79 protein-coding genes (2 of these 79 cut by a window edge) are annotated in these 115,343 nt (G+C 62.5%); 49 read left to right on the top strand and 30 right to left on the bottom strand.

All coding sequences use genetic code 11. The features are described from left to right. Positions 1-128 carry the end of a GGDEF domain-containing protein gene (locus tag V3587_RS19085; RefSeq protein WP_283377188.1) on the top strand. Its footprint begins 1,285 nt before the window's first position, so only the last 128 of its 1,413 coding nucleotides appear in the window; its start codon lies off the left edge, out of view; it ends in the stop codon at positions 126-128. A 61-nt stretch (positions 129-189) separates the two neighbouring features. Here the strand turns inward: V3587_RS19085 and V3587_RS19080 are convergent, their stop codons facing one another. From V3587_RS19080 to V3587_RS19050, 7 genes are all read right to left on the bottom strand, one after another. After that, positions 190-1,572: a tripartite tricarboxylate transporter permease gene (locus tag V3587_RS19080; RefSeq protein WP_047270124.1), complete on the bottom strand. Its 1,383-nt coding sequence runs from the start codon at positions 1,570-1,572 to the stop codon at positions 190-192. Further along, positions 1,569-2,060, bottom strand: a complete 492-nt coding sequence (locus V3587_RS19075) for a hypothetical protein (RefSeq protein ID WP_003941716.1) — start codon at positions 2,058-2,060, stop codon at positions 1,569-1,571. Before V3587_RS19075 ends, V3587_RS19080 begins: the two co-directional genes overlap by 4 nt. 76 nt (positions 2,061-2,136) lie before the next feature. Continuing rightward, the gene (locus V3587_RS19070; RefSeq protein ID WP_080712772.1) at positions 2,137-3,105 is read right to left on the bottom strand and encodes a hydroxymethylglutaryl-CoA lyase; all 969 of its coding nucleotides are present in this window, start codon (positions 3,103-3,105) and stop codon (positions 2,137-2,139) included. Positions 3,106-3,110: 5 nt separating this feature from the next. Beyond that, the gene (locus tag V3587_RS19065; protein ID WP_047270125.1) at positions 3,111-4,394 is read right to left on the bottom strand and encodes a hydroxymethylglutaryl-CoA reductase, degradative; all 1,284 of its coding nucleotides are present in this window, start codon (positions 4,392-4,394) and stop codon (positions 3,111-3,113) included. Positions 4,395-4,506: 112 nt separating this feature from the next. Further along, on the bottom strand, positions 4,507-6,480 hold the full coding sequence (locus tag V3587_RS19060) for a helix-turn-helix domain-containing protein (protein WP_283377187.1): 1,974 nt from the start codon (positions 6,478-6,480) through the stop codon (positions 4,507-4,509). Between the two features lie 10 nt (positions 6,481-6,490). Next, a complete protein-coding gene (locus tag V3587_RS19055) occupies positions 6,491-7,006 on the bottom strand; it encodes a tail fiber domain-containing protein (RefSeq protein WP_030537101.1) in 516 nt (171 codons plus the stop codon). Further along, complete coding sequence (locus V3587_RS19050; RefSeq protein WP_003941742.1) at positions 6,990-7,118, bottom strand: hypothetical protein; 129 nt, start codon at positions 7,116-7,118, stop codon at positions 6,990-6,992. The genes V3587_RS19055 and V3587_RS19050 overlap by 17 nt, the downstream gene beginning before the upstream one ends. 288 nt (positions 7,119-7,406) lie before the next feature. Here V3587_RS19050 and V3587_RS19045 point away from each other — a divergent pair, with 288 nt between their 5' ends. After that, positions 7,407-7,571 (top strand): hypothetical protein, encoded by a 165-nt coding sequence (locus tag V3587_RS19045; protein WP_003941708.1) that lies wholly within the window; start codon positions 7,407-7,409, stop codon positions 7,569-7,571. Between the two features lie 5 nt (positions 7,572-7,576). On the opposite strand, the gene V3587_RS19040 is transcribed toward V3587_RS19045, so the two are convergent. From V3587_RS19040 to V3587_RS19030, 3 genes are all read right to left on the bottom strand, one after another. Further along, the gene (locus V3587_RS19040) at positions 7,577-7,951 is read right to left on the bottom strand and encodes a VOC family protein (RefSeq protein WP_007733101.1); all 375 of its coding nucleotides are present in this window, start codon (positions 7,949-7,951) and stop codon (positions 7,577-7,579) included. 29 nt (positions 7,952-7,980) lie between these two features. Then, positions 7,981-8,394, bottom strand: a complete 414-nt coding sequence (locus V3587_RS19035; RefSeq protein WP_030537099.1) for a VOC family protein — start codon at positions 8,392-8,394, stop codon at positions 7,981-7,983. A gap of 101 nt (positions 8,395-8,495) precedes the next feature. Further along, a complete protein-coding gene (locus tag V3587_RS19030) occupies positions 8,496-9,068 on the bottom strand; it encodes a helix-turn-helix domain-containing protein (RefSeq protein WP_047270126.1) in 573 nt (190 codons plus the stop codon). A 64-nt stretch (positions 9,069-9,132) separates the two neighbouring features. On the opposite strand from V3587_RS19030, the gene V3587_RS19025 reads away from it, so the two are divergent. Together V3587_RS19025 and V3587_RS19020 are read left to right on the top strand one after the other, a co-directional pair. Beyond that, on the top strand, positions 9,133-9,846 hold the full coding sequence (locus V3587_RS19025) for an AzlC family ABC transporter permease (RefSeq protein WP_283377186.1): 714 nt from the start codon (positions 9,133-9,135) through the stop codon (positions 9,844-9,846). Further along, complete coding sequence (locus tag V3587_RS19020; RefSeq protein ID WP_283377185.1) at positions 9,843-10,163, top strand: AzlD domain-containing protein; 321 nt, start codon at positions 9,843-9,845, stop codon at positions 10,161-10,163. Before V3587_RS19025 ends, V3587_RS19020 begins: the two co-directional genes overlap by 4 nt. On the opposite strand, the gene V3587_RS19015 is transcribed toward V3587_RS19020, so the two are convergent. Beyond that, the gene (locus V3587_RS19015; RefSeq protein ID WP_007733086.1) at positions 10,149-10,805 is read right to left on the bottom strand and encodes a TetR/AcrR family transcriptional regulator C-terminal domain-containing protein; all 657 of its coding nucleotides are present in this window, start codon (positions 10,803-10,805) and stop codon (positions 10,149-10,151) included. The two genes, V3587_RS19020 and V3587_RS19015, sit on opposite strands and share 15 nt — an antisense overlap. A 164-nt stretch (positions 10,806-10,969) precedes the next feature. Here V3587_RS19015 and bioB point away from each other — a divergent pair, with 164 nt between their 5' ends. The 3 genes from bioB to V3587_RS19000 are packed head-to-tail and all read left to right on the top strand — an operon-like array spanning position 10,970 to position 12,806. Continuing rightward, positions 10,970-11,983, top strand: coding sequence for a biotin synthase BioB (gene bioB, locus V3587_RS19010; RefSeq protein WP_047270142.1), 1,014 nt, complete (start codon positions 10,970-10,972; stop codon positions 11,981-11,983). After that, positions 11,980-12,204 carry a biotin synthase auxiliary protein BsaP gene (gene bsaP, locus V3587_RS19005; RefSeq protein WP_003941741.1) on the top strand — a complete coding sequence of 75 codons (225 nt, stop codon included), beginning with the start codon at positions 11,980-11,982 and terminating at the stop codon, positions 12,202-12,204. The genes bioB and bsaP overlap by 4 nt, the downstream gene beginning before the upstream one ends. Positions 12,205-12,215: 11 nt before the next feature. Next, a complete protein-coding gene (locus V3587_RS19000; RefSeq protein ID WP_007733080.1) occupies positions 12,216-12,806 on the top strand; it encodes a DUF2567 domain-containing protein in 591 nt (196 codons plus the stop codon). Between the two features lie 11 nt (positions 12,807-12,817). Here V3587_RS19000 and V3587_RS18995 read toward each other — a convergent pair whose 3' ends face one another. Then, positions 12,818-13,648: an SDR family NAD(P)-dependent oxidoreductase gene (locus V3587_RS18995; RefSeq protein WP_047270127.1), complete on the bottom strand. Its 831-nt coding sequence runs from the start codon at positions 13,646-13,648 to the stop codon at positions 12,818-12,820. 83 nt (positions 13,649-13,731) lie between these two features. Between V3587_RS18995 and V3587_RS18990 the strand changes: the two genes are divergently transcribed. Together V3587_RS18990 and V3587_RS18985 are read left to right on the top strand one after the other, a co-directional pair. Then, positions 13,732-14,334, top strand: coding sequence for a TetR/AcrR family transcriptional regulator (locus V3587_RS18990; RefSeq protein WP_007733070.1), 603 nt, complete (start codon positions 13,732-13,734; stop codon positions 14,332-14,334). A 109-nt stretch (positions 14,335-14,443) separates the two neighbouring features. Then, the gene (locus V3587_RS18985) at positions 14,444-14,776 is read left to right on the top strand and encodes a hypothetical protein (RefSeq protein WP_003941794.1); all 333 of its coding nucleotides are present in this window, start codon (positions 14,444-14,446) and stop codon (positions 14,774-14,776) included. A gap of 14 nt (positions 14,777-14,790) precedes the next feature. Here the strand turns inward: V3587_RS18985 and V3587_RS18980 are convergent, their stop codons facing one another. Continuing rightward, positions 14,791-15,519 carry an NUDIX hydrolase gene (locus tag V3587_RS18980; RefSeq protein WP_007733069.1) on the bottom strand — a complete coding sequence of 243 codons (729 nt, stop codon included), beginning with the start codon at positions 15,517-15,519 and terminating at the stop codon, positions 14,791-14,793. A gap of 102 nt (positions 15,520-15,621) precedes the next feature. Between V3587_RS18980 and nadA the strand changes: the two genes are divergently transcribed. Genes nadA through nadC form a run of 3 tightly spaced genes read left to right on the top strand, consistent with a single transcriptional unit; the run spans position 15,622 to position 19,099 of the window. Next, positions 15,622-16,659 carry a quinolinate synthase NadA gene (nadA, locus tag V3587_RS18975; RefSeq protein WP_003941702.1) on the top strand — a complete coding sequence of 346 codons (1,038 nt, stop codon included), beginning with the start codon at positions 15,622-15,624 and terminating at the stop codon, positions 16,657-16,659. After that, positions 16,656-18,227: an L-aspartate oxidase gene (locus V3587_RS18970; protein ID WP_003941771.1), complete on the top strand. Its 1,572-nt coding sequence runs from the start codon at positions 16,656-16,658 to the stop codon at positions 18,225-18,227. The genes nadA and V3587_RS18970 overlap by 4 nt, the downstream gene beginning before the upstream one ends. After that, positions 18,227-19,099, top strand: coding sequence for a carboxylating nicotinate-nucleotide diphosphorylase (nadC, locus tag V3587_RS18965; protein WP_003941805.1), 873 nt, complete (start codon positions 18,227-18,229; stop codon positions 19,097-19,099). Before V3587_RS18970 ends, nadC begins: the two co-directional genes overlap by 1 nt. Before the next feature lie 6 nt (positions 19,100-19,105). Here the strand turns inward: nadC and V3587_RS18960 are convergent, their stop codons facing one another. Continuing rightward, a complete protein-coding gene (locus V3587_RS18960; RefSeq protein WP_231783449.1) occupies positions 19,106-20,014 on the bottom strand; it encodes a LysR family transcriptional regulator in 909 nt (302 codons plus the stop codon). 71 nt (positions 20,015-20,085) lie between these two features. Between V3587_RS18960 and V3587_RS18955 the strand changes: the two genes are divergently transcribed. The 6 genes from V3587_RS18955 (at position 20,086) to V3587_RS18930 (ending at position 26,921) form a co-directional block, all read left to right on the top strand. Continuing rightward, positions 20,086-20,979, top strand: coding sequence for a dihydrodipicolinate synthase family protein (locus V3587_RS18955; RefSeq protein ID WP_007733060.1), 894 nt, complete (start codon positions 20,086-20,088; stop codon positions 20,977-20,979). Positions 20,980-21,027: 48 nt separating this feature from the next. Continuing rightward, positions 21,028-22,344, top strand: coding sequence for an HNH endonuclease signature motif containing protein (locus tag V3587_RS18950; RefSeq protein WP_210377191.1), 1,317 nt, complete (start codon positions 21,028-21,030; stop codon positions 22,342-22,344). 123 nt (positions 22,345-22,467) lie between these two features. After that, complete coding sequence (locus V3587_RS18945; protein ID WP_007732288.1) at positions 22,468-22,980, top strand: GNAT family N-acetyltransferase; 513 nt, start codon at positions 22,468-22,470, stop codon at positions 22,978-22,980. Positions 22,981-23,073: 93 nt separating this feature from the next. Then, positions 23,074-25,065 carry a glycosyltransferase family 39 protein gene (locus V3587_RS18940; RefSeq protein ID WP_283377184.1) on the top strand — a complete coding sequence of 664 codons (1,992 nt, stop codon included), beginning with the start codon at positions 23,074-23,076 and terminating at the stop codon, positions 25,063-25,065. Between the two features lie 34 nt (positions 25,066-25,099). Beyond that, positions 25,100-26,356, top strand: coding sequence for a hypothetical protein (locus V3587_RS18935; protein ID WP_283377183.1), 1,257 nt, complete (start codon positions 25,100-25,102; stop codon positions 26,354-26,356). A gap of 61 nt (positions 26,357-26,417) precedes the next feature. Beyond that, positions 26,418-26,921: a GbsR/MarR family transcriptional regulator gene (locus V3587_RS18930; RefSeq protein WP_283377182.1), complete on the top strand. Its 504-nt coding sequence runs from the start codon at positions 26,418-26,420 to the stop codon at positions 26,919-26,921. Positions 26,922-26,957: 36 nt separating this feature from the next. Here the strand turns inward: V3587_RS18930 and V3587_RS18925 are convergent, their stop codons facing one another. Beyond that, complete coding sequence (locus tag V3587_RS18925) at positions 26,958-27,989, bottom strand: iron-siderophore ABC transporter substrate-binding protein (RefSeq protein ID WP_007732282.1); 1,032 nt, start codon at positions 27,987-27,989, stop codon at positions 26,958-26,960. 182 nt (positions 27,990-28,171) lie between these two features. Then, entirely contained in the window at positions 28,172-30,031 is a 1,860-nt protein-coding gene (locus V3587_RS18920; protein ID WP_030537083.1) for a DUF4012 domain-containing protein, read from the bottom strand. A 192-nt stretch (positions 30,032-30,223) separates the two neighbouring features. Here V3587_RS18920 and V3587_RS18915 point away from each other — a divergent pair, with 192 nt between their 5' ends. After that, complete coding sequence (locus V3587_RS18915) at positions 30,224-46,405, top strand: non-ribosomal peptide synthetase (protein WP_283377181.1); 16,182 nt, start codon at positions 30,224-30,226, stop codon at positions 46,403-46,405. 348 nt (positions 46,406-46,753) lie between these two features. Here the strand turns inward: V3587_RS18915 and V3587_RS18910 are convergent, their stop codons facing one another. Both V3587_RS18910 and V3587_RS18905 read right to left on the bottom strand, forming a co-directional pair. Then, positions 46,754-47,323: a DUF5655 domain-containing protein gene (locus tag V3587_RS18910; protein ID WP_007732279.1), complete on the bottom strand. Its 570-nt coding sequence runs from the start codon at positions 47,321-47,323 to the stop codon at positions 46,754-46,756. Between the two features lie 77 nt (positions 47,324-47,400). After that, on the bottom strand, positions 47,401-48,054 hold the full coding sequence (locus V3587_RS18905; RefSeq protein WP_180279627.1) for a GNAT family N-acetyltransferase: 654 nt from the start codon (positions 48,052-48,054) through the stop codon (positions 47,401-47,403). Positions 48,055-48,178: 124 nt separating this feature from the next. Here V3587_RS18905 and V3587_RS18900 point away from each other — a divergent pair, with 124 nt between their 5' ends. The 5 genes from V3587_RS18900 to V3587_RS18880 all read left to right on the top strand — a co-directional run bounded on the left by V3587_RS18900 (position 48,179) and on the right by V3587_RS18880 (position 54,654). Beyond that, entirely contained in the window at positions 48,179-49,570 is a 1,392-nt protein-coding gene (locus tag V3587_RS18900; protein WP_283377180.1) for an MFS transporter, read from the top strand. Positions 49,571-49,573: 3 nt separating this feature from the next. Next, entirely contained in the window at positions 49,574-51,130 is a 1,557-nt protein-coding gene (locus tag V3587_RS18895) for a pyridoxal phosphate-dependent decarboxylase family protein (RefSeq protein WP_283377179.1), read from the top strand. 127 nt (positions 51,131-51,257) lie between these two features. Next, positions 51,258-52,589, top strand: a complete 1,332-nt coding sequence (locus V3587_RS18890) for an SAM-dependent methyltransferase (RefSeq protein ID WP_283377178.1) — start codon at positions 51,258-51,260, stop codon at positions 52,587-52,589. 20 nt (positions 52,590-52,609) lie between these two features. After that, positions 52,610-53,929: a lipase family protein gene (locus V3587_RS18885; protein ID WP_283377177.1), complete on the top strand. Its 1,320-nt coding sequence runs from the start codon at positions 52,610-52,612 to the stop codon at positions 53,927-53,929. 53 nt (positions 53,930-53,982) lie between these two features. After that, entirely contained in the window at positions 53,983-54,654 is a 672-nt protein-coding gene (locus V3587_RS18880; RefSeq protein ID WP_030537075.1) for a DUF1345 domain-containing protein, read from the top strand. Between the two features lie 21 nt (positions 54,655-54,675). Here V3587_RS18880 and V3587_RS18875 read toward each other — a convergent pair whose 3' ends face one another. Beyond that, on the bottom strand, positions 54,676-55,305 hold the full coding sequence (locus V3587_RS18875) for a LysE family transporter (protein ID WP_037130153.1): 630 nt from the start codon (positions 55,303-55,305) through the stop codon (positions 54,676-54,678). A gap of 110 nt (positions 55,306-55,415) precedes the next feature. On the opposite strand from V3587_RS18875, the gene V3587_RS18870 reads away from it, so the two are divergent. Next, entirely contained in the window at positions 55,416-56,072 is a 657-nt protein-coding gene (locus V3587_RS18870) for a nitroreductase family protein (RefSeq protein ID WP_003942413.1), read from the top strand. Beyond that, positions 56,066-56,671, top strand: a complete 606-nt coding sequence (locus V3587_RS18865; protein ID WP_283377176.1) for a dihydrofolate reductase family protein — start codon at positions 56,066-56,068, stop codon at positions 56,669-56,671. The genes V3587_RS18870 and V3587_RS18865 overlap by 7 nt, the downstream gene beginning before the upstream one ends. On the opposite strand, the gene V3587_RS18860 is transcribed toward V3587_RS18865, so the two are convergent. Continuing rightward, positions 56,668-57,471, bottom strand: a complete 804-nt coding sequence (locus V3587_RS18860) for a sulfite exporter TauE/SafE family protein (RefSeq protein ID WP_283377175.1) — start codon at positions 57,469-57,471, stop codon at positions 56,668-56,670. The genes V3587_RS18865 and V3587_RS18860 overlap by 4 nt on opposite strands. A gap of 92 nt (positions 57,472-57,563) precedes the next feature. Here V3587_RS18860 and V3587_RS18855 point away from each other — a divergent pair, with 92 nt between their 5' ends. Continuing rightward, entirely contained in the window at positions 57,564-58,367 is an 804-nt protein-coding gene (locus V3587_RS18855) for an AraC family transcriptional regulator (RefSeq protein WP_007732261.1), read from the top strand. Here V3587_RS18855 and V3587_RS18850 read toward each other — a convergent pair. The 3 genes from V3587_RS18850 to V3587_RS18840 form a co-directional block, all read right to left on the bottom strand. Further along, on the bottom strand, positions 58,345-58,794 hold the full coding sequence (locus tag V3587_RS18850; RefSeq protein ID WP_007732260.1) for a hypothetical protein: 450 nt from the start codon (positions 58,792-58,794) through the stop codon (positions 58,345-58,347). The genes V3587_RS18855 and V3587_RS18850 overlap by 23 nt on opposite strands. A 46-nt stretch (positions 58,795-58,840) precedes the next feature. Further along, positions 58,841-60,094, bottom strand: coding sequence for a glycoside hydrolase family 1 protein (locus tag V3587_RS18845; protein WP_283377234.1), 1,254 nt, complete (start codon positions 60,092-60,094; stop codon positions 58,841-58,843). A 140-nt stretch (positions 60,095-60,234) separates the two neighbouring features. Further along, positions 60,235-63,504, bottom strand: a complete 3,270-nt coding sequence (locus V3587_RS18840; RefSeq protein WP_411742242.1) for an arabinosyltransferase domain-containing protein — start codon at positions 63,502-63,504, stop codon at positions 60,235-60,237. 55 nt (positions 63,505-63,559) lie between these two features. Between V3587_RS18840 and V3587_RS18835 the strand changes: the two genes are divergently transcribed. The 11 genes from V3587_RS18835 (at position 63,560) to hisF (ending at position 71,927) form a co-directional block, all read left to right on the top strand. Then, positions 63,560-64,105, top strand: a complete 546-nt coding sequence (locus V3587_RS18835) for a hypothetical protein (RefSeq protein ID WP_007732256.1) — start codon at positions 63,560-63,562, stop codon at positions 64,103-64,105. A gap of 153 nt (positions 64,106-64,258) precedes the next feature. Next, entirely contained in the window at positions 64,259-65,581 is a 1,323-nt protein-coding gene (gene hisD / locus V3587_RS18830) for a histidinol dehydrogenase (RefSeq protein ID WP_283377174.1), read from the top strand. Beyond that, positions 65,578-66,720, top strand: coding sequence for a histidinol-phosphate transaminase (locus V3587_RS18825; RefSeq protein WP_042449556.1), 1,143 nt, complete (start codon positions 65,578-65,580; stop codon positions 66,718-66,720). The genes hisD and V3587_RS18825 overlap by 4 nt, the downstream gene beginning before the upstream one ends. Beyond that, positions 66,717-67,331, top strand: coding sequence for an imidazoleglycerol-phosphate dehydratase HisB (gene hisB / locus V3587_RS18820; protein ID WP_003942383.1), 615 nt, complete (start codon positions 66,717-66,719; stop codon positions 67,329-67,331). Before V3587_RS18825 ends, hisB begins: the two co-directional genes overlap by 4 nt. Then, the gene (locus V3587_RS18815; protein WP_007732248.1) at positions 67,328-67,477 is read left to right on the top strand and encodes a hypothetical protein; all 150 of its coding nucleotides are present in this window, start codon (positions 67,328-67,330) and stop codon (positions 67,475-67,477) included. Before hisB ends, V3587_RS18815 begins: the two co-directional genes overlap by 4 nt. A gap of 68 nt (positions 67,478-67,545) precedes the next feature. Further along, on the top strand, positions 67,546-68,667 hold the full coding sequence (locus V3587_RS18810; RefSeq protein ID WP_042923080.1) for an MFS transporter: 1,122 nt from the start codon (positions 67,546-67,548) through the stop codon (positions 68,665-68,667). A 9-nt stretch (positions 68,668-68,676) separates the two neighbouring features. Beyond that, positions 68,677-69,312: an imidazole glycerol phosphate synthase subunit HisH gene (gene hisH, locus V3587_RS18805; RefSeq protein WP_283377173.1), complete on the top strand. Its 636-nt coding sequence runs from the start codon at positions 68,677-68,679 to the stop codon at positions 69,310-69,312. After that, entirely contained in the window at positions 69,309-69,560 is a 252-nt protein-coding gene (locus tag V3587_RS18800; protein WP_050655347.1) for a hypothetical protein, read from the top strand. Before hisH ends, V3587_RS18800 begins: the two co-directional genes overlap by 4 nt. Positions 69,561-69,579: 19 nt before the next feature. After that, positions 69,580-70,314 (top strand): bifunctional 1-(5-phosphoribosyl)-5-((5-phosphoribosylamino)methylideneamino)imidazole-4-carboxamide isomerase/phosphoribosylanthranilate isomerase PriA, encoded by a 735-nt coding sequence (gene priA, locus V3587_RS18795; protein ID WP_003942371.1) that lies wholly within the window; start codon positions 69,580-69,582, stop codon positions 70,312-70,314. Between the two features lie 9 nt (positions 70,315-70,323). Then, positions 70,324-71,157 carry an inositol monophosphatase family protein gene (locus V3587_RS18790; RefSeq protein ID WP_003942414.1) on the top strand — a complete coding sequence of 278 codons (834 nt, stop codon included), beginning with the start codon at positions 70,324-70,326 and terminating at the stop codon, positions 71,155-71,157. Next, the gene (gene hisF / locus V3587_RS18785; RefSeq protein WP_003942380.1) at positions 71,154-71,927 is read left to right on the top strand and encodes an imidazole glycerol phosphate synthase subunit HisF; all 774 of its coding nucleotides are present in this window, start codon (positions 71,154-71,156) and stop codon (positions 71,925-71,927) included. Before V3587_RS18790 ends, hisF begins: the two co-directional genes overlap by 4 nt. Here hisF and V3587_RS18780 read toward each other — a convergent pair. After that, positions 71,924-72,541 (bottom strand): TetR/AcrR family transcriptional regulator, encoded by a 618-nt coding sequence (locus V3587_RS18780; RefSeq protein ID WP_174519500.1) that lies wholly within the window; start codon positions 72,539-72,541, stop codon positions 71,924-71,926. The two genes, hisF and V3587_RS18780, sit on opposite strands and share 4 nt — an antisense overlap. Before the next feature lie 104 nt (positions 72,542-72,645). Here V3587_RS18780 and V3587_RS18775 point away from each other — a divergent pair, with 104 nt between their 5' ends. Further along, positions 72,646-74,127, top strand: coding sequence for a flavin-containing monooxygenase (locus V3587_RS18775; RefSeq protein WP_058226986.1), 1,482 nt, complete (start codon positions 72,646-72,648; stop codon positions 74,125-74,127). A gap of 21 nt (positions 74,128-74,148) precedes the next feature. On the opposite strand, the gene V3587_RS18770 is transcribed toward V3587_RS18775, so the two are convergent. After that, positions 74,149-74,670, bottom strand: coding sequence for a universal stress protein (locus tag V3587_RS18770; protein WP_030537062.1), 522 nt, complete (start codon positions 74,668-74,670; stop codon positions 74,149-74,151). 103 nt (positions 74,671-74,773) lie between these two features. Between V3587_RS18770 and hisI the strand changes: the two genes are divergently transcribed. From hisI to V3587_RS18750, 4 genes are all read left to right on the top strand, one after another. Next, positions 74,774-75,121: a phosphoribosyl-AMP cyclohydrolase gene (gene hisI / locus V3587_RS18765; protein WP_003942390.1), complete on the top strand. Its 348-nt coding sequence runs from the start codon at positions 74,774-74,776 to the stop codon at positions 75,119-75,121. 6 nt (positions 75,122-75,127) lie between these two features. Continuing rightward, positions 75,128-75,421 (top strand): DUF1905 domain-containing protein, encoded by a 294-nt coding sequence (locus V3587_RS18760; RefSeq protein WP_042449548.1) that lies wholly within the window; start codon positions 75,128-75,130, stop codon positions 75,419-75,421. A gap of 62 nt (positions 75,422-75,483) precedes the next feature. Next, positions 75,484-75,744 (top strand): hypothetical protein, encoded by a 261-nt coding sequence (locus V3587_RS18755; protein ID WP_228401036.1) that lies wholly within the window; start codon positions 75,484-75,486, stop codon positions 75,742-75,744. 73 nt (positions 75,745-75,817) lie between these two features. Beyond that, positions 75,818-76,204, top strand: coding sequence for a DUF2784 domain-containing protein (locus V3587_RS18750; RefSeq protein ID WP_042449546.1), 387 nt, complete (start codon positions 75,818-75,820; stop codon positions 76,202-76,204). A 60-nt stretch (positions 76,205-76,264) separates the two neighbouring features. On the opposite strand, the gene V3587_RS18745 is transcribed toward V3587_RS18750, so the two are convergent. Then, a complete protein-coding gene (locus V3587_RS18745) occupies positions 76,265-76,690 on the bottom strand; it encodes a nitroreductase/quinone reductase family protein (RefSeq protein WP_029255500.1) in 426 nt (141 codons plus the stop codon). A gap of 109 nt (positions 76,691-76,799) precedes the next feature. On the opposite strand from V3587_RS18745, the gene V3587_RS18740 reads away from it, so the two are divergent. Together V3587_RS18740 and V3587_RS18735 are read left to right on the top strand one after the other, a co-directional pair. Continuing rightward, positions 76,800-77,222 (top strand): ArsR/SmtB family transcription factor, encoded by a 423-nt coding sequence (locus tag V3587_RS18740; RefSeq protein WP_003942406.1) that lies wholly within the window; start codon positions 76,800-76,802, stop codon positions 77,220-77,222. Further along, positions 77,219-78,232 (top strand): cation diffusion facilitator family transporter, encoded by a 1,014-nt coding sequence (locus V3587_RS18735; protein ID WP_161120601.1) that lies wholly within the window; start codon positions 77,219-77,221, stop codon positions 78,230-78,232. Before V3587_RS18740 ends, V3587_RS18735 begins: the two co-directional genes overlap by 4 nt. A 34-nt stretch (positions 78,233-78,266) precedes the next feature. Here the strand turns inward: V3587_RS18735 and V3587_RS18730 are convergent, their stop codons facing one another. Then, positions 78,267-78,878, bottom strand: a complete 612-nt coding sequence (locus tag V3587_RS18730; RefSeq protein ID WP_161120600.1) for a glyoxalase — start codon at positions 78,876-78,878, stop codon at positions 78,267-78,269. Positions 78,879-79,195: 317 nt separating this feature from the next. On the opposite strand from V3587_RS18730, the gene V3587_RS18725 reads away from it, so the two are divergent. Both V3587_RS18725 and V3587_RS18720 read left to right on the top strand, forming a co-directional pair. Further along, a complete protein-coding gene (locus V3587_RS18725) occupies positions 79,196-82,300 on the top strand; it encodes a multicopper oxidase family protein (protein ID WP_202426744.1) in 3,105 nt (1,034 codons plus the stop codon). Positions 82,301-82,417: 117 nt separating this feature from the next. Continuing rightward, on the top strand, positions 82,418-83,656 hold the full coding sequence (locus V3587_RS18720; RefSeq protein WP_283377172.1) for an HNH endonuclease signature motif containing protein: 1,239 nt from the start codon (positions 82,418-82,420) through the stop codon (positions 83,654-83,656). Positions 83,657-83,741: 85 nt separating this feature from the next. On the opposite strand, the gene V3587_RS18715 is transcribed toward V3587_RS18720, so the two are convergent. From V3587_RS18715 to V3587_RS18705, 3 genes are read right to left on the bottom strand one after another with little or no spacing between them, the layout of a single operon-like run. Next, positions 83,742-84,713 (bottom strand): antibiotic biosynthesis monooxygenase, encoded by a 972-nt coding sequence (locus V3587_RS18715; protein WP_116056599.1) that lies wholly within the window; start codon positions 84,711-84,713, stop codon positions 83,742-83,744. Continuing rightward, positions 84,710-87,403: a molybdopterin-dependent oxidoreductase gene (locus tag V3587_RS18710; protein ID WP_283377171.1), complete on the bottom strand. Its 2,694-nt coding sequence runs from the start codon at positions 87,401-87,403 to the stop codon at positions 84,710-84,712. The genes V3587_RS18715 and V3587_RS18710 overlap by 4 nt, the downstream gene beginning before the upstream one ends. After that, on the bottom strand, positions 87,400-88,224 hold the full coding sequence (locus V3587_RS18705; protein WP_007733027.1) for an FAD binding domain-containing protein: 825 nt from the start codon (positions 88,222-88,224) through the stop codon (positions 87,400-87,402). Before V3587_RS18705 ends, V3587_RS18710 begins: the two co-directional genes overlap by 4 nt. A 260-nt stretch (positions 88,225-88,484) precedes the next feature. On the opposite strand from V3587_RS18705, the gene V3587_RS18700 reads away from it, so the two are divergent. Together V3587_RS18700 and V3587_RS18695 are read left to right on the top strand one after the other, a co-directional pair. Continuing rightward, positions 88,485-115,247, top strand: coding sequence for a non-ribosomal peptide synthase/polyketide synthase (locus tag V3587_RS18700; protein ID WP_331702380.1), 26,763 nt, complete (start codon positions 88,485-88,487; stop codon positions 115,245-115,247). An 86-nt stretch (positions 115,248-115,333) separates the two neighbouring features. Further along, positions 115,334-115,343: the start of an alpha/beta hydrolase gene (locus V3587_RS18695; RefSeq protein WP_003944025.1), read on the top strand. It continues 1,013 nt past the right edge of the window; only the first 10 of its 1,023 coding nucleotides appear in the window; its start codon is at positions 115,334-115,336; its stop codon lies beyond the right edge, outside the window.

Here is a 115,343-nt window from a genome sequence, read left to right as displayed (position 1 = left end):
TCGGCGTCGCGTGTTCACCCCACGGCGACGCAGACCTGACGCAATTGGTCGATTGCGCTGACGAGGCGTTGTATCGAGCGAAGAAGTTGGACCGCAATCGAACCGTGGCGCTCACGGTCGGTAGGTGAAGAAATACGTGCGGACCCGCAGTTTGTTGCGGGTCCGCACGTGGTGGTGGAGTCGACCGATTCAGAACAGATTGATCAGGGCAGGAACACTGAACAGCGCTACGTAGTAACCCATGAACAGAACTCCGCCGTGAATCTTGAACAGGCGCCCGAGAAGGCCACCGACCAGGCCGACCGTCACGGTGATCAGAAGCCCGAGGACGCCGCCCTCCCAGATGCTGATGACGACGACGAGTCCCGTGAACACCGCGATCACAGCTTCGTGACTGATGTGCTTGACCACCGCTGACGCAGCGCGGTACGCGTAGTTCATGGCAAACGGGTATGCGATGACCGTTGCCGTGACCACTGCGAGCAGTCCGTAGAGCAGGAACTCCCACTGCGTCAGGTACGTGGAGAGATTGTTGATCACTCCGGTTTCCTGATTGGTCTCGAACACCGGTGGAGCGTTGAACAGAGGGGCTGCGGGGCCTGCCGCGAGCGGGCTGAGCGGAAGGCCGAAAGCGACGAGTGGGATGAGGGTTTCCGCGATGTAGGTGGATTCCGTCGTACCGTTCTTCGCCGAGACCATTGTGGTCAGTCGGTGATAGCCGTTCTTGATCCGCGCACCTACCAGCTCACCCATCAGAACAGTCATGGCGACCGGGCTGAAGACGAAGGTTGCGCTCGACACCGTGGAAGCGGCGGCGGTGTAACCGATCTGCTTGCGATCGAGGACCTTCAGAGGATTGGGGAAGTATCCCTTCCATCCTTTGATGTCCGGGGCCAATGCAACGGTTTTGGGTTCACTGCGTTCCATGTCCTTACGGCTCGACGGGCCCAAGGTCAATGCGAGGTCCGCGATCAGCGGCCCGACTGCGATCGCAAGGAAGTAGCTGATGTTCAGCGACACATCGTAATTCGACGTCAACGCGCGGGCGCCGAGGATCAAGATGACGAAGGGAACGAGGGCGACAACCCCGGCCCAGCGGCCTGGTGAGGCGTAGGCGATGCCGATGGCGGCGACCAGGAACAGCCACGGTGCTATCGACTGAACGGTGTCCGCGAACGGCGCGAGGATGGTCGCGAACAAAACGGCAACCGGCACAGCGACGAACGCCGAGATCACTGCTCCCGAGATCGCCTTGCGGAGTGCGATGTGCGGAATGCCGAGTGAGCGCATCATCTGCGCTTCCGGCAAGAGTGGAATCGCCATCGTGTCGCCGGGAATGCCCAGCAGCATCGTCGGCACCGCGTGCGTCATGTGTTTGGCGATCGCACCGGAGAGGAAGAACGTGAAGACCGCCGCCGGGGGAGCGCCGAGCAGAATCACGAGCAGAGTCAGCGGTGCGATCGTGGCGGTCTCGTCCGTGCCGGAGATCAATCCGATGAACGTGAACGCGACCGCACCGATGATGCCGAAGAGAACGGCAATCAGAATTTCGTTGGTCAGAACCGAACTCATGCGCGCCCACCGTCCTTCGGTGTGTTCGAGACCCGTGCGTGCTCGGCCTCGGCAGCGGCGAAGTGGTCGTACAGACCCAGCTCGCGAAGTTCCTGTCGGCTCTGCTCCGGAATGTCGGCGAGAGTGCCCAGACCCTGGCGCTGTTCACTCATCGTCGTGATGACACCGTCGATCGACTCCGCGTCGGCGGCGGCCAAGGCGACTATCCGCTTCGGCTTGATGAAGATTCCGCAGACCACGCCGGCGAGCAGGCAGGCCGCGATGCCGACCAGAAGGCTGTACGCCTGGGCCAAGGACGGTTCGCTGACGACCCGTTCGAACAGTGCCTGGGCCGCGAGAAGGGCCGAGGCGCCGACGACACTGCCGACTGCAACGGAGATCGCGAGGTGTCGACCGTTTACGGTGTCACCCCAGACTTCGAGGTATGTCTGCTGCTCGGTCGGCTCGGTCGTGGTGGTCGGCGTCGTTGCCGGCTGCGGTGGTGACATCAGTCTTCTCCAGTGTCATGCATGGCGGGGTCGTACAGGGAGGGGCTTGCGAGATGAGGGGCTTGCGTTGCGGGTGTCAGGTGCGTGCTGCGCGGAGGGCGGTGACAACTCGGGACGGGCTCGAGTGGCCGATCTGTTCGGCCATCCAGCTGCTTGTATCGGTGAGCGAATCCAGGTCGATGCCGGTGTCGATCCCGAGGCCGTGGAGCATCCACACCAGATCCTCGGTGGCGAGATTTCCGGTCGCGCCCTTGGCATATGGGCACCGTCCGAGACCACCTGCGGAACTGTCGAATTCGGATACCCCAGCGGTCAACGACGCATAGACGTTCGACAGCGCCTGGCCGTAGGTGTCGTGAAAGTGCATGGCGATCTGCGATGTGGGGATGCCACGTTCTCGGAGGGCGCCGAGCAAAGCGAGCACATGGCCAGGTGTGCCGACGCCGATGGTGTCGCCGAGTGAGAGTGACGTGACACCGCTGTCGATCAGGGTTTTTGCGATGTCGGCGACACGCTCGACGGGCACGGAGCCTTCCCAGGGGTCACCGAAGCACATGGAGATGTAGCCGCGGACGGGAAGTCCCAGGGCTCGGGCGGCCGTAGTGACCTCGGCAGCCGCGGCGATCGCGCCGTCCACCGTGGAATTGAGGTTGCGTTTCGCGAATTCTTTTGTGGCGCTGACGAATACTGCAACCTCGCTTGCTCCGGCGGCGACGGCCCGCTCGAGACCCTTGCGGTTCGGGACAAGAACGACCGTACGTACCGAGTCCGGCAGGTGCAGCCGACCCATCAATTCTTCCGCGTCCGCAAGTTGCGGGATCCATCGAGGTGAGACGAAACTCGTCAATTCGACAGTGCGGGAGCCGGCCGCGACCAGGCGTTCGATGAACTGGGCTTTCGTCTCGGTCGGGATCACCGCTGTTTCCGCTTGAAGTCCGTCGCGTGGCCCGACTTCGTAGATCCGGACCGAGGTCGGCAGCCCCGGCGCCGGCACTCGATGAGGCGCCGGCTTCCACACCGGTGATCCTGCAACTGTTTCGGTCATTGTCGTCAGTTTCCGCCGCGGATCTCGGCGAGAACCTTCTCGGCATGCTCGACGCGAATGCTCTTGTCCGCGATCAGGCGTGCCACCACGGCGTCGATCTCGTTCTTCTGCGCTCCGGCGGTGGCAGCGATGTTGCGGGCGTGCAGCCCCATGTGTCCGCGCTGGACACCCTCACTGGCCAGAACGCGGACCGCAGCCAGGTTCTGCGCCAGGCCGACTGCCAGGATGATGCCGGCGAGTTCCTCGGCGCTCTCGACGCCGAGCATCTTGATTGCGGCCTGCGCTACGGGGTGCACTTTGGTGGCCCCGCCGACGAGGCCGACCGGCATGGGCAGTTCGAGGGTGCCGACGATGTTTCCGTCGGCATTCTTCTCGAAATGCGAGAGCGACGAGTAGATTCCGTCGGCGTTGACTGCATGGGAGTGGCACCCGGCTTCGACTGCGCGCGTGTCATTTCCGGTCGCCAGCACCACGGCGCTGATGCCGTTCATGATGCCCTTGTTGTGCGTCGCGGCGCGGTAGGGATCCAGCTCCGCCAAGCGTGCGGCATGGATCAGGTTGTCCACAACCTCTGCGCCGCCGATCAATTCGGCATCGAACACGGCGCGAACGCGTGTCAGCCGCAGATCGGCCTTGTTGGTGAGGATGCGCAGGACGACGTGTCCGCCGCCGATCTCGGCCACTCGATCCGCGATTGCCTCGGCCATCGTGTTGACGGCGTTGGCGCCCATGGCATCTCGTACGTCGACGTGAAGGTGAAGGACGACGTAGGTGGCCTTGTCCGAAGAAACGATGCGTACCGAAATGTCCTTCACGCCACCGCCGACACTGACCAGCTTCGGGTCCTGTTCGTTGGCGAGTGCAATGATTTCTTCACGTGCCTCGAGGAGTCGGATACGGGCGGCTGCCGGATCCACGACGTCGACGAGTTGTATCTGGGCCTGCATGATCGGCGGGGTACTCGAGACGTGAAAGCCGCCGAGTCCGCGTGCGATGCGAGCAGCGTTGCTTGCGGCTGCGACTACCGACGGCTCCTCGGTGGCGAGCGGGATCAGGTAGTCCGTGCCGTTGACTGTGAAGTTGGTGGCCACGCCGACCGGGATGCCGATGACGCCGAGGACGTTCTCGACCATGCGATCGGCCTGGTCGATGGTGAGGCCGTCGGCGGCGTCGTAGACCGCGATGTCTGCCTCGGTCAGGTCGGTCTGGCGGACGATCTCGGCGCGCCGTGCGGCGACGTCGTAGGACCGGAAATCGGCGATGCGGCTGTTGATGGACCGGTTGTTCATAGACACGTGGGGTCGTCCTCCTGAAGTGGTTCTGTGCTCCGCTTCACAGTAGGGAGGTTGATGCCTGCCAGGCCACGTGCTCACGACACATCGATCGGGCGAAATTGTAGTGTCATGCACCATCGGTGCTGTCGGTGATGCCGCTTCCGCCCTCTTCGGTTCCCACGTCCCGAAGTTCGTCGAGCCTCGTCGCCATGGACACCCGGAAGAAGTTCTCGTCTTCGCGCCACGAGTGACCGAGGAGCGTACGGATGCGGTCGAGACGCTGAACGACGGTGTTGGGGTGGTAGTTGAGTGCGCGGGCAGCCTTGGTCGGGCTCCCGTCGTTGCGTACCAGGGCACGAAGGGTCGCGGTGAGATCGGTGTCCTTGTCGCGGTCGTACGCGAGTACCGGGCCGATTACTTCGTCGATGAACTGATGAAGTGATTCCGGATTTTCGCCGAACAGAACGGTGTACGGCAGATATGACGCCGTCGTGACCGCGCCGTCGGTCTTGCCCAATGCCGTGAGTAGGCGGGCCGTGCGCAGCGCCGAGGTGAAGCGCGCCGGGAGCTCTTCGGGGCGTTCCGCCGTCGCCGGCGCAATGACTACTGCGTGCGGTCCTACCGAACCGGTGATCTGACGGTGAATGACCGTCGCCGCGGCTGCCGGGTTTTCCGAGCGCGAGACCACCGCGATCAATCCGGCATGCTGCGCCGCCAACCCCGCTACCGGCAGAGACTGCCCGATTGCGCGGAGCGCGGCGGTGCGGAGTTCCGGAGCGACCGACACCACGAGGACGGTGTCCAGTTCGCCGAGGGAGATGCCGAGGTTTCGGGTCCTACGTTCGAGATCGCGCCGGCGCTCGGGCGCAGTGCTCAGCAAGTCGGCGACCAGTTCGTCACGTGCACGCCGGTCCGCTGCTGCCGCCGCCGAGTGTTGCAACACGAGGATGGCAGTGACCTGAGCTGCCCGTTCCACGGTCCGGAGTTCGACGGGGCCGATCGGCGCGTCCGAACGATTCAGCAAGATGGCCCCGAGGAACGATTCTCCGGCGGTGACGGCGCTGACGAGTTGGATCACGGTCTCACTGTCATCGGCGACAAACGTGCATCGGCCGCTTCGGCGACTCTGGTCGATGGCCTCGGACACGGCGGGAGGAAGGGACATCGGCACCGTCGTGATCTGCTCGCCAGAGGATTTCACGAGAGGGCGTAGCTCACTGTCGACGACGACGGTGCTGCGCTCGAGAGAGCTGCTGAGAGTTCGTGCAACCTGGGCGTATCCGCCGCCGCGGAGAACGGCGTGGATCAGATCCTGGTGGACGACGTTCGATTTGTCCCGCGCGGACACGTGCTCGCGCAGCTCGTCGAGTGCTCTCCCGGTCTCGGCAGCGGATTCCTCGGCGCGGTCGAGTGCCCGCGCGGTTTGCAGGACCACCGAGGCGTGATCAGCCAGCGCCGAGAGCAGGGCGATCTGATCTGCGGTAAAACGCCGTTCCCGACGGTCGGCGGCAAACAGGACTCCGAGGATCTGGCCGTCGGAGAGCATCGGCACGCCGAGAATCGCCACCAGACCCTCGGCGACGATCGCGGCATCGACCACTTCGTCATGGCGCGACTGCGTGTAGTCGCTGTAGTTCTGAACCCATTGGGCTGCTCGAGATTCGGCAATCGCGCTGACCAGTCCCGCGCCGGCAGGAACTTGCAGATGCTGGAGTTCCGGCGAGACCGCGCCGGCCGTCTTTCGAACATTCAGGTCACGAGTGATCACGTCGAACTCGGACAGGTACGTGACGTCGGTGCCCATGATGTCGTGTGCGCGGTTGACCAGCCTCTGCAGCAGTGTGTCCACGTCGCGAACCTGCGCGAGCTCACGTGCACTCGAATAGAGAACCGCCAATTCGTTCTCGCGACGGCGAAGTCGCCGAAATTCCGACCGACTGGCCCGGATGCGGGCCGCGGTCTCCGCGACCTCCGTTGCGCCAACGTCGAATTCGGCAAGTATCTGTTCGACATGTTCGTCGCCGACTGCATCGGACGTCACGTCGAACAGCGCGGCAATCACGTTGGGCGCTGAGTCGGAGTCTGAATCAGGGGCGGTCACACCGAACAAACTACAGACCGGTGGATCCACCGAATTCGTCGAGCGGTGTGGATATGTGATTGTTGTTTGTTTCCAATGCATTCCGAGTCGTGCTCGTGTCTCCCGTTTCCCGTCTCAGTCTGTTCACGTCCTTCTCGAGCGCGCTGACTTCTGTCTCGAGGGCACTGATTTTGCGGTTCAACGCTTGGATGCTCGCCATGCAGACGCCGTTCGCGTCGACGGCGGAGATCCGGCGGGCGTTGGATCCCAAGCCGAAAATCGCCGCAAAGTCTTGCGCCATCGGACCCAGGTGACGGACCGACTTGTGGTCGAATCCGTAACTCCACGTACTTATTCGGAGTGCCGTCAACCGGTCGAGCACGTCCTGCGCGCTCGTCGGAACATCTACGCCGGTATGCACGCCACGTCGATGCGCGGCCCGTGCGAACACCCACTGCGCGGGGTGTCGCATCGCGGCGTTCACCCGAATACCGACCCGAGTGCCCAAAAATTCAGTGCGCTCGCCCTCGTCAGGCGGTGAGTTCACGTCGTGCGGTTTTGACGGTCTTGTCGCTCAGCAGAATTCCCGCTCCTGCGCCGAGCAGTCCGAGGCCGATTCCGACAGCGGCGCTGCCGAGGCCCAAAGCAATTCCCAACATGATTCCTCCAAAAATTGTGCGGTGAATTGAGGGGCCAGGTGTCCGACGAAAGTGCTGCCGACCTGCTCCGCGCTCATCTTTCACATTGCTCCGCCGTGCGGGCGATGACAACCCGTCTGGACCGAATTTCTCGTGGAAAACACAGGCGTGCAACACTGGGTGAAGAACTGCTGAGTCATCGGCGTCTTGTCGGCGCCGTACGGGCGGCAGTAATTGAGTAGCCATCGACCGATCTCTAACGCAGGTTTATCTGCGCGCGGTAACGATGACCAGGCAAAAGGGTGGCATGTGAACGAATCGAGCAGTGGCTTGTTTTCCGACCTCAGCGCGTCGGAGCCCGTTGTCGACGCAAAAAGCGCCGAGCAACTGGCTGCCGAGCGTGAAACTGCGGCAGCAGAACGCTCCAACACCGACACCGCTGAACAGCGGCAGTCGCAGCTGTTCAGCGGTTAAGCGCGTCAGGACTCCTTGATCACCGACAGAACATTGCCGGCGGGATCGGTGAACCACGCGATGTCGGGGCCGTTGCCACGCATGATGCCTCGCTCATCCTGGGGGAATCCGTCGTATTTGAGAAACTCCACGCCACGTGCGGTCAGTTGGTCGACGGTTGTGTCGATGTCGTCGACGACGAAGTTGAGAATCGTGTAGGTCGCCGCTTCGTGATTCGGCTTCGGATAAACGAGGATCTCGGTTCCGCCGGCAAGATGTAGGCGAATCAGTCCCATGTCTCCGTCGGTTACCTTCAACCCGAGTGTTTCGCCGTAGAACTTCTTTGCAGAGTCGATGTCTGTCACCGAAAATCCGCTGAATGCTTTCGTGTCTGTAAGCATGACTATCTCCGTTCCCAGCGGTTGCCGGACTAGGTGGTTTGGGAATCCGTCATTCCGGATTCCATCTCGGCCCTGGCTTCCTCGCTGAACTCGATGATCTGAACGTAGTTTCCGTCGGGGTCGATCGCAGTGGCGAACAAACTGCCCCCGCGGTCTTCGAGTGGAGCGTGCCATTTTCCGCCGAGCGCATCGATGCGCTGTGCGATCGACCGGGCGTCGTCGGTTTCGACGTTGAGGAACATGCGACCCGGCTGGGGGTTGGTCTCGCCGACGTCGTCGCGTCTGTCGAGCATCACGTAGAAACCGTTGAAGTCGAGCACGTCGTAGCCGGGTTCGCCGGGAGTCCGGTCGACCTTCGGGGCGAACGCCTCGGCGTACCAGTCGCGCAAGCGTTCGGGGTCGGTGCTCGAGAGCAAAATGCTGCTGATGCTGGATCCGGACATGGGTCCTCCTGCTGTCGGTCGTTACTGTCGTCGGCAATCGAGGCTCTGGCCACATCACCTCCCAGATACAGACTTCCCGCAGCGGCGAAACTCATCGCGGCTCAGGTGTGTTCCGACACCAAGATCGCTGTCGTCCCGGGCTCGAGCGCCCGAAAGATGTGCTCCTCGTCGCCGGGATAAGCAAGATAGTCGCCCGGTCCGAGTTCGATCGGATTTGCAGTGGGCCCGACCTGCGCCCGTCCGGTGCCGATCACGACGTGTTCGGTGGTGCCGCGTGCATGCGGAGTCGAAATACGCGGCTCGCCCGGTTCGGCGACTATCCGATACAGATCGCGTCGTGCGTTCGGTGGGCTCGGCGCCAAGAGTGTCGCGATGTACGACGCGTTTGCCGACGCAATCGCGGGACCTTCTCCGGCTCGAATCAACTGAACGGTCTGTGCCTGAGAGTCGACGAGTTGTGAGAACGGCACACCCAATGCGTTTCCGAGTGCCCACAGAGTTTCGAGGCTCGGATTTCCGAGTCCGGATTCGAGTTGGGAGAGTGTGGACTTGGCGATATCGGCGCGCCGGGCGACCTCCGAAAGGCTCAAGCCTGCTCGGGCACGTTCGCGTTTGAGTGCGACGGCGACCAGTTTCTGAGGAGTCTCCGCTGTATCCGTTTCATTACTGGGCATCGTTCGATTCTCCGATCGATCGTTCTACTTGACGAACGGTGTCACTTCGTTCAACATAGAATACATGCGTTCTTTATGGCGAACAGCTGATCGAGACACGGTTCGGGTGAGCGTGCTGATCTGTCTCTCCGTGGCCATCGTCGGTGTGTCCTACGGTGTGACGGCAGGATCGGCTGGATTCTCGTTGTGGCAGCTTTTGGCGTTGGCTGTACTCGTTCTGGGAGCGTCTTCGGAGTTCTTGTTCATCGGAATCATCGCAGCCGGAGGCAGTGCCACCGCTGCTGTTGTGGCGGGCTTGTTGATCAACTCCCGTAACTTCGCCTATGGGATGTCGGCAGGATCATTCCTCGGCAGGGATCGCTACAAAGATTCAGGCTGGCGCAGGGGCTCGGGCTGGCGCAAGTTGGTCGGCGCGCACCTGGTCAACGACGAAAGCGTCGCGGTCGCCATGGCGCAGGAATCGGTGGAGCGCAAGCGTGCGGCCTTCTGGCTCTGTGGGATCGGGATCGCGGTGTCGTGGCCGATCGGAGCTCTCCTGGGCGGGCTGCTCGGCAGCGTCGTCCGAGATCCGGCCGCGTTGGGATTGGATGCCGCGTTTCCGGTTGTCATTCTAGCCCTTGTCTTTCCTGCGCTGAAGGAGAAGGTGACGCTGCTTGCCGCCCTGATCGGTGCAGCAGTCGCGGTGGCCACGTCGCCGTTCCTGCCGTCGGGTACCGCGCCGCTCGTTGCGCTGCTGAGTATCGCGGTGACGATACCGTTCCGGGAGAAGGTTCGATGAATACCGCGTCGGTCTGGATCGGTATTGTCGTGTTCGATTGCGGTTCTTACGCTTTGCGGGCAAGTGGCGTTCTGCTCCGCGCTCGGGTGAAGCTCTCCGGCTTCGCCGAGAAAACCCTCGATCGTGCTGTCGTGGTGCTGCTGCTCGCAGTGGTTGTGACATCGACGGTCTTCACCGGGCATGACGTTGCGGGGCCGGCGCGGATGCTCGGCGTGGTGGCCGGAGGCATCTGCGCCTGGTTCAAGGCGCCGTTGGTGGTCGTGGTGATTGTCGCGGCCGGCACTACTGCAGTACTCCGACTGTCAGGAGTGTCGTAGAGCCGATTCGATGGGCGTTGAATCGGGGATCGAATTCAGGCGAGTGCGAATGCCGTCGATGAAGAGGTCCAGGCCGAACTGGAAGCGCACTGTCGGATCGCCGTCGAGGAGGTCCTCGTCGGAGCCGCCGCCGATCACCTCGGGGGAGTCGGGGGAAATGGGTGCTCGGGTAAGTGCCCCCATTTCTTCCATCTGCGCTCGGGACTGCTCGTCCACGGTATGGCCGAGTACGTAATACAGCAGGGCGTACGCCGCGAGTTGGGCGTGCTCGCGTGAGAGACCGGATTCTTGCCCGGCTTGTACGAAATGCTCGCGCACCTTGCTGTTCGTCATCCGCGAGGCGAAGGTGGCGCTGACCAACTCGGCGCCGTCGCGGTGCGCCAGTAGGGCAGACCGAAGTCTATGTGCCAGTTCGGAATACGCTTCTTGCCACGTGTCTGCGTCGACGGGGGCGTCGAGGTCTTCGAGGATCTTGTCGACGACCGCGCCCAGCAAGGTCTGTTTGTTCGGGAAATGCCAGTAGAGAGCGCCGGGTTGGACACCTAGTGAGGTCGCGAGCCTGCGCATCGTGAGGTCGGCAAGTCCGAACTCGTCGAGTATCGCCATGGCGCCGTCCAGCACGTCGCCGCGTCGCAACTGCACTTGTTGTTCCCCTCGTTTCGTCCCGCTGTGGAGCGCTTTCGATCGAATGTCGATCGGACCCGCCTTTGACAGTATTCCACCACGTCTCTAACGTGAACACCGTTCAACTTGTACGGTGTTCAATTTTGCTGGTTTCGAAGGAGACGTCTGTGACCCCGCCCCCGATTAGCACGGCCCCTGCGACGGTCGACATCCTCGACCAGGCGCGCGAGCAAGTTCTCGATAGAGGAGTTGGCCTGACCGAAAGCCAGGTGCTCGACGTACTCCGACTCGACGACGGCAGGCTCGAAGACCTGCTGGCTCTCGCCCACGATGTGCGTATGAAGTGGTGTGGACCGGAGGTCGAGGTCGAGGGCATCATCAGCCTGAAGACGGGCGGCTGCCCTGAGGACTGCCATTTCTGCTCGCAGTCCGGACTCTTCCAGTCGCCGGTTCGCGCGGCGTGGTTGGACATCCCGAGCTTGGTGGAAGCTGCCAAGCAGACTGCGAAGTCGGGCGCTACCGAGTTCTGCATCGTGGCCGCCGTCCGCGGACCCGACGCCCGGTTGCTCGCTCAGGTTGCCGCAGGCATCGAGGCGATCCGCAACGAGGTCGACATCCAGATCGCCTGCTCGCTCGGCATGCTCACCCAGGAGCAGGTCGACCAACTGGCCGCCATGGGTGTGCACCGGTACAACCACAACTTGGAAACTTCGAAGTCGCATTTCCCGAACGTCGTGACCACGCACTCGTGGGAAGAGCGGTGGAACACGCTTCGGATGGTTCGTGAAGCAGGCATGGAAGTGTGCTGCGGCGGAATCCTCGGCATGGGCGAATCCCTGGAGCAGCGCGCAGAATTCGCGGCCAACCTGGCTGAACTGGAGCCGGACGAGGTCCCGCTCAACTTCCTCAACCCGCGTCCGGGTACCCCGTTCGGTGATCTGGACGTGCTGCCCGCCAGCGAGGCGCTCAAGTCCGTGGCGGCATTCCGTCTCGCGCTGCCTCGCACGATCCTGCGCTTCGCGGGTGGACGCGAGATCACTCTCGGCGACCTGGGTGCCAAGCAGGGCATCCTCGGCGGAATCAACGCCGTGATCGTCGGCAACTATCTGACGACCCTCGGACGTCCCGCCGAGAAGGATCTGGATTTGTTGGTGGATCTGCAGATGCCGATCAAAGCACTGAACGACACTCTGTGAGCACTCCGGTGACCGAGGAGCGGTACAACCCGTTCACCGGGCGTCGGATCGTCGACGGCGTCGACGATCCGACGCCGACTGCGGCGTCGATGGGGCTCGAGCCTCCTCGCTTCTGCGAGCAGTGCGGGCGCCGCATGATCGTTCAGGTCAGCCCTGACGGATGGTGGGCGAAATGCTCCCGACACGGTGTCGTCGACTCGATCGACGTCGCCCGCAGGTAGCGTCACTCTGTGTGATCTCTCTTCGGCAGATTCGTCTGCGCACCGCGATCGTGATCGCCGCAACCATTGCGGGCGTGAGCGTGCTCGTCGGTGTGCTGTGGGCGTTCTTGGCTCCGGCCGAGCACCTGTTGGTGGTGTCCGAGGGGCGCGGCGTCGCGTTGACGGGTGAGAGCCTTCATCAGTTCGACGCGAGCGCCGTGTTCATCTGGCTGGCACTGATCGTCGGTGTGCTGTCGGCGGTGGCGGCCTGGTTGGCACGCCTGAGTCGAGGTCCTTATGCCCTGGGCGGGTTGATAGTCGGTTCAGTGGCAGGTACCGGACTGATGGCACTCGTGGGTTCGGGCGTGACAAAACTGCGTTTCCCCACGGCCGACAATCCGGCGGTCGGGGAGATCATCGCGCGGGCCCCGAACGTCGGAACTTTGCTCGTGCTTCTGTTTCAGCCGCTCGCGGCGTGCGTCGTGACATTGGTTCTTGCAGTGCTCAATCCGTACGACGACCTCGGGGTGGGGGACCACCCGGAATCCGGGGATCCGGAATCTGGGGATCCGGCCACCGACACCGAACAGGCCGAAGTCGAAAGCCAGCCGAAACTTCCGTAACTGTTGCGTCGCTACGCCGCAGAGGTCGACGAGCGCTTGGTTTCGGCTTTCATTCGCACGTCACCCAACAGTCGCCCGGAAATCAGCGCGCCCAACCGGCGGGTTGCGAAGCGAGTGCTGATCGAGGACACCCAGTTCGGCAGTCCCGATACGACGGTCGGCGGCGCGTAGCGTCGATCCAGTGCTCGGAAAGCGGTGTCCACCACCTGAGTTGCCGTCTGCATTCGCCCGACCGCCGCGTCTTCGGAGCCGACTACGTCGAAGAACTCGGTGCGCGTCGGACCGGGGCACACCGCCAATACAGTCAATCCGCTGCCGCGAGCTTCGGCCCAGAGTGCTTCGGTGAAGTTGAGTACGAACGCCTTGGACGCGCCGTAGACGGCCATGCCCGGTGTCGGCTGGAACGACGCTGTGCTGGCGATGTTGACCAGTGCTCCGCGGCCGGTGAGAAGGTCGGGCAGGAATGTGTGTGTCAGCTCGACCAGCGTGGCGATGTTGAGTTGAATTTCGGACGTGACGCGCTCGAGATCTTCGTCCACGAATGCCCCATGTGTTCCGAATCCGGCGTTGTTGATCAGCGAGTCGACGGTGATGCCACGGTTTGTCAGCTCCTGGTGCAGCGATGCACCGACGCCGGGTGCGGCCAGGTCGGCGGGCAGGACTGTCACGATGATGCCGTGGACGCCACGGAGTTCGGTGGCGAGTGCCTCGAGGCGGTCGGCCCGCCTGGCGACCAGAACCAGGTTTGCGCCGCGAGCGGCAAAGCGATGAGCGAATTCCACTCCGAGCCCAGCGCTGGCTCCGGTGATGAGGACGGTGGTTCCGGCTACGTCGATGGCCATGGTGGCTCCTTCGGTTCGGGTGATCCCAAATGTAGGCACTGACACCATAGTTGTCAATGACAACATTTTGATATGGTGCCACCATGCCCGCCCACGAACAGCCGTATCATCACGGCAGCCTGCGACAGGAACTCCTGGCGTCGGCCGAAGCAACACTCGAACGAGATGGCGTCGACAAGTTGTCGCTGAGGCAACTCGCGCGTGAGGCGGGCGTGAGCCACGCGGCTCCGGGCAAGCACTTTCGTGATCGCCAGGCTTTGCTCGATGCCTTGGCCGAAAGTGGATTCCATCGGATGACCGGTGCGCTCGAGCGGGCAGTCGCGGATGCTCCACCGACCGCGAGGGCCCGGTTCTCCTCGCTCGCCAATGCCTACGTGGATTTTGCGCTGGAGCATCCGGGCCTGCTCTCTCTGATGTACAGCAACAAGCATGCGCCGGGCGCCGCCGAAACTGTCGTCAACGCGGGGCACGCGACGATGGACCTGACCGTCCGGCTCGTGTCGGAAGCTCAGGCCGCCGGTGACATTGCCGCCGGTGATCCGGAAAGCATTGCGCTGGTTGCCTTTGCGACGTTCCACGGCGTCGCGACGCTTGCTGCGGGCGGAATGTTGGGCGACGTGCCGGTGGGCGAGGTGGTGAACGCGGCCTCGACGGTCTTCTGGGCGGGCCTTTCCAGGGCTGTCTGAGGTGGGGCGCGCAATTCCCCAGAGTTCTCACAGAACCAGCACAAGGGAAGCACAAGATTGCGGACTTACATAGGAGTCAAGAAGTTTGATTCCGAGTGGAGGTTCGGCAATGAGTGTTTCAGAGATCGCCCCCAACAGGGGAGTTGTACTTGTCACGGACATCGGATTCGAGCACGGTGCGCGCACGGCCGCCGAGTTTCTCGACGCTGGTTGGAGCGTGGCAGTCACGGCGCGGACGGTCACCGAATTGGTTCGCGTCATGGCGGGAAAACCTGCCCATCGCTTCTTTGCGATTGTCGCCGATCCGACGGATCGTTGGCAGGCCGATCGGATTCTCGATCGGGTGACGACTCGGTTCGGTGTAATCAACCGGGTCATCGATCCGGCCGGCGCCGTGACCTCGGTGTGGTTGCAACGCGGAAGTCTCGAAGCTGTTGCCTGACAGTGCGATCGGTGTCAGCTTGGCGGCCGTAGTGCGGCGAATTCGTCGGTGACCCGCAAGGTGGAGTCGGTGAAACGGTACAGGGCGGGTGGACGTCCACCCGACTTGCCGGACGGTGCGGTGTTGCCGGTGGGAGTCAGAACGCCTCGACGCCCCAGCACGCGTTGCAAGTTGGTGGCATCGACCTGGTAACCGAGGGCAGCGCAGTAGATTTCGCGCAGTGTCGACATCGCGAACTCTTCCGGGGCCAGCCCGAATGCGATGTTGGTGTACGAGAGTTTCGCGGCGAGTCGATTGCGCGCGTGCCGTACGACGGTTCCGTGGTCGAACGACATCTCCGGCAACTTCGAAACGGGGTGCCAGGCCGTGTCCGGTGGCAGTTGTGGGTCGGCGCTGAGGGGAACGAGTCCGAGGAAGGTCGACGCGATGCGGCGCGGACCCGGCACGCGCTGTGGATCACTGAAGACGGAGAGCTGTTCGAGGTGGGCGACCTTTCTTAGGTCGACCTTCTCGGCGAGGAGTCGTCGAGCGGAGGTCGTCAGGTCCTCGTCGTCGCGCAAAGTGCCCCCGGGCAGGGACCACGTGCCCTTCTGTGGGTTGAGTGCACGCTGCCACAGCAGCACGGCCAACTCTTCACGCCCTTGCGGGCAGTGATCGCCGTCACCTGCGGCGATGCTTGCGGGGAAGGTGCGAACTTGGAACACCGCTGCAAGCACTTCGTGGGTGGTGTTACTATTGGGCACGTTTTCGATCCTAAGTCGAAAACCTCGAATACGGAAATCCGGGCCAGCCCGTCCGGATTTGAACTGGGTGACGAGCCCGGGTTCACGGTGAAGGAGAACGCCATGACGACCACGACGTTATGGGAGGGATCGGCCTCGCAGATTCACGACGGCCCCGGCGGATACAACGGAGTCGAAGCGACCCCCGAGTGGGCCGCTGAGATCAAACGTCTGGCTCGCGAACGCGGCGCGACGATTCTTGCGCACAACTACCAGCTGCCTGCGATTCAGGACGTCGCCGATCATGTCGGTGACTCCCTGGCGCTGTCACGAATCGCTGCCGAGGCGCCCGAGGACACGATTGTCTTCTGCGGTGTGCACTTCATGGCCGAGACCGCGAAGATCCTGTCGCCGTCCAAGACCGTGCTGATCCCGGACGAGCGAGCCGGCTGCTCTCTGGCCGACTCGATCAATGCCGAGCAGCTTCGTGAGTGGAAGGCCGACAACCCGAACGCGCTGGTGGTGTCGTACGTGAACACAACCGCAGAGGTGAAGGGTCTCACCGACATCTGCTGCACCTCGTCCAATGCCGTCGACGTGGTCAACTCGATCGATCCCGACCGCGAGGTTCTGTTCCTGCCGGACCAGTTCCTGGGAGCTCACGTCAAGCGCGTGACGGGCCGTACCAACATGCAGATCTGGGCTGGTGAGTGCCACGTGCACGCCGGCATCAACGGTGACGAGCTGACGGCCAAGTCCAAGTCGCACCCGGACGCCGAGCTGTTCGTGCACCCTGAATGTGGTTGCGCTACTTCGGCTCTGTACCTAGCCGGTGAAGGCGCGGTCCCCGCGGACAAGGTCAAGATTCTCTCCACCGGCGGAATGCTCGACGCGGCCCGCGTCACCAAGAGCAAGCAGGTTCTGGTCGCGACCGAGATCGGGATGCTGCACCAGTTGCGCAAGGCAGCGCCCGACGTCGATTTCCAGGCCGTCAACGACCGCGCGTCGTGCCCGTACATGAAGATGATCACGCCTGCCGCGTTGCTTCGCTGCCTTCTCGAGGGCAAGGACGAGGTCCACGTCGATCTCGAGATGGCCAAGCGTGCACAGAAGTCGGTGCAGCGCATGATCGAGATCGGTAATCCGGGCGGCGGCGAGTGACCAGCCCTGCCGGGCGTTTCGCCTGGGAGGCTCATGCCGACCTGGTCGTCGTGGGAGGCGGTGTCGCGGGCCTCACCGCTGCGCGCACCGCTTCCCTGCGGGGACTGAAAGTACTCACGGTCAGCAAGGGCGGTCCGACGGACACCGCGACTCAGTACGCGCAGGGCGGCATCGCGGTCGTCGACGATCTGAATACGGATTCCGTCGAGTCGCACGTTTCGGATACGTGTGAGGCCGGCGTCGGTTTGTGCGACGAGGAAGCCGTCTATTCCATCGTCGAAGCTGGTCACGACGCTGTTGCTGCGCTGGCCGCGTTGGGAGCGGTCTTCGATCGCGGGCGAGACGGCGAGGTGTCGCGCACCCGCGAGGGTGGGCACAGCACGCGTCGGATCATCCATGCCGGCGGCGACGCCACTGGCGCGGAAGTGCAGCGGGCTCTCAATGCTGCCGGGCTCCCCGTTCTGTTCGGTGCAGCGGCAGTCCAGGTGGTGACCAACCGGCGTGGGGTGTGCGGACTCATCGTCTCCTCGCCGGAAGGCCTCGGAGTGATCCATGCGCCCGCGGTGCTGCTCGCTACCGGCGGACTCGGTCAGCTGTATGCCTGCAGCACAAATCCGCCCGGAGCGACTGCCGACGGAATCGCGTTGGCACTCGAAGCCGGTGCGGCGATTGCGGACCTGGAGTTCGTTCAGTTCCATCCGACGGTGCTCTTCACTCCGGGCGGGGTAGGCCGCCGACCCCTGATCAGTGAGGCGGTCCGCGGCGAGGGCGCGATTCTTGTCGACACCAACGGTGATTCGGTCACCGCAGGTGTTCATCCGCTGGGTGATCTCGCCCCGCGTGACGTGGTCTCGAGGGCAATCGCAGCACGCCTACGCGATCTCGGCACTGATCACGTCTATCTCGACGCTCGCAAGCTCGACGGTTTCGATTCGAGATTCCCGACCATCACGGCGTCCTGCCTCGAAGCGGGCATCGATCCACGCACCCAATTAATTCCGGTCGCGCCGGCCGCGCACTATTCGTGCGGCGGAGTCGCCACCGACGTCCATGGACGAACGGGAGTGCCTGGTCTCTACGCAGCAGGCGAAGTGGCTCGCACGGGATTGCACGGCGCGAATCGTCTTGCGTCCAACAGCCTTCTCGAGGGTTTGGTAGTCGGGGAGCGTGCAGGAATCGCAGCTGCCGAGCGTCGCGAGGTTCATGCCGAAGTGGTCAACGTGGTGCGCAAGCCGATGCCGATCCTGCCGCGAGAGACCGTGCAGTCCGTCATGACGGCACACGCGTCGGTGGTTCGCGACGGAGGCGGTCTCCAGATTGCGCGAGCCGCGCTTGCCGACGCCGAACAGACAGTGGCGGTGGCTGCTCCGGACCTCGAAGACGCGGCGCTCACGTTGACCGCGACTGCATTGGTCGACGTGGCCGTGGCGCGAACCGAGAGCCGTGGCTGCCATACCCGCACCGACTATCCTGAAACAGATCCGAATCAGCGTCGCAGCACTCGGATCAAGATGGGTGCCGATGGAGCGCTCGAAATACCCGACATGTTGTTGACAGGAGTTCATTGATGACCGAGCAGAAGATCCTGCCCGCGCCGCTCGACCGTGACGAGCTGCTCACATTGGTCAGGCTCGCTCTGGACGAGGATCTGCGCTATGGCCCCGACATCACTTCTACCGCAACGGTTCCCGCCGATGCGGTCGCGAAGGCGTCGGTCGTCTCACGCTCCTCGGGTACTGTCGCCGGCATCGACGTCGGACTGCTTGTTCTCGACGAGGTGATCGGCGCGGGTAACTACGAGGTCGTTGATCGGGTGGCCGACGGAACTCGGGTTGCGCCAGGTCAATCGGTGCTCACCGTTGTCGCGCCCACCCGCGGACTTCTCACGGCAGAGCGCACGATGCTCAACCTCGTCTGCCATCTCTCGGGAATCGCCACGGCGACATCACAGTGGGTCGACGCCATCGCCGGCACTCATGCCAAAGTGCGGGACAGCCGAAAGACACTGCCCGGACTGCGTTCTCTGCAGAAATATGCAGTCCACGTGGGCGGAGGCGTCAACCACCGTATGGGATTGGGTGACGCGGCGTTGATCAAGGACAACCATGTTGCTGCTGCCGGTTCGGTGGTCGCAGCACTTCGTGCGGTCCGTGAGCTCGCCCCGGACATCGAGTGCGAAGTTGAGGTCGACAACCTCACTCAGCTCGATCAGGTGCTGGCGGAGAACGTGGAACTTGTTCTGCTGGACAACTTCCCGCTGTGGCAGACGCAGATCGCGGTCCAGCGCCGAGACGCTGTTGCTCCAGAAACCAAACTCGAGTCATCCGGTGGTCTCACCATCGACGTTGCCGCAGAGTACGCCCGAACCGGCGTCGACTACCTCGCTGTAGGTGCCTTGACACACTCGGTGACGGTCCTCGACCTCGGGCTCGACATGTAGGTGCCGCTATTGCTCGGCGTCCAGCAGTTGTGGGACGGCCGAGCGAAGCGCGTTTGTCACGGTTGCGACCGCCGGGTGAGCGTCGGAGCCCGCTCGGTGTGCAATCTTGGTCCTTCGTCGAATGGGCATCGGCGTCAGGCGCACACCTAGCGGCGGATGGATTGCTCCGAGTTCAGGAACCAGCGAAACACCCTGTCCCGCAGCGACGAGGGCGAGAACGGTGGCGAATTCGTCGATGTGGTGTCGCACTTTCGGGGTGAATCCAGCTGCCTGGCATGCGCGAATAGTCATTGCATGACAAGCAGTTCCGGGAATTGCGGTAATCCAGGGACGTTCTACGCAGTCGGTCAGCGATGCGACAGCGTCGTGGGGATCTGACTCGATGTCACTAGATGCGAGGTACACGGCTTCGCTGCACAGCGGCAATGTCGTCAGGCCCGGTTCGGTGGGGCGAGGGACGAAGTCGTAGTCGTGAATCAACGCCAAGTCCAGAGTCCCAGCTCGTAGGTCGTCGGCGACGTCCGCCGGGTCGATCTCCGAAACCATCGGTTCCAACCCGGGATGCTCGCGAGACAGGGCGATCAATGCCGCCGGGAGGATCGCCCGTGCCGCGGTCGGGAACGTTCCGATGCGCAGCGGCCCCGCCAGTCCACGACGTGCGTCGACCAATTCACCTGACGCCTGCTCCAGGCGTTGCAGGATGGCTTCGGTATGACGTGCGAGGTTCTCACCGGCGGGTGTGAGTCGGACGCGACGGCCTGTTCGTTCCAGCAGCGGCACGCCGGCTTCACGTTCGAGGACGGCCAACTGCTGCGACACCGCGGAGGGACTGAACGACAGCGCCTCGGCAACGGCAACGATGGTTCCGCGCAGCGCTAGTTCGCGCAAGAGCTTCAGTCGGCGAACATCGAGCATCAGCTCAGCTTACGCTCGACGATGGAAATGCGAACTAGACCTACAAGGTTTGTTCGGTGAGGCTGAGTTCTATGACTACGACTCGAGTTGACCTGGCCGGAATCCATGTTCCACTGATCACGCCCTTCGAGAGCGACGGTCGTATTGCAATCGGTGCACTCGAACAGCTTGCGCACCAGGTCCTCTCCGAGGGTGCGGTCGGACTCGTTGCGCTGGGGACTACAGCGGAAGCCGCAACACTCACCGAGCAGGAGAGAGTGACCGTTCTGGATATCTGTGCGAATGTGTGCCGTGCGAGAGGCGCGACGTTGATCGTCGGCGCGGGCAGTAACGACACGGCGGGCAGTGCGCAGGCGCTCGGGAGGCTGGCTCGGTGGCCTGAGGTCTCGGCGGCCTTGGTGCCGGTTCCCTCCTTCACGAGGCCGTCGAAAGCCGGTGTGGTGGCGCATTTCGCGCATCTGCAGTCGTCGAGCCCAGTGCCGCTGATCGTCTATCACGTGCCGTACCGAACTGCGTGCGATCTGGACAGCGGCACTATGCAGGAGGTGGGTACTTTGCCCGGGGTTGTTGGTGTGAAGTATGCCGCGGGCGGTATCGACGCAGCTGCCGTCGAACTCTTCGCGGATCTTCCAGGCGACTTCGCCGTACTGGCGGGGGATGATCTGTTTCTCGCGCCTCTTCTGGCCTTGGGTGCGGCCGGTGGCATCTTGGCGTCCGCTCATGTGTCGACCGCTGAGTTCGTCCGCTTGGTAAAAGCTTGGGACAGTGGCGATGTGGACGGCGCCCGTGACCTCGGGCGGAGTTTGTCGAAGCTGTCCGGAGCTCTGTTTTCCGAACCGAACCCGACTGTGATCAAGGGCGTATTGCATGCGTTGGGACAGATTCCGACTCCCAATGTGCGACTGCCGTTGCTACCTGCGGGTGACGAATCGGTAGCGCGGGCGCTCGAGGTCTACCACTCTTGACTCGAACGGGTGTTCGAGTATGATTTGGGGAGGGGATCGGGGGATTCAATGAGCGTCTTGTTGTCGGATGTGGTGTCTGGTTCTGCGGTGGGGTTACGCGGACGGTTGTGGCAGTTGTCTGCTGCCGAGTTGCGCGCTGCTGCGGTGTCGGCGAGTGCGGAGATTCTGCGTCTCGAAGCTGTGCGTGTGGCGGTGGTGGACGAGTTGTCGTTGCGCCCGGATGATCAGGTGATTGCGAGCCGCGGGGTGGGTGCGTGGTTGGCGGCGAACACGATGTTGCAGGTTCGGGACGGGAAGAAGATCGCCGCGTTGGGTGCGGCTTTGCGGCCGTTTCCGGCGGTGGCTGCTCGGTTCGATGGCGGGGACTGTTCGTTCGATCATGCCGTGTTGATCGTGGCGTTCTGTGAATCACCACCGAAAGGCATGCCGGAGGAGGCGCTACCGAAGTGCATCGATTTGTTGTTGGCGGCTGCGTCGGGTGTGGAAGCGACGACGACGAAAGTGCGGAACGTGATCGCGACCTTGGAGCGGTTGTTCGAATCAGATGAGATCCCGCCCGCCGAGGATGTCGATCTCAACGAGTTGCGGATCGCCTCGACATTGAACGGTCGAGTGGTGGTGCGCGGCGATTTCGATGCCCTGACCGGTGAAATGCTGTTGTCGGCGTTGTCGAATCTGACGATGCCGACCCCGGCACCGGATGGGACGCCGGATGCTCGGTCGGCGGCGAAACGCACGGCGGACGGGTTCACCGAACTGATCCGCCGCTATCTGGACTGCGCCAAGACCGGTACCGATGGTGGTCAGCGTCCGCACGTGAACGTGCACATCAACGCTCGGGATCTGGCGGAGCATCGGGATTGCGCCGCGTCGCCTTCTGATGTGGACGACGAAGGCTCACACGATCTGGACTTGTCGGATCTCGATGTCGGGCACATGCCCTGGCTCGGACCGCTGTCGGTGTCGCAGACCAGGCTTCTCGGGTGCGATTGTTTCCTCTCGACCGTTCTGCTCGACGATCACGGCGCGCCGCTCGATGCGAAACCCGGGAAACGGTTGGTGACCGCTGAACAGCGAGTGGCGTTGATCGCCCGGGACAAGGGCTGCGCGTTCCCGGGTTGCACATGTGTGCCCGCCTGGACGGATGCGCACCATATTCGGCACTGGGCGAACGGCGGGCCGACGGTGATGAACAACCTGGTCCTGCTGTGCCGTTCACATCACCGGTTGATGCACCGCAAATCAGAGTTCGTCGGGAAGTGGGTGATCCGGATCGGGGTCGACAACAAACCGTGGTTCATCCCGCCGCCCTCGATCGACCCCGGCCAGCACCCGCGACCGGCCAACACCACATTCAAAACCTGACTGAGTGGTGACACCCGTTCAGGCGCACAACTTCACGCCGATAGGCTTCAACTCGGAGATACACCCGGGTTGGGGCCTGGAGGCCGTGTTGTTGTGAACGGCTGCAGATATGGGGGAGGTCATATGGTTGTCGACGTTGTGCAAGCGGTCGAGACCGATGGGCCGGAGATTCTGGCGCTGCGGCACGCGGCAGAAGACTGGTTGGCAGAACGCGGAATCATCCAGTGGCGCCCGCGTGAAGTGTCTGTCGAGCAGGTCGAGCAGCAGATTTCGAGAGGGGAGTTCTTTGTTGCGCGAGACCGGGAGCAGTCGAGGATTGTCGGCGCCCTGCGGTTGATCTGGTCGGACCCTGTGGTCTGGCCCGATTCGAACGAGCGTGCTGGTTACGTGCACGGATTGGTCATCGATCGAGAATTCTCGGGCACCTCGTTGGGCGAACGCTTACTCGTCTGGGCCCATCGACGGTCCGCGCAGGAGAACGCGCAGTACCTGCGGCTCGATTGTGTAGAAACCAACGTGCGGTTGCGCCGCTATTACCGAGACGCGGGTTTCGCCGAGGTAGGGCGTCGTGACTTCGGAGACGATGCCGACAACGGTTGGTTCAGCGTCGTGCTATTCGAGCGCTCCCTGACCTGAGCCATTCACAGCAACTTTCCAGCCGGCTCCCAGTGCCGCCAGGGTTGGAGACGCGATCGTTGGCAGGACAGTAACTCGTGAAGGGACTTCCTGATGACCGCCGTTCTGCATCCGGCCCCGCGTCAGCGGCCGGCACCAACTGCCCATCGCGCGGAGCCCTCGCCGTCGTGGTTCCGCACGCGCAGTACAGGATTGGCGCTGACGATCCTGTTGGCAACAACGGCAGTCCTGTATTTTTGGAATCTGACCGCGAGTGGCTACGCCAACACCTTCTACGCTGCAGCGGCGCAGGCCGGCTCCCAGAATTGGAAAGCGTGGTTCTTCGGGTCCCTCGATACCTCGAATTTCATCACGGTCGACAAACCGCCCGCTTCATTGTGGGTCATGGGTGTGTCCGGGCGAATCTTCGGATTTTCGAGTGCCAGCCTTCTAGTTCCGCAGGCATTGATGGGCATCGGATCAGTTGCGCTTGTATACGCGGCCGTCAAACGAGTGGCGTCGCCCGCTGCGGGTTTGGTGGCGGGAGCTGTTTTGGCAGCTACGCCCGCTGCCGCCCTGATGTTCAAGTTCGACAATCCTGATGCACTGTTGGTTCTGCTCATGACTCTCGCCGGCTACTTCGTTATTCGCGCCATGTGCACGGCGATAGGTCGTCGAGCCGCTATGTGGGTGGCGCTCGCAGGAGTAGCGCTGGGGTTTGCCTTTCTCACCAAGATGCTGCAAGGGCTGATGGTGTTGCCTGCATTTGGTGCCGCGTATTTGATCGCCGGACAGGTGCGCTTGCGGACTCGCCTGGCCCACCTGGTCATCGGTGCTGCGTCCGTTGTCATATCGGCTGGGTGGTGGGTGTTGGCAGTGTGGCTGTGGCCCGCTGATTCTCGCCCGTACATCGGCGGATCGACCAACAACAGCGTCATGGACTTGGTAATGGGATACAACGGATTGGGTCGACTTTTCGGGAGCACCGGTGGCGGTGGCGGAATGGCCGGTGGCAGTGCGGGTTCGAGCTTCGGGGGGAGTACCGGACTGGAGCGGCTGTTCGGCAGCGAGATGGGTATCCAGATTTCCTGGCTGATACCTGCGGCACTGATCGCAGTGGTGTTCGGACTGCTCGCTCGGGGACGCGCACCGCGCACAGATCTTGTCCGTGCGTCGTTGATCCTTTGGGGTGGTTGGTTTCTCGTTACCGGCCTGATCTTCAGCTATATGTCCGGCACGATCCACCCCTATTACACAGTTGCGCTGGCGCCCGCCGTCGCGGGGATGATCGGGACCGGTGGATACGCTCTGTGGTTGGTCCGTGCCCGTTGGATCGGACGTTGCGGGTTGGCTGCGACGATGCTGGCCGCAGGAATCTGGAGCTGGGTGTTGTTGCACCGCAATGCCGACTGGCTGCCGATGCTGAAGTGGATTCTGTTGGCGGGCACTGTCGTCGGCGCGATTTTGGTTTTAGTGGGAGCCAAGGATCGATTCCGCAAGCTCGCTGTCGCTGGATTGATTCTTGGATCGTTGGCAGGGATAACCGGTTCTGCGTCTTACGCGATTGCCACTGCCGCAACAGCGCACGGCGGATCCATCCCGACGGCCGGACCAACCGGCGCCGTGTCCGACTCCGGAATGGGCGGGGGAGGAGGTATGGGTGGGGGCCCAGAGCTGCAAAACGGTGACGCTCCGCCGAATTCTTCTGACGCGACTGTAAATCCGGCGTCGAACGGGCAAGAACTGAGTAGCGGCAGTGAAAGTACTTCCGAGTTGACGGGAATGCTGGTCAATGCGGGCACCACGTGGTCGGCCGCGACCAACGGCTCGCAAAGCGCAGCAACCTACGAGTTGGCCAGCAATACCGCGGTGATGGCGATCGGCGGTTGGAGTTCCGATCCCGCACCGACATTGGATCAATTCATCCAGTACGTGGCAGACGGAAAAATTCACTACTACATTGCCGGTGGCCAGGGCGGAAGCCAGCGAGAGGGCCAAAGCGGGGACAGCACGTCGAGTGTCATCCAGGAATGGGTCGAAGCGAATTTCACGTCGACAACGGTGGGAAATTCCACGATCTACGACCTCAGCGGGTATGTCGGATAGCGACGTAGTTGTTGTGGTAGGCAATGATCGAGAAATGTCTGGGCGCACCGCACACGAGTCGAACCGTCGCCGCGAGCAATGGACCTGGCGTGACGGGCTGGTGATCGTCTCGATCGTCGCCTTGGGAACTGTTGTCGCGGCGGTGACGAACGAAGACACGGGCGCGTCGATTCCCGGCTGCGATTCGGTGGCATCGCCGGGTCCGCCGGTGCGTATCAACTACGGTTTTGCCGGTGAGCCCGGCTATGACGACCCGGACTATCCATGGTTCTCGGGACCGAAGGCCACCGCCATGAGCGACGCACTACTCGAATCGCTGCCTTCCGATGTCGACGTTGCATTTGCGAGTCCATCGAAATCGCTCGAGTTTGCGCCGATCCAGAATTACCGGGGTGCCTCGTTTCCTGACGGGGTCGACCCGATCGAGTTCAGCGGTTCTACGTCGGCGAAGGGAACCTTGACTCGCGTCGGGCGGACTGCGGATATCTCGGTTCAGGTGCGTGCATGGGATCAGCCGGTGCCGCCGTGCTTGGAGGGTCTGGTGGATCGGCGGGAGCATCTCGAAAACGGAACAGTGCTCGACATCGCCGATTTCGAGGACAGAGCCGATTTCGAAGACACAGACGGTTCGGAAGTCGGGGGCGAGCGCGGAGTCGTCGCGTATCTCGGTGATGGATCCCGGGTTGTTGCCAGCGTCGACACGTCGACTGGAACTTCGTCGGATGCTTCCCCGCTCTTGACGATGGACGAACTGATCGCGTTAGCGACCGCGCCGGGGCTTGCGGTGACTGCGCCGGTTCCAGACTCGACGCCGCCGCCGATGGCATCCTGCTACACCGATTCTGTGAATGCCGGTCCACCTGCGTCGCGCATGGATATCGACCGACTGAATCAGTTGCTCGATGCACGTTGGAAGGATCTCGGCGCGGCAGGCATCACTTTGGAGCGCCCGCTCGGTTCGTTGGTTCCAGATGATTACGGACAGGGAGGAGTGTGCGAGCGGATCGTCGCCTCGACAGCGGACGGCAGCAGCGATGTCGAAATATCAGTTGGTACCGCTGTGCCGGAACCGGGTGAGACACTGACGTTGCCAGGCTCCACCACCGTGACTCGCCTGGTCGATCCCGATGGCTCGGGCGATGACACGGTCCGGGTTGTTCACCCCTCCGGCGAAACAGTAGTGGTGACCCAGTTCGTGACATCGGCTGGCTCCACATCGGCGTCGCCTTTGACAATCGAACAGCTCGAGTTCATCGCAACCACTCCAGGGCTGGTGATTTCGGCTCGGTGACGGTGGTGCTGGCACAATAGTGGCGAATTGTTCGTACCCAGAGACGTCGGAGGCTCAACGAATGGGCGATGCCAGCCCTGCTCGCGGTGACGATTTCTCCACCTGGTTCATCGACCAGTTCTCCGTGTACTGGCAGTCCGGCGGTGGGGCCCGCATCGAAGGACGTATTGCGGGCTATCTGTTGATCAGCGAGTCGCCAGGGGTCAGCGCCGAAGAGTTGGCGCAGGTACTCGGAGCAAGTCGCGGATCGGTGTCCACCTACATTCGTCGGTTGATCGACCGGGGGTTCGTCAAGCTCACGCGCAAGCCTCGGGATCGGACTCACTACTACGTCATGGATTCCGACGTGTGGGGCGGATTCCTCGAAACAGAGCACGTATATCTCGAGAATCAACGCAAGCTTGCGACCGAGGCCCTGCAGTACGCAAACCCCAACGGTCCCGCGTACATTCGTGTGCTCAACATGCGCGATTACATGGGGTGGATCATCGACAATCGCATGCTGAGCAGTGAGTGGATGCGATTCAAAGCTGAACGCGACGGCAAGAAACCCGCGTCCGAATAGGACGCGGGTTTCTCGATCGCACGATGCTGATCTACATCACTTGTTCAGCTTCGCGATTGCCTCGTCGATCATCGGCACGTAGCGCTCGAGCGACCAGGGCACGGTCAGAGGGTTGATCATCGAGGAACCGGTGACGAAGGGCTGTTCGGTCGGAGCGATGACAGTTCCCCGAGCCACAGCGGGGATTGCCTGGTAAGCGGGCTGCGCTTCGATCTCGGCCCGGTTGGCCGGGTCCGAGTAGAAGGTGAAGAGCAGGTCGGACTTGTCGAGGAGGTTTGCGTTCTCGAGGCCGATGACGGCGGAGTCTGTTCCTTCAGATTCCGTCAAGGTGTAGACGACGGGATCCACCTGCAGGCCAAGTGCGCGGACCATGGCCACACGCTGCTCTTCGGCGAAAAAGACGCCGAGGGTTCCTGGGCCCGTGTTGTAGATGAAGGAGAAGCTGACGTCGGCGTAGTTCGGATGTGCTGCAGTCGATTCCGCGAACTGCGACTTGATCTTGTCGATTTCGGCTGTCGCCTTCTCGGATTCGCCCATGGCTTTGCCGATGACGTTGATCTGGTCTTCCCACGTGATGGTCCAGGGGCTCTCGGCGTAGGCGACGGTCGGCGCGAACGCGTTGAGTGAGTCGAACTGCTGCTGTGTGATGCCGGACCACGGGGCGAGGATCAGGTCGGGTTCGAGAGCGATGATCGCCTCGATGTTGAGATCGGTTCCGCCGGTGAACTGCTCTGGCAGTTCGCCACCTTGCTTCGTGACCGCTTCGTGGACCCACGGCAGATACCCGGTGTCGTCGCTGCCCCATGCGTACTTTTCGACGCCGACGGGGATCGTGCCGAGCGCGATTACGGTCTCCGCCGACCCCATGCCGAGAGTCACGATTCGCTCGGGCTTTTCGGTGATGACGGCGTTTCCGAGCGCACTTTCGATGGTGACGGTTTCGAAGTCGCTGCTGCTCGATTCGGTTGCGGTGTCGTTGTTACTGCATCCGCCGATTACCAGGGCGGCAATGACCAATCCACTCAGCGCCACAGTTCGGCGAAGTGAGCGCACACGGGCGTATCGCATGGGGAACCTTCCGTTGTCGATGCGCCGAGGAGTGAGACTCCGACGGATCGCAGCCGACGGCCGGTTCCAGGCGCGTCAGGAAGCATAGGCTAGCCTTCGCCAAAGTTTCAAATCTGCTGAAAGTTCACGAGCCCGACAAACGGCGACATGCCAGGGGCCTCGTCGACGTTTGCCGGTCAAGCTCAGCAGGTAGGCACGTCGACGGTAATCTTCGGGTCGTCGACCAGCGGCTGGACCGGTACGCGAGCTTCGCCCTCGGCTGTGGGCTCGGTCAGATCGAACTTCAGCTCAACCGTCTGGCCTCGCGGAATGACGGCCCTGGTCATGTAGGCCGGGTGACCCTGTTCGGTTCCGTTGACGGCAAACGAAATCTGTCCACCCACGGAGACGGCATCGAGTTTGGCGCCGGCTGTCGCAAGCAGAGTGACTGCAGCCACATTGGTGCCATTGGGCAGTCGTCCGGGGTTGTCGACGATCCCGCTGACATATTCGGTCAGGTCGGCGTCGGGCGCGTTGTTGGTCAGTCGAACGGTGACCGTTGTCTTTCGGGTGTCGCCGGTGCACGTCTGGGCTGTGTAGTCGATTTCTCGTGTGAGGTAGTAGTCGAGCTTGTTGCCGGCTTGGTTGTTGATCACCACACCGGCGTACGGAGCGGCATCATCGGGAATGGTGTGCCCGAGGACCGTGTCGGCAAGAACCGATTGTTCGTCGGGGTGAGAGCTCCACACTGCGATTCTGCCCTCGCTGACACCTCTGCCCAGAGCCTCCAGTAATGCGCTCGGCGACTTGATGTTCCCGGTCATCTTCGCCACGACACGGGCCGCGATTGTCTGCAGATACTGCTTTCGTGCCTTGTTGTCGGAGGGAAAGCGTGCGTACGCGGTCGACTCGGTCAACTCAACGACGTTGTCGGCGGTGACCGACTCTCCGTCCGGCATCTCTACTGGTCCCACCGCCTCGAGGAGGTAACTCAGTGCTATCGGATCGGTCGCTATCGCGCCGTCGACCAGCTCACCCCCGGACTCCTGTGACCACAGGGACTGCCAGATCTGCGCTGCGTAGGGAAAGTGCGAGCTGAGGTTGCTGTTGCGAAAATCGGTGGTCGGTCGACTGTTTCCGTACAGCTGGTTGAAGTCAGGACCAAGGTCTATCGGTTGATTGTCCAGTGTTAGTTCGGAGTTGGGGGAGAGTGTGTCCACCCGAGCGGCGCCGTTGTCGACTCGGACGATGCCGTATCCACCCAACAGGCCGCCGGTTCCTCGCGCTTCCGCATTGGTCTGGAAACCGATGAAGTAGTTGCGCGGTCCGTCGGTGCCGAGCATCGCCGGTGCGATGCGCGCCGCGGTGGCGGTGTTCGTCAGGAGGGTAGCCAGTTCGCTTGTCTGCGACTGTAATTCTGCTCTGGCATCGTTAACTCGGCCCAGGTACTTCGATTCGGGAACTTCCTGTGCCTGCGACGACAGCAATTCCGCGGCGATAGCTGTTTCGGCCAGTTTCGGTTCCGCTTCGCGTAACGGTGCGAGTGCCAAGCGCCCACCGGGCTGCACCAATTCCGTTGGTGCGAGTGAAGTTCCGGTAGTCACGGCAGGGCCGAGAACGTCACGCGTAAGCCCCTGAACGACCTCGGTCATCTGGCGCGTCGACTCGAACGGCGACCCGATGACGGGAATTGCGGCGGTGATGTTCCAGGGGAGTGAATGGGTGTTGTCGTATGCGGCCGATGCTTCGCGATCGGCTTCCGCCGCGGCAGACTCTGCGACTCCCGTATCTCCGGCCAGGAGAGCGCTCTTCGCCGACTGTGCGTGGTCGCGAGCCGCCTCCAGGTTGTCTTTCGCTTCGTATGCCGTGTACCCGAGCCATGCCACGAAACCGCCCACTACCAGCGTCGTTGCGGTGATCGCGACTGCCGTTCTACGGCTTCGGAGAAAAGCGGCCGCCCCCTTGGTTTCGCGCTCCGGGCCCCTCGGTGGGATGGTGTTGGAGCCGCTCGGTTCAGCCCCGGAATCGTCGTCGGACTTTGGTCCCACCGTGTCGTTGTTCATCCGCTGAAGCTCCTGACGTTTGAGTGCGTGAAAGCTGCGTCGACATGTCTAGCAGTGTTGGCCCAGTGGTGAAAACTTAGACGAGACAGTAGGGTTCGGTTCGGCCGTTCGTGGTGTTCGCTCCCATGGATTCACGTGATCAGCCACCGAACGTTCGTGAAAAACAAGGCTGGTGAAATGTGAGGTGACGGGTTGAGTGCTTTTCCGTTGTCTCGGGCTCAGCTCGCGCTGTGGTTCGCGCAGCAATTGAGTCCGTCAACTCCGTTCGTGGTGGCTCAGTACGTGGAACTACGCGGACCGGTTGACGTCGACGCGCTGATCGAGGCAACGAATACGGCATGTCATGAATTGGAGTCGCCGTTCGTTCGCCTCGTCGCTACCGATGCCGAGCCGGCACAGGTCGTCGATCATTCGATCGTCGACGATCTCGCATACCTCGACTTACGCAGCGACCGCGACCCGGTTCAGCGCGCGAACGAGTGGATGACAGCGGAATACTCACGGCCACTTGACGTGATGTCTGACCGCCTGATCTCGGCAACCTTGCTTCACCTGGCAGATGAGCACTACTACTGGTACTCGCACGCCCATCACCTCGTGCTCGACGGACATGCGGCGATGACACTCACCGCTCGGGTGGCCGAGCGCTATTCGCATCTGGTTCATGGCAAGACGCTGACTCCTTTCGGTGGTCTCGGGGTACGTGCACTGCATGACCTCGACGTCGACTACCGATCCTCGTCGCGGTATCGATCGGACGAGCAGTACTGGACGGAGATGTCCGAAGGCCTGCCCCGCCCGGTTCGCCTCGCCGACGGCGCCGGCCTGACGTCCATGCCGCAGCGCATGATGGTGCGGACACTGAATCCAACTCTTGCAAAACAGCTTTCGGATGTCGCGACCGAGTGGACTACCTCCGAGGTGGCGGTCCTCGTCGGTGCATTCGCGTCCTATCTCGGTCGCATGACTGATTCCGATGACGTAGTCCTCAGCTTGCCGGTGTCCGGCCGCACCACGGCGACGTCGAAACGTTCAGGTGGGATGCTGTCCAACATCGTGCCTGTTCGTGCGCAACTCGAACGGGATCTGTCGCCACAAGAACTGGTGCGTCAGATCTCGGTTCAAATGACCGGTGCGCTACGCCACCAGCGATTCCGCTACGAGGACATGGGCTTCCAGGAAGGTCAGGGCGGATCCCGTGAGGCGGCGGGCCCGGCCGTGAACGTCATGATGTTTCACGAAGCCATTCGGCTCGGCGACGTCGTCGGCGAGTTTCACGTCCTCACATCCGGCCCCACCGAAGACCTGTTCTTCAGCATCTATCCGTCGATCGCGGGGGAGAACGTTCGCCTTTCCTTCGAAGCCAATCCGCACCTCTACAGCGAACGTGACTTGGCGATGCATCATCGTCAGTTCGTTCGGCTACTCGAGGGGTTCCTCGACTCGGCTACCCGTGCGCTCGGTGACCTCCCCATCCTCTCGACGGATGAAGTGAAGGATCTGGTCCCTGCGCTGGGTCCGCGGACGGACGGATTCGCGACGCTCGATTCGGTCATCAGAGGCGGCGCAAGGCAGGGGAGTGCTGTCGCGATCCGCGAGCAAGGTGTGGACGTCACTTACGACCAGCTCGGCGCTCGCGCGGATGCACTCTGCGCCTTGCTCGTGGAGAACGGAGTCGGACGAGGCGACGTCGTCGGGATCCTCACCGAGCGCTCGACCGATTCCGTAGTTGCATTCCACGCGGTAGTGCGGGTTGGTGCTGTCCTTCTTTTCGTGGATCCTCAAACACCCTCCGAGCGTGTCGCTTTCATTCTCGACGACGCCGACGTGTCCGTTGTGGTCGGTGGCGAACTCGTGGACGTGCCGGCTTGGGTGTGCGTCGTTGATCCCAGTGGCGACGAGACCGTCGAAGGGCCGGTGGATCGACGCGTGGGGGCGGGTTCATCTATCGCCGACCTGTCTCTGGACGACACCGCCTACGTGGTCTACACCTCTGGTTCTACCGGGCGACCGAAGGGTGTCGCGGTCACGCACCGAGGCATTGTGCCGTTGCTGCGTTCTCACGCACGGCGTCTGAACATCGATAGTTCCTCCCGCGTCGCGCTCCTTGCAAACACATCGTTCGACGTGGCGATCCTCGAGATTCTGCTTGCACACGGCTGCGGCGCGACCGCAGTGATCGTTCCTCCCGGATTGATCGGCGGAGTGGACCTCGAAGACTATTTGCGGCTCGAAGGTGTCACGCACCTGAACTCGACGCCATCGGTTCCGTTGACGATGGATCCTCGGGCTTTGCCGGAACTTCGAGTCTTGAACGTCGGCGGCGAGCGACCGCCGGGAGCGCTAGTGGATGCGTGGTCGAGTCACGTCGACATCGTGAATTCGTACGGGCCCAGTGAAGCAACCGTCGCGGCATTCATGAGCGAGCCGCTCGCGCCTGGTGGTGATACTCCGATCGGGCGCCCGATCGACGGCGTTTCCGCTGTGGTGTTGGATTCGTCGTTGCTGCCCACTCCGGTCGGCGCCGCGGGGGAGCTGTACGTGATGGGACACGGACTGGCGCGAGGGTACCTTTCTCCGACGCTCACCGCGGAGCGTTTTGTCGCTGCGCCCTTTGGTGCCACTGGTGCCGGCGAGCGCATGTACCGCACCGGGGATGTCGTGCGATGGAACGATGCCGGTCAACTCGAGTTCTTGGGTCGCTCTGATCAACAAGTCAAGATCCGTGGAGTACGCGTCGAACTGGGCGAGATCGAGGCTGTGCTCCTGTCGACTCCCGGCGTTGCGCAAGCAGCGGTGGTCGAGCGATCCGGGTCGCTTGCGGCGTATGTGACCGTGGCCGAAGGTGCAGCTCATCCGTTGAGCCAGACGATGGTGCTCGATCATCTGGCTTCCCGACTTCCTCGTTCCATGCTGCCGAGTTCGGTGACTATATTGGCAGCATTGCCCGTCACGAGCCATGGAAAGACTGACCGTTCAGCGCTCCCCGAACCGGCGTCGTCCGCGCCGGCCGAGCAGCGCGCGGCGGTCAACCGTCCGATCGAGTACGACGAGGAATTGATTGCCTCGGTGATGGCCGAGGTCCTCGGCGTCGGAGTTCTCGGACCGCACTCCGACTTGTTCGCCTGGGGCGGTAGTTCACTCGACGCCGTGTATGTTGCCGCGCGAGTGAGTTCCGCTCTCGGAAGACGGGTTGGTGTCAGGGACGTGTTCGGTGCCCCGACGCCGGCGCGCCTGGCCCGGGTGATCCGTGCGGGGCGGGCGGAGTGGATGGTGGAACCCCAACGCATTTCGGACGACCTCGTCGTGGAAATCGCACCGGCGCAACAACGCCTGTGGTTACTCAACCGTCTGGATCCCCAGTCGTCGGCGTACAACATTGCGTTCGAGGTCGCGTTCAGTGGTGCTCTGGATATCGAGGCGATGAGGGCGGCGGTAGGTGACCTGACCGATCGCCATCTCGTCTTGCGTACTGTTTTCTCGTTCGACCAGAATCACGATGCGTGGCCGATCCAGGTTGCGACCGCGACTCCGGTGACTCTGATCGAGGTTGCGTCCGAGGATTACGAGGCTGCGTCAGCGGATTTGGTTGCGGCGGGTTTCGACCTGGCGACCGATGCGCCTCTTCGCTTGATCCTCGCCTCCGGCAGCGACGCCGACCACCGCATGACCGTGGTTGCCCATCACGTCGCCCTGGACGGCCTTTCGTTCGCGACGATCGTCTCGGACCTCGTCGCGGCGTACGACGCTCGCGCCGACGGACGGTCGCCGATCTGGCCTTCGCCCGCTCTCGACTACCGCGACTATTCCGCTTGGCACAGAACCATTCTCGGTGATCCCGCGGATCCACAGAGCTTGGCAGGACGCCAGCTGGAATTCTGGTCCGACACACTCGCCGGTGTTGATCCGACTCTGGCGCTTCCCGTGGACAGATCCCGCCGGCCGGACCAACCGTCGTCGGCGCGGGACGTGGCGTTCGAGTTGCCCTCACCTATCCATGCGGCGCTGAACGAGATCGCTCGCGCGCACGACTGCACAACCTTCATGGTGTTGCACGCCTGCCTTGCGATCGCACTGAGCAAGATCACCGGTGCGTCCGATGTGGTCATCGGGACCCCGACCTCCGGACGAACGCATCCTTCGTTCGACGGTGTCGTCGGTATGTTCGTCGGGACCGTCGCGCTGCGAACGCTCCTTCGCGGCGGAGACACGTTCGGTGAGTTCTTGACTCAGGTGCGCGAGGTTGATGTGGCGGCCCTGTCCAATGCCGACGTTCCGTTCGACTGGGTGGTCGACCGTGCGGTCGGTGGGGCCGTGGGCGAGAAGAATTCTTTCCTCCGAGTTGTTCTCGCTGTCGATCCGGTAGCGCCCGACTCCGAGATCGCGATGGGAACTCTGACGGCGCACGGCACTCCGCTACCCCCCGTGCACCCTCGCTTCGACCTCGAAGTGACTGTGCGCGAGGATCGTACGATTGACGGAGACGCGAGCGGTATTCGCGGTACATTCCGATATGCCGACGATTTGTTCGATGCAGGCACCGTGCAGAGCTGGGTCGAGCGGCTTCGTCGAGTGTGTGGCTCGATTACCGAGAACTCGTCAATCATGTTGCGTGACATCGATGTTCTCAGTGTTGCGGAACGCGAAGAATTGTCGGCTCGGGTGCCGGCGCCGTCGATTGTCGCGCAGTCGCTGCCTGACCTCTTCGGGGCCGTCGCAGCCCGGCATCCGAATGCAATCGCGGTGTCGAGTGGCGATACTCGTTTCACCTATGAAGAGGTGCGAGTTCGTTCGGAGGGCCTTGCCGCTGTCTTGATCGATCGAGGAATTCGAGTCGGTGATCGCGTGGCGGTCGCCCTGCCTCGATCGGTCGACCTCGTCGTAGCCATCATCGCTGTCGTTCGCGCGGGCGCGACGTACGTACCGATCGACTTGCAGTATCCCGACGCTCGTATCCACTACGTACTTGCCGATGCAGGCCCGAAAGCGATTCTGTCGACGGACGAATCTGCTGGGCGGTTCGTTGGGTACGAGCAACTTGTCATCTTCGTGGACGAGACGACTGACGCTACGGCCGACTGGCCCGTTGCACAGTCGGAGTCCGCCGCCTACGTGATCTACACTTCCGGATCAACTGGAGCTCCCAAAGGCGTAGTGGTGTCTCAGGACAACGTGTTGGCGCTGCTCGCCTCGACCCGAGAGATCTTCGACTTCAACGCCGAAGATGTGTGGACGATGTTTCATTCGTACGCATTCGACTTCTCGGTCTGGGAGATGTGGGGTTCGTTGACCACTGGCGGATCCCTCGTGATCGTGGACGGTGATGTCGCGCGCTCACCCGAAAGATTCGCGGATCTGATTGTGCGGGAACGAGTGACCGTTCTCAATCAGACCCCGGCCGCCTTCTATGCGTTGGCGGAAGTCACGCAGGAAATGCTGCTTCCGCTCCGGACGATTGTTTTCGGCGGTGATCGCCTCGACGCCGGGCGCGTGGAGGCTTGGTTCGATCGGCACCCGGACGTGCGGGGCGTCAACATGTTCGGAATCACCGAAACCACAGTCCATGTCACCAGTTTCGACCTTGTCCCCGGTGACGAGACTGTCTCGCCGATCGGGTCCCCACTACCAGGGTTGCGCAGCTACGTACTGGACGCGTCGTTGAAGCCCGTCCCTCCGGGATCTGTCGGCGAACTGTATGTTGCGGGTCCGCAGGTGGCCGAAGGCTACTTGGGTCGACCCGCGATGACGTCTTCGCGATTCGTGCCTGAACCCGGATTCGATGGATCACGGATGTACCGCAGCGGCGATCTGGTCCGTTGGCGAGCCGGCCGACTCGAATATGTTCGCCGCGCCGACGGTCAGATGGCACTGCGCGGTTACCGCATCGAACCGGGCGAGGTCGAATCCGCGCTGTTGGCTCACACGTCGGTGGAGCAGGCCGCGGTAGTGGTGAGAGAACTCGACAGCGGGCCGACTTTGGTCGGTTACATCACCCCGGGGAGCGGACACGACCTCGACGGCGTCTTGCGGACTGCTCGTTCGTTGCTGCCCGCGCACATGGTTCCGTCGGCTTTGATGGCGCTCGCGTCATTACCGGTCACGATCAACGGCAAAATCGACCGAGCATCGTTGCCGACCCCGGTGTCTCTCACGCAGCCGACTCGGCAGTCGCGAGACTTCTTCGAGCAGACAGTCGCAGCTATTCTGAGCGATTTGATGGAAGTTCCGCATGTCGATCCGGTCCGGAACCTCTTCGATCAAGGCGCCAATTCCTTGATCGCCACTCGTCTTTCGTCGCGTCTGAACTCCGCCCTGGGCTGCAACCTCGACGTCCGCGATGTGTTCGAGCACCCATCCGTCGATCAGCTCGCAGACATCGCTGCTGCGCGGATAGGTGTAGGGCGAACCGGCGCGGAGCACGCGTCTGACGTGTCCTTGGGGCCTCGTTCGGACAACACGGAAGTGCACCTGTCAGCTTCCCAGCATCGAATGTGGATTCTGAATCAGTTGGATACAGACTCCGCCGGATACAACATCCCGATCGTGCTGCGCTTGGCAGGCGAGCTGGACGTGGTTGCGGCCGAACTGGCAATTCGTGACGTGATCAATTGCCATCGCACCCTGCGGACCGTGTACCCGGTTGTCGGCGGCGGCCCGGTTCAGACGGTGCTCGACGCCGCGGATGCGCTTCCGGCCTTTCAGCTCGAGGCACTCGACGGCGGCGACGCCGAGAATTGTGTAGCAGAACTGGTGGGTTCGGGCTTCGATGTCACCGTTGATCCGCCCGTACGTGCGGCACTTCTCCAGGTTTCACCTGTCGAGCACATCCTGGCTGTCGTCGTCCATCACATTGCCGCCGACGCTCGATCACTCGAATTGTTGGTCCGCGACTTCACTGCGGCGTACATCGCCCGCTCGGCGCAGCACGCTCCGCAGTGGTCGCCGCTCGCGCTCGAATACTCCGATTACAGTGCATGGCAAAGGGAATCGGGGATTCCCGAGACGGTACGCAGCTACTGGATGCAGGCTCTCGAAGGACTTCCCGAGCAGGTGACGCTTCCCCTCGATCGTCCACGTTCGACGTTCGCCCGTGCGTCGAGCTGTCGGGTGGAGATCTCAGGTTCGGTACGAACGGGCCTTCAGACACTCGCACGATCGAACAACGCGACCATGTTCATGGTTGTACACGCCGCTCTCGCGGCGCTGTTGGCGAGGTACAACGGTAGCAATGACGTAGCTGTCGGCACTGTTGTGTCCGGACGCGTCACACCTGAACTCGACGAGCTGGTCGGCATGTTTGCCGGCACGATTGTTCTTCGAACCGAAGTCGATCCGTCGAACTCGTTCGGCCGGTTGGTCGAGCAGGTTCGTCAGCGTGACGTAGCGGCGTTCGCGCACGCAGAGATGCCCTTCGAATCGCTGGTCGATCTGATCGACCCACCGCGATCGCGTTCGCGACATCCGTTGTTCCAGGTGGCGCTCTCGTTCCGAACTGCTGAGACCGCCGCGTGGTCGATACCAGGGCTGGACATCACACAGATTGCTCCTGAAGTCAGGCACGCAAATTTCGATCTGCAGGTCAACGTCACGGACGAGGGGGTCGGGGGCGAACTCGGTCTCGAATTCGTCTACAACGCTGATCTATTCGATGATCTGACGGTATCGAGCTTTGCGGGCCGGTTCGAGCGCTTCCTGAATCAAGTGTCTGTCGACCCGAATGTCGCCGTAGGGCAAATCGACCTGTTGGACAGTGCGGAACGAGCTCTTCTCGTCCCCGTACATGGCGCGGTCGACCGGCCTGATCGATCTCGACTTTCCGGTACGACACTTGCCTCCATGCTGCGCTTCGGCGTCGAATCCGCCCCGGACGCTGTGGCGGTCGAGGGTGAGGGCAATACACTGACTTACCGGGAACTCGATGCCCAGTCGGATGTCGCAGCCGACGAGTTGCGCTCCCGGGGAGTTGGAGTCGACCAGGTCGCTGCTTGGACTGCAGATCGGTCGATTGCGTCGATCGTGCAACTGTGGGCAATCGCGAAGGTCGGTGCAGCTCCGGCATTGACGGACCCGGAACAGCCGCAGGCGCGAGTACGCGATGTCCTCGAAACACTGGGCACCGGAGCGATCGGCGGCCGCAACGCTGGTGGTGAGAAAGTCACCGACTCGGTGCGCGAATATTCCGAGAACCTGGCGGCCTACGTAGTTTTCACGTCAGGAACGACCGGAACCCCCAAGGCTGTGGTCGTGACCAACGGCGGGCTCGGTGTGATCGCCGAAGACCTGCCCGGTCGATTCTCGGCTGGGCCAGGTTCTCGCGTATTCCATCGCGGAGCGCCAGGATTCGACATGACGTTGCTCGAGGTGCTCATCGCGAGTGCGTCCGGGGCCACGCTCGTTCTGGCGAAGAACGAAGAACTGTTCGGCTCGGGACTCGCATCAGCACTGAGGCGCGAGCGAATTACTCATCTGTGCGCCACACCTACTGTCGTCGCCTCGATCGGCGATCCTTCGCTGCCGGACCTTTCCACGGTGATGTTCGGGGGCGAGCGACTCGGCGGCGCGTTGGCGAAGCGCTGGCAAGCCGGACGCCGAGTCATCAACGGATACGGACCTGCCGAGTCGACGATGTATTCGCTTGCTACCGAACCACTGTCGATCGAACAACTGTCGGGTGACACTCACGACGGATCGATCGGGTATCCACTGGCCGGGGTCGACGCCGTCGTGCTCGATGATCGACTCGAACCGGTGCCGCCGGGAGTCGCCGGCGAACTGTATCTCTCAGGTCGAATGCTCGCTCGCGGTTACGCCGGCCAACCGGCCCGAACTGCGGAACGATTCGTGGCAACCGGTTCAGGCGCCCGGATGTACCGGACGGGCGATCTGGTGATGTGGAAGCCGGAAAGCCCCAAATCCGAGGGAAATACGTATCGCCTGCATTATCTCGGGCGAACCGACGTGCAGGTGAAGGTCAACGGTGTCCGGATCGAACCGGGTGAGATCGAGGCAGTCATTCAGTCTGTCGCGAACGTCGACTTCTGTGTCGTCGGGGTTCGGTCGGCCGAAGGTGGAAGTCCTCTGTTGGTCGCCTACGTGAGAAGTTCAGGTGCCGAAAGAGTTGACACAGGTCAACTTCGCGCTGCCGCCGCAGAAGTCCTTCCGACGTACATGGTTCCGCATGCCATCGTCGACATCGAGGGCGAGCTTCCGATGCGGAACGGCAAGGTCGACTTCGCCCGTCTCCCGTCGCCGACACTGGATGCTTCCCGTGCAGAGGGGCCGGCCACCGCCACCGAACGTGTTGTAGCCGGAGCTTTTGGTTCCGTCCTCGGTGGGAATGAGGACGACCGCGACGCAGACTTCTTCTCGCTCGGGGGCAACTCGCTGTCGGCCGCGGAGGTTACCTCGCTTTTGAGTAGTACTCTGGGGCTGGTTGTTCCGCTCAGGACCGTATTCGAGCATCCAACAGTTGCGGCGTTGGCAGCCCGGCTCGATTCGCTCGAGCAGAACGACTCGGTGACCGATCTTGTCCGACTGGAACCGCGCCGCGACCCCACGCCCGCACCCCTGTCACGAAACCAGCGTGCGATGTGGGTACTGAATCAGCGGAACACGGCGAGCGGCGCGTACAACCTGCCGATCTGCATCGAGATCGACGGTGAACTCGACGCGGCGGCGCTGCGTCAGGCAGCAACGGATCTTGTCGGTCGTCATGATGTCCTCAGAACCCGGTATCCGGGCACTCCACCGGTTCAGGTCGTGGATCCTCCGACCTCCGTGACAATGGAAACGCGGCTGGTCGCCGACATCGAGGTCGAGGTGCTGCTGCGAGAGTTCGGCTCGCGTGGTTTCGATGTAGCGGCAGACCTGCCGGTGCGCTGGATGCTGCTCCAGGTGTCACCGGTCAGGCACGTTCTGGCAGTGAGCTTTCATCACATCGCAGTCGACGGGGTGTCGATGCGAACGGTGGTCGGCGACCTGCTGACCGCGTACGACAAGCGACGAGCTGGACTGGATTCGCAATGGTCTCCGTTGCCGATCCAGTACGGGGATTTTGCCGCGTGGGAGGCAGCACGTGACGTTTCCCCTGTCGTCGAGCAGTTCTGGCGCCGAACGCTGGACGGTGTGACATCTGTGTCTCCGCTGACGGTGGATCACTCCGATGGCGGGCCGGATACCTTAGCGCAGCGAGTGAACTTCGTGATACCAGCCGTCATCACCTCGGCACTGCAGGCGCGAGCCGACCGATTGAAGGTCTCGCTGTTCGCGGTGGTTCATGCGGCGTTGTCGGTGGTGCTTGCCAAGCTGAGTGGAAATCCCGATGTCGTGATCGCGACAGCTGTCGACGGACGGCGGGCGCCTCAGCTCGACGGCGTGGTCGGCATGTTCGTGGATACGGTGCCTCTTCGCCTTCGGATCGACGGGGACGTGCCGATCGATCTTCTGTTGGGTGCAGCTTTCGATGCTGATGTGGCAGCGTTCGAAAACAGCTCTGTTCCTGCCGAGTTGGTTGGTGAGCTGCTCGGTGGACGAACTCCCCAGATTGCGCTGGGTCTGCAGAACTTCGCGATCCCTGCCGTGGAGGTTTCCGGCCTCACGATCGAGGCTCGCGAAATCGAGACCGCGACAACGAAGTTCCCCATGCATGTCTCGCTCGCACCCGCTGACGACGGTTCATTGACCGGAGCGCTCATCTATGCCGCGAGCGCATTCGATCCTTCGAGCGCCGACGCGGTTACCCGACAGCTGTCGAGAGTGCTCACCTCGATTGCCGAGGATGTACCAGTACTCGTTTCGGATCTCGTGGTGGGCGCGGCGCCCAGTTGGACTGCTGCCGAGGTCGATTCGTCCCGCACACTGACCGAGATCTTCGCCGCCACCGCGGCGCGATTCCCGAACAACATTGCTCTCGACGACGGACACCGCACGGTGACGTATGCCGAACTCGACTCTGCCTCGGATGCCCAAGCCTGGGAACTGGTGGCTCGGGGAGCAGGACCGGGTGCCGTGTACGAGATTCCGGCGGTACGGACTATCGCGTACCTGGTCCGAATGTTGGCGATCTCGAAAACGGGAGCGGCATTCGTGCCGATCGACCCCGACCTGCCACCGGCACGTCTGAAGCAGCTGCGCACAGTCCTCTCCGATCGCAGCCCTGTTCCCGGTCGGCAGTATCCGGATTCAGTCGCGTACGTTGTTCACACGTCCGGGTCGACCGGTGAACCGAAAGGCGTTGCAGTCACACACCGAGGACTGGGCCTGCTGACCGACGATGCTGTCCGCAAGTACGGCGTGACTTCGGACTCGGTTGTGCTGCACGGTTACAAACCGACGTTCGATGCAGCAATCCTCGAGATGATGTTGGCGATCGGCGCCGGGGCTACCTTGGCGGTCGCTCCTCGGGAGGCTTTCGGCGGAAGGGCACTCGAAGAATTCGTCGCAGAACGCGGCGTCACTCACATGTTGTCCACTCCAGCCGTACTCGACACGATGGCTCCAGAGCGGTTCGATTCGCTCGAGGTGGTGGCAGTCGGTGGCGATGTGCTCTCACCTTCCACCGCGCGTGCGTGGAGTCGCCGCGCGCGAATGCTCAATGCGTACGGACCGACGGAATGCACGGTGGTCACCACTGTCGCCGAGGTGGATCATCGGGTCACCATCGGAGTCCCGCTCGCCGGAATCGGTGCAGAGGTGCTCGATACGCGACTGCGTCCGGTGCCGTGGGCCGGGATCGGTGAGTTGTACGTCAGCGGGCCCGGGCTTGCGATGGGCTATGCCGGAGATCCTGCCGGCACCGCCACGTCGTTCATCGCAGCACCCGGTGGGCACCGCCGTTATCGGACCGGTGATCTGGTTCATCGCCGCACGGATGACACGCTCGGATTCGTCGGACGCTCCGACCGTCAGATGAGCGTGCGAGGAATCCGCGTCGAGCCCGCCGAAATCGAATCAGCTCTGCGTCGGTGCACGGGCGTCGAGGCTGCGGCGGTTGTCCTCGTCGACGACATTGCGGTTGCATGTGCGGTCGGCGACGGTGTGGAGGCGGATCAGCTGACAATCGAGTTGGCCGCGATGTTGCCTGCGTATCTGATGCCCGGCCGCGTGGTCGTATTGGAGTCGATCCCGCTCACGACGAACGGAAAACTGGACGCAGATGCGTTGCGGCGCCATGTGTTCGAGAGCCAGGCGCCCGATGCAGCAGTGACGGTTTCGGAGGAACTCGTCACCGCTGTCATGTCGGAACACGTGTCCGGAAGTTTCGGCGCTCTGCACAACCTGTTCGAATCAGGTGGTGATTCGTTGGCCGCGGCAGCGGTGGCAGGTCGACTCGCCTCGATCTTCGCGCGAGATGTGCCTGTTCGCGCCGTCTTCGACAATCCGTCGCCGCGAGCGATGTCTCAGTGGCTGTCGGCGAGCGCGTCCGATGGCAAACGCCGCGAACTGACTCGACGTGATCCCGGCAAGCCGGCCCCGCTGGCGCCCTCGCAACAACGACTCTGGCTGATCAATCAGCTTCAGCCGGAATCGACTGCGTACAACCTGACGTTTGCAGCGGTCCTGGCAGACGACATCGATCGTTCGGTCTTGAGCAGCGCCCTCGGCGACGTCGTCGATCACCATGCCGTATTGCGAACTGTCTGTGTTCCGGGCGAATTCGGTCCGCAACAACTTGAAATGGACTCTGTTGCATTCGATCTCACTGCGGTATACGTCGGCGATATCCGTGCGAGCGCTTCGGCATTCGCGACTGTGCCGTTCGATCTCGAACGAGATGTTCCGTTCCGTGTGCGTGTGTTCACCGAAAAGGCAGGAGTCGACTCTGCAGGACTGACGGTCCTGGTCATCGTTGTTCACCACATCGCGATCGACGGAGCGTCGATGGGCCCGATCCTGACCGATTTCGTGGCAGCCTTCGAGGCCAGGTCGGCAGGTCTTCCCTGGGATCGCTCGTCGGGGGAGATCAGCTACGGCGACTACAGTTTCTGGGCGAGAGAGAGCTTGGGTGACCCCGAGGATTCTCTCAGCATGGCCCACCGGCAACTCGACTACTGGTCGGACGCACTTTGTGGCGTCGAGGATGTGTTGGCTCTACCCGTCGACAACCCCCGGAGTCCCGTGTCTTCACGATCCGAGGAGATGGTGACGGAAGTCCTCGACGGCGCCACCTACGACGCGTTGTCGGCGTTGGCTCGTTCGCATGGCGTCACGGTATTCATGGTCGTCCACAGCGTGATTGCCGTGCTGCTCGCTCGCGAGTGCGTCACGGACGACGTCGTGGTGGGAGCAGCTGTGAGTCTGCGGAACGATCCGGCGCTGCTGAGCGTCGCCGGAATGATGGTGGGTACTGTCGCATTGCGCACGAGGATCAACTCCACCGATCGCTTCGCTGCTGTTCTGGACGAGGTTCGCCGTGCCGATCTGGAAGCAATGGCGAACGCGGACGTCTCGTTCGACGACGTCGTTGCGAAGGTCGATCCGCCGCGCAGGATGAACGAGCATCCGCTGTTCACGGTCATGCTGGCGTACCGGCGAGCGCTGGAGTTGCCGCAGATCGACGGCATTACCGTCTTCGACATCGACAACGCAGGGGCGTCGACGGGTTACGACTTGACGTGGGACCTGGTCGACACCGGTGACAGTCTGACTATTCGATTGCTGTATGCGACGGAGAAGTTCCGCGAGTCGACCGCGGAACTGTTCATGCAGCGGGTGAGACGTATCGCCGAATCAGTGACCGCGGAACCCGAGATTGTGATCGGGGAGATCGAACTGCTGTCCGGACTCGAACGCTCGGCGCTGACTGCTGCGAATCCTCGCCACGTCGAACCTCTGACGATTGCCGACATTTTCGAACGCGCTCTGCGTCAGGCGCCCGACGGCGTCGCGCTGGAAGAGAACGGCAGACGCTGGACTTACCGCGACCTGCACGAGGAGTCGTCGCACTGGACACGCGAGTTGGTGGTCCGAGGAATCGGACCCGACGACGTGGTGGCCGTTGCGCTCGGGCGCGGGCATCTGTGGATCGTTGCGCTGTGGGCAGTAGCGCGTGCAGGCGCAGCGTGGCTGTCGCTCGATCCGGCGCTGCCGACAGCGCGCCGGCAGACGATGGTCGAGGAATGCGGTTCGGTTGTCGGTTTGACAGCTGGAGGTGCATCCGAGAGTTTGCCCGAGTGCGTCGAGTGGGTGGCGATGGACGAATCCCGCACTGCTGGTGGCGCTGCCGAGGTATCGGCAACGCCGGCTCACCCCGACAACCTCGCCTACGTCATCTACACGTCGGGTTCCACGGGAAGACCCAAGGGCGTGGAGGTTTCACATCGCGGAATCATGAACGTCTGCACCGCCCACGCCGAGATCGCCGAGCTCGAGCGTGGCCCCCGAGTCCTGCAATTGGCGTCGTCGACCTTCGACGCGTCGGTGATCGAGATCCTTCTCGCGGCTGCAGGGTGTGGAACGCTGATTCTGACTCCCGACTTCGTCTACGGGGGAGAAGAACTCACGAATCTGCTGATAGCCGCCGACGTAACACATCTGATCGTGACGCCGACGGTCCTGGCGACAGTCGATCCGGATGCAGTGCAACCGTTGATCGTCGAATCGATGGGGGAGCCGCTCTCTGCGCGCCTTGCGTCGGCGTGGTCACCCCGACATCGCATCGTCAACGGATACGGACCGACCGAATCAACGATCGCGGCATCGATTTCCGCACGGATCACTGACGCGGACGTCACTGTCGGCACTCCAGTCCCTGGTACGACAGCATTTGTTCTCGATCAGAGGCTCCGACCGGTTCCGGATGGCGTTGCGGGAGAACTGTTCCTCGCCGGTGAGAATGTGGCACGGGGGTACGTCGCTTCCCCGGCTCTGACGTCCGAGCGCTTTGTTGCCAATCCTCATGCGGTGGGGACTCGGATGTATCGCACGGGTGACCTCGTGCGTCGTAGGCGTCACGACCGAGCGCTCGAGTACCTGGGTCGCAACGACGCGCAGGTGAAGGTGCGGGGTGTCCGCGTGGAACCGGCGGAGGTCGACGCGGCCCTGTCAAGCCATGGAGCAGTGGCCTTCTCGGTAACCGTTGTCTGTGACGACGGGCACGGAGCCGCTGAACTCCGTTCGTACGTAACGCTGGCGGAAAACGGTTCGGCGACGGAATCGGAGCTTCGCGGGTTCGTCTCCGGCCTGCTGCCGAAGCACCTGCTGCCTTCGTCGGTGACGATAGTGGGCGAGGTACCGTTGCTCGCTTCGGGGAAGATAGACGCAGCGGCACTTCCTGCTCCTTCACCGCAGCCAGGGTCGAGTGTGGATCGACCCATCTCGGATACCGAACGTCACGTGGCACAGGCATTCGAGGGCGTGACCGGCGCGAAATCGGTCGGCCGCTATGACGACTTCTTCGAGCTCGGCGGGACATCGATGGGTGCAGTTCGAGTGGTTACGCGCTTGCGTGAGAGCCTGAACAGGGAATTCCCGGTTCAATGGATTTTCACCGACCGAACTGTGGCGGAGCTTGCCTCTCGGATGGATCTCGTTCATGCCGATGTCTTCGAGGGTGATTCGCTTCGTTCGGATCCGCTGGACACGGTCGTCATGCTCGGCGGCGACCCCGATGACCAACGGCCGCCGTTGTTCTGTGTGCATCCGGTCAGCGGAATCGCCTGGTGCTACGCCGGACTCGTCGGTCAGCTGCGGGGTCGACGGGTGTACGGCATCCAGGCAACGGGAGCAGGTGAATTGCCAGGCACGGTGGCGGAGTTGGCGTCGGGGTACGTCGATGCCGTACGGACGGTGCAGCCGTCGGGTGAATACCATCTACTCGGTTGGTCTGCCGGCGGAACGATCGCGCTCGAGATGGCGAGCCAGCTCGAAGAGGCCGGCGATCTGGTCGGTTCGGTTGTCATGCTCGACGCGCTGTTACCGGAGATGATGCCATCGGTACAAGCGGCTCCGAAACCTTCCGAACTGTTCGCGCAGATCGGGCTATCCGAGGTTGAAACTGAAACTGCAGCACTGACTTTCACAGACGTTGCGACAGAGATCCGAAGGCAGACCGGTATGGATTTCCTTTCCGATACGGTACTCGAATCCGTAGTGGGTCGGGTGGAAAAACTGTCGCGAATCGTTCGGGACCACACGCCGAGGCACTATTTCGGGTCAGTGGAACTGTTTGTGGCGCAGCATGATCTGCCTGAACATCGTCACCTGGTCGAAAGGTGGTCCGAACTGGTGGGGCCGTTGCGGGCGTACCTGGTCGACTGCTCCCACTCGGAAATGTCGAGCACTGAGGTGTTGGCGGAGGTCGCCCAAGTTCTCGTCGGCTATCTCGAAGGTGTCGATTCGGATTCGAAGGATCGCAATCATACTGGGGTGCAGTAGATCTAACGGGCCGGGACTTTGGTCCGGAATTGTCACTCCCGTGGTCCCCTTGCTTCAGTTCCGCAAGTGGAATCGGTAGCATTTCCCTTGTGGCAGTAAGCCATTCAGAAACTATCTCCGGAGGATCGTATGTTGGGTTCCCTTTTTTCCATCAGCTCTGAAATCGGTGTTCCGTCCGTCGACGCGCTCTTCGAGGCTGCTCGGACCATCATCGGCGCGCTCTTCGGCCTGAGCTGACACGTCGCAGCGACCTTCCCCCGCGGTGAAGAAAGTCCCTGTTCTCCGACAAGGAGGACAGGGACTTTCGTGCAGCCTGCAGGTGCGTTTGCGTGGCGGTGAGTGAGTGACCTACCGGCCGTTCTGTTGATACGCGATCGCTGTCAGCGATCCGACTTCGTCGTTCACGTCTGCGGTGCTGCTGAGCCCGATCTTGTGGGTCGACTGCCCGGGAGCTTTGGCCGTGACAAGAAGTTCGGATTCGGGGGCCTCGACAAAACGTAGTCCGAGGTCGACTCGGGCCGTGGTGGCCGCTGCGATGGCGGCGAATTGGCGAGCGCGAATGAAGGGCGTGTAGGTTCCGCGGCCTTCGACCCGAACATCGGCTCCGAGTTCTTCGATCAGACGTCGGGCTGCATCGAAGATCGGCCGCAGTGCTGCCTTCGGGCCGCTGTACTGCTGGTCGATGTATTGCTCGACGGTCGGCTCCACCCATCCGGACTGTTCGGCAGTCTCGAATGCAATTGCCCACTGCGAATTCTGCGGTACACCGTGCTCTGCTTTCAGCCACTTGCGCACTTCGTTCTGATCGAGCGGGTCGACCCCGGACGTCCGTACGGCCTCAACCCATTCTTCGAGGGTGCGCCCGGTACGGTCGCGCATGGACGAGGTGACTGCGGCCATCATGTCGGAGGGTTCCATGTGTCTGTTCTATCGGTTGTCACTGTTCTACTGGTTGTCGCTGCTCTCTCGGTTCTCACTGTGCACGGGTAGCTCGCTCAGTCGATGCCGAGCATCGTCTTGAACGCGCGCACGCCGGTCACTTCGACGGGATACGGCGGTGCGACAAAATCTTCGCGGCTGAGGGTGAAGAGACGACGCACGGTCATGCGACCGTCGGCAGCCAACTCCTCTACTGTGCCGTCTGCGCGGTACCCGACTTTGGTGGACACCGTGATCGAGGCGGGGTTGTCCGTGAATGCCGATGACACCACGCTTCGTGCACCCAAAGAGTCGAATGCGAATGCGCAGATTGCCTGTCGGGCGAGAGTGCCGACACCCCGGCCTTGGAACCCGCGTCCAATCCACGAGCCGGTTTCACCGGTACGACTGGTAGGAAAGTCCGTCGCGGCGAACGCCTGGCAGCCGACGATTTCTCCGTCGACGACAATGGCTGTTTCGAATTTCCAGTCGGTCATGGTCATCGCTCCGCGGACCGACCAGTGGTATTGGATGAATCTTCGCGACACTTCGTCGGGAGTGCCCACCGTCCAGGGGACGAGAAACGGCATCTGTTCGGCAGGGTGAATGCCGGCTCGGACCAGCGCAGTGAGTTCGGGGAAATGATCGTCGCGCACAGGGAGCAAGGTGATGGGCCCACACGTGATCGTGACTCCGTACGGAGGCCAGATCTCTCGCAGTGGGTCAACCATCGTCTTCAGACCTTCGTTTCGTGTGCGAATCGGGTCACAGTCTGGCATGCCAGGCCCGTCCGAGTGAGCGACTTCTGGTCATCGGGATTCTTTTGCCCTCGCGGTACGAAGTCGTGACATTAGTGTGTGGACGGTGACTACAGACAAACCGGTACGTCTTCGTGAAGGTAGATCGCCCGACAGGCTTTCGCGTGGTGTGGTGGCCGGATACGCAGCGGGAAGTGTCGGTACGGGTGGATTCGGTGTTCTGCCAGGTCTGGTACTGGCGTACTACCTGACCGACACGCTCGGCGTTGCCGCGGCGCTCGCGTCGCTTGTGGTCATTGTCCCGAAAATCGCCGACGTCCTGATCGATCCGCTGATCGGGTCGATCAGCGACCGAAGCTCTCATCGAACCGGTACGCGAGTGCCACTCATGCTCGCAGGCGCTCTGGGACTGCCGTTGCTCTTCATTCTCACGTTCTCGGCCCCGGTGTCGGCCGGCCCCGGAGTCGGGGCGATGTGGGTGCTCGTCTTCTTCCTGCTCGCGGCGAGTGCCTACAGCCTCTTTCAGGTTCCATATATCGCGTTGCCGACCGAGTTGACCGGCGATTACCACGAGCGCATTCGGTTGGTATCGGTTCGAATTGCGGTGTTGGCCCTGACAATTCTGGTCATCGGCGCCGGCGGACCCGAGCTCCGCGATGCTGCCGGAGGCGGAGCACGCGGTTATCTGGTCATGGCGATCGGGGTGTCGGCGCTGATGTGCGGGGCAATGATCTGGGCAGTTCGCGGAGCCGCGCGCCACACGGTGACTCACGCGGACGCGCCGGTCGGCTCGTTGCTCTCGCAGTACCGGGACGGGTTCGACGCGATACGACGTACCCGCGCGTTCCGATTGCTGGTCAGCGTCTTCGTGCTCCAAGCTCTTGCCACCGCCGTGATGTTGGCGGGTGCGCAATATCTGGCGACCTATGTGATGGGCAACGAAGGTGCGCTCACCGGTCTGTTCGTTGCACTCGTCGGACCAGCTCTCGTCGTCATGCCGCTGTGGTACCGGTTCTCGCATCGGTACGGAAAGCTTCGCGGTTACGTGGTGTCTTCGGTTCTGTTCGTCGTCGCCACGGCGTTGTTGACGCTTGCGGCTGTCGACGCGGGTTCGTGGATCTACGGTGCCGTCGCGCTTGCCGGCGTCGGCTACGCCGGCATGCAGGTGTTCCCGCTGGCGATGCTTCCGGACGTCATCGAGGACGACGCGCGAATCGGTGGGCGCCAACGCGGTGGTTCGCTCAGTGGTATCTGGACCGCCGCGGAAACCGCAGGCCTTGCCCTGGGACCCGCGGTGTTCTTGGGTGTACTCGCGGTGACCGGCTTCGTCTCGAAAACTGCGGGCGAGACTGTCGTGCAACCGGAATCGGCGCTGACCGGAATTGCCCTCGGCTTCTCGGTCGTGCCGGCGATCCTGGTTGCGATCAGCCTGGTCGTATTGCGGAATTACCGCACCGAACAAGAATCCACTCACGAGAACGAAAGGTGAACGATGAGTTCCACTCGGGCCGAGGAACTTCAGGGCAAGATCGTCGAGAGCGCAAACCTCGAGAAGAGGGCGGCCGACATCTTGAGTCGGTTGCGTTCGCTTCGCGAGCAGGACGCTCCGACGCACGGAGGCCGGGTTCTGTCGTACGTGTACGACAGCGGCCTCGCAGCGCTCGACGAGTTGGCAGCGGACGCAGCTCGATTGGTTCAGCCGGTCAACGGTCTCGACCCGACGGTGTTCCCGTCCACCGCGGTGATGGAGCGTGAGTTGGTTGCGTTCGCACGCGAGTTCCTCCATGGAGCTTCAGACACAGCCGCAGATACAGACGCCGGAGGCGTAGTCGTCGGCAATGTCACCAGCGGCGGAACGGAGAGTTGTGTGTTGGCCGTCAAGGCAGCTCGCGACTTCCGTGGGCTCCCGCCGGGTGAGGGTTCGCTGGTTCTTCCGACCACCGCGCATGCCGCTTTCCACAAGGCAGCTCACCTGCTCGGACTGGAACTGATCCTGGTACCAGTAGATCCCACGTCGGGGCGAGTCGGCGCACAAGATATTGCGACGGCAGTTCGGAAAGACACGGTCTTGATCGTCGTCTCCGCGCCCAGCTACCCGTTCGCGGCGCTCGACCCGATCGCCGATGTCGCGGAAGTTGCTCGTGCACATTCGATTCCACTGCATGTCGACGCCTGCATCGGTGGGCTTGCGTTGCCGTGGTGGGGTGATCTGCCACCCTGGGATTTCCGGGTGCCCGGGGTCACCAGCATGTCCGTCGACTTCCACAAGTACGGATACTCGCCCAAAGGCGTTTCGGTCCTGCTGCACCGAGGGCGAGATCTGCATCGCAAGCAGTATTTCGGACTCACGGACTGGCCGGGGTACCCGGTGGTCAATCCCACGCTTCTCGGTTCCAAATCCGTTGCTGCTCTTGCCGGTGCTTGGGCGATTTCGCAAGTCCTCGGGCAATCCGGGTACGCCGAATTGGTGTCCCGGGCGCAGCGGGCCACTCGTGCACTGATCGGCACGGTCGAGGCAATCGAGGGTCTTCGCGTCGTGGGCTCGCCGGTGGGACCACTGTTCGCGGTCGCTACCGACGATTCCGTGCCGCTCGAACGGCGAGTGGATCCGCATCGCTGGGTGAGCGCTGTCGGTGCTCGCGGCTTCGTCCTTCAAGGGCAGCCGGCGTCGACGCAACCTGACGGGACGACGTTGCCTCGAACAACCCACCTCACCGTCACCCCGGTGACGGAATCTGTGCTCGGCGAGTTGACCAGCGCACTCGTCCTCGGTGCCGACGACGTTCGCGGCTCGGCGGCAGCCGAGGCGCCGCCGGCCCTGGCAGAGTTGGCCGGAGCATTTGAACGTGGCGATGTCACCGTCGCCGATGTTCTTGCGTTGCCCAGTGACACCGTCGCGGCAGCGTTGACGTCGGCGGGGCTGGATCCTCGGGGCTCTTCCGATTCTCCCTTGGACATGGCGGCCGTCCTCGCGGCAGTGGAATCGCTGCCACGTGAGGTCACGAAGAGACTGCTGGTGGAATTCCTCGCCGGAATGGTGGAGCCCTGAACTCGGCGATGAATACCGAAACCGCGATGAACACTGTCCAAAACTCGGACAAATGGCGCGAAAGATTCGCGAATCGGGCGTAAGTTTTCTGTCATCGGCTAACCATCTTTTGTCGGAGGGTTGATCAGTGACTGGTGCCGCGGCCAAGATTTTGACGGTGTTCGAGGAAGTGATCGGGGTTCCGCTTCCGGTTCGCGTGCGATGTTGGGACGGTTCGGAGGCAGGGCCACCGGACGCCGCTGCGCAGGTTCACTTCCGGAATCGGCGTGCCCTACGGCGGGTCCTCTACTCTCCCAACGAATTAGGGCTGGCGAGGGCGTACGTTTCCGGCGATCTGGACGTAGACGGCGATATCTTCGCGCTCCTCGACGTTCCGGAACTGGTCACGCGGCTCGGTGAGTATCGTTTGTCGACGTTGCCGCTGCGCTCGATTGTTCGCGCCGCCGGTACTTTCGCCGGCTTGGGAGCGGTGGGTCCACCACCGTCACCCCCGGCGATCGAGATGCGTAGTAAGCGAGGCAAGCGGCACAGTAGATCACGCGATTCGGCGACTGTCTCCCATCACTACGACGTCGGGAATCGCTTCTACGAACTGTTCCTCGGGCCGAGCATGGTCTATTCGTGCGGATACTGGCCGGAAGGTGTCGAATCCCTCGAAGCTGCTCAGTACGCGAAGCTGGACTTGATTTGCCGCAAGCTCGATCTGAAGCCGGGAATGCGACTGCTCGACGTCGGCTGCGGTTGGGGATCGATGGCATTGCACGCCGCCCAGAACTACGGCGTCGACGTCGTCGGAGTCTCGCTGAGCAACGAGCAGGTCGAATACGCCAAGGGGCGAGTTTCCGACGCGGGTTTGACCGATCGCATCGAGATTCGGGTGCAGGACTACCGCGACGTCGACGATGGCCCTTACGACGCGATTTCGAGCATCGGCATGTCCGAGCACGTGGGCCTGGTCAATTTGCCGGTGTACACGGCAAAACTCTACGACCTGCTCGTGCCGCAGGGTCGTCTGCTCAATCATGCCATCGCCGCGGTGAAGTCGTTGTCGGACAACGTCGATGACGGTCCCAGCTTCATCGACAGGTACATCTTCCCGGACGGTGAGATCCTTCCTTTGAGTAAAACCATTGATGCGCTGGAACTTTCGGGTTTCGAGACGCGTGACAGCGAAGCGTTGCGCGAGCATTACGCGCTGACACTGCGCGCATGGGTGCAGAACCTTCGCGAGAACTGGGACGCATCGGTCTTACAGGTCGGTGCTCCCCGGGTGCGTACCTGGTTGCTGTATCTCGCTGCCAGTGCCCTGGGTTTCGAGGAGCCGCACAGGCTTACGATTCATCAGGTTCTGGCCGTGAAACCAGGGGATCGGGGGGCCAGCGGCATGGCCCGCTCGCGTGACAGTTGGTATCGATCGATTGAAGTCCCGCAGATCGAAACCGGTCCGCGCGTCGACTGAGGCCTATACGTTGGATTTCCATGAGCACCCGGAAGGTTGTCCTCGCGGCACTGAAGGTTACGGCCATTGCGGTATCAGCGCTGTTGCCGACCTCGCTGCTGTTCACACCGATGTCGAACGCCGAACCTGTGAACGATTTCTACGATGCGATTCCGGGCGACGTCGGTGATCCGGGTTCGGTGATTCGGACGGAACCGCTGGCTCTGGCCGGTGCCGTCGGCGGAGTGCCTGGTGTGGGGACCCGGATCCTGTATTCGAGTACCGACGCCCACGGATCCAAGGTTGCTGTGTCGGGCTCGTACCTGGAGCCGGCTGCCCCGTGGTCAGGAGCGGGCCCCCGCCCGACGGTGGTGATCGGTCCGGGTACGCAGGGCCAAGGTGATCAGTGCGCGCCGTCGAGGATGTTTCCCACTGCCGGTCAGCTCCGCCTGGCGGAACCCGGGAATCCGTCGAACTACGGTGCCGGTGTGGACAGTGTCGGTGTCAACTACGAGTCAGCTTTTGCTTTCGCTTTCCTCGCCCAGGGCGTTCGTGTATTCGTCACCGACTACATCGGACTCGGAACACCCGGCGTCCATACCTACGTCAATCGCGCCGAGGAAGCCCATGCGATGTTGGACGGTGCACGCGCTGCCCGAGCCCTCGCGCAGGCAGGAGAGGACGATCCGATAGCGCTGTGGGGCCATTCGCAGGGCGGCGGCGCCACTGCCGCTGCAACCGAACTGGCACCCGAATACGCGCCTGAGTTGAATCTGGTCGGGAGTTACGCGAGCGCGCCCCCGGCAGACCTGGCAAGCGTTCTGCGTCATATCGACGGTACCGGCCTGATGGCCGCGATCGGTTACACGATCAACGGCGTCCTCGACCGCTATCCCGCCGCCCGAGAGCCGATCGAATCTCGACTCAACGACTACGGCCGGTCCGTGCTCGCCGACGTCGCCGGGCAATGCCTCATCGATTCCCGAACCAAGTACGGGAAGCAGTCGACGGCGTCGTGGACCACAGACGGACGACCACTCGCCGACGTGGTGGAATCGGTACCGGAGATCCAACAGGTGATCGAGGAACAACGCATCGGGTGGCGAACCCCGGCCTCGCCGATTCTGGTCAACGGAGCGCTCAACGACGATTTCATCCCGTACGAGCAAACCCGGCGCCTGGTTCAGGACTGGTGCGCGCGCGGGGCCGAGGCGACGTTGTTCACCGACACTTTGCCTGCGGTGAATCCGGGGAGCGGCAACAACCACCTCGCGCCGGCCGTAGCGGATTTCGGCGTCGGATTGCAATACGTGCTGGACAGATTCAACGGCAAGCCGATAGTCGGTGCGTGCAACGCCTGAGTCGCCGTGTCACGTAACCACCGTCTCACTTCTAACAGTGGTTGACTGAGCCCGTGAACGATCGACCGCACGACCTTCCGATCAACCCGGTTCCACGGAGCGCCCTGGGTGCCGGGCCGGCGCTGAGAGTGTCGACGGGTCTGCTGCTCGGTGTGGCCGCCGGTGTCGTCACGGCGTTGGTCGGCTATCCCCGATTCGCGTTTCTGATCGGCTGGGATGTGGCGGCGATGGTGTTCACGGTGTGGACGTGGATTCTGGTCTGGCCCTTCGACGCGACGCTCACCGCAAGCCACGCAACGCGCGAAGAGCCGGCCCGAAACGTCGCGCACCTGCTGATTCTCGGTGCCGCCGTCGCGAGCCTGGTCGGTATCGCGTTCTTGCTCCTGGCGGCACCCGACGGACATCACTACCAAGTAGTGGCGGCATCGGTTGCAGTCGGCAGCGTCGTGATCTCGTGGCTGGCGGTCCACACGCTCTTCGCCCTCGGATATGCACGGCTGTACTACTCCGGCCCCGACGGCGGAATCGATTTCAATCAGGAAGAACCGCCGAGGTACAGCGATTTCGCCTACGTGGCGTACACGGTCGGGATGAGCTTCGCGATTTCCGACACCAACTTGAAGTCGTCGGACATGCGCGCGATGGCACTCGGCCACGCATTGCTGTCGTACCTGTTCGGTTCGGTGATCGTGGCGTCCGTCGTCAACTTGATTGCGGGCCTGTGATCTCTCGAGCCGTGTGACCGATCAAGCCGCTGCACGCCCGATGCTCGAGAGGAAGCCGGCGGCTCCGAAGAACAGACCGGCGAACACTCGATTGGTGGTTCGCTGCTGTTTGGGGGAGCGCATCAAGGTGAGCACCCGGGCGGCCAGGCCGGTGTATCCGGTCATCACGATCACGTCGACTGCGCACATCGTGGCGGCGATGATCAGATACTGCGGCAGCAGCGGCGCCGACGGGTCCAGGAACTGCGGGAGCACTGCGAGCATGAAAACGACGGCCTTCGGATTGCTCGCGTTCACGAGAAATCCGCGAAGCATCATCATCGGACCGGAGCTGCTCGCGGCTGCCTCGTCGGTCTCCACCTCGGTGGGCGCCGATCGCCACTGCCTGATCCCCAGGTAGACGAGGTATGCGACACCGAACCACTTGATCAAGGAAAAGGCCACGGTCGAACTGGCGAGAATTGCACCGACCCCCGCCGCGACAATTCCGATCTGCAGCAACAATCCCAACTGCAGCCCGAAGATGTTCCAGTATCCGCGTCGCAAGCCGTAGGCAAGTCCCGACGACATCGACGCAATGGCGCCGGCCCCCGGCGACAGGCTGATCACCCAACTTGCTCCGAAGAACGCCAACCAGACGTGCCAACTCATGTCGAAAGTCCTTTGATCGGGAAATACTCCCGACAACGAGCACGCACGGGATCAGAAAAGTGTAGACGGACAGTCCTGCTCACTGCTCGCGACAGTGCAATGATCGGGAGATGACGTCGTATCCCGTACTGGACCTGACACCCGACGAATTGCTGACCACAACGCGGACCGTTCGAAAGCGTCTGGATCTGACCCGTCCCGTGCCGTTGGACCTGGTGAAGGAATGCCTCCAGATCGCCCTGCAAGCGCCCTCCGGTTCGAATCGCCAGGGCTGGCAGTGGATGGTGGTGACCGATCCGGCACTGCGTGCAGCAGTCGGGCAGATCTACAAGGAAGTCACCGACGAGTACCTTGCCTCTCACGGTTCGGCGGCAAAACTCTTCGCCGATGATCCCGATCGCGCGCCGATTCAACAACGCGTGGGCACCAGCGTCGCGTGGCTCGGTGAGCACATGGGTGAGGTGCCGGTCCTTCTCATTCCGTGTATCAAGGCGGGCAAGACGCTGCCGGAGGGGAACCAAGCCGGCCTGTGGGGTTCGCTACTCCCGGCTGCGTGGAGTTACGCGCTGGCCGCGCGGGCACGTGGGCTCGGTACGGCGTGGACGACATTGCATTTGCAGCGTGAAGCGGAAGTTGCCGAGCTGCTGGGCATTCCGGCCGGATTCCATCAGGCTGCGCTCATCCCGACGGCGTACTTCACCGGCGAGACGTTCAAACCCGCCGCCCGTGAACCGGTCGACAACGTGCTGCACGTGGACCGATGGTGAGCCTGATCTACTCGGCGATCTGCTCGATCGACGGGTATGTGGCCGATGAGCAGGGGAACTTCGACTGGGCGGTTCCCGACGCGCAGGTCCACGCGTTCGTCAACGAGCTAGAGAGGGGAGTCGGCACGTACCTGCTCGGGCGCCGGATGTACGAGACGATGATTCCCTGGGAAACAATGGCGTCCGAGGATCTCGAGCGTTCTTCGGTGGCAGGAGGACCTTCGGCTCCGGGCGAGTTGGCCGGTATCGAGGCGGCGACCGCCGAGTTCGCTCAGATCTGGCGTGGAATCGACAAGATCGTGTACTCCACGACGCTGAACGAGGTGTCGACCGCACGTACCAGGATTGTCCCGAGCTTCGATGAAGACTTCATCCGTTTGCTCGAGAGTGAAGCGGTACAAGATATCTCGATCGGTGGACCGACGGTTGCGGTTAGTGCTTTCGCGGCGGGTTTGGTCGATGAAGTCAGACTGTTCCTGTGTCCGGTCAATATCGGTGGCGGATTGCGAGCTCTCCCGGAAAGCCGGCTTGATCTGCAACTGCTCGAGGAGAAAACCTTCGACGGCGGCGTCATCTATCTGCGATACGCCGTTCGCTAAGCAATCACCATCACTGCCGTGACGACGCCGAGTAGAGCGATGTAGGCGGCGGCATGGACTCGGTCCGGTATGGCACCGACGATTCGTCGGCTCAGCGCGATCGCCGGTAGGGAACCGGCGAGTAGTGCACAGACGGCCAGAAGGTCGACAGCGCCGACTCTGCCCGCCGACAGATCCGAGGCTGAACTGTGCCCTGATGAGACCGCATACACCGCAGTCGCGACGACGGCGACAGGCAAGCTCAACGGGTTGGCGCTCGCGGCGGCGTCGGCCATCGGAACTCCGCGGCGTCGCATCATCGGAACCGTCATGACGCTCCCGCCGACTCCGAGGAAACTTGCGACGGCACCGATGCCTATCCCGACAGCGCGGACGCCGTGACGGTCAAGATGTTCGCGAGGTTCAGATGGTGTCAGAAACCCTTGTCGCAGAAGACTGTCCAAGATTGTCACCAGCAGGTAGAGCACAAACAGAATCCGGACGACGCCGTCGTCTACGTGGCCCGCCGCAACCGCTCCGAGCCCGGCTCCGAGTGCGACGGGGCCGATCAGAGGTCTGATGTACTCCGTCCGAAGCCGTCCTGACTTCCTGAATGCGACTGTGGCACCGAGTGAATTGACCACCATCACGGCCGCCGAGGATGCTACGGCGACATGCATCGGATCGATGACGTCCGGCCTCAGCGTCGATGCAGCGTAAACGACTGGGACAGTGACAAACCCGCCACCGAATCCGAACAGAACGGTGGTGACTCCGGTCAAGGCGCCGAAAGCGAGAAGGAAGAGGGCGTAGTGAAGCACTCGATGAACGGTAGCGATTTCTCCGCTGGCGCACATTCGAAGGTTCGCCAGGTTCCATTGTCAATCAGACACGGACTCGGTAGGTTCCTCCGGTGCGCAACATCTCGATCAACGACGTCGATCACTTACCCCGCGGTGTTCTCGCAATCGGAACCGACTACCCACCCGGTCACGTGCTGGCCGCCCACGAACATCGACGAGCCCAGTTTCTCTTCGCTGTGAACGGTGCGATGAACGTCGAAACCGAAGACGGTGAGTGGACTGTTCTGCCGTCCAATGCGGTCATGATTCCCGCCGGTGTCGCTCATGCCGTGACAATGGACGGCGTCAGCACGCGAAGCCTCTACATCGAACCGTCCGCAGCGCCGTGGTTCCCGGTCAGGTGCCGAGTCGTCGCAGTATCGTCGCTCCTGCGTGAGTTACTTGTCGCTGCAGTCGACGTGGATGTCGAGCTGAATGTGGAGGACGACTTCCCCGCACACGGACGCAGCGCCGCGGTATTTCAGCTGATCCTGCACGAACTTCGCGATCTTGCGCCCCTACCTGTGGAACTCCCGCTGCCTCGGCACCCGGGATTGCGGGCGTTGTGCGCGCAGTATCTCGCAGCCCCGTCGATCCATGACTCGCCCACGCGGTGGGCTGACCGACTCCACGTCAGTGAACGGACACTGCACCGCTTGCTGATCTCGGAAACGGGGATGAGCGCGTCGTCGTGGATGCAGCGTGCCTGCATTCTTCACGCGCTTCCGAAACTTTCTGCCGGGGCCAGTGTGACGGCCGTTGCGTCTGAACTCGGATACTCGACGCCGGCTGCCTTCGCGGCGATGTGCACCCGAGTCTCGGGTGCACCGCCCAGTAGCTATCGGGCGCGCGTCACGACACAGACACAGGGATGATGTCGGCGACGACGTCGTGGATGAGACCGTCACGGACTTCGAAGGTTTCACGAATCTCCACGGTCATGAGGCGAGTGCCGCCGATTCCCGCGTCGAGCAGGTAGGTGGTCGAGACGATGTCCCCGGCCTCCGACATCTCGAGGTCTCGGACGCCCTGGATAACGCGGTATTGGATGCCGTTTTCGAGGTCGGCGGACATCTGTGGTCCGGAGAACCCCGTCTTGAGTCCGGCTTCGACGCGGGTCGCATCCGGGGCGAAATGAACATCGGAGACGTCATGGGAGACGAGGGCGTCGATGTAGGCGCGTGCTTGCGCCTCGCGGGGTGAATCGGCCGGGTTCGGGGCTGCCGTCGCAGCGCCTCCGGCAACCAGGATCAGGACAGCGGTGGCAGCGGCAGTTCCGGCGATATTTCGCAGTGTTCGCATGGGACATCCTAACGACGAGGAGTGGAGGAAATTCGGAAAACGGCCCTCATCGAGTAGCCGTACAGCTGCGGGGAGGATCGACGAGCGAGCAGAAAGCCGGGGCCATGACGGGCACGTAGTCGGCTCCGACGCCGTTGTCGTGGATGATTCGGCGGTAGGCGGCGACGCCGTCGGTCGGGATTCGGGCCGCAGTGGGATCGCCGAGAACATCGACCGTGTAGAGGCCGAATCGAGGTCGGTACGAACCCCATTCGTAGTTGTCGGTGATGGACCAGTAGTTGTAGCCGATCACGTCGGCACCGTCTTCTCGGGCGCGTTCCATCCAATAGATGTGATCGCGTAAGTGATTCGCGCGTGTGTATCCGTCGGCGCGCGGCGCTCCGTTGTCGGTGGGCATGCCGTTCTCGACGATGTAGAGGGGGAGTTCCGGATACTTGCCCGAGTACCGCATCAATGCGTCGTACAGGCCTTCGGGCTGCGGCGTGACGTTGTAGAACTCGTCGAGTGCGGCGTACGCGGCAGTCGGATTGTTCAGGGCCACACCGTAGTAGTAGTCGATGCCGAGAAAGTCGAGCTTGTCGCGCACTCGATCCGTGAATACCGAATCGATCGCCTCGGACACGCCGGGAATGAAGGAGAAATTACTGCTTACGCGGGCACCGGGATCGAGAACATGGATGCGGTCGTAGATCGCCCGGTGGACTCGGACCAATGAGTCGAACATCGACGGCGCCTGGGTGAGTGCGATTCCGCCGTAGGTCAATTCGCGCTGAACGTACACAGTCGGCTCGTTGATCGTGATCCAGAGCGCCCCGATTCCGGAGTACCGCTCGACTACCTTCTCTGCGTTGACCAGCCAATCGGCTTCCGTCTTCGGATTTGTCCAGCCGCCTTGATCGACAACCCATCCCGGATACACCCAGTGGTCGAGTGTGATCATCGGAGTCATGCCCCGCGCGCGGATGTGAGCTACCACGTCGTCGTAGTAGGCGAATTCGGTCTCGTTCCAGCTCCCGGCGGTGGGCTGAACTCGCGCCCACTCGACGCCGAATCGGAAAACCTTCGATCCCAGATCGGCCGCCCGGTCGATGTCCTCGGCGTAGCGATGACGGAAGTCGACCGAGTCACCGATCTTGTCGTGGGTTCGTCCGGAATCGGAGTATCGAGACCAGTTGCTGTCCGGCGACGAACCTTCCGATTGGAACCCGGAGGTGGCAACGCCCCAGAGGAAGTCATCCGGTACCTCAGCCGAGGCGTGAGCGGGAAGGGCCAGCACCCCGAACAGGCACGTCAGTGCCATCAGCGCAGGCGCAATAGACCGTGACAGGGCTCCCATGCCTGGGAGACTAAGTCATACAAGTGTCCAGTCGCAGGCGTTTCGTCCGATCCGCCCGCGGCAGGACCGTGTCACTCAGTGACCCAGCCGCTCAGAAATTCCGCTCAGAAAACCATGGTCATCGATCCCGGGTTCCACGTCCCGGAGCGCTGAACGGTCGTTTCGTCGACCTGGGCAGGTACTGCACTCGGATCGATCGGTGTGTACTTCTCGATCGAACCCCAGTCGCGAGCCCAGTCGTTGTCGAGATACGACGGAATGGTCTGAGCGGTCAGGAGCAGATCGATCCACCCCAACGGTCCACCACCGTAGTGGTCCTGCCAGGCACTGGTCACGAGCGCGCCGGAATGGTCGGGAAGGATCCGATACTCGGGGACCTCGGCGACACCGACCCGATGATCGAAGGGGCGTTGGCATGGGAATGCCAGTCCGACAGCCCAATCCAGCATGACGGGCGCCTGTGAACCGACGACGTCGTTGAGCTTCTGGGTCTTCGGAACCCGCGGCGGGGTGACGGCCACCCATTGGTCGGGCTTGCTGTCGTAGTCGCTGACGACCAGTCGAATGCTGTTGGCTTCGACGGGAATCTGATCCAACGGCACACGCAGGTTCCGCCATGACGGCGCCGGGCCGATGTCGAGGGGCGCGATCTTTCCGAGTGTTTCGACAGCGTCTGTTTCGGCATCGTCGACGCCACGCGCTGTGCCGTACTCGACCTCGACGTTCTGGCCGTAGGTGACGATTCCGTCCTTGTCGACGGACCGAACACGACCAGCCGCGGCAATCGAGATGATGTCGCCACGTGTGGCGTTCTCGCCCACGTCGGGGAGTTGGTACCAGTCACTGGTCAGAGTGCCGGGGGAGGGCTGACCGTAACTACCCATGACGGGTGTTGTCGCCGGGTCGAGACCGAACGGCAACGCGACCGAACTGCCGTTGACTCCGGTCTGTCCGGCGCCACCGCCGGTTCCGGCCGAGTTGCCGGCGGTGTCCTCGGAGGTGTCGACGGTGTTCGCGCCGCCGGTAGCCGTGGCTTCCTTGTCTGCTCGAAGGTCGGAGGCGACGCCATTCGGATCGAATCCCGTAGCCCCACCGGCGGACAGTCCTGTGGCGACGCTGCCCGAGAGGGGCGTCAGCATCGAGGCGTTCGGATCGGTCTCGAGCAGAACGTCGTTGGCGAGTCCGCAGTGTTGGCCGAGAACGGCGTCGACGTTTGCACGGCCCACCGAATAGGCCGGGTACTGGGTGACCGCGCCCTTGGCCATGGACAGCACCTCAAAGAGGACCATGGCACCTGCGGCAACCGTCAGTGGCGAGATGGCAAGCAGTCGAGCGTGCTTCGCGGACGGTTCCTTCCCCGCGGTGTACGGCTCACGGAAGAAGTACCACGCGGCGACGCCGAGCATCAGCACCGTCAGCCCGAGGAGGACGGTGCTCGCGCCGAGTCCGCTGATGGACACAGGCTTGTCCCACCACGGAACGCTGTAGCTGGACACGTAGTAGTAGCTGTTGCTGCCGGTGAATGCCACCGCGAGGAGGAACAGGACGGCCGCCGCGAAGAGGGCCCGATTGCGCGGCGAGCGCAGGAGTTTTGTTCCCACGGCGACGGCCGTCATCATCGCCAGAACGGCGGTGAGTCCGGCAAAGATTCCGAAGTGGTGCGTCCACTTGGTCGGCGAGAACATCAGCAGTGGCAGTGCGCCGATCGTCAGCCCCACGACGCGGCGTGACGGGCCGGCGGCCAAACCGGGAATCCGGCCCCCCTTGCGCAGCATCATCGCGGTGCAGACGCCAAGGCACAGAACCATGACGAACACACCGAATCTGCGAGTCAGGGAACCGTCGACGGAGATGTTGAAGAGGTACTGATAGCGGAGGTACTCGTCGAACCAGGGCTGATTCGGTGAGATCGAGTGGACGCGTTGCATCTCGATGACGGCGGCCAGACTTTGATCGCCGAACGCGGGGATGAGAATCGAGAGTCCGGCAGCTAGCAGTGGCCCGACAGCCGCGACGTAACCGGTGGTGCGCGCACGTTCGATGATGATGCGCATGATCGGGCGTATTCCGGCGATGAGTGCGGCAAAGCAGATGAGGCCGGAAGGGCCGGCAGTCAAGGTGAATCCGGCGATCAGGATCGCGACTGCGACCGGCAGAAGTCGTCTCGTCGCGACGGCGCGTTCGATCGAGCACCAGGTCAGCAGCACGCCGAGGGCAACGATCGGTTCGGGGCGCAGTCCGTTGTTGAACGGAAGCCAGAAAGCGAGGAAGACAAGCGCGCCGGTCCAGAGGGCGAGTCGATTTCCGCGAATGGCGGCGCCCAGCCGAGGCGCAACCTCCCGGCTGATGACGAGCCAGGTGATGATGCCTGCCAACAGAGCAGGCAGACGGACCCAGGGGCTTGCGGTGCTGACGTGGGCCAGGAGTCCGAGGATGTTGTAATACGGCGTTCCGAACGGGGTTTCGGGGACCGCGAACCACCGGAAGTAGTTGGACATGTAGCCCGATTGCTCGGAGGCTCTTGCCATCGTGAACTGGTAGCCGTCGTCGGTGGTGGTAGCGCCGATGAAGTGCCACAGCACCAGAGTTCCGACGACGACCCCGTCGAGGACGGTGAACTTCCACCATCGGGCGGGCAGAAATTTGCGTGTGCCCCGGCCGTCGCGGTTGTCGAGGCGGTGCAGCGCGAAGAGGGACACGAGAGCCGTGAGTGCCCCGAGAATCATGGCGAGAGTCTTGATCACCGACGGGCTCGACGTGAAGCGAGAGTCCGCCTCGATCGAGACGTTCAAACCGGCTGCCGCCGAATCGAGGTCGCTGAAGACGCCGACTACCTGTGGTCGGCTGTCGCCCTCGATGACGCGCGGTTCGGAACCGGTGGCGCTGAAGGTGGTTCGGGTCGGCTCGGCGGCGAGCGTGAGTGCGCATCCAGTCTGCAGATCAGCGACGGGTGTCGAGAGCAACACTCGATCGCGTAGGACAACGTCGACCCGAGCGGGAGCGTCGGCGGATTCGGGGGAGACGGTGGCAACAAATCCGTAGCGGCGCGCATCGGGGGCACCCGGAGGTGCAGTCGAGACGAGTGTTCCGCCGGTGGCGGCCAACTCGCTGATCGACGCGCACGGAATCGATGCCTCCATGCGCAACGGTGTGTACGAGACCAATGGCGCCTCGACGCTTGTCGTCGACCCGGCCTGCGGCCAGTTGACGACGGCGGTGTCCTGCTCGATCGGCAGGAACGGCACTGATCCGCACAAAACTATGCCGAGGATCGATGCGACAATCGCAACGATCCGTGCTCGGTTCGGTCCGCTGGATCGCTGAGGGGTCGGCAAGGCCGGAGGTGCGGTCGTGGCCACGTCACTGTCTGTCACGACTTTGGACCCTAGCTGTGCGTGACGTGTTTGTTATAAAAGCGCGAGTAATGGGATGGTCGTGTTCCCGGTGTCATTCCTCGGGGTGGGGTTGTCGGCGATCGAGGCGGGGGGTGCTGTGCGCGAATTTCACGAGTCCATTCCCCTGAGCCCACTACTGCGGCGTTCGGCGGTCGCATTGTGCGTCGTCCTCGGAATTGTCCTGGTAATTGTCTGCGGGTTCGCGGCAATCGTGGATCGCGACTCGGCGGGCTACGTCGGCGCCGTGTTGTCCGCGGTCCTGTCCTTCGGGTTGGCCGCGTACATGTGGAAGGTGCGCGTGATCATCACCACAGACGTCGAACGAGTGTCGATCGCGCTGTCTCCGGGGCTGCGTCAGGTATTTAGGTGGGACGAAGTTGTGTCTGCCACTGCAGTACATATCGGGATGGGCTCCGGAATCGGTTATCGAATGACCGGCCCAGGTATGCGGGTAATTCTCGCGTCACCCGGCGACGGGGTCCGCTTTCGTCTGCATGACGGCCGTGAAATCTCGGTGGCAACACCTCGAAGGGACGAGCTGATCGAACTCGCCCGGCGGCGGGCGCCGGACCTGCAGTGAGCGTTGCAGGTGGACCGGTGAAAAACGGGGTGCGCCTATCCTGGATAATTGACATCAGTTCTGTGTTTCAGGCGCGCTGTTCAGGGCCTGTGATGCCGGACCGGTTTGCTGCCGCTTGCACAGGCACCCCGTTTGCGTACGAGAGGAACTCTCATGCTTGCCCGCACCGACCTGCGTGGTCGTACCCCATCCACGGCCGAACTTCGCGCCGCGCTTCCCCGAGGTGGAGTGGATGTGGACGCGGTACTGCATCAGGTTCGCCCGATGGTCGAAGCCGTCCGTGATCGCGGGGCAGAAGCCGCCCTCGAGTTCGGCGAGAAGTTCGACGGCGTTCGTCCGGCTTCGGTTCGTGTACCCGCGGCCGAGCTCGCGCGCGCACTTCGTGAACTCGACCCCGCAGTCAAGGAAGCCCTCGAGGTTGCGATCGAGCGCACCCGCACGGTGCACGCCGACCAGCGTCGCAAGGACACCGTCACCGAGGTCGTTCCGGGTGGCACGGTCACCGAGCGTTGGGTTCCGGTCGAGCGCGTCGGGCTGTACGTGCCCGGCGGCAATGCCGTGTACCCGTCCAGCGTTGTCATGAACGTCGTGCCGGCTCAGACGGCCGGCGTCGGATCACTTGTTGTCGCCTCGCCGCCCCAAGCCGACTTCGGCGGATTGCCGCACCCGACCATCCTTGCCGCAGCAGCCATGCTCGGCGTCGACGAAGTGTGGGCCGTCGGCGGCGGGCAGGGCGTCGCCCTCCTTACCTACGGCGGAACCGACACCGATGGAACCGAGCTTGTCCCGGTCGACCTCATCACCGGTCCCGGCAACATCTACGTCACTGCCGCCAAGCGTCTGTGCCGCGGACTGGTCGGCATCGACGCGGAAGCCGGTCCCACCGAGATCGCGATCCTCGCCGACCACACCGCTGACCCGGTCCACGTTGCCGCCGATCTCATCAGCCAGGCCGAGCACGACGTGATGGCCGCCAGCGTTCTTGTCACGACCAGCGTCGACTTGGCCGACGCGGTCGACAAGGCTCTGGCTGCTCAGCTCGAGATCACCAAGCATCGCGAGCGCGTCACCACGGCACTGACCGGTAGCCAGTCGGGCACGGTGCTCGTTTCTGATGTTTCCGCTGGTCTGCGCGTCGTCAATGCGTATGCGGCAGAGCACCTCGAGATCCAGACCGAGGATGCAACCGGGGTGGCAGCTCAGGTCACCAGCGCTGGTGCCGTGTTCGTCGGCCCGTGGGCGCCGGTCAGTCTCGGCGACTACTGCGCCGGCTCCAACCACGTTCTGCCGACGGCCGGGTGTGCACGCCACTCCTCCGGTCTGAGTGTGCAGACGTTCCTTCGTGGAATCCACGTGATCGACTACTCCGAGTCTGCACTGAAAGACGCTGCCGGACATGTCATCACGCTGGCCAATGCGGAGGATCTGCCGGCTCACGGCGAGGCTGTGCGTCTGCGATTCGAGGCTCTGCGATGAGTAGTGCTCCTGGAGAGTCGATTTCGGTCGACGCCCTGCCGATTCGCGAGAACCTGCGTGGAAAGTCGGCGTACGGCGCACCGCAGTTGACGGTTCCGGTTCAGCTCAACACGAACGAGAACCCGCATCCGCCGACCCAGGCGCTCATCGACGATGTGGCCGAATCCGTGCGCGAAGCCGCGAAGGAACTGCACCGCTACCCCGACCGTGACGCTGTGGCGTTGCGGACGGATCTGGCGGCGTACCTGGCGAAGCAGACAGGTGTACCGGTCACCGTCGACAATCTGTGGGCGGCAAACGGATCGAACGAGATTCTGCAGCAACTTCTTCAGGCGTTCGCAGGTCCGGGACGTAGCGCGATGGGTTTTGTGCCGTCGTACTCGATGCACCCGATCATCGCCGACGGTACCGATACCGAGTGGGTCGAGGTCTTCCGTCGGGACGACTTCGCACTCGACGTGGATGCTGCCGTCACCGTGATCGCGGAACGTCGACCCGACGTCGTGTTCGTGACCAGCCCCAACAACCCGACCGGACACAGCGTCGGCATTGCAGAACTGCGACGCATCCTCGACGTGGCGCCGGGCATCGTGATCGTCGACGAGGCGTACGCGGAGTTCTCCGCTGCCCCCAGCGCGATGACGCTGATCGACGAGTTCCCGGCCAAGCTGGTTGTGACCCGCACCATGAGCAAGGCTTTCGCGTTTGCCGGTGGCCGACTCGGCTACCTCGCCGCCGCTCCCGCGTTCATCGATGCACTGTTATTGGTGCGCTTGCCTTATCACCTCTCGGTGGTCACGCAGGCGGCGGCACGTGCCGCCCTGCGTCACGCCGACGAGACCCTCGGCAGTGTGCACGCCTTGTCCGCCGAGCGCGATCGCGTGTCGAAGGCGCTGGCGGACACCGGTTTCCGAGTGATTCCCAGTGACGCGAACTTCATCTTGTTCGGACAGTTCACCGACAGTGCACAGGCGTGGAAGGAATACCTCGACCGCGGGGTTCTCATCCGCGACATCGGCATCCCCGGATACCTGCGGGCCACCGTGGGACTCGAAGCCGAGAACGACGCGTTCATCAAGGCCAGTGACGAAATCGCAGGCACCCAGCTGGTCGACACGAATTCAGGAGAGACGGCATGAGCGATCGCATCGCGCGGATCGAACGAACAACTCGGGAATCAAGCATCGTCGTCGAACTGAATCTGGACGGGACCGGCATCGTCGACGTCTCCACCGGCGTTCCGTTCTTCGACCACATGCTCAACGCCCTGGGTACGCACGCCAGCTTCGATCTCGACGTCAAGGCGAAGGGTGACGTCGAGATCGACGCTCACCACACCGTCGAGGACACCGCGATCGTTTTCGGCCAGGCGCTCGGCCAGGCTCTCGGCGACAAGAAGGGCATCCGTCGTTTCGGCGACGCTTTCATCCCGATGGACGAAACGCTGGCGCACGCGTCGGTCGACGTCTCCGGTCGCCCGTACTGCGTGCACACCGGTGAGCCCGACTACATGGTGCATTCCGTCATCGGCGGGTACCCGGGCGTTCCGTATCACGCGGTGATCAACCGCCACGTGTTCGAGTCGATCGCATTGAATGCACGTATCGCACTGCACGTTCGGGTTCTGTACGGCCGCGATCAGCATCACATCACCGAAGCCGAGTACAAGGCCGTTGCGCGCGCTCTGCGTGAGGCGGTCGAGCCGGATCCGCGCGTGAGTGGCGTGCCGTCGACGAAGGGCACACTGTGAGCGTCCTCTTCACCTATCTGCTGTTCATCGGCGCGGGTATTGCCGTGGGCGGCGCCTACTCGATGTTCAAGGTCAACAAGCTTGCGTCGGGAATCCTTCTGGCATTGGCGGTTCTGGCGGCGGTAGCGGGCGCACTGCGTCTGTGACGCGAAAAGTGACTGTGTCTGAGACGCAAGATCCTGCTCCATCGCCGGGGTTGCTTCGCACTCCGGGCATGATCGGTGTCCTGATCATGGCGGCAGCAGCTTTCGGTGGCTGGTCGTTGCTGTTGCCGGTGGTGCCGTTGCTGGTTGCGCAGTCCGGCGGATCGGATGCGCTTGCCGGATCGGTGACCGGTGTCTTCATGGCGGCCACGGTCTTGACGCAACTGCTCGTGCCTCGGTTGTTGCGGACGCAGGGCTACCGGCGCGTGCTGGCGGTCGGGTGTCTGCTCCTCGGCCCACCGTCGTTGGTGCTGTTGATCTCGGCCGACGCCGGTCCTGTCCTGGCGGTTTCCGCGGTGCGTGGTATCGGTTTCGGCATGCTGACGGTGGCCGGCAGTGCACTGGTGGCGGAGTTGGCGCCCAAACGAATTCTGGGCCGTGCCACCGGTGCTCAGGGAATCGCGATCGCAGCGTCACAAATGGCGGGGCTTCCGCTGGGGCTTGCGATCATGGAACGGTGGTCGGCGACACCGGTGTTCGTCCTCGGTGCGCTGATCCCGGCGCTCGCGCTGGTGGCCATTGCCGGGTTGCCGAAGATCTTCGCCCAGCCGACCGGGGAATCCGTTCGACTGAGTGTGTTCGCCGTCTTGGTTCCGGTGCTCGCTCTGGCGTGTGTGTCCGCCTCGTTCGGCGGATTGTCGTCTCTACTGCCGATCGCAATCTCGGAGCGTGCGGCCGTTGCTGGAGTGGTGTTGGCGACCGCCAGTGGGTCGATGTTGGTCGGCCGGTACTCGGCGGGCCTGATCGCCGATCGTCTCGGCAGTGGTCGGACACTCGCGCCGGCATTGGCGTCGTCGACCATCGGATTGGTGCTGTTCGCGATCAACGTCGACGGCGGGTCGACGCCGGTCTTGTTCTGCGCGGCGGTCCTTTTCGGGCTGGGGTTCGGGGCGGTGCAGAACGAGTCCTTGGTCATGGCGTTTCAGGCTGCCGGCCCGAGGCAACTCGGATCCGCCAGCGCGATCTGGAACATCGGCTACGACGCCGGCACCGGAATCGGTGCACTGGCGTTGGGATTCGTGGCCACGACTGCCGGCTACGCATGGGTGTTCGCGGTCTCCGCGGTAGTTGTCGCGCTCCTCCCGGCACTGGCCGCGGGCGGCAAAGTGATCGGCAGCAGGGTTGCCCGATAGAGTTGGGGCATGAGCGCTTCCACGATTGCTGTACTCGATTACGGCTCCGGCAACCTGCATTCGGCTACTCGCGCACTGGCGCGCACCGGGGCGCAGGTGGAGGTGACCAACGACCTGAAGGTTGCACTGGCGGCCGACGGTCTCGTGGTGCCCGGCGTCGGCGCGTTCGCGGCCTGCATGGAAGGTCTGCGTGCAGTGCAGGGTGACCGAATCATCGGCAGACGCCTGGCCGGTGGCCGACCGGTGCTGGGCATCTGCGTCGGCATGCAGATTTTGTTCGACCGGGGAGTCGAATTCGGTGTCGAGGCGGAGGGCTGTGGCGAATGGCCCGGCACCGTGGAGAGGCTGCAAGCAGAGGTCCTGCCGCACATGGGCTGGAACACCGTGGAGGCTCCGGAGTCCAGCACCCTGTTCAAGGGCATAGACGCCGATACCCGCTTCTACTTCGTCCACTCCTACGGTGTGCAGAGTTGGGAGCTCGCGCCGTCCGAGCACATTGCACCCCCGAAGCTGACATGGGCCGATCACGGCGGAAAGTTCCTCGCTGCCGTCGAGAACGGTGCGTTGTCGGCAACGCAGTTCCACCCCGAGAAATCCGGTGACGCGGGCGCCGAGCTGCTGAGCAACTGGGTGCAGAGTTTGTGACCGGGGGATCCGGACCGAACCGCGGTGACGATTTCTCCCTCGCCCGTCTGGCGTTGTTCTCGCTCGGCGCCGCTGTGGCTGCGCTGGCGGTCGCAACTGTCGTCATCGTTGTTCTCAAACCATCGCCGGGCGTCGGCCTCGTGATCGGTCTCGTGGGGGTCGCCGCTGCGATTGCGGCAATGGGCGTCGTATCCAAGCGGATGACCCGAAAAGCGTTCGGTGACCCGGAAGACGGTTCGAGGTCCTGACCTACTAGGGTTACCGCACGTGAGCCTGGTCCTTTTGCCTGCTGTAGATGTCGTCAACGGTGAAGCTGTTCGCCTCGTGCAAGGAGAGGCGGGAAGTGAGACCGGTTACGGGTCGCCCCGCGACGCTGCTCTTGCGTGGCAGAACGACGGTGCCGAATGGGTGCATCTTGTCGACCTCGACGCTGCTTTCGGGCGTGGGTCCAACAGTGAACTGTTGGCCGGCGTCATCGGCGACCTGACGGTCAAGGTGGAACTGTCCGGTGGAATCCGCGACGACGCTTCCCTGGAAGCCGCACTGGCCACCGGCTGTGCTCGCGTGAATCTCGGTACTGCCGCTATCGAGGATCCCGAGTGGTGTGCGCGTGCATTGGCCAAGTACGGCGACAAGATCGCTGTCGGCCTCGATGTTCGTCTCGTCGACGGTCAGTACCGCACCCGTGGTCGCGGCTGGGTCACCGACGGCGGCGATCTGTGGGAGACCCTCGCGCGTCTGGACCGTGACGGCTGCACTCGTTACGTCGTCACCGACGTCTCCAAGGACGGCACACTCACCGGTCCCAATCTCGAACTTCTCAGCCAGGTCTGCGCGGTCACCGACGCGCACGTCGTCGCCTCCGGTGGTGTGTCGACCATCGAGGATCTACTCGCCATTTCCAGCCTGGTTGATCAGGGTGTCGAGGGCGCGATCGTGGGCAAGGCATTGTATGCCGGTCGCTTCACTCTCCCCGAAGCACTGGCAGCAGTTTCCGGATAGATTTTCCAGATGACTCCGACGCGTGACCTCGACGAACTTCTCGCGATTGCGGGTCGGCTTCTCGACGGCGTCCACGATCAGTTCGTCTCCGGTGTCGGCGCCCCGAGTGCGGTCCGCAAGGGCTGGGGTGATTTTGCCACCGAGGTCGATCTTGCGCTCGAGAAGCGGTTGACCGCGGAGTTGTTCGAGCAGACCGGCATCGAGGTGCACGGCGAGGAATTCGGCGGTCCCGACGTCGGTTCCGGGCTCGTCTGGGTTCTCGACCCCGTTGACGGTACTTTCAACTACTCGGCCGGATTGCCCACTGCCGGAACGTTGTTGGCGCTTCTCGACGACGGTGTCCCGGTGCTCGGATTGACCTGGCTTCCATTGATCGGTCACACGTACGCGACTCGCGCCGGCGGTCCGTTGTTGGTCAATGGAATCGCCGTACCGCCGCTGGAGCCAACCGATCTGGCGTCGTCGATCGTCGGCTTGGGTGCGCTCAACGTCAACAGTCGAGGGCGGATCCCCGGCAGTTTCCGTCTCGACCTCCTCGCCGAGATCAGCAAGGTGTCCTCGCGGATCCGGATACACGGTTCAACCGGAGTCGATCTGGCCTTCACCGCGGCCGGCATCCTGGGCGGTGCGATCGTCTACGGCCGCAACGCGTGGGACAACGCGGCCGGGGTCGCGCTCGTTCGCGGTGCGGGCGGGGTGGTCACCGACCTGGCCGGCCGCCCGTGGACCGTAGAATCGGAGTCGGTGCTCGCTGCCGCTCCGGGCATCCACGGTGAGATTCTCGATATCCTCAACGCGCTCGGTGATCCGCGCGCTTCGTCCTCAGGAGGACCACAGTCATGACCCTCGCAGTTCGTGTGATTCCGTGCCTCGACGTCGACGCCGGGCGAGTGGTCAAGGGTGTCAATTTCGAGAATCTTCGCGACGCCGGAGATCCGGTGGAACTCGCGGCAGCGTACGACGCTCAGGGCGCCGACGAACTGACCTTCCTGGACGTGACCGCCTCCACGTCGGATCGCGGCACGATGCTCGACGTCGTAAGTCGCACTGCCGAGCAGGTTTTCATTCCTCTGACCGTCGGCGGTGGAGTGCGCACGGTCGCGGATGTCGATCGTCTGCTGCGTGCCGGTGCCGACAAGGTCAGCGTCAACACCGCGGCGATTGCGCGCCCGGAACTGCTGAAGGAACTGAGTGAGCGTTTCGGCTCGCAGTGCATCGTCCTCTCGGTCGATGCCCGCACCGTTCCCCAGGGGCAGCCGGACACACCGTCGGGGTGGGAGGTCACGACGCACGGGGGCAAGCGCGGCACCGGGATCGACGCTGTCGAGTGGGCCGAGCGTGGTGCAGAGTTGGGAGTGGGGGAGATCCTGCTCAACTCGATGGATGCCGACGGCACCAAAGCGGGCTTCGACCTTCTGATGATCCGCGCTGTCCGGGCGGCAGTCCACGTACCGGTGATCGCCAGTGGCGGTGCCGGCCTGGTCGAGCACTTTGCCCCTGCAGTCGAAGCGGGCGCAGACGCAGTTCTCGCAGCAAGTGTCTTCCACTTCGGCGATCTGAGCATCCCGGAGGTCAAGGATGCGATGCGTGCCGAGGGAATCGTCGTTCGCTAGGCGTTCTCGGCGCGGATTCCGTCGAACATGAGGCGGCTGATGGCTTGGTTCAACGCCGTGCAGTCGACGGACGAACCGGCTCGCAATCCTTGAATCGCACTTGCCAGCATCATGCCGTTGACGGCGTGGGCAGTGTTGTCGACATCGAGGTCGGCGCGTAGATAGCCGCATTCGACTCCGTGGTGCAGGTACGCCGCGGTCAACGATGCCGACTGGTCGAGTAGATCGAGCATCCGGCCAGTGAGATCGGCGTCGACGCCTGTCGTCTCGAAGAGCAGAACCCGCGGAATGCGCGGGTCGTCGAAGAAGATGCGGGGGAGCGCTTCGGCGATGCGACCGACCTGGGCGCGGTACTCGTCCAATGTATTTGCTGCGTCAGGGGCATTTTCGACGGCGAGTGCGCTGATGATCTTTGCGATCAGATCGTCGATGACGTGGTCGATGATGTCGCGCTTGTTCTCGAAGTACCGGTAGAAGGTCCCGTGACCGATTCCGAGAGTTGTTGCGATATCGGCAATTCCGGTCGCGTGGTAGCCGCGTTCCGCGAAGCACTCGAATGATGCGTCGATGATCTCGCGGCGCAATTCCGCCTTTTTTCGTTCCGCTCTGGTCATGGCCTTCGTCACATCAGGAATGATACCGTTCTCAATAACGGAATGACGTGTCAGTTTCTGATGTGCAGTTTTTCTGATGTGCAGTTCACGAGAGGGATTCTCCGATGGCAGTGCAGTACGACGCAGTTGTGGTGGGGGCGGGCTTCGGCGGAATGGGTGCGGCCATTCAACTCAAGCGGCTGGGCCTGAACAACCTGGCGATCCTCGAGCGCGAGGACGATCTGGGTGGAACCTGGCACGTCAACCGCTATCCCGGTCTGGCTGTCGACATCGCGTCGGTCACCTACTCGTATTCGTTCGAGCCCAATCCGAACTGGTCCAGGCTTTTCGCACCGGGCGCGGAACTGAAGAAGTACGCCGATCACGTCGCGGACAAGTACGATCTGCGGAAGCACATGACGTTCGGTGCCGTGGTCAACGGAGCCCGCTGGGACGAGGATTCCTCGCACTGGGTCGTATCCGTCGAAGGCGCGCCGGACATCACTGCCAAGTACCTCCTGACTGCGACGGGTTTCCTCTCGCAACCGCATCGGCCCGACATCTCCGGTATCGACGACTTCGCCGGCAAGATCATCCACACCACGGCCTGGGACGATTCCTACGATCTGTCCGGCACCAAGACCGCAATCATCGGAACCGGCGCCACCGCTGTGCAGTTGATCCCCGAGGTGGCGCGGCAGGCCGCAGAGTTGACCGTCTACCAACGCACCCCGATCTGGGTGGTTCCCAAGATCGACGTCTCCATTCCGAATGCAGTGCAGAAGCTGTTCTCGCGTATTCCGCTCACCCAGCGAATCGCCCGCGCTGTCAGTTCGTCGATCCTAGAAATGATCATGGTCAGCGCGGTCCTTCACTACAAGCAGGTCAAACTGTTGAACAAGGGTGCGGCGGCCGCATCACGTGCGTTTCTGCGGTCCCAGGTCAGCGACGCCAGCCTTCGCAAACAACTCACACCGGACTACGACTTCGGGTGCAAGCGTCCCACATTTTCCAACAACTACTTCCGTACGTTCACCAAGGACAACGTGCATCTCGAAACGACGCCGATCGACCACATCGCTGCCGACGGAATCGTCACCGCCGACGGTCGCAAGACCGAGATCGACACCTTGGTGCTGGCAACGGGATTCAACCTCTGGGATGTGAACTTTCCAGCCATCGAGGTTATCGGTCGCGAGGGACGAAACCTCGGTAAGTGGTGGCGCGACAACCGTTTCCAGGCCTACGAAGGGGTCGCGGTTCCGTATTTCCCCAATTTCCTCACGCTCGCCAGTCCGTACTCGTACAGCGGGTTGTCCTACTTCACGACGATCGAATCCCAGATGCAGCACATGGATCGACTGTTCGGCGAGGTGAAACGGCGCGGCGCGGAAACATTCGAGGTCACCGAAACTGCCAACGCCGAGTTCCTCGACCGGATGACCGAGAACCTGGCGGACTCCGTCTTCTACGGCGGTAGTTGCCAGACTGCACGAAGCTATTACTTCAATCAGCACGGCGAGGCTGCGATTCTGCGGCCCACGTCTACACGGAATGCGTTCGTCGAAGCGAAACGCTTTCCGCTCGAGGACTATTCGATCATCTAGGCGGGCTTGTCCCGCGTTCGGCTATCTTGCCGAGCTGACTCCGGTCGGAACCGATATCACGGGATAACGGTTCTGCCGGTTCAGTCGGGAAGTGACCGAGATGTGCATCAGTCGGCTCACCGCGGAGGCAGCGCCTTTTCGCGGAGATCCGATCACGATGGTAAATGCGTCGTATTTGTCCGCGGTTGCGAGAATGACACCGGCCGGGTCTCCATAGGTGCAGTCGTACGTCCAGGTGTCGGCGTGCGAGGCAAGTGCCGAGGTTGTCTGCTCGCGTTGCGACACCATCTCGTCGTGCAGACGCGTTTCGAATTCTGGTGAGTCGGTTTCGACAGGTAGGTCCTCGGACGTGATGCAGTGAACGACGTGGAGGGCTGAATCCTCCTTGGCGGCAAGCGTCAGTGCGTAGCTGAGTACATTCTTGCTGGTAGCACCTGGGCCGATGCCGAGAACGACGTGGCGGGTTCGGACGCGATCGGTACTCAGGTTCGCGAGATGGCAGATGTACTCCGGGTGCGGACCGTCATGACGTTGATGGTTCACGTCGGATCTTCTTCCAGAGCGAGAGAAGCGAAGGAACTTCCATTCTAGGGCGGCCGTGCAGGGGAATTCCACGGAAGTCACAGGTGGAAGGTATAAACGTCATATGAGTCTTGATCCCGCAATCGCGGCGAAGCTGAAGCGAAACGACGCCGGACTGTTCAGCGCGGTTGCGCAGGAGAAGTCGACCGGTGATGTGCTGATGGTCGCGTGGATGGACGACGAAGCGCTCGCGCGAACACTGGAAACCCGTAAGGGGACGTACTATTCGCGCTCGCGGCAGCAGTACTGGGTCAAGGGAGAGACCTCCGGGCACACCCAGTACGTGCACGAGGTGCGCCTCGACTGTGACGGCGATTCCGTCTTGCTGATCGTCGATCAGGAGGGCGCCGCGTGCCACACCGGCACTCACACGTGTTTCGACACCGACGTCCTGCTCGCTGCTGAGCAGTGACGCGAGATGGCCACTGACAAGACTCCACAACCGCTCGATTACTCGTTCACCGCTCCCATCGAGAAAGACGGTGCGTTCGCAACGTTCTTGACCGTGCCCGGCTCGGCGGAACTTCTGGGAACCAGACGCGCTGTGAAGGTGCTCGGAACCCTCGATGGTGAGCATCCCTTCGAGGCGACGCTGATGCCCTCCGGCGACGGACCGCACTGGCTTCCGCTGCGCGTGGCGCTGTGCAAGGCGATCGGCAAGAGCGCCGCTGGAGAAGAGGTAGCGGTACATCTACAGCAGCGCCTGAGCTGAAGTTTTCCCGAACCAAGGAGCGCCGTCGTGCAATTCTGTTCGACTTCGCACACGCCGCGGACGTGGCGCCGGATCGGTGGGCCGAGTACGGTCCAGGTGCCCTCGGTGTCGGGTGGGACATGGGACTGCTCGGGTTGGCTCGACACGTGGAACTGGGGATCGCGACGCCACTCGAGACACCCGAGTGGTCGGCGAGCGACGAGGCCAAGGCATTCATCGCGGGAAGCAGTGAACTGTGGGCCGAAGCTGCGATCGCATCGGGCGACGACCCGGATGCGGCTGCAGCCGCCGCTGCTCGCACGACCGCTGCATACACCGGGTAGATCACCTCTACGAGGACTAACATCGGATTAGTCTGGTTGTTGCGGGACTTCCGCGCCACGAGCGGAGACGACGATGGTGTATCGGCTCATCGAAGTAGTAACGGTGTTCGTTCACTTCGGGTTTGTTCTCTATGTGGTGCTGGGTGGATTCGTGGCGTGGAAGTGGCGTCGTACCATCGGTTTCCACCTACTTGCAGTCGTCTGGGGAGCCGGTTCGATAGCGGTCGGATATGACTGCCCGCTGACCAATCTCGAGAACTGGGCCCGCCGGATGGCCGGGATCGCGGAGTTGCCGTCCACCGGATTCATCTCGCACTACATCACCGGCGTGTTCTATCCGGCGAGTATCGAAGGCCTTGTACAGGCGCTCGCGGCGACAGTGGTTGTCGGATCCTGGGTAGGATACGTGCTGCTCGGACGGCATGCGAAGGGTGAGGTCAAAGCCCCTTCAGCGACCTGATTCCGTACAAACGATCCCAGCCGTTTCCGAATGGAAACGACTGGGAGGTGCTACCAGGATTTACGCGCGAGTCAGGGCTACCACCGGGATTGTGCGGATCCCAGCGGTCTTCTCCGCGTATTCGGCAAATCCCGGGTATCGACTGGCCTGCTCGTCGTAGATGCGGTCACGCTTCTCGCCGGTTACTTCGCTGACGGAGACCGGGTATGTTTCGGTGCCGATCTCGACCTCTGCCTGGTCGGTGGCAACGAGGTTGTAGTACCAGTCGGGATTGGTCGGGGCACCGGCCTTGGATGCAAAAACGTAGATGGTCTTCGGATCCTGCTCGTCTGCCAGATACATCATGGGACTCACGAAATCGCGTCCGGATTTGCGTCCTGTGTGGTGGACCAACACCATGGGCGCACCTTCGAAGGGGCCACCTACCTTGCCCTCGTTCTCCCGAAATTCCGCAATGATTCCTGCGTTCCAATCGTCGGTACTCATCGTTGTCTCCCGGTCTGCGAGTGGCGAAGGGCTCTGCCGCCAAGCTTTGCACAACTGGTGAATCGACGAGAGGTCATCTTCGGCGTCCAGCATGATCTACTATCTACGTATGAACGCAGATAGTGGTGTTTGTCGCCGTAAGCTTCCCGATGATCAGGTCGACCTCGTCGTCGAGGTGTTCCGCATGCTGGCCGACGCAACCCGTGTGCAGGTTTTGTGGGCATTGGTAGACCGCGAGTGCTCGGTGAACGAACTGGCGGAACGCGTCGGCAAGCCGGCGCCCTCGGTGTCGCAGCACCTGGCGAAATTGCGCATGGCAAGGTTGGTACGAACGCGCCGCGATGGTACGACGGTGTTCTATCGCCTGGAGAACGACCATGTGCGCCAACTGGTTACGGATGCGGTCTTCAATGCGGAGCATGCCGGACCCGGATTGCCGGGGCATCACCGTAGTGAAGGTGAGCTTCGGGAGATACACCCGGAGCGCTCGGCGAACGTCGATCGGACCGATCAAGAAGAAGGTGCGTCATGACGCACGAACCCAAGACGTCCCACGGCCACGGCCACCGCCATGTCCACGGGCCGAAGGGATTTCGATCGGCAGTCCGCGAAGTGTTCTCGCCGCACAGTCACGACGCTGCCGACAGTGTCGACGACGCATTGGAATCGAGCGCAATCGGCATCCGGGCGGTCAAGATCAGTCTTGTCGCGCTCGGAGTCACTGCAGTTGCTCAGGTTGCGATCGTGGCGATCTCGGGTTCGGTGGCGCTGCTGGCGGACACCATTCACAACTTCTCCGACGCGCTCACGGCAGTCCCACTCTGGATTGCCTTCGCGCTCGGTCGGCGCGCTGCGACCAGGCGCTATACCTATGGTTTCGGGCGTGCGGAGGATTTGGCCGGACTGTTCGTGCTCGCCATGATCGCACTGTCGGCAGTGATCGCCGGTGTCGAGGCGGTGAGGCGATTGATCAACCCGGTCGAGATCGAGCACCTCGGTTGGGTAGCGGCGGCAGGTTTGATCGGTTTCATCGGAAACGAATTGGTGGCGTTGTATCGGATCAGGGTCGGCAGGCAAATCGGTTCAGCGGCCCTGGTGGCCGATGGATTGCATGCTCGGACCGACGGATTCACTTCGCTCGCAGTCCTTCTGGGGGCGGGGGGAGTTGCGCTGGGTTTCCCGTTGGCAGATCCGATCATCGGCCTTGTCATCACCGTTGCCATCGTGGCGGTGCTCAGGACTGCAGCGCGAGACGTCTTCCGGAGGTTGATGGACGGCGTCGAACCTGAGTTGGTGGACGACGCAGAGCATGCATTGATGCACGTACCTGGAGTCCTCGGTGTTCGTGATCTGAAGATGCGGTGGATCGGACACCGACTGCATGCCGATGCAGAACTCGACATCGATCCCCGGGCAACACTTGCCGAAGCTCATGCGATTGCACACAGCGCCGAGCATTCGCTCACTCACGCGGTGCCCAAACTCGCTACTGCCTTGGTGCATGCGTACCCGGCGCATGACGCGGCCAACTCCGAAGTCTGATACCGGCCGCCTTCCCGGTGATCTGTGCTTGATGTCAAGCGCAGGCGGCTTCCCAGGCGAAACCGTCTGGGTCTGTGAAGGTTCCAGACGCGCCGGCAACGGTCAGACGGTGTGATCCGGTGCCTTCCGGAGCAACCCCGGCATCCTTTGCCAAAGCGCGGCGACCATACAGTGCGAGTGTCACATTGTTTGCTGCACTGGTGAATTCGACGTACTTGCGACCGAAGCTCTTGGACACCTCGAGTCCGCGGTCGAGGTAGAACTGCTTGCTGGCCTTGACGTCTTCGGCGCCGAGCAGCAGCACGAGGCTGTCGATCGTGCGGGTGGCCGGCCCGTCGTTCTTCTTCGACGACGTGGCGATCTTCCAGATCGAACCGTCTGGAGCCTGGACGACTCCGCCGTATCCCCAGAGGGATTTCTTGACAGGCTTCAAGGCGGTGGCACCGGCTGCGAGTGCTGCGCCGACGAAGGCGTCGACGATGTTCGGTTGGGAGACGACGAGCGAAAGGGTGTACCCACGAAACCCTGTTGTCGGTTCGTTCGATTCGCGTAGCTGGATTCGATCTCCGACGCCGAGAGCGTTGTAGAAGGCTTCGGCTGCCGCGAGGTCGGGAACGTCGAGTATCACGGATTTCGCGGTGGTCATCTGGGCGCTCCCTGCTGATGTGTGGATTGGCGACGTGTGGTCGGAAGTGGACTTCTGTGGTGTGTTCATGTGTTTCAACGTAATTGCGGGTCTCGTGGCTGTGCTTCTCGATTTCTGATCGGTTTGCTGAGACTGCTTGCAAGGTGCAGCACTCACGCAGGCCTTAGGTGGGCGATTTGTCGTGAATATCCTGTTCAGCCGATGTTTTCTCGATAGGCTGGTGAGCGCTGATCGGACGTACCTCACGCCACCATGGAACGGGGAAACCAGTGATCGCACTGCGAGGAAAGTCGTTAGCCGCAGCAGTAGTGGTGTCCATGACTATGGCGTTGGCCGCGTGTACCTCCGGTGAATCGGCGCCCGAGGTGGGCGGCAATTACGGCTCGGACGGAACCGCCGTCGACTACCGGGAGCCGGTGAAACTGAGTAGCCGAGATGGTGTTCTCGAGGTGCGCTTGTCCGCTCATCAGGGAGTGATTCCGCTCGATACCGCTTCGGCGCCCGTGTCGAATTTTCTGCTCTTCGGGTACGAGGTCATCCGCGGTACGGCGTCGGACGGATCGACCTCGGCGAGTGACGTCTATCCGGCGCCGACGCTCCGCGTCAATCCCGGAGAGCGATTGATCATTCATTACGACAACGATTTGCAGGATCTCACGATCCAGGACTTCTACGATCCGGCATTCACACCGGCGGGCGGGGACGTGCCGATCTATCCGCCGGCGCTGACGTCGGCTCCGCTGAATCTGCACACGCACGGAGTGCACGTGAGTCCGGACGGCAATGCGGACAACGTGTTGCTCAACATTCCCGCCGGCCAGGGAAACGTGTACGACTACGCGATTCCGGGGACGATGCCGAACGGTCTGTACTGGTATCACAGTCACCGGCACACCCTCACCGCCCAGCAGACGTACATGGGCCTGGCCGGGCTACTGGAAATCGGCCGGCCGGACGGCAATCTGCCTGTCGTGACGGCAAACGACGTTCCGATTCGCGATATGGCACTGCAGTACAACTTCGTATTCGACCGAAAAGGAAAGGGCCGACAGCTCAACGACGCGAACTGGCCCCAATTCGTCAGTACGTTGACGCCACCCGCCGGTACGGAACTAGCCGACGGGACGTACCGTCCGAGCCTTGCTCCGGTGAATTTCTCGGACACCACCGAGGGCGCGCAGTATTTCACCAACTGGTATACCGGACCGTTGTCCCCGGCCAATCATCGTGGACAGAATCAATTCGTTCCAGGCAATCTGCAGAGCTTCGTGGGTGAATCGACGACTGTACCGGCCGATCCCTCACTGCCGGACAACCAACGCGATGTGCAGTACACCGTGAACGGTCAGTTCCAGCCGTCGCTGAAACTGAAGCCGGGGCAGACCGAGATCTGGGTGCTTGCCAACATCAGCGACTTTGCCTACATGCCGGTCACGTTGACGGAAACCGCAACCGGCGCCCATCCGAAGTTCGCCATCGTAGGGCAGGACGGAAACCCGTTCGACGAGGTCAGGCCACCCGTGGATGGGGACGGAACCAGGCTGGTGATTCCGCCGGCCTCGCGATACGCAATCGCAGTGACGATGCCGGAGTCCGGCGATCTGGTGCTGGAGATGCCACCGCTCGAAGGTGCAAAGCCGGTGAGCAATCCAGGCATTCTCTACACCAACAACGGTACCGACAATCCGCCCGCCGAACTCGGAACCGTCACCGTCGACCCGTCGGTGATCAGTTACGCGGACGGATTCTTCACGTTCCCGACTCAGCAGTTGATCCGTGCGACGCCAGACGAGGGCGAAGGAAAGACGACTCCCTTCGAGTTCGGACAGAAGCTCGATACCTACACCTCGTTCGTGGATACCGCAGCGATGACGCCCGACGTGACCCGCAACCTCACAGTGTCCGGTGGGTTCGGAAACGAGAAGGCCAGCAACAGTGATCCGAAGGCCTTCACCTACGAATTCGCCGACAACACGTTCCCCAACATTCCGCTGATTCAACCGCGACTGAATTCCGTTGAGGAATGGAAGATCACGAACCTCAACAACGACGAACACCCGATGCATATTCACGTCAACGACTTCCAGGTAACGGAAGTTGTGGATCCCGTCGCAGGTACCACGACAGGGGTTCAGCCATGGGGAATCGACAACGTGAACGTGCCCGCTCCGGTGACTGACGAGAATGAGAATGCTCTCGAGCCTGCGTCAGTGACGTTGCGAACGAAGTTCACCGAGTACACCGGAACCTTTGTGATTCACTGCCACCGACTCAATCACGAGGACAACGGTTTGATGGCGACTGTCAACGTGATTCCCGAGGTATCGACATATGCCGTCGCGATACCTGGTTCGGCCGGCGTGCCCGCCAAGGTGCAGATATTCGATGCCAACGGCGACAAACTGATCACTGCTGTGACGCCCTTCCCGTCGTTCGAAGGCACCCCGAGTGTTGCGATGGCGGACGTGAACGGAGACATGGTGCTTGATCTGGTCGCTGGAACAGGTGCAGGCTCGGCTCCGGAAGTGGTGGCGTACAACGCAGTCGGCGGCGTGCCGTTCACCGACGAGTTGGCAAGATTTGCCCCCTTCGATGTGGGTTTTCGTGGCGGAGTGAACATCGGCGGCGTCGATATCGACGGAAACGCACTGGCGGACAACATCATCGTTGCCTCGGGCCCAGGGATGGAGTCGCAGGTCAAGATTTACTCCACCGACCTTCCGGCGGACAAGAGGTCCGCACCCGCAGAATTCGGTTCGTTCTCGCCGTACCCGGGATCGAGTAGCGGAGTCACGTTCGCAACCGGAATGGTTGACAGTCACTCCGGTCGAGCGAGCATCGTGACCGCACCGGGTGCGGGCGAGGAGCCGTTTATCAAGACGTTCCGCTACGACCTGTACGAACCGACGGCGGCTGCGCAGGGCGGCTCCGATGAACACGCAGGTCATACGGCTGGTCCTGTAATGACGTCGCAGTTCTTGGCATTCGATCAGGGCTACCGCGACGGGGTGTCTCTGTCGACGGGTTGGGTGGCCGGCGCCGAGGGCGGCGCAAAGTCGATAGTGGCAGGCATGCTCGGAGGAGAAGGATCAATCCGCGTCTTCTCGAGTGGATCCAGGCTCGACGGTGCACCCGAGATGTACCTCGAGAGTCCAGATCACCATTCGACGGACGTGGCATTTCGGGAGGTTGCAGCTTTCGACCCGTTCACCGCTCCAGAGTCGGGTGTGGGAGTGGCCACGACGAGCACGACTACCGGCGCGGATCTCCTCGTCAGCGGCAGCAACGGAACGGGTGCCGAAGTTCGGAAATTCACTCTCGGTCGTGCCGATCCGTCTGCGACCACATTGACACCGACGCTTGTGGGAACGCTGCCGCCCTATCCCGTCGGCGGGGGAGTTCTGCCGCTCGGCGGCCGATGATCCGGTTTTGAGAGTTGCTGAAAGTAGTTTCATATCAACGTGTCTCGAGCCTTCCTGTTCTCGAAGTTGTCCGTTTTGTCTCTGGTTATCGAAAGTGTGTTCGATTAAACTTTCGGTATGGACAGTCGGGATGCGCGGCAACTGGATGGTGAGGGCCTCAAGAGTGAGGTTCTCGATCTGGTGCGCGCCCGACACGAGTTGCAATCGCGGATGGTGTTGCTGATCGTGGAAATGTTTTCCCGTGACGTTTTCGGTGGGAAGGGTTTTCGGGCGATCGCGCAGTGGTTGCATGGTTCGACGAATCTGGAGATCGGTGAGTGCAGTCTGCTGGTCGGGTTGGCGCGGTTGTTGATGCTCGAACCTGTTGTCGCGGATGCGTTTCATCGCGGGGATGTTGATGCGTTGAAGGCGCGGCAGGTGGCGTCGTTTTGTCAGCATCCGCCGAAGAACATGACCCTGGCGGATGTGGACAAGGCTCGCGGGATTCTGTTGGGTTTGGCGTCGAAGAACATCGCCGATTGTGATGCGGTTCGGGCAGCGATTCGGCGGATCGAGAAGCAGTACGGCAGGCGTGAGGACGGCGTTCCGGTGGGTGAGGATTCGGAGCGTAACGAGTTCTACGCGTCGAAGGGTTTGTACGGGCGGGTGTCGGTGAAGGGTGATCTGGATGCGGTGAACGGGGCCCGGTTGATCACGTTGTTGTCGAGTCTGTCTGCGCCGACGCCGGAGAAGGACGGCGTGAAGGACACGCGTACTCCGGCGCTACGGCGTGCGGATGGGTTTTGTGAGTTGTTGCGCCGGTACGAGCGGGCGGGGTTGGGTCCGGTCGAGGGCGGGGTGAAACCGCACATCACGGTGACTGCGTCGGCGAAAGACATGACGGACCTCAAAGCCTTGAAGGATATGTTGCCGTCGACTCAGGAACTGGGTTTCGCGTGGACGGATTGGGTGGGCCCGATCAGTATCGATACCGCGCGGATGTTGGCGTGCGACTGCACGGTCACCCGGATTTTGTTGGATGAGAGTGGTGTTCCGCTCGACTGCGGTAAGGAAGCGAGAACGGCGACGGTTCCGCAGCGGCGGGCGTTGGCGGTTCGTGATGGTGGGTGTGCGTTTCCGGGGTGCGGGACTCCGTCGGGGTGGTGCGATGCTCATCATATTGTTCACTGGGGTGATGGTGGCCCAACGGATCTCGATAATCTGATTCTGTTGTGTGGTCATCATCATCGGACGCTGCATCACACGGAGTGGCGGGTGGAGATCGGTCCGGATCGGAAATCGGTGTTCTATCCACCGATGTCGATCGATCCGTTCCAGCAGCCGATCGGCGGGAACAGCCCACCAACGGCCGCGTGAACGGACATAACTGAAAATGCCAGCGTATGCACCGGGGAAGAATCATGCCCCGTTACATGCGCTGGCTTTTCGTGTTCCGGAGAGTTCAGGGCAGCGACCAGAACTGAGTAGTCACGAGGTAGAAGACGACAACCCAGAACAAGGTCACAGCGGCGACGATTGCCACCCCTTGTGCGTTGGTTTTTGCGACAGGAATCCCCGGAGGCGGACGCAGCCAACGGCGCAGGAGTCGATTCACGTAGTACGGCATCGTGAAGAAACTCATGATGAAGCTCGACAGCAGATTGCCGATCAACAATCCGAGCCAGAGTGGCAGCTTCAGCGGTGACAGCGCCAAAGTAAGCAAGACGACAGTCGGGTAGAGACCGACCCAGACCGCGATCGAGGTTTTTGTCTCCGAAGGTGGAGGGGCCTCGTTTCCGTTCTCGTCGAAGGCAAACCAACTGCCGAACGAATTGTCCACGGTTCGCAGTTCGAAGTCGTGAAACTTGCGGCCCTCGGCGAGGAGTTGTTGTCGCTCAGGGGAAGTCAGCCACGTATCGAGGTGGGCAGCATTGTCGAAGCGATACAGCAGGGTCCATTCATCCTGCACACCGTCGACGGGGCGAAACAGTTCGGTGCCGCGGAATCCGTCGAAAGCACTCTCCACCTCCCGAAGGCGATCCTGCCAGGCAAGGAACTCGTCGATGCTGTCGTCACCGACTCGGTGCGTCACTACGACGGTCAGCAGTGGGTCCGGAGGCCTGATCCCACCGCTCACTACCTGCTGCGTGGCCGGGCCGTCGAAGTACTGACGCCCGCTGTCGAGGTAGTTCTGCCTCGTCGCGCTGTTGATCCACGCTTGAACATGAGCGATGGAGTCGAAGCGGTACACGATCACCCAATCGGGTTGGGTGGGCGTCGGAGCCGCGATTTCTGCCCCGAGGAAGCCCGCGTAATCTGCGGCGGCTCGGTTGAGATCTTTCTGCCAGACCTCGAATTCTTTCTCCAGTCCGGCACGCACCCGCTGGCCGATGATGACCGTCGCGGCGCTGTCCGCCGACGTGTTCGCGGTCATCGGTTCAGGCCTGAGTAGATGCGTTCCGGGGTGAGCGGTAGTGACCGGAATCGTGACCCGGTTGCATCCTGCAGTGCGTTCGCCAATGCAGGGGCAACCGGATTGATGCAGCACTCCGCCATGCCCTTGGAGCGGAGTGGGCCGACGGAGTCTGATGACTCGACGAGGATCACCTCCGTGCGTGGGATATCTGCATATGTCGGGATCCGGTAGTTACGTAGATTCGGGTTCATCATCGCGCCGTTTGCGTCTACGTGGAAGTTCTCGGTGAGTGCGAAGCCGATGCCCTGGGCGACGCCACCTTCGATCTGTCCCCGCACCTGCGCCGGATTGATGATCACCCCAGCGTCGGTGGCTTGGACGCTGTAGAGAATGCGGATCTCGCCGGTGATGCGATGGACGGCAATCCGGAAGCCATGAGTGTTGGACACCACGCTGCGCGGAGATCCGTATGCCTTCCGCGCCTCGGTGAATCGGATCCCGCGCGGGCGTGCGGCCTCGAGTATCTCTTGCAGTGTTAATCGAGTACTACCGCAGACGATCTTGTCGTCGTCCATCGAGCACTGGTCAATCGACACGCCGGTGTGGTGCGCGGCGAAGGCAAGTAGGCGATCGCGGAGCGCATTCGACGCGCGAAGTACCGCGTTCCCAGCGACAAACAGGCCGGCGCTGGCGAAAGCGCCTGTATCGAAACCGGTTCGGTCGGTGTCCGACTGAATGATTCGTACACGTGACGGTGTTGTGCCCAGCTGATTCGCGGCGATCTGCACGTGAGCGGTAGAAGTACCCTCACCGAATTCGACTGTGCCGATGGCAAGTTCGTATACACAGTCTTCGTCGAGGGTGAGCCAAGCCTCGGAAATGTGCTCGGTGGGTGGCGCGGTCTCGTGTAGTGAACTGGCAGTGCCGGTGCCGATCAGCCAATCGTCTCCGAGCGAGGGAACCGGTTGGCGCTTCAACGCGGCGTCGATCAGATCTATGCATTGCCCCAGTCCGTCTTCGGTGAAGATCACGTCGTCTGGGCCGTCTTCGAGTGCGACGAGCGAATCGCCCGGTCGGACGATATTGCGTCGACGCAGTTCGAGCGGATCCATGTCCAGCGCGATGGCCAATTCGGTCATGGCCGATTCCACGGCAAAGGCCGGTTGCGTCATCCCGTACCCACGTAGAGCGCCGCTCGGAACATTGTTGGTGTACACGGAATACGCATCGAACTTCTTGTTGGCGCAGCGGTAGAGCGATACTGCCGCGCCGCCGGCAAAGAGTGTCTCTCCACCGTGGTTTCCGTACGCACCGGTGTTCGAGATGTTTCGGTACTGAAAGGCTGTGAGGGTTCCGTCCGACTTGGCACCGAGCTTGATCGTGAGCTTCATCGGATGACGCGGCGACGCGGTGGTGAACTCTTCTTCTCGGGTGAACTCGAGGCAGACGGGACGACCGGTGTCGAGGGTGGCGAGCGCCACCAGATCCTCGCTGATCACTTCCTGTTTTCCTCCGAACCCGCCGCCCACGCGTTTGCAGAACACGCGTAGCTGATCCGGGCGGAGGTCGAAGAGATGGGCGAGTTTGACCTTGGCGATGGAGGGGGACTGCGAACTTGTGCGAACGTGAAGGCGTCCGTCTTCCATCCAGGAGATCGAACCGTGCGTCTCGAGGTGCGCGTGCTGAACCCGCGGCGAGAAGTAGGTGCCTTCGTGGATGACGTCGGCCTCGGCGAACTCGGCCTCGACGTCGCCCACATGACCGTGAAGTTCGAGCAGGATGTTGTGCTCTGGATCTCGAACAAAGGGATCGTCGGATCCGTGCAGGGCTGGAGCGCCGTCGGCCATGGCCTCTTCCGGATCGAACACAAAAGGCAGGATCTCGTAATCGACCTTCACCTTCCGACGGCCTTCTTCCGCAGCGACGACGGAGTCGGCGAGGACGGCCACTACACGCTGACCCACGAACCGCACGACGTTGTCGAGAATGTAGGTGTCGTCCGGATCGACAAGGTGGTCGGTATGTATTGCCGTGGTGAAGAGCTTGCGCGGCACGTCTTTCCAGGTGTAGACGCGATGGACACCGGGGACGGCGAGCGCCTCGGTGGTGTCGATGGAGGTGATGCGTGCATGTGCGTGCGGCGAGTGCAGCACTTTCAGGTGCAGCATGCCGTCGATGGCGGTGTCCATAGTGTATTCGGCTCGGCCGGTCACCACGTCGGTGGCCGCCGGCGCCCCGACGCTGGTTCCGACGGCCTGTCCCGGGAGGGCAACTTCGATAGCACCGACACCGTTGACCGCGTCTTCGATGGATCGGTAACCGGTGCAGCGGCACAGGTTTCCCTTGAGCGCTCGCGGCAAGTCTTCTTTCTGCGCGTCGGTGAGCGCCGCCGAGGTCATGATCATCCCGGCGGTGCAGAACCCACACTGAAAGCCGGGTGCATCCCGGAACTGCTGCTGAATCGGATGGAGATCTTCGGGCGTGCCGAGTCCCTCGATCGTGGTTACCGCGCGACCGTCGGCGCGAAAGGCGGGCGTGATGCAGCTGTGTATCGGTGTTCCGTCGAGCCACACTGTGCACGCCCCGCAGTCCCCGCCGTCGCACCCCTTCTTCACCCCGTGGTGTCCGAGGTGCCGAAGAAACGTCCGGAGACACTGTCCCGGGAACGGCTCCTCGTGGAACTGCCGGTCGTTCACCGTGTAGCTCATGACTGGCTCCCCGTGAGTTCGTTTCGGAGCTCGTCGGCGTAGTGGCGGGCGAGGTGGAGGCGGTGGTCTGGGGTTCCGTTGGGATCGTCGAACCAAATGTCGGCCGAAATGGAGTCGACGGCTCGTCGCAGAGAGTGCTCGTCCGGCATGGTGTCGAACGTCAGCCGGATCGGATGGGTGGTGCCGGCGGTGATGGTGAGGTGAAAGTCGTCGGCGCCAGGAGTCTGCGTCGCGATCATGAAGATCGTCGAACGGCCGAGGTGCGTGAGACTGAAGCGGCGGTGGGCGTGCCGTTTGGTGAGTGCGTGCACCGGGAACTCGATGCTCCGAAGGACTTCGCCCGGCTCCAGGACATTCTGGTGGTCACCGGTCACGAAGTCGCACGCGTCGACGGTCCTCACTGTTCCGTCGGTAGCCCATAGTGTGAACGAAGCCTCGAGTGCAACTGCCAGGGTGATCATCGGTCCGGCCGGAAGCGACATACAGATGTTGCCGCCTACGGTGGCCGAATTCCACACCTTGAAAGACGAGAGGAAGTACTCGCAGCTGACGCGAATAAGTGGACTCGCACGCCAATTGTCCGGCGGGACAAACGCATACAGTTCGGCAACGGTGCACGTAGCTCCGACACCGAAATGAGTCGGGCCGACCTCCAGTGGTGTCCAACCGAGCGCGGTGAGGTCGACCAGTCGACGCGTGTCGGGTTGTTCTGCTGAGAACAGCCACGTTCCTCCCGCGAGCCAGGCGTCGCCGGGACGCCACACGTCCCCTGGGCGATCCGGTGGTCGGCGTATCACGTCGGTAATGGTGGTGATGTCCATGCGCCTGCTCCCCTCGGGGGATGTGTCTTCTCGGAGTGGGACATTACCGAGGTGACGAGACGCATTCACACTTTTAGTACATATCGGGCACGCGAAACATGAGCGATACGTACGTGACATCGACTGGTGGGGCGGTGCATGCGCTTGCCGATTCTGGGTACGACTGCTTGAGAGGCGCGATCAGCCTCTTGCTTTCGCGCTGTTGATTCGGACGCGGCTACGCACTCGGCGGCCGCGGAGATCATGCGGGGCGGGGCGCTGTGAAACCCTTCGAGGTAAGTCGGACCGACCCTTCTGATGAGACGCTCTTTCCGCTCTCGGCCGCCCAACGGGCAACCTGGTTCGCTCAGCAATTCGATCCCGAAGTCCCGATTCTGATAGCGCACTACGTGGAGCTGCGCGGCGAACTCGACGTCGAACTGCTGGATCGCGAAACGCGAGCGGTGGCATACGAGTTTCAATCTCCTTTGCTCAAAGTGATCGAGATCGACGGTCAACCGATGCAGTACGTGGACGAGACATCTGAGATCACCGTCCGTCTTGTCGACCTCCGTGGGTCCCCCGATCCGATCGAGGATGCCCTCGGGTGGATGCGCCGAGATTGCCGGACGCAGCTCGACCTGGCAGTCGACGGAATCGTCGCGACCGCTGTGCTGCGCGTCGGGGACGCGCACTATCTGTGGTACAGCCGCATCCATCATGTTGCGCTCGACGGTTTCGGTGCCATGACCATGATGAACCGCATTGCGCATCGGTACTCGGCCTCGGCGGCGAGAAAGGACTCGCAGCCGAGTCGTGCGGCGACACTCCGGACGCTGTACGACATCGACGAGCGGTACAGAATGTCGGATCGATTCGCCGCCGACCGGGAGTACTGGGCTGAGCGCAATACCACCCTCGCCGGATCCAGCCTGGCGGAGGCTTCTGGGCCCGCGCAAACCGAGAGCCGACTCGAAAGCACACTGATGTCGGACCGAAGTTGTGCCCTTCTCTACGAATCCGAGAACCACGCTGCACCGGTCATCGCTGCGCTCGCGTTGTACCTCGCGCGGATGACGGCGAAAGAGACTGTCCAGATTCATGTTCCGATGTCCGGACGGACTACGGCGGTGCTGCGGGATTCGGGCGGCATGATGGTGAACGTCACGCCACTGCTCATCCGTGTCGCAGCGGTCGACACCGTCGGTGAACTGTTTGCCCAGGTCCAACATGAGCTCATGGGTGCATTGCGGCACCAGCGCTGCAGCCTCGACGACATCCGTCGGGACGCAGGCGTGACGAGCGGTCTGGAAGGCGAAGACTCATATGCCGGGCCCATGGTCAACGTCATGCTGTTTCGCCAGGAGGTGCAGTTGGGCGAGGTGGTTGGGGAGTATCACATCGTCACCTCCGGGCCGGTGGAAGACCTTCTGGTCAACGTGTATCCGAGCGGCGACAGGCTGCGCGTCGACTTCCGGGCAAACCCGATCCGATACGAGGAGGCGGGTTTACGCGAGCACCACCGGAATTTTGTCGGCTTGCTGGAAGAGTTGATCGCGTCTGATTCCGGTGCCGAGCTGGCAGACATTCACGGCCCGACGGCCTGGGAGGGCGAGCGACGACAACGCGAAGTGCGGCACCTCGAATATTGGAGACATGAGCTCACCGGGGCGCCCGAACTATTGCAACTTCCCTTCGATCGGCCCAGACCTGCAACGCAATCGCTGGAGAACGGACGGGTTGAGGTCCAGATCGCCGCCGACACCCACGCGCGGATCACGGCGATGGCGAGTGATCTCGGGACGGACACTCGTGCGGTCTTACATGCAAGCTTTGCTCTCCTGGTGAGCCGGTTGTCCGGTGCTTCGGATGTTGTGATCGGTACGCCGACGGGATCCGACGCGAACATCGTTGCCATCCGGAGTCGCATCGATCTGGAGACGCCGTTCACGGCACTCTTGGGCAGTGTCGTCGAGGTCCGAAGTAATGCGCTGCCGCACAGTGGGATACGGCTTGAGCAGTTGGTTCAGCCATTGCACGTGGAGGATGTACCCGCCTATGCGCCGGTTGTACAGGTGATGTTCGAGTCCGTCGCCGGCGCTGACGAGCGCCCTCGCGACATCGGCCGCTTCGATCTCGGAGTGTCTGCAGTCGAACTGTTCGACGAGGTGGGTACGCCGTCCGGAATCTCGGTGAGGCTCGCGTTTGCCACCGATCTATTCGACGCCGAGACGGTACGCGGCCTCGGTTTGCGGTTCGCCTGCGTCCTGGAATCCGTCACAGCGGATCCGGCAATCATGGTCGGCGACATCGATATCTTGTCCGACGACGAGCGATCCGCGATACGGCCTGTCCGCGGTGACCCGCGCGCTTCGCATCGCACCCTGGCCGATTTGTTCGACGGTGCGGCGCGCACACACCCCGACGGCGTGGCCCTGTCGTATCTCGATGACGAGTTGACGTATCGAGAACTCGACGAGCGTTCGTCGAAGTTGGCCCGAGAATTGATCGACCGCGGCATCGGTCCGGAAAACATTGTGGCGCTGGGTATGACGCGTTCGATCGAATCGGTTGTCGCGATGTTGGCCGTGAGCAAAGCCGGCGCGGCATTCGTGCCGGTGGATCCGACCTATCCGAATGAACGTGTTCGCTTCATACTGACCGATTCCGGCGCCGTACTGGGACTCACGGTCGTCGCGGAACTTCATCGCTTGCCGGATTCGGTTCCCTGGTCAGCGATCGACGACGCTGAGTTCCGTGGCCGACTTGCACGGTTGTCCGTGCGTTCCATCTCCGATGTCGATCGGGTGCGCCCGATCCGGCCCGACAATCCCGCATACGTGATCTACACGTCCGGGTCCACCGGACTCCCCAAGGGGGTGACGGTCTCGCATCGTGGACTGGAAGCGCTTGCTGCCGAACAGCGTTCGCGGTTCGGTGCGACCCAGGATGCGCGAACGTTGCACTTCTCGACCCCGAGTTTCGACGCCTCGATTTTCGAGTACCTGCTGGCTTTCGGTGCCGGAGCGACCATGGTGATTGCGCCGAGCACGATCTACGGCGGTGACGAGTTGTCTCACTTCCTCGAATCCCAGCGTGTCACGCATGGTTTTGTCACTACTGCGGCGCTCGGGACAGTTTCGCCCGAGGGCCTTTCGGACTTCGGCGAAGTGGTGGTCGGTGGTGAGGCCTGTCCGCCGGATCTCGTGCAGCGGTGGGCTCCCGGCCGACGGCTGTGCAATGCGTACGGGCCGACCGAGACCACCGTCATGTCGAACATCGGCGAGCCGATGGTGTCGTCGGAGGACATCACAGTGGGCGGTCCGCTCCGCGGCTTCGAGGAGATCGTGCTCGATCAGCGATTGCACCCCGTCCCCGACGGTGTTGTGGGCGAGCTGTACATCTCGGGAGACGCGCTCGCACGTGGATATCACCGGAAGTATGCGTTGACCGCAGAACGATTCGTGGCAGACCCCTTCGGCCTCCCCGGGCAGCGGATGTATCGAACGGGGGATTTGGTGCGGTGGCGCCGTGGCCGTGGACTCGAGTACGTCGGTCGTAGTGACTTCCAGGTGAAAGTTCGCGGATTTCGTATCGAACTCGGGGAAATCGACAGCGTCGTGCGGTCGTGTCCGCAGGTCGAGAATGCAGTCACCGTGGCGCGTGCGGCTCCCTCCGGGACAGCGACGATCACCACGTACGTCGTGCCTGCCGGCGGAAGTGCGCTCTCGACGGCCGAGCTGACGCGGTACGTCGCGAGCCGTGTTCCGTCGTACATGGTTCCTGCGGCATTTGTTCTACTCGACGAGTTGCCGGTAACTCCGGCGGGAAAGGTCGATCGCGCTGCCTTACCTGCACCTCGGCTCGATGCTCGGTCGGACGACTTTCGACCGCCCGAGGGCGCTGAGGAACTAGTGCTCGCCGAGATTTTTGCCGATGTTCTAGGCTTCGAGACGGTGGGTGCGGGTGACGACTTCTTCGATCTGGGCGGGAACTCACTGATTGCCACGAAGCTGATCGCTCGCGTAAATGCCGCTGAAGAAATCGATTTCGGGGTGCGGACTTTGTTCGAAGCACCGACTATCGAATCATTGGCCCGTCACGTGCGGGATGCGAAGTCATCCCGCGTTGATCGCACGCGTTCGAAGCGTCCAATCCTGCAGGCACATTCGTACAGGGACAAGATTCCGGTGTCTGTGGCACAACGACGCCTGTGGTTCGTCAATCAGTTCGACACGTCGTCCCCGGCCTACAACATTCCGATGGTGGTCCGACTGTCAGGTGCCTTGGATGTCGCTGCGATGCAGCGCGCGGTGGGAGATGTTGTCGATCGGCATGAATCGCTCCGTACCGTCTACCCGGCGTCGGTCGACGGCCCACATCAGGTAGTAGTGCCTTCGGAACGCGTGACGTCGAAGATCGCGTGGGAAGTATCCGTGGACGAGGAAGCCTTGGACAGGCGCATCGCCGATCTCGCTCGCGAGGGGTTCGACGTGAGCGCGAACGTGCCCCTGCGCGGCTCCCTTTTTCGGGTCACGCCGGACGATCATGTCCTTGCGCTGGTGGTTCACCATATTTCGGCGGACGGAGCATCCCTCGAGCCGCTGGCCCGCGACCTGACCCGCGCCTACGCGGCGCGGGCTGCGAAACGGGCACCGGACTGGTCGCCTTTGCCTGTGCAGTACGCCGACTACAGCCAATGGCAGATCGAACTGCTCGGCAGTGACGACGATCCGGACACGCTCGAGGCGAAGCAGTTGGACTACTGGACGTCCACCCTGGCCGGTCTACCTGACGTGATCGACCTTCCGCTGGATCGACCGAGACCGGCGGAACGATCCATGCGCGGTGAATCGGTCCGATTCTCGGTGCCCGCAGACGTGCACAGTGAACTCCTCGAACTCGCTCGGAATCACAACACGACACCGTTCATGGTGATGCACGCAGTGCTGGCGGTTCTGTTGGCACGGCTGAGCGCCTCGCCGGACATAGCGATCGGGACTCCGGTAGGAGGGCGCGCCGAGCAAGTCCTCGACGATCTGGTCGGGATGTTCGTCAACACGGTCGTCCTGCGAATCACCGTTGACACCGCCGCGACTTTCGAGGAGATCCTTTCACGAACTCGCGAAGTCGATCTGGCAGCGTTCGGACAAGCCGAGGTGCCGTTCGAGCGAGTCGTCGATGCAGTTGCGCCGGAGCGTTCGTCATCTCGCTCACCGCTCTTCCAGGTTCTGTTGGAATTCCAGAACACCGCAGATCCCCACCTCGAACTACCCGGACTGGGTGTCGATGTTGTTCCAGTCGACGTCGGTGTCGCCAAATTCGACTTGCAACTGTCGCTCTCCGAGCAGCGTGGCAAAGACGGCCTCCCCATGGGTTTCGATGCCGCCTTCACCTATGCCTCCGATATCTTCGAGCGCACCACAGTCGCCGAGTTCGGCGAGCGTTTCGTCCGCCTCCTCCGGTCGGTCGTGTCGGATCCAACAGTGCCAGTAGGGGATACGGAAATTTTGGGCGTGCCCGAGCGTGGGTTGGTGGTGGGTGGTTGGGATGGTGTGGGGGTTGTGGTGGGGGGTTTGACGTTGGTGGATGTGTTGGATGGGCGGTTTGCTGGTGTGGGTGGTGGGGGGTTGGTGTGTGGTGGGGTGGTGTTGTCGTGGGGTGAGTTCGATGTTCGGGTGAATCGTTTTGCGCGGTTTTTGATTTCGTTGGGGGTGGGTCCGGAGTCGCGGGTGTGTGTGGCGTTGTCGCGGTCGGTGGAGTTGTTGGTGGCGGTGTTTGCGGTGGTGCGGGCTGGTGGGGTGTTTGTTCCGGTGGATGTGGGTGCGCCGGTGGAGCGGGTGGGGTTTGTGGTGGGGGTGGTGGATCCGGTGGTGGTGTTGTCGCGGGTTGGTGATGGTGGGTGTTTGCCGGTGGGGGTGGGGTTTGTTGATGTGGGTTGTGTTGATGTTTCGGGGTTTTCGGGTGGTCCGGTGGGGGTGGGGGATCGGTTGGGGGTGTTGTTGCCTGAGCATGCGGTGTATGTGATGTTCACGTCGGGGTCGACGGGTCGTCCGAAGGGGGTGGTGGTGTCGCATGCGGGGGTGGTGAATCGGTTGTTGTGGATGCAGGGGGAGTTTCCGTTGGGTGTGGGGGATGTGGTGTTGCAGAAGACGCCGGTGTCGTTCGATGTGTCGGTGTGGGAGTTGTTTTGGCCGTTGATGGTGGGTGCGCGGTTGGTGGTGGCGGATCCGGGTGGGCATCGTGATCCGGTGTATTTGGTGGGTGTGATCGAGCGGTGGGGGGTGTCGGTGGTGCATTTTGTGCCGTCGATGTTGGAGGTGTTCGTGGGGGAGTTGGGGGTGGGGTGTTCGGGTTTGCGTCGGGTGTTTGTGTCGGGTGAGGGGTTGTCGTCGGTGTTGGCGGGGCGGTTTGCGGGGGTGTGTGGTGCGGAGTTGGTGAATTTGTACGGGCCGACGGAGGCGTCGGTGGATGTGACGTTTCATGTGGTGGAGGGTGTTGTGGGGGTGGGTGTTCCGATTGGTCGGCCGGTGTGGAATACGCGGGTGTTGGTGTTGGATTCGCGGTTGCGGCCGGTTCCGGTGGGTGTGGTGGGGGAGTTGTATGTGGGTGGGGTGCAGGTGGCTCGGGGGTATGAGGGTCGTGTGGATTTGACGGTGGGTCGGTTTGTGGCGGATCCGGTGTCGGGGGTGGTGGGTGCTCGGGTGTATCGGACGGGTGATGTGGTGCGGTGGGGGTGTGGTGGGGTGTTGGAGTTTGTGGGGCGCACGGATTTTCAGGTGAAGGTGCGGGGGCAGCGGGTGGAGTTGGGTGAGGTGGAGGCGGTGTTGGCTGCTCAGGTGGGGGTGGCTGGTGCGGTGGTGGTGTTGCGGTCGGGTGTGGGTGGGGATTTTTTGGTGGGGTTTGTGGTGGGTGAGGTGGGGGTGGTGGTCGATGAGGTGGTGGTGTTGGAGGGGGTGCGGAGGTCTCTTCCGGGGTTCATGGTGCCGTCGGTGGTGGTGGTGTTGGGGGAGTTTCCGGTGACGGTGCATGGGAAGTTGGACCGTAAAGCCCTCCCGGACGTCACCTTCGAACCTCAACCGCTGCAGTATGTTGCGCCACGAACGCCGGTCGAGGAGACGGTTGCCGCAATCTTCGATGATCTGCTGGGAACGTCGACGGTGGGCGTGAACGACGACTTTTTTGCCCTGGGTGGGAGCTCTCTCAGTGCGGCCAGGCTGGTTGCGCGAGTGAATTCTGTTCTCGGCGAACGGATCAACATTCGTGACGTCTTCGATGCTTCTACCGTTGCAGCGCTGGCCGAATTGGCGCAGTGTCGCGGAGGAGAGGGGGCCAAGCCGGCGTTGACGCCGCGGGGTACGACGACGGATATCCCACTTTCACCGGCGCAGGAGCGAATGTGGTTTGCGAATCAGTTCGCCCCCGAGTCCGCCGCCTACAACGTCGCGTGCGCGTTGAGGCTCGAAGGTGCAGTGAACGTGAGTGCGCTTCAGACTGCATTTGTCGACGTCGTCGAGCGGCACGAGTCCTTGCGCACCGTTTTTCCTCTCACCGATGACGGCCCGCGTCAAGTGATCATGTCCACCTCACAGGTGGTATCGGATCTTGCACCGAGACTTGTGCAGGGAGAGGAAGAGCTGCGCGAGCGTAGCCGGCAGATCGCTTCGGATGGTTTCGACGTCACGCAGCAGGTCCCGATGCGCGCCGCCTTGTTGCGGCGAGATGACCAGGTCCACTCGCATGTCCTGGTGATCGTGATTCACCACATCGCCGCTGACGGATTCTCGACGGTACCGCTGGCCCGAGATCTCATGAGCGCATACTCCTCCCGTGTGAACGGTAAGGCACCGCAGTGGGCGCCGCTCGGGATCCAGTATGCCGACTACGCGTTGTGGCAACGTGGTTGGTTGGGCTCGGAATCGGACTCTCGGTCTCTGATCTCGAAACAGCTCGGCTATTGGGCCGAGAATCTTGCGGGCGCACCGGAGGTTCTCGACATTCCGACCGATCGACCGCGTGTTGATGTGCGTTCGCTTCGACGCGGACGGATCAGGTTCGTGTTCGGTCCGAAGGTGCATGCCGGTGTGGTTGCCCTGTCGCGCAAACACAACGCCACGGTCTTCATGGTTGTGCACGCAGCCTTGGCAGTGCTGCTGGCGAGGCTCAGTGATGAGGACGACGTAGCCGTCGGAACTCCCATCGCCGGCCGTGGGGAGCGCGAACTCGACGACCTGGTGGGCATGTTCGTCAACACGTTGGTCTTGCGCACTGCAGTGGACCGCGGCGCGACTTTCGGAGACTTCCTCGACCAGGTCCGAAACGTAGATCTGAGCGCCTTCATTCACGCGGACGTGCCGTTCGAAAGAGTCGTCGAGATCGTGAATCCTTCACGTTCGACGGCGTACTCGCCCCTGTTTCAAGTCATGTTGGAGTTCCAAGACATCGAACGGCCTGCACTCGAACTCCCCGACCTGCAGGTGACCGACGTGGGCGTCGAGATCGACACCATCAACTTCGATCTTCAGTTGACGGTGACGCAGAACGCCGGCGCAGCCGGCGAATCGGACGGTCTTCGCGCCGAATTCGGATATGCCACAGATATTTTCGACGAGGAAACGGTAGCGGGCTTCGCCGACCGCCTGCAACGGATTCTCGAGCGCGTTATCACGGATCCGCAATCACGGATCGGAGATATCGAGATCCTCGACGCCTATGAGTCAGCCGAACTGGTACCCGTGCGAGGTGAGATTTCCGCCGCTGTTCAGACCCTTCCGGATTTGCTGACTGCAGCAACAGATATGGCGACCGCCCAGGATCCCGGCGCCGTTGCGCTGGTGTTCGAGGAACGTGAAGTGACCTATCTCGAACTCGACGCGCAGTCGAACCGATTGGCCCGCATGCTGATCGAATCCGGAGTGGGTCCCGAATCGGTGGTGGCGTTGTGTCTCCCACGCTCCATCGAGTCCGTTCTGGCGGTGTGGTCCATTGCCAAGACAGGTGCGGCATTCCTTCCCGTGGACCCGGGACATCCTGCTGCTCGTATCGAGCACATGCTGGGCGACTCCGGTGCAGGGTGGGGGATAACGTCTCGAGCTCACAACGCGGCATTGTCCGGCCTCGTGCCGTGGCTGGTCCTCGAAGATGCCGGTTTCGAGGAACGGCTGCGGGCGTACTCGCCATCGAAAGTCACCGACGCGGATCGGAAGGCACCGATTCGCATCGACAATCCGGTCTATCTGATCTACACGTCGGGGTCGACAGGAACACCCAAGGGCGTGACGGTCACACATCGCGGGTTGAGCGACTTCGCGCTCCAGGAGCGTGAGACCTTCGCCGCCACGACCCGATCCAGAACTCTGCACTTCGCTTCGCCGAGTTTCGACGCGTCGGTTCTCGAGCTCGTGATGGCCGTTGGTGCTGGAGCCACGATGGTGATCGTGCCACCGACCGTCTACGGCGGGTCGGAACTGGCGGCGCTACTGGAGCGCGAGCGCGTCACCCATTGTTTTGTGACTCCGGCGGCCTTAACGTCCGTCGACCCAGACGGTCTCACCACTGTCGGTTGTGTCGTGACAGGTGGGGAAGCGTGTCCGCCGGAATTGGTGGCCCGCTGGGCGCCGGGCAGAAAGATGTTCAACGCCTACGGTCCTACCGAGGCAACTGTCGTGTCGAGCATCAGTGCGGCACTGGCTCCGAACGACCCGGTCACTATCGGCACACCTACTCGCGGATTCAGCGAGGTAGTGCTGGACTCGCGTCTGCGAGCGGTACCGGTAGGTGTCGCGGGGGAGTTGTATCTTGCCGGGCCGGCTCTCGCTCGCGGCTATCACCGGCGATACCCGTTGACCGCCACGCAGTTTGTCGCAGATCCCTTCGGTGCGCCGGGAACGCGGATCTATCGCACGGGCGATCGCGTGCGGTGGACGCCCGACCGACGGCTGGAGTATCTCGGGCGCACCGATGCCCAAGTCAAAGTCCGTGGGTTCCGCATCGAACTCGGGGAAGTCGAGGTGGCACTGCAGACGCACCCGCGCGTGGCCCAGGCGGTGACGGCCGTCTGGAACGGCGACGGCAGGGATCGGTTGATCGGCTACGTGGTTCCCGATCGCGGAGCGAGTGTCGATCCGCGAGACGTCCTCGCCCATGCAGGCAAGCGCCTGCCGTCGTACATGGTGCCGGCGGCGGTGGTGGTGCTCGACGCACTTCCGCTGACGGTTCACGGAAAACTCGACCGCGCAGCGCTTCCCAGACCCGATTTCTCGTCCGCCGCCACACCCGACCGGACACCGCGAACGGAAACCGAGAATCTTCTTGCCGCTCTGTTCGCGCAGGTTCTCGGTCTCGACGCGGTAGGAGTGCATGATTCGTTCTTCGAGCTCGGTGGCGACAGCATCATGTCCATCCAATTGGTGGCCCGCGCTCGCGATGCGGGTGTGATCATCTCACCCCGAGATGTATTCGACCACAAATCCGTCGCCGCGCTTGCCGAGTCGGCGCACCTTGAGCAGGACGGTCCTGATGTACTCGCGGAGCTACCGGGATCCGCTGTCGGAACTGTTCCACTGAGCCCGGTGGCGCAGTGGATGCTCGACCGCAGCAGTGGCGGGCTGCGTGGCGGCGAATTGAAACGGTTCTCCCAGGCGCTCTTGCTGACAGCTCCCGCTGATGTCACCCAGGATCTCCTTGTCAGTGGTCTCCAGGTGTTGCTGGACCGCCACGGAATGCTTCGAGCTCGCTTGGTTGAGAGTGACCGGGTCATGGAAGTCTTACCACCCGGCTCGATCTCGGCCGAAGGACTGATCCACCGCGTAGCTGTCGATTCGGTGGACGACGAAGGTTTCAGGGCCTTGGCGTCGGGAGAACTCGAGGCCGCGGCCGACAGCTTGGATCCCGCCGCGGCTGACATGGTGCGCGTGATCTGGTTCGACCTGGCCGACAAACCTGACGTGTCGACCAGGCGGGGCCGACTACTTGTGGTGATTCATCACCTGGTTGTCGACGGCGTCTCGTGGCGCATTCTGGTCACCGACCTGGCGTCGGTGACAGCACAACTCCAGGCCGGTGTCACTCCCGAACTGCCACAGATCGGGACGTCGTTCCGGCGATGGGCGCATGGGCTTGTCGAGCACGTGGGCGACCGGAGCGTCGAACTGGACATGTGGAGAACGATCCTGGACGGCGATGACCCGTTGATCGGTTCGCGCCCACTCGATCCCACGATCGACGTAGACGACACGGTCGACACCGTTACAGTGGACATCTCGCCTTCGGCGACCAGGAACCTTCTCACCACGGTTCCTGCGGCATTCCACGCCGGCGTGAACGACGGACTCCTCACCGCTGTTGCGTTGGCCTCGATCGGGTGGCGACGACGCCGCGGTATGGATACCGCTGCCGCCCTGATCACGCTCGAAGGACACGGGCGCGAGGAAGGGGTGGTTCCTGGCGCAGACCTCGGTCGTACCGTTGGTTGGTTCACCACGCTCTACCCGGTGCGCGTGGACCTCGGCGCAATCGACGTCGACGACGCACTGGCAGGTGGCGCCGACGCCGGGCGGGCTCTCAAAGCTGTCAAAGAGTACTTGCGTGCGATCCCCGATCATGGAATCGGATTCGGGATGTTGCGGTACCTGTCGGGCGAGAGCGACCCACTCGGCCGATTCCGTTCTCCTCAGATCAGTTTCAACTATCTGGGCCGGATCAGCTCCTCTGACGGAACACAGGACTGGCTGCCGGTGGAGGGCAATCGAAGGCTCGGCGGAACCCAGAACCCGTCCATGCCTGTGGCGTCCGTGATCGACATCAACGCCGCGGTTGAGGACCACGTCGACGGGCCGTGCCTGACAGCATCTTTCACCTTTCCCCGCGGAGTGCTCGACAGGTCTGACATCGCGGAGTTCGCGGAACTGTGGCGTCGTGCGCTCGACGGACTCAGCGCGCACGCGTCGCGACCTGATGCGAGCGGTCTGACGCCGTCGGACATTCCCCTGGTCTCGGTCGACCAACAACAGATCGAACGCTGGGAGAACGATTTCCCCGGATTGCACGATGTCTGGTCGGTGTCGCCCCTTCAGGCCGGGCTGATGTTCCATGCCTCACTGGCGGCCACGTCGACGGACGTCTACACAGCGCAGTTGTTCGTCGAGCTCGAAGGAGAGGTTGATTCCGAGCGTTTGCGCGGCGCTGCTGCCGGACTATTGGCAAACCACCCGAATCTGTGTGCAGCGTTCGTCTACGACGTACACGGCCTACCGGTGCAGTTGATTGTCGACGATGCCGTGATTCCCTGGACCGAGGTCGACCTGAGTGATCGCGGATCGGCAACCGACGCAGATCTGGAGCGCCGCCTCGCCGAGGATCGCAGTGCACCCTTCGACCTCGCTTCGCCGCCACTGCTTCGGCTGACGTTGCTGCGAACCTCGCCGACGAGGTGTGTGTTGGTGGTGACGAACCATCACATCGTTCTCGACGGTTGGTCGATGCCGTTGCTGGTTCGCGAACTGTTGATGCGATACGCGGACGACAGTCTCTCGGTCGAGAGGGCCCCGTCCGATCTTCCGGAGACTCCGTCGTACCGCAGCTATCTGGAATGGTTGATGCACCGCGATATGGAGACCTCGCTCGCGGCGTGGGAGGACGCCTTGGAAGGCGTCGACGAGCCGACGTTGTTGGCGCCTTCGACGCCGATCGCGGAGCAACTGGTGCCCGAAGAGGTTGCCGTCGATCTACCCGATTCGGTGCGCGACGGACTCGGTGCGCTGGTCCAACGGAGCGGGATCACGATGAACACGGTGATCCAGGCGGCGTGGGGTGTCCTACTGTCTCGGATGCTTTCCCGTGACGACGTAGTCTTCGGCGTCACGGTTTCGGGCCGCTCACCCGAGTTGTCTGGTGTGGAAAACATGATGGGGCTGCTGATCAACACGTTGCCTGTCCGAGTGCAACTGGATCCGGACGAGACGTGTACGCAGCTGCTCGCTCGACTGCAAAGCGAGCAGACAGCTCTGCTCGATCATCACTATGTCGGACTCGGCGCGATTCAATCTGTCGTAGGGACAGGCAATTTGTTCGACACACTGTCGGTCTTCGAGTCGTATCCGATCGATACCTCGGGGATGGGCGGGAACACCGACATTGCCGGTATGCGCGTCACCGCTGTGAATGCCCGCGACGCCACGCATTACCCGCTCACCGTGCTGTCGGTCGCGGAACCGACGCTGCAGGTCAGCCTGCGGTACCAGCCGGCGGCATTCGACCGCGCCGCGGTCGACACCATTGCACAGCGAATGTCGCGGATTCTTGCCGCCTTCGCAGCGAACGCCGATACACCGGTCGGTGAGGTCGACGTGTTTGTCGCCGGTGAGCGTGGGTTGGTGGTGGGTGGTTGGGATGGTGTGGGGGTTGTGGTGGGGGGTTTGACGTTGGTGGATGTGTTGGATGGGCGGTTTGCTGGTGTGGGTGGTGGGGGGTTGGTGTGTGGTGGGGTGGTGTTGTCGTGGGGTGAGTTCGATGTTCGGGTGAATCGTTTTGCGCGGTTTTTGATTTCGTTGGGGGTGGGTCCGGAGTCGCGGGTGTGTGTGGCGTTGTCGCGGTCGGTGGAGTTGTTGGTGGCGGTGTTTGCGGTGGTGCGGGCTGGTGGGGTGTTTGTTCCGGTGGATGTGGGTGCGCCGGTGGAGCGGGTGGGGTTTGTGGTGGGGGTGGTGGATCCGGTGGTGGTGTTGTCGCGGGTTGGTGATGGTGGGTGTTTGCCGGTGGGGGTGGGGTTTGTTGATGTGGGTTGTGTTGATGTTTCGGGGTTTTCGGGTGGTCCGGTGGGGGTGGGGGATCGGTTGGGGGTGTTGTTGCCTGAGCATGCGGTGTATGTGATGTTCACGTCGGGGTCGACGGGTCGTCCGAAGGGGGTGGTGGTGTCGCATGCGGGGGTGGTGAATCGGTTGTTGTGGATGCAGGGGGAGTTTCCGTTGGGTGTGGGGGATGTGGTGTTGCAGAAGACGCCGGTGTCGTTCGATGTGTCGGTGTGGGAGTTGTTTTGGCCGTTGATGGTGGGTGCGCGGTTGGTGGTGGCGGATCCGGGTGGGCATCGTGATCCGGTGTATTTGGTGGGTGTGATCGAGCGGTGGGGGGTGTCGGTGGTGCATTTTGTGCCGTCGATGTTGGAGGTGTTCGTGGGGGAGTTGGGGGTGGGGTGTTCGGGTTTGCGTCGGGTGTTTGTGTCGGGTGAGGGGTTGTCGTCGGTGTTGGCGGGGCGGTTTGCGGGGGTGTGTGGTGCGGAGTTGGTGAATTTGTACGGGCCGACGGAGGCGTCGGTGGATGTGACGTTTCATGTGGTGGAGGGTGTTGTGGGGGTGGGTGTTCCGATTGGTCGGCCGGTGTGGAATACGCGGGTGTTGGTGTTGGATTCGCGGTTGCGGCCGGTTCCGGTGGGTGTGGTGGGGGAGTTGTATGTGGGTGGGGTGCAGGTGGCTCGGGGGTATGAGGGTCGTGTGGATTTGACGGTGGGTCGGTTTGTGGCGGATCCGGTGTCGGGGGTGGTGGGTGCTCGGGTGTATCGGACGGGTGATGTGGTGCGGTGGGGGTGTGGTGGGGTGTTGGAGTTTGTGGGGCGCACGGATTTTCAGGTGAAGGTGCGGGGGCAGCGGGTGGAGTTGGGTGAGGTGGAGGCGGTGTTGGCTGCTCAGGTGGGGGTGGCTGGTGCGGTGGTGGTGTTGCGGTCGGGTGTGGGTGGGGATTTTTTGGTGGGGTTTGTGGTGGGTGAGGTGGGGGTGGTGGTCGATGAGGTGGTGGTGTTGGAGGGGGTGCGGAGGTCTCTTCCGGGGTTCATGGTGCCGTCGGTGGTGGTGGTGTTGGGGGAGTTTCCGGTGACGGTGCATGGGAAGTTGGACCGTAAAGCCCTCCCGGACACTGATTTTGCGAGCGCTGCGTTTCGGACTCCCGCCACTCCTGCCGAAATCGGAATCGCCCGTGCTGTTGCCGACGTTCTCGGTCTCGACCAGGTGGGTGCCGACGACAGTTTCTTCGAACTCGGCGGGGATTCCCTCAGCGCCACTCGAGTCATCGCCCGCATCAACGCCGCATTGCACACCAATATGGGGGTCAATGCACTGTTCGACGCCCCCGTGGTCGCGGACCTGGCGGCCTCGATAGATCCAATCGACTCCGCGCCGGGCGAGCCTGGACTCGAGGAAGCTACTCGTGTGCCCCTCACGAGTAGGACACGGCCAGAACGTATTCCGCTGTCGTTCGCGCAATCGCGGATGTGGTTCGTCAACCAGTTCGACACGTCGTCTCCGCTCTACAACATCCCCGTCGCACTACAACTGGACGGGTTCCTGGATTCGGGTGCGCTCCAAGCCGCGCTGGGTGATGTGGTGGAACGGCACGAATCCCTTCGAACGATCTTTCCTGCGTCCGCAGACGGGCCCTACCAGGTGATCGCCGAACCCGCGGTCGCTGCTCCTCGAATCCACCCCGTGCCGATTCCCGGCGAGGGGCTTTTCACGGACTTGCGCGCGTTCTTCGACATCGGATTCGATGTGTCCGAAGAGTTCCCGCTGCACGTGAGGTTACTCCGAAACGGGCCGGAGCAGCATGTACTCGCGATCGTTGTTCACCACATCGCCGCAGACGGCTTCTCGATGGCACCACTGGCACGCGACCTGATGAGTGCATATACCGCGCGCACGCAAGGTCGGAGCCCGGACTGGGTGCCGCTGCCGATTCAGTACGCCGACTACACCCTCTGGCAGCGTGAGATCGTCGACGCAGACGTTGGTCCGGAAACTTCGCCCTCGGCCGAATTCGATTATTGGACAGCGAAGCTGTCGGGTATTCCGGACGTCTTGCCGCTCCCTCTCGATAGACCACGAACCTCGAAACGGTCTGCCGAGGGCGCGGTGGTTTCGATGGACTTCTCGCCCGAGATCCATCGAGCTTTGAACGAACTCGCACACCAGAACGGTTCGTCTCTGTTCATGGTGATGCATGCGGCTCTGGCGGTATTGCTGGCACGGCTCACTACAGCGGACGACGTAGTGATCGGGACTCCGGTCGCAGGTCGCGGTGCATCGGTGTTCGACGATGTGGTCGGGATGTTCGTCAATACGCTCGTCCTTCGCACACCTGTCTCATCCGGAGCAAACTTTGCCGAGGTGTTGGCCGCGGTGCGGTCAACGGATCTCGGTGCTCTGGACCATGCAGACATCCCCTTCGAGAGGTTGGTGGATTACCTCTCGCCCGACCGTTCCACCGAGCATTCACCTCTGTTTCAGGTACTCCTCGAATTCCAGACCGATACGGGACTGCGCTTCGACTTGCCGGAACTGACGGTTCGCTCGCTCGACGTCGATCTCGCGGTTGCGAAATTCGATCTGCAACTGAGTGTGATGGAGCACGTCGACGAGCACGGTGAGCCCGCTGGTATCAGCGCCGGTTTCCGTTATGCAACAGATATTTTCGATCGAATGTCGGTGGCGCGCATCGCGGCGCGCTTCGAAAGAGTGATCGGCGCCGTGACCGAGAACCAGTCGGTGGTCGTCGGTGATATCGACATGATTCTGGCCGGCGAACTCAGCGGGTTGCTGGTTGCGCCCACGCCCTCTGGCGCCGGAACAGACGAGGATTCGTTGTCGGATCTCTTCGATCGCACGGCGCGGACGTCCGGTGCTGCCGTGGCGGTGCGCTGCGGCGGATTGTCGGTTACGTACCGCGAACTCGACGAGCGAGCAAACCGCCTTGCTCGACTGTTGGTGGCGCAGGGGGTGGGGCCGGAAACCTTGGTGGCAGTCGCGATGGCCCGCTCGATCGACCTGATGGTGGCATTGCTGGCGGTGGTGAAGGCGGGTGGCGGATACGTACCGGTGGACTCGACTTCTCCGGTAAACCGGGTGGACTTCGTGCTGCGTGACGCCCGGCCGAAGTGTGTGTTGACCACCCGGGCCGACGGCGACTACATACGAGACAGTGACGCAATCGCAGACAGCGAGATTCCAGTGATTGCGGTAGACGACCCGGTGATTCTCGATGCACTGCACAGGTTTTCTCCGCTTGCGGTGACCGACCGAGATCGGCTGCTACCGCTCCGACCCGAATCGGTGGCCTACGTGATCTACACCTCGGGGTCCACCGGGCGCCCGAAGGGGGTGCAGGTTTCTCACCGCAGCGTAGTGACGTTGCTGGCAAACACCAGAGCGCTCTTCGGCTTCGGCAGCGGCGATGTGTGGACGATGTTCCATTCGGAGGCATTCGACTTCTCGGTCTGGGAAATGTGGGGCGCACTCGCACACGGTGGCCGACTGGTACTGGTCGACTACTTCACGGCCCGTTCACCAGAGGCATTCCTCGAATTGCTACGGCACGAACGTGTCACGGTGCTCAATCAAACTCCCACCGCCTTCTATCAATTGGCGGAAGCCGACCGGCTTACCGGGGGTGCGGCCCTGTCATTGCGCTACGTGATCTTCGGCGGAGAAGCGCTCGACTTCGGACAGTTGACGCGCTGGTACGCCCGTCGCGGGACTTCGTCACCAGATCTGGTCAACATGTACGGCATCACGGAGACCACTGTGCACGTCAGCCATTTACCGCTCGATCGTGTGCTGGTGCGTCAACGATCGGCCTCGGTGATTGGTCGGGCGTTACCCGGATTGCGTGTGTATGTGTTGGATCAGCGGTTGCACCCGGTGCCGCCCGGTGTGGTGGGTGAACTGTATGTCTCCGGTGATCAGGTTTCACGCGGATACCTCGGCCGGTTCGGTCTGACGTCCGCGCGGTTCATTCCCGACCTCGCGGTCAGTGGTGCGCGTATGTATCGATCCGGTGACCTGGGGCGCTGGAACGACAGCGGGCAGCTGGAGTACCTCGGACGAAACGATCTGCAGGTGCAGGTGAAGGGGTACCGAATCGAACTCGGCGAGGTGGAGGCTGCACTGCTCTCCGGAGTGGGCGTGTCTCAGTCGGCGGTGGTAGCCCGCAGAGACCGGTTGGTGGGCTACGTGGTGCCGGAGTCCGGTGCCACTATCTCTCCGGCGGCGTTGCTCGAGTATGTCTCACAGAGGTTGGCGCCCCACATGGTCCCCGCTGTCGTGACGGTTCTCGAGGGTTTGCCGCTGACGGTGAACGGAAAGCTCGACCGGAATGCATTGCCTGAACCTGACTTCGGGCGACAGGCAACCGTAAGTCGTGGCCCCGCGTCCGCGACGGAAAACATCCTTGCGAGTCTGTTCGCCGAAGTTCTGGGACTCGAGGAGGTGGGGGTCGACGATTCGTTCTTCACTCTCGGCGGTGACTCGATCATGTCCATCCAGTTGGTGACGCGCGCCAGGTCTGCCGGAGTTCTGATCACACCGCGCGAGGTGTTCGAACGCAAAACTGTTGCGGCGCTGTCCGAGACGGCCGGAACGGCTGGCAACCGTGTCGTCGTCGACGAATTACCTGGCGGCGGCGTCGGTGAGATCGAATTGACGCCGATCGTCGAATGGATGCTTGACCGTGGTGGAGATTTTCGCCGGTACTCCCAATCTGTTCTGCTCTCGGTTCCTGCCACGCTCGACGAGGTCACGCTGACACTGGCCATGCAGGCTGTGCTGGACCACCACGACATCCTCCGCGCGGGCATCCGGGCGACGCATCATCCTGAATCCGCTCGGCGGATGGACGTTGCGCCTGTAGGTACGGTGCGGGCGGAGACCGTCGTACGCCACGTGAGCCTCGGGGGTTCTGCCGCGGAGACGGTCTCGACAGAACTCGACGCAGCTCTGGGGCGGCTCGACCCAGAGGCAGGTGTGATGGTGCAGGCAGTCCTGCTCGACACCGACGGGCAGATTCAAAAGGACCGGCAGAGCCGGAAACGGTTTCTACTGGTAGCGCACCATCTGGTGACGGACGGTGTTTCCTGGCGAATCCTGATCCCCGATCTTGCACTTGCCTGTGCGCAGGTGCAGTCAGGCGTCGACCCGTCACTTGCTCCGGTCGGAACCTCGATGCGTCGATGGGCACATGGCCTCGTCGACGCCGCGCGCGAGCCGGATCGGGTCGCTGAAATCGACTATTGGCGAGAGGTGCTCGAGGGCCCGGATCCGACTCTGGGTGTGCGCGCCCTGACGAAGAGGGACACCGCCTCGGCCACCATTGACATCGAAGTACGAGTTCCCACGGGATTGACCGAGGCCGTGTCGACGACAGTTCCGCAGGCGATTCACGGGAGCGTCGAGGACGGATTGTTGACGGCTTTGGCACTTGCGATGGTCCGCTGGCGCATGGACCGCGGCATCGACAATCCGGAGACATTGATCAGTCTCGAGGGGCACGGACGCGAGGAACAGGTGGTTCCCGGGGCAGATCTCGCTCGCACGGTGGGATGGTTCACGTCGATCTTCCCGGTGCGGATCGATCTGAGCAGAGTGGATCCGGGTGACGCCTTCGCCGGCGGCCCGGCTGCCGGCGTCGCTGCCAAGACTGTCAAGGAACAACTCCGGGCGGTGCCGGACCGCGGCATCGGCTTCGGGTTGCTGCGCTATCTGAACCGCGAAACGGCACACACTCTTTCGCAACTTCCGGTGCCTCAGATCAGCTTCAACTACCTCGGACGCGTCGGTGGATCCGACGCCGACGCTTCAGCGGGATGGGTACCGATCCGTGACGAGGACCTGCGGACGGTTGCGGCCGTCGATCTCCCACTCGCCAGCGTCCTCGAGGTCAACGTGATGACGGTCGACAGCGATACCGAGGACGGTCCGCAGCTCGTTGCCGGCTGGACGTTCCCACCGGACATTCTGGGTGCGGACGACGTTCGGCAACTGGGGCAGTGGTGGCTCGACGCACTGGCCGGACTCGCAGAGTTCGCGGCGGGCGGCGGCGGATTCACACCCTCGGACTTCGATCTGGTCGATCTTCGACAGGAGGCGATCGACGACCTCGAAAGTCGGTGTCCCGACCTGAGCGATGTCTGGCCACTCTCTCCACTGCAAGCGGGGTTGTTGTTCCACGCCGAATTGGCCGAACGATCGGTCGACGCATACCTCGTACAAGTGGCTCTCGATCTAGCCGGCGCAGTCGATTCGGAGCGCCTGCGCCGCGCCGCCGACGCGCTGCTCGGCCGGCATGAGAACCTGCGTACCGCCTTCCTTCACAGCGCCGACGGCCGTGCCGTCCAGGTGGTCCGAAGCAACGTGGCAGCGCCGTGGCAGGAAATCGACCTCACGGGTGCACCAGATCAGGAAATTGATCGAGCGCTGGCCGAGGACCGAGCGCGCCCGTTCGACATGGCACGGGCGCCGTTGATCCGATTCACCCTGATCGCTCTCGCCCCCGAAAAGTTCACGCTCGTGCTCACCAATCATCACATCCTTCTGGACGGCTGGTCCATGCCCCTGCTGATCCGGGAATTGGCGACGCTCTATGCCGCCGACGGTCAAGTGGCGGCCTTGCCTCACGCGCGCGCGTATCGCGACTATCTGACCTGGATGAGCCGCCGCGATCAGCAAGCTTCCCGAGCTGTGTGGGCGAGGACGCTGAGCGGAGTCGAAGGACCGACGCTGTTGGCTCCAGCGGTTCGATCGCGTCGACTCTCCACCATGGCGGCCGAGTGGGTGTTCGATCTGGACGAGGAATTCACAACCTCACTTCGCGGGATGGCGCGTGAACTCGGGCTGACGATCAACACGATTGTTCAGGCATCGTGGGGGATCGTCCTTGCTGCACTGACCGGGAGAGACGATGTGGTGTTCGGAGCGACGGTGTCGGGTCGACCTCCCGAGCTGACCGGGATCGAAACCATGGTCGGGCTGTTCATCAACACAATTCCGGTCCGAATCACGCTGCGCCCGAGTGAAAGTATCGGCACACTCCTCGCGCGGATCCAGGCCGAGCAAGCAGAGCTGTCGGATCACCACTGTCTCGGGCTTTCCGAGATCCACGTAGGCGCGGGGCCGGAGATCGTATTCGACACGTTGACTGTCTTCGAATCGTATCCCGTTGACCGTCAGGGGCTTTCGTCCGATACCGATATTGCGGGGGTCCGGATCACCGATGTCGAAGCCAAGGACGCTGCCCACTACCCGCTCAGCCTCGTAGCATCGTTCGACACCAGGCTCCGCCTGAAATTCGAGTACATACCCGAGGTTTTCGGTGCCGCCGACATCGAAGAGATCGCCGGACGACTGCGGCGCGTACTCGAAGCGTGTACCCAGCCGGATCGCCCCTTGGCTGTGGTGTCGGTGCTCGCAGCCTCCGAACATGCTGAATTGGTGCCAGTCCGTGGCACGGCCGGCGGGTCGTCGCGCGTCTTCCCGGAGATCTTCGACGAGGCAGCCCAGCGTGATCCGAACGCACCGGCCGTGGAATCGGCGGACGGCAGCATGACCTACGGCGAGCTGGACATCCTCTCCAATCGCATTGCTCGCATGCTCGTCTCGCACGGCCTGGGAACCGAGGACTATGTAGCGGTCGGTGTCCCACGTTCTCTCGCGTCCGTGGTGTCGATACTTGCCGTCGCCAAGACAGGCGCTGCGTTCGTGCCGATCGATCCCGACTATCCGGACGAGCGGATCAATCACATGCTGATCGATTCGAAGGTCAGCTTCGGATTGACCACCACCGCGGGCCGAGATCGATTGCCCGATATCGCGGAGTGGCTGATTATCGACGATCCGCATTTCACGAAGAAGTGCGAGGGATTCTCGGGGAGCCCGTTGACCGACAACGACCGACTCCGTCCGATCGGGTTGGATTCAGCTGCCTACGTGGTCTACACCTCGGGGTCGACCGGCGTGCCCAAGGGCGTCGTGGTCACGCAGCGAGGGCTCGACAACTTCGCCCGAGACCAGCTCGAACGCTACGGCGCAACTCCACAATCACGCACGCTGCACTTCTCCACTCCGAGTTTCGACGGGTCGCTCTTCGAATATCTGCAGGCTTTCGGAGCCGGGGCGACGATGGTTGTCGCTCCACCCGGGATCTACGGGGGCGAGGACCTGGCGCAACTTCTGGCAGAGCACGCCGTCACGCACGCGTTCGTCACCACAGCGGCATTGGCATCGGTGGACCCGGCTGGGCTGGAACAACTTTCGGAAGTCGTATTCGGGGGCGAGGCGTGCCCGCCCGACCTCGTCGCTCGCTGGGCACCTGGCCGCCGCCTGTACAACGCGTACGGACCGACCGAAGCAACGATCATGTCCAACGTCAGCCCGCCGATGACCGCCGGAGAACCAATCACCATCGGTGGACCCGTCAGGGGCGTCAGCGAACTGGTGCTCGACACTCGACTTCAAGCGGTTCCCGTCGGGGTCCCCGGCGAGCTGTACCTGGCCGGACCAGGCGTGGCACGGGGATATCACCGAAGGGCGGGGTTGACGGCAGAACGCTTTGTTGCCAACCCGGCTGACCCTGGAACGCGGATGTACCGCACCGGCGACATCGTGCGATGGACGGCGGACATGTGTGTCGAGTACGTCGGGCGAAGCGACTTCCAGGTCAAGGTTCGAGGCTTCCGTGTCGAACTCGGTGAGATCGACAGTGTGCTCATGTCGGAGCCCAACGTCGGTTTTGCCGTTACGGTTGCCGATTCCGCCCCCACCGGAGACACCCGACTCGTGTCGTACGTCGTGCCCACGGCGGGTCGACTGGACACCAGGATCCTGAGTCGCGCCGTGGCCCGGCGCTTGCCTTCGCACATGGTGCCTGCCGTTCTCACGGTGCTGGAGAACATTCCGTTGACCGCTGTCGGAAAAGTCGACCGTTCGGCGTTGCCAAGACCCGAAATCGAGACGACCACAGGGGATTTCCGTCCCCCGGTCGGCCCGGTCGAACAGGCAGTGTCGGACGTGTTCGGCGAGGTGCTCGGCCTCGAACGAGTCGGTACCGACATCAGTTTCTTCGAGCTCGGTGGAAATTCTCTGAGCGCCACTTCGGTCGCGGCGAGGCTACGGGCGGTGCTCGGAGCTACCGTAGGCGCGCGGGATCTGTTCGAGACGCCGACGGTGGCCGAGTTGGCTACGGTGATCGGCCAGTCGGTTGCCGAAGGGGCGGAGCGACTGGGACCGCGCCCCCGACCCGACAACATCCCCTTGTCGTTTGCTCAGCAGCGGATGTGGTTCGTCAATCAACTCGACACCAGTTCTCCTGCATACAACATTCCGCTCGTGGTGCGGTTGAGCGGTGAACTCGACAAACCGGCCTTGAGATCAGCGATGTCCGATGTCATCGCCCGCCACGAATCGCTGCGAACGATGTTCCCGGTCCACGGTGACGGACCGGTCCAGCACATCCTGCCCACCGAGAGCGCCGAGCTGCCGCAACTGACCGAGACATCGGTGACCGACGAACATCATCTCCGTGACGAGCTTGCCCGGATGGTCTCGGCCGGTTTCGACGTCGCCGCACGAATTCCCCTGCGGGCAGCGTTGTTCACCATCGATGAGCGCGAACACGTGCTTGCCGTAGTGGTGCACCACATCTCGGCTGACGGCTTCTCGATGTCTCCGTTGACCCGAGACGTGATGATTGCATACGAGGCCCACGCGTACGGCGGGGATCCCCAGTGGACGCCGCTTCCAGTCCAGTACGCCGACTTTGCGCTCTGGCAACGGGAGATTCTGGGCTCAGTCGACGACCCCGGGTCGGTGATCAGTGAGCAGTTGGCTTACTGGCGACGTGCATTGTCAGGTGCTCCCGACCTCTTGGAACTTCCGCTCGATCGAGACCGGCCGACGCAACAGAGTTTTCACGGCTCGCGGATTCACTTCTCGATCAGCAGTGATCTTCACCGCCGTATTCTGAACGTGTCGCGGCAGCACGAGTCCACTGCATTCATGACTGTGCATGCAGCGCTCGCGCTCTTGCTGGCACGTTTGGGCAGCACCGACGACATCGTGATCGGCACGCCGATCGCCGGCCGGGGAGATCGTGCCCTCGATGATCTGGTCGGCATGTTCGTCGGCACGCTCGCACTGCGCACACAGGTGGATCCGGCTCGATCGTTCCGCGAGTTGGTTGAGCATTGCCGCGAAGTCGACCTCGCCGCGTTCGCTTATTCCGACGTGCCCTTCGAGCGGGTAGTGGACGCGGTCGGGCCGAAACGGTCGAGCGCTTATGCACCGATTTCCTCGGTGTCGCTGGAATTCCAGAACAACAAACGACCGATTCTGAAGCTACCGGGACTGGAAGTCCGCGGGATCGACCCTGAACTCGAGGTAGTGAAGGTAGACCTGGAATTCCTTCTGGCCGAGGAGTACGACGATCGCGGTGAACCGGGAGGGATGAGCGGAGCCGTCGACTTTGCCACTGATCTCTTCGACCCCGGTACGGTCGGCGGTTTTGCCGACATGTTCGTTCGTGTGCTCGAGGCCGTGACCCGGAATCCGCAGGTACCGATCGGTGACATCGACCTACTCGGCGATCTCGAACGTCGCGAGTTGACGCCGGCGCATGGGCTCCCCGAAGTACCTCCGAAATTGTGGCCTGAGTTGTTGGCGGACGCCGTGGCGATCGATCCTGACTCGGTGGCCCTGTCGCTCGAGAACCGGCAGCTCAGTTATCGCGACCTGGACGAGTGGTCGAATCGTGTTGCCCGGGAGTTGTGCGGTCGCGGTGTGGGCCCGGAGACCTTCGTGGCACTGGGAATGCCTCGCTCGATCGAATCGGTGGTGGCGATCTGGTCGGTGACCAAAGCCGGAGCGGCTTTTGTGCCTGTCGATCCGGCCTATCCGCGCGAGCGCGTCGAATACATGCTCGCCGATTGCCGAGCCTCGCTCGGTTTGACTGTTCAGACCAGCCGAACTCACCTACCCGACGTTGTTCCCTGGCTGGAACTCGACGACCCACACTTCGCCCGGCGGGTAGCCGCGCTGTCGCCGGAACCGATCACCGATGACGATCGAACCGGTGAACTGAACCTCGATCATCCGGCCTACCTGATCTACACCTCGGGATCTACCGGGAAACCCAAGGGAGTGAACATTACTCATCGAGGTTTGGCGAGCTTCACGGCCGAAACTCGTGAGAGGTTCGAGGTCACTCACGACTCTCATGTCTCTCAGTTGGCATCGCCGAGTTTCGACGCTTCCATCTTCGAGTTGACGATGGCATTCAGCGCCTCGGCGCAAGTCGTGATCGTTCCGCCTGCTGTGTACGGTGGCGCCGAATTGGCCGATGTTTTCCGGCGCGAGCAGGTCACTCATGCCACCATTACACCGACCGCGCTGGCGGCGTTGGGTGACAACGGTTTCGAGGCGCTCCGTGTTCTCGATCTGGTGGGCGAGGCCTGCCCGCCGGAGGTCGTCGCGCAATGGGCGCCGGGTCGGAGGCTGCACAACGGCTACGGCCCGACTGAAACCACCGTGCAGGCGAGTGTCAGCGATTCGATGAAACCCGGTGCGGGAGTGAACATCGGCTCGCCGGCAGTGGGTTTCGGCTTCCTGGTGCTGGACGAGCGTTTGCAGCCCGTCCCGGTGGGCGTGCCGGGGGAGTTGTACATCATAGGCCCAGGTATGGCACGTGGGTACCATAATCGGGCGTCGCTCACGTCGGAACGATTTGTCGCTTGCTTGTACGGATCGCCGGGGCGCCGGATGTACCGCACCGGAGATGTCGTGCGTTGGCGTGAATCCGGCGGTGACAGTGCCAAAATCGTTGGCTCCGGCGATGGAGCGCATCACACGCTCGAATACATCGGGCGCAGCGACTTCCAGGTCAAGGTCCGTGGTTTTCGGATCGAACTCGGGGAAATCGATGCAGTTCTCTCACGCCATCCGTCGGTGGACTTCGCCGCGACTGTCGGCCACACGGGACCGTCGGGTGAAACGGTCCTGGTGTCGTACGTGCGTGCGTCAGCTGCCGACGCCACCGGCACCGACGAGATACGGGCGTACGCAGCCGACCGACTACCCTCGCACATGGTTCCGTCGGCAGTGGTGCTTCTCGATCGGATTCCGATGACACCGGTGGGCAAGCTCGACCGAAAGGCCTTACCGGAACCCGAATTCGGTTCGGCTGCAGCCGAGTTCCGCGAGCCGGTCACCGACACCGAGCGCGCCGTGGTCGACTCGTTCGTCGAGGTTCTGGGTGTCGACCGGGTGAGCACTACCGACAGCTTCTTCGACCTGGGCGGGTCCTCCCTGGTGGCCACCCGAATCGTCAGCGCACTGCACTCTCGTTTCCGACGGAGAATCCCGCTTCAGTGGATGTTCCTCGACCCGACACCCGCTGGAATCGCTCGACGCCTCGACATGCCGACAGCCGACGCCGGTATGGAAGAGCTTCTCGCCGTGGTTGTTCCACTGCGGACGAAAGGGACTGGGCGACCGCTGTTCTGTGTGCACCCCGGTATCGGCCTGTCCTGGGGGTATGCCGGCTTGGTGCGGTATCTGCCCGAGGACAGACCCGTGTACGGACTTCAGCTCCCCGCTCTCAGCGACGACGGTGACTATCAGTCGATCGAACAGTTAGCCCATCGCTACGTCGAAGAGGTGGAGGCCGTTTCGCCGGACGGGCCGTACGACTTACTCGGGTGGTCCCTTGGCGGAGTCATCGCGCACGCCATGGCCGTCGAACTGCAATCGTCCGGCCGCGACGTCGCCACACTGGCGATGATGGACAGCTACCCCGACAACGGCAATGCCCCTGCGTCAGCCGAACTCGACGTCCGAGATCTACTGCGAGGACTCGGCCTCGAGATCGAGACCGACCGAGATCTGACCTTCGACGAGGCGGCGGCCGTGTTGGCCCGGAGGCTCGGGCCCGAGACGGGAGTCGACGGTCGGGACCTCGAACGGATTGCCCGAGGGTACGAGACTTCGCAGAGAATCACGCACCAGTTCGTTCCCCAGGTCTACGAAGGAGATCTGCTGATCTTCCTGGCATCCGGAGAAGACGACACGATTCCGCGCGACAGGTCGCCGCAGGAATGGAGCCCACTCGTGACGGGCCGGATCGTGGAGGTGCCCGTGCGCTGCGAACACAACGAGATGATCGAACCTCCGGCCATGGCGGTCATCGGACCGGTGCTCGCCCGGGTGCTCTCGATGTTTTCCGGATACTCCGAACGGGCATGACAACTTCAAGCCACCAAGCCGCACGCCCGCGAAGCGAGCGCCACCGAGCTGTTGCCGGGCACCGCAATCGAGCACGAGGAGCGGCAATGAGAAGAA

This window comes from Rhodococcus sp. IEGM 1306 (assembly GCF_036541985.1).
Classification (GTDB): Bacteria; Actinomycetota; Actinomycetes; order Mycobacteriales; family Mycobacteriaceae; genus Rhodococcus_F; species Rhodococcus_F qingshengii.
This window is presented reverse-complemented; position numbering and strand designations above follow the sequence as displayed.

Excerpts from the sequence above, each read along its gene's own strand:
- V3587_RS18865 (WP_283377176.1), top strand. The coding sequence starts at position 56,066 with ATGGTGAGCCTGATCTACTCGGCGATCTGCTCGATCGACGGGTATGTG.
- V3587_RS19080 (WP_047270124.1), bottom strand. The coding sequence starts at position 1,572 with ATGAGTTCGGTTCTGACCAACGAAATTCTGATTGCCGTTCTCTTCGGC.
- V3587_RS19050 (WP_003941742.1), bottom strand. The coding sequence starts at position 7,118 with ATGTTGGGAATTGCTTTGGGCCTCGGCAGCGCCGCTGTCGGAATCGGC.
- hisF (WP_003942380.1), top strand. The coding sequence starts at position 71,154 with ATGACCCTCGCAGTTCGTGTGATTCCGTGCCTCGACGTCGACGCCGGG.
- V3587_RS18760 (WP_042449548.1), top strand. The coding sequence starts at position 75,128 with ATGGCCACTGACAAGACTCCACAACCGCTCGATTACTCGTTCACCGCT.
- V3587_RS18705 (WP_007733027.1), bottom strand. The coding sequence starts at position 88,224 with ATGGACATCACCACCATTACCGACGTGATACGCCGACCACCGGATCGC.
- V3587_RS18885 (WP_283377177.1), top strand. The coding sequence starts at position 52,610 with ATGAGCACCCGGAAGGTTGTCCTCGCGGCACTGAAGGTTACGGCCATT.
- V3587_RS18850 (WP_007732260.1), bottom strand. The coding sequence starts at position 58,794 with ATGCGAACACTGCGAAATATCGCCGGAACTGCCGCTGCCACCGCTGTC.
- nadA (WP_003941702.1), top strand. The coding sequence starts at position 15,622 with ATGACGACCACGACGTTATGGGAGGGATCGGCCTCGCAGATTCACGAC.
- V3587_RS18735 (WP_161120601.1), top strand. The coding sequence starts at position 77,219 with ATGACGCACGAACCCAAGACGTCCCACGGCCACGGCCACCGCCATGTC.
- V3587_RS18780 (WP_174519500.1), bottom strand. The coding sequence starts at position 72,541 with ATGACCAGAGCGGAACGAAAAAAGGCGGAATTGCGCCGCGAGATCATC.
- V3587_RS18810 (WP_042923080.1), top strand. The coding sequence starts at position 67,546 with ATGATCGGTGTCCTGATCATGGCGGCAGCAGCTTTCGGTGGCTGGTCG.
- V3587_RS18895 (WP_283377179.1), top strand. The coding sequence starts at position 49,574 with ATGAGTTCCACTCGGGCCGAGGAACTTCAGGGCAAGATCGTCGAGAGC.
- V3587_RS19035 (WP_030537099.1), bottom strand. The coding sequence starts at position 8,394 with ATGTCCGGATCCAGCATCAGCAGCATTTTGCTCTCGAGCACCGACCCC.
- V3587_RS19025 (WP_283377186.1), top strand. The coding sequence starts at position 9,133 with ATGCGTTCTTTATGGCGAACAGCTGATCGAGACACGGTTCGGGTGAGC.
- V3587_RS18930 (WP_283377182.1), top strand. The coding sequence starts at position 26,418 with ATGGGCGATGCCAGCCCTGCTCGCGGTGACGATTTCTCCACCTGGTTC.
- V3587_RS19075 (WP_003941716.1), bottom strand. The coding sequence starts at position 2,060 with ATGTCACCACCGCAGCCGGCAACGACGCCGACCACCACGACCGAGCCG.
- V3587_RS18835 (WP_007732256.1), top strand. The coding sequence starts at position 63,560 with ATGGTCGTGTTCCCGGTGTCATTCCTCGGGGTGGGGTTGTCGGCGATC.
- V3587_RS18910 (WP_007732279.1), bottom strand. The coding sequence starts at position 47,323 with ATGGAACCCTCCGACATGATGGCCGCAGTCACCTCGTCCATGCGCGAC.
- V3587_RS18935 (WP_283377183.1), top strand. The coding sequence starts at position 25,100 with ATGTCTGGGCGCACCGCACACGAGTCGAACCGTCGCCGCGAGCAATGG.
- V3587_RS19020 (WP_283377185.1), top strand. The coding sequence starts at position 9,843 with ATGAATACCGCGTCGGTCTGGATCGGTATTGTCGTGTTCGATTGCGGT.
- V3587_RS18715 (WP_116056599.1), bottom strand. The coding sequence starts at position 84,713 with ATGACCGCGAACACGTCGGCGGACAGCGCCGCGACGGTCATCATCGGC.
- V3587_RS18925 (WP_007732282.1), bottom strand. The coding sequence starts at position 27,989 with ATGCGATACGCCCGTGTGCGCTCACTTCGCCGAACTGTGGCGCTGAGT.
- V3587_RS18790 (WP_003942414.1), top strand. The coding sequence starts at position 70,324 with ATGACTCCGACGCGTGACCTCGACGAACTTCTCGCGATTGCGGGTCGG.
- hisH (WP_283377173.1), top strand. The coding sequence starts at position 68,677 with ATGAGCGCTTCCACGATTGCTGTACTCGATTACGGCTCCGGCAACCTG.
- V3587_RS19040 (WP_007733101.1), bottom strand. The coding sequence starts at position 7,951 with ATGCTTACAGACACGAAAGCATTCAGCGGATTTTCGGTGACAGACATC.
- V3587_RS18940 (WP_283377184.1), top strand. The coding sequence starts at position 23,074 with ATGACCGCCGTTCTGCATCCGGCCCCGCGTCAGCGGCCGGCACCAACT.
- hisD (WP_283377174.1), top strand. The coding sequence starts at position 64,259 with ATGCTTGCCCGCACCGACCTGCGTGGTCGTACCCCATCCACGGCCGAA.
- V3587_RS18725 (WP_202426744.1), top strand. The coding sequence starts at position 79,196 with ATGACTATGGCGTTGGCCGCGTGTACCTCCGGTGAATCGGCGCCCGAG.
- V3587_RS18945 (WP_007732288.1), top strand. The coding sequence starts at position 22,468 with ATGGTTGTCGACGTTGTGCAAGCGGTCGAGACCGATGGGCCGGAGATT.
- hisI (WP_003942390.1), top strand. The coding sequence starts at position 74,774 with ATGAGTCTTGATCCCGCAATCGCGGCGAAGCTGAAGCGAAACGACGCC.
- V3587_RS18720 (WP_283377172.1), top strand. The coding sequence starts at position 82,418 with ATGGACAGTCGGGATGCGCGGCAACTGGATGGTGAGGGCCTCAAGAGT.
- V3587_RS18990 (WP_007733070.1), top strand. The coding sequence starts at position 13,732 with ATGCCCGCCCACGAACAGCCGTATCATCACGGCAGCCTGCGACAGGAA.
- V3587_RS18825 (WP_042449556.1), top strand. The coding sequence starts at position 65,578 with ATGAGTAGTGCTCCTGGAGAGTCGATTTCGGTCGACGCCCTGCCGATT.
- V3587_RS18905 (WP_180279627.1), bottom strand. The coding sequence starts at position 48,054 with ATGGTTGACCCACTGCGAGAGATCTGGCCTCCGTACGGAGTCACGATC.
- V3587_RS18750 (WP_042449546.1), top strand. The coding sequence starts at position 75,818 with ATGGTGTATCGGCTCATCGAAGTAGTAACGGTGTTCGTTCACTTCGGG.
- V3587_RS18745 (WP_029255500.1), bottom strand. The coding sequence starts at position 76,690 with ATGAGTACCGACGATTGGAACGCAGGAATCATTGCGGAATTTCGGGAG.
- V3587_RS18995 (WP_047270127.1), bottom strand. The coding sequence starts at position 13,648 with ATGGCCATCGACGTAGCCGGAACCACCGTCCTCATCACCGGAGCCAGC.
- V3587_RS18845 (WP_283377234.1), bottom strand. The coding sequence starts at position 60,094 with ATGGCACTGACGTGCCTGTTCGGGGTGCTGGCCCTTCCCGCTCACGCC.
- V3587_RS18870 (WP_003942413.1), top strand. The coding sequence starts at position 55,416 with ATGACGTCGTATCCCGTACTGGACCTGACACCCGACGAATTGCTGACC.
- V3587_RS19065 (WP_047270125.1), bottom strand. The coding sequence starts at position 4,394 with ATGAACAACCGGTCCATCAACAGCCGCATCGCCGATTTCCGGTCCTAC.
- nadC (WP_003941805.1), top strand. The coding sequence starts at position 18,227 with ATGACCGAGCAGAAGATCCTGCCCGCGCCGCTCGACCGTGACGAGCTG.
- V3587_RS18985 (WP_003941794.1), top strand. The coding sequence starts at position 14,444 with ATGAGTGTTTCAGAGATCGCCCCCAACAGGGGAGTTGTACTTGTCACG.
- V3587_RS18710 (WP_283377171.1), bottom strand. The coding sequence starts at position 87,403 with ATGAGCTACACGGTGAACGACCGGCAGTTCCACGAGGAGCCGTTCCCG.
- V3587_RS19070 (WP_080712772.1), bottom strand. The coding sequence starts at position 3,105 with ATGACCGAAACAGTTGCAGGATCACCGGTGTGGAAGCCGGCGCCTCAT.
- V3587_RS18960 (WP_231783449.1), bottom strand. The coding sequence starts at position 20,014 with ATGCTCGATGTTCGCCGACTGAAGCTCTTGCGCGAACTAGCGCTGCGC.
- V3587_RS18950 (WP_210377191.1), top strand. The coding sequence starts at position 21,028 with ATGAGCGTCTTGTTGTCGGATGTGGTGTCTGGTTCTGCGGTGGGGTTA.
- V3587_RS18875 (WP_037130153.1), bottom strand. The coding sequence starts at position 55,305 with ATGAGTTGGCACGTCTGGTTGGCGTTCTTCGGAGCAAGTTGGGTGATC.
- V3587_RS18775 (WP_058226986.1), top strand. The coding sequence starts at position 72,646 with ATGGCAGTGCAGTACGACGCAGTTGTGGTGGGGGCGGGCTTCGGCGGA.
- V3587_RS18920 (WP_030537083.1), bottom strand. The coding sequence starts at position 30,031 with ATGAACAACGACACGGTGGGACCAAAGTCCGACGACGATTCCGGGGCT.
- V3587_RS18730 (WP_161120600.1), bottom strand. The coding sequence starts at position 78,878 with ATGACCACCGCGAAATCCGTGATACTCGACGTTCCCGACCTCGCGGCA.
- hisB (WP_003942383.1), top strand. The coding sequence starts at position 66,717 with ATGAGCGATCGCATCGCGCGGATCGAACGAACAACTCGGGAATCAAGC.
- V3587_RS18740 (WP_003942406.1), top strand. The coding sequence starts at position 76,800 with ATGAACGCAGATAGTGGTGTTTGTCGCCGTAAGCTTCCCGATGATCAG.
- V3587_RS19030 (WP_047270126.1), bottom strand. The coding sequence starts at position 9,068 with ATGCCCAGTAATGAAACGGATACAGCGGAGACTCCTCAGAAACTGGTC.
- V3587_RS18955 (WP_007733060.1), top strand. The coding sequence starts at position 20,086 with ATGACTACGACTCGAGTTGACCTGGCCGGAATCCATGTTCCACTGATC.